Genomic DNA, 81,551 nt, shown 5'->3' with positions numbered 1-81,551 from the left:
CATGATCATCGGCCTGACGCCACACCAGAAACCCACTAATTCAGCAGGCTCCTAGGCCGTCGGCCTGATTTCGGCGTGGAGGTCGCCGCGCAGCGGAGATCTCCACGCCGACATCGTCAACCGCACGCTCGTCCGTCGTCGCGACCGCCGCTCAGCGCCGCGACGGCGAATGAGAATTCGCGCCGGCGTCGGATCAGGTCGTGGCTGTCTGCCCGATCGGCCACTCAGGCGATCTCCTGGATCCGGCTGGTGTTGCCCGCGGGGTCACGGAAGGCACAGTCGCGTGCCCCCCACGGCTGGTCGGTCGGCTCCTGCATCACGTCGGCGCCGCTGCGCTGCAGCTGATCGAACAACGCATCGAGATCGTCGGTGGCGAACATGATTCCGCCGTAGGTTCCTTTGGCCATCATCTCGGTGATGACCCGGCGCTCGTCGTCGGTGACGCCGGGATCGGCGGCGGGCGGGGTCAGCACGATGTTCATCTCGGGGTGCCCGGCCGGCCCGACCGTGATCCAGCGCATGTCCCGGTAGCCGACGTCCTTGCGCACCTCGAAGCCCAGCGAATCGCGGTAGAAGGCCAGGGATTCCTCGGGATCGGCGTGCGGCAGGAAGCTCGTGTTGATCGTGATGTCCATGCCCGTCACGCTAATTGCGCTTACACGGTCAGGCTTCTCGATTCCTGATCGGTCTGGTGATCTGCTTGGCCACGCACGACGGTATGCCGGCGGCCGCATCGCCGGCCTGCCTGCGGTACACGCTCGGCGGGACCCCGACCAACTCGGTGAACCGGGTGCTGAACGTGCCCAACGACGAACAGCCGACGGCGAAACACACCTCGGTGACGGACTGGTCGCCGCGGCGCAGCAGTGCCATCGCGCGCTCGATCCGGCGGGTCATCAGGTAGCTGTACGGCGATTCACCGTAGGCGGCCTTGAACTGCCGTGACAGGTGCCCGGTCGACATGTGGACGTCACGGGCCAGCGCGGCCACATCCAGCGGCTGGGCGAACTCCCGGTCGATCCGGTCCCGCACCCGGCACAGGAGGCGAAGGTCGCGCAGGCGCTGCTCCGTCGGCGGATTGGGCACAGAGAAAGTGTAGAAGGGCCACGAGGGCGCGTGCGTTATGTAGAGTTCCATACATAGTCGCGCGACGAAGGGATACGTCGATGGTGAGTCCCCGTGAGCGAATGGTGGTGTCCGCTGCCCTGCTGATCCGCGAGCGCGGCGCACACCCGACGGCGATCGCCGATGTGCTCGCCCACAGCGGAGCGCCTCGCGGATCGGCGTATCACTACTTCCCCGGGGGGCGCACGCAGCTGCTGTGCGAGGCCGTCGACTATGCGGCCCAGTTCATGGCCGACCGACTCGAGCGCGCGACGTCCGCCGTCGAGGTCCTCGACGAGCTCTTCGACTTCTACCGGGACGAGTTGCAGCGCACCGAGTTCCGGGCGGGCTGCCCCGTGGTCGCGGTCGCGGTCGAAGCCGGGGACCCGGACAAGCCCGAGCAGGCGAGGCCGTTGATCGAGCGCGCCGCGGCCGCGTTCGAGCGCTGGCAGCAGATCATCGCGCGGCGGCTGGCCGGCGACGGGGTCGCCGAGCCGGACGCGGCCGCGCTGGCGACCCTCGTGCTGTCCTCGTTCGAGGGGGCGATCGTCGTCGCCCGGGCCTCCCGCGACGTGACACCACTGGATCGGGTGCAGGACCAGCTTCGCTCGGTGATCGACGCCAAGACCCGCAAGGGATCTCGATGACCGAGCAGAGGCCGGAATGGCAGCCCACCGCCTGCATCCTGTGTGAATGCAACTGCGGCATCATCGTTCAGGTCGAGGACCGCAGACTCGCGCGGATCCGCGGCGACAAGCTCCATCCCGCGTCGCAGGGTTACACGTGCAACAAGGCCCTGCAGCTCGACCACTACCAGAACAACCGCAACCGGCTTACCTCCCCGATGCGCCGCCGTCCCGACGGGACGTATGAGCCGATCGACTGGGACACCGCCGTGACCGAGATCGCCGCGGGGTTCCAGGCGATCGCGGCCGCGCACGGCGGGGACAAGATCCTCTACTACGGCGGGGGCGGCCAGGGCAACCATCTCGGCGGCGCCTACAGCGGCGCCTTCCTCAAAGCCCTCGGATCCCATCACCGATCGAACGCGCTGGCCCAGGAGAAGACCGGCGAGCACTGGGTTGATGCGCAGTTCTACGGCGGCCACACCCGCGGTGAGTTCGCGCACGCCGAGGTGTCGGTGTTCGTCGGCAAGAACCCGTGGATGTCGCAGAGCATCCCGCGGGCGCGGGTCGTGCTCAACGAGATCGCCAAGGATCCTCAGCGGTCCATGATCGTGATCGACCCCGTCGTCACCGACACCGCGAAGATGGCCGACTTCCACCTGCGGGTGCAGCCCGGGACCGACGCATGGTGCCTGGCGGCGATGGCCGCCGTACTCGTGCAGGAAAACCTCTGCAACGAAACGTTTCTCGCCGAACACGTGACGGGGGTCGACGCCGTGCGGGCAGCCCTCGCCGAGGTCCCCGTCGGTGAGTACGCGCGCCGCTGCGGTGTCGACGAGCTCCAGTTGCGCACCGCGGTCCGCCGAATCGCGGCCGCCGAGAGTGTCGCGGTGTTCGAGGATCTCGGCGTGCAGCAGTCCCCGAACAGCACGCTGTGTTCGTACCTGAACAAGATGCTGTGGATCCTGACCGGCAATTTCGCCAAACGCGGCGGACAACACCTGCATTCGTCGTTCGCCCCGCTGTTCCGCACCGGCGGGGTCGGTCGTACCCCGGTGACCGGCGCCCCGATCATCGGCGGGCTGATACCGGCCAACGTCGTGGGCGAGGAGATCCTCACCGACCATCCCGCCCGGTTCCGCGCGATGGTCGTCGAGAGCAGCAATCCCGCGCACTCGATCGCGGACTCCGGCACCGTCGCCAGGGCACTGACGTCACTGGAGCTGCTGGTGGTCATCGACGTCGCGATGACCGAGACCGCCCGGCTGGCGCACTACGTGCTGCCCGCGGCGAGTCAGTTCGAGAAGGCCGAGGCGACGTTCTTCAATCTGGAGTTCCCGCACAACACCTTTCACCTGCGCCATCCGCTGATGGAACCGCTGCCCGGCACCCTGCCCGAACCCGAGATCTGGGCGAGGCTGACGCGCGCGCTGGGGGTGGTCGACGAGTCCGAGCTGGCACCGTTGCGCGCCGCGGCGGGCCAGGGTCTGCCCGCGTTCACCAACGCGTTCCTGGCCGCGGTCACCGCCAACCCCAACCTGAACAAGGTGCTGCCGTTCGTGCTCTACGAAACGCTCGGGGCCGCGCTCCCCCACGGGTTGTCGGGCGCCGCGGCGCTGTGGGGACTCGCACAGAAGACCGCGATGGCATATCCCGACGCGGTGCGCCGCGCCGGACATGCCGACGGCAACGCATTGTTCACCGCGATCCTGGAGGGTCGCTCCGGGGTCACGTTCACCGTGCACGAGTACGACGACGATTTCGCGCTGATCGGCCGGCCGGACCACAAGATCGCGGTCGAGATCCCCGAGATGCTCACCGAACTCCGCGGACTCATGGACGCACCGACCCGGCTCACCGATGCCGAGTTCCCGATCGTGTTGTCGGCGGGCGAGCGGCGGGCATTCACCGCCAACGACATCATCCGCGATCCCGGATGGCGCAAACGCGACACCGACGGGGCCCTACGCATCAGCGTCGAGGACGCCGGGGAACTCGAACTCGCCGATGGGGACCGCGTGCGGATCACGACCGCCGCAGGCACCGCCGAGGCGACGGTCGAGGTCAGTGCCGCGATGCTGCCGGGGCACGTGTCATTGCCGAACGGGTACGGGCTCGACTTCGTCGACGCCGACGGCTCCGCGCAGCGTCCGGGGGTGGCGCCGAACTCGCTGACGGCGAGTAGCTGGCGCGACGCGTACGCCGGAACGCCGTGGCACAAGCACGTGCCGGCTCGCATCGAGAAAATGGCTGGGGCTCGGCCCTAGGGCGCGGTGGCCGGCGCCGTGGCCGCCTCGGCGGCCGGCACGGGAGTTCTGGCCTCCTGCGGACCCGAGGTGAGCGGCCGCTGCGTGAACAGCAGCAGCGCGTCGCCGCCGCTGACCTCCTGGGTGCGCATGGCATGCCACAGCTCGCGCAGGTAGCCGAGTCTGCCCGGCGTCGCGACGGGAGCGCCGGTGGTGCCGGGCGGGAGGTTGTCCGGACTCGCGAGATGCGGGACGCCTTCGGCGGCGGGAGCCGCGAGAGCGATCCCGGCGGCGGGAGCCGCGAGAGCGATCCCGGCGGCGGGAGCCGCGAGAGCGATCCCGGCGGCGGGAGCCGCGAGAGCGATCCCGGCGGCGGGAGCCGCGAGAGCGATCCCGGCGGCGGGAGCCGCGAGAGCGATCCCGGCGGCGGGAGCCGCGGGGGCGACCCCCAGCGGGACCGCGGCGGGGTCACCGGCGGCCGCGGCGAGCGGGGCCGACGGCGCCGGCTCGGGCACGGCGGGGGCAGCGACGGCGGCGGGCGCCGCCGCCGAGGGGCCCGGCACGGGTTGTGGCACCGGCGGCACCGCCGGATCGGCCAGCGCCGACGGCGCGGCGGCGGTCAACGCCGCGAACGCGGCGGCCCCGATCATCGAAACAGTGCTTGCGCGGAATCCGAACTTCACGATGCACCCTCCAGGACCGGTCTCTTGTCACAGGATGCATCAGATCCCGCCCGGTTTTCGTTACAACGGCGCCTCGACGTTCCCCGAACCTCCCTCGCAGGGCGCGCAGCGGTGGTAGCAATGCTGTACGGCCACTTGACCATGAGGAGCGAACGTATGGCGACTCCTACCCTGCCCCCCGGTTTCGACTTCACCGACCCCGACCTCAACCGTGAGCGACTCCCCGTGGAAGAACTCGCCGAGCTGCGGCGCAGTGCGCCGATCTGGTGGAACGAACAGCCCGGGGCTGTCGGGGGATTCGGCGACGGGGGCTTCTGGCTGGTCACCCGCCACCACGACGTCAAGGAGATCTCCAAGCGCAGCGACGTCTTCTCCAGCGAGCTCAAGACCGCGCTCCCCCGCTACCCGGAGGGTTCGACCGGCGAGCAGATCGAGACCGGGAGCCTCGTCCTGTTGAACATGGACGCCCCCCGGCACACCCACCTACGCAAGATCATCTCCCGTGGCTTCACCCCCCGCGCGGTCGAGCGACTGCGCGACGACCTCAACGCCCGCGCCCAGGCGATCGCCAAGGACGCCGCCGCCGAGGGGGCGGGCGACTTCGTCGAGCAGGTGTCGTGCGAACTCCCGCTGCAGGCGATCGCCGGACTGCTCGGTGTGCCGATCGAGGACCGCAGAAAGCTCTTCGACTGGTCCAACCAGATGGTCAGCGACGACGATCCCGAGTACGCGCACTATGACAATCGCAACGCCGCAACCGAACTCATCATGTACGCGATGCAGCTGGCCGCCGAGCGGGCGGACAACCCCGGTGAGGACATCGTCACCAAACTCCTCGAAGCCGACGTCGACGGGCACAAGCTCTCCGATGACGAATTCGGCTTCTTCATGGTGCTGCTCGCGGTGGCCGGGAACGAGACCACCCGCAACTCGATCACCCACGGCATGATCGCGTTCACCGAACACCCGGACCAGTGGGAGCTCTACAAGCAGCAACGGCCGGTCACCGCGGTCGACGAGATCGTGCGGTGGGCGACCCCGGTGACGTCGTTCCAGCGCACGGCGCTGACCGATTACGAATTGTCCGGCGTGCAGATCAAGAAGGGCCAGCGGGTGGTGATGTCCTACCGGTCGGCGAATTTCGACGAGGACGTCTTCGAAGACCCGAACCGCTTCGACATCCTGCGCGACCCGAACCCGCACGTCGGCTTCGGCGGTACCGGAGCGCACTACTGCATCGGGGCGAACCTAGCGCGGATGACGATCGACCTGATGTTCAACGCGATCGCCGACCACATCCCCGACCTCAGCGCGATCGGCACACCCGACCGGCTGCGCTCCGGCTGGCTCAACGGCATCAAGCACTGGCAGGTCGATTACACCGGGCGGGGATGCCCGGTCGCGCACTGACCGGTCGCAGCCTCGGCGCCGCGACAGCAGCTGCTCAGCTCGTGACTCGCGGATAGTCGATGATGCTGCGCCAGTAGTCCTCGGGGATCTCGGCGCCGGTGCGCAGCACGATCGCCAGGCCCGTGGCCATCGCGACTCCGAGCAGCCCGAGCCACAGTCCGGCCAGCGCGATGAACACCCACAGTGCGGCGGTCAGGGCCGGCCAGGGCGACACCAGGATCAGCACCGGCGCGAAGAAGAACCCGGTACCGACGTACCACGACGACCCGGCCCGGTCGCAGATCAGCACGAGCCGCAACCACTTCGGGATCGCCTCGAGCACCGACGCCCCGCCCGCGACCCCGTCCGATTTCGGTGCCATCCGGATTCCTCTCTCGATGCCCCCGGGTCCCTGGCTCCCAGCGTCCGGGTTGCGGGTAGCCGCCGCAATTACCTCTCGGGTAATGGCCTGACAGCGCAATGTTGGCCACACTGGGCTGGTGACATCGGTCGAGCACACGGTCCACGAGACACCGACCGAGGGCTTCGGCGCCCTGCTGCGCAGTTGGCGGCAGCGTCGACGGCGCAGCCAGCTGGACCTCGCGCTGCTGGCTGACGTATCGACGCGGCACGTCAGTTTCATCGAGACCGGACGGTCAAAACCCAGTCGCGCCATGGTGTTACGGCTCGCCGACGCACTCGACGTACCGCAGCGGGAACAGAACCGGATGTTGGTCGCCGCGGGGCTGGCACCGGCCTACGCCGAGCGTCCGCTCGATGCGCCCGACATGGCCGCGGTACGGGCCGGTGTGCAGCGGGTGCTGGACGCCTACGACCCGTTCCCGTGCGTGGTCGTCGACCGCGGCTGGTGGATCCGACAGGTCAACGATGGGGCCGGGGTGCTCCTCGACGGGGTCGCACCGCACCTGCTGCAGCGCCCCAACGCGCTGCGTATCGCACTACATCCGGACGGGTTGGCTCCCCGGATCGCGAACCTGGCGCAATGGCGGACACACCTGATCGCGCGGATGCGCCGCGAGGTCGCCACCGACAGCCGCGCCGAGCTGACCGAACTGCTCGCCGAGCTGGAGTCCTATCCCGGCGGATTCGAACACTCCCAGGATCTGGGCGGGATCGCGGTGCCGCTGGTGCTCGACACCGCCGACGGACGGACGTTGCGTTTCCTCAGCATGGTCACGACGTTCGGAACCGCTCTCGACCTGACCGCGGCCGAGCTCAGCATCGAGGCGTTTCTGCCCGCCGACGACGCCACCGCCGCCGCCCTCCGGTGACGCCGCGAGGAATTCGCATCGCGGCGTACAGAACTCTTGGCCGGCGCCCTGCGGTGCGCGACCGTGTGCCCATGACCGCAACAGCCGACATCCGCCCCGCCCCGCCCCTGACCCCGCCCCGGATCTCCCGCCTGGCCGTCCCCGAACTCGACGAGCTGAGATCCCCCGGGGTCCGCGGCTTCTTCAACCGCCAGCTGCGCGAAGAGGGATTGACCTCCAACTGGTTCCGCGCACTGTCGCTCAACGAATCCGACCTGGAACGACTCAACGGCTACCTGCTGCCACTGCTGGGCACCGACGGCCGCGGCGGGCTCAGCGCCCGCGAACGCGAGGTGATCGCCACCGTCGTGTCCGGCGAGAACCGCTGCGCCTACTGCCACACCAACCACGCCAACAAGCTCGGCAAGGTCGCCGGCGACTGGTCGTTCGGCCAGCGGGTCGCGATCGACCACCACCAGGTCGCCGAGCTGACCGAGCGGGAGCGTGCGCTGGCCGACCTCGCGGTCGCTGTCAACAACGATCCGCAGTCCCTGCGGGACACCGACTTCGAACACCTACGCACACTCGGTCTGGACGATCACGAGATCCTCGAAGGCATCTCGATCGCCGCCTTCATCGGCGCCACCAACCGCATCGGGATCGCGCTGTCGGTGCCACCCAATCCGGAATACACCGGCATTCCGGCCGAACACGAGCGCCGCAGCGTTTAAAGTCGGGCGCCATGAAGACCCGACATCTCGTGGCGGCCGCCGCCGGCAGCGCCGTCGTCCTCGGCGCTGCCGGTTGTTCGACCCCGGAGCCCGCCCTCGGCGGCACCACCGCAACCGTGTCGATCGACGGCAACGACACCGGCGGCGCCCATGCGGTGCGTTGCCGCCAAACCGGGTGGTCGTGGTACATCGAAACACCGGAGAAGGAGCACGGTTTCACCGCGATACTGGCCACCGGCGGCGGCGTGACGGCCAAGGCCGTCGAATTCCGCGGGTTCGGCGGCTTCACCGGTTCCTACTGGGCCGACAACGTCGGCAACGCCGAGGTCACCGGAGCCGACGGCTCCTTCACCATCACCGGGACCGCGGACGGGTCCTTCGACGACAAGCCCAGTGGCGAGGTGGCGGCGAAGTTCCGCATCCAGGCCGACTGCTGACCGACGCCGGCCGGCTCAGCCGTCCAGCCGGGTGAATCCGTTCTGCCGGTACAGCTGTCCGCACGACTGCCTACGGATCTTGCCGCTCGTGGTGACCGGGATGGAACCCGGCGCGACCAGCACCAGGTCGCCGACCGCCAGACCGTGCGCGTGTGAGATCGCCGAGGTGATCTCGCGGGTCGCGACGGCGAACTGCTCGTCGGAATCGCCGCGCTTCCTGAACTCGACGATCGCGACCAGTTCCTCGACGCCGTCACGCGGAACCGCGATCGCCGCGCACCGGCCCTTGGTGATCTCAGAGATCGTCGCCTCGATGTCATCGGGCGCGTGGTTGCGCCCGTAGACGATCAACAGGTCCTTGATCCGGCCCACGATGAACAGTTGGCCCTCGGAGACGAAACCCAGGTCACCGGTCCGCAGCCACGGCCCCTCGGGGGTGCCCGGTGACGGCGCGGCAAGGGATGCCCGGAAGACCCGCTCGCTGTCCTCGGGTTTGTGCCAGTAGCCCACACCGACGTTGTCGCCGTGCACCCAGACCTCGCCGGTCGTACCGTCGGCCACCTCGGTCCTGGTGTCCGGATCGACGATGCGCACCGTCGGCGACAGCGGCGACAGCGGGGTGTCATAGCCGACCAACGGCGTCCCGCCGCCGTTCGGCGACCGCTTCGCCACGCCCTCGGTGAGCTCCTCGGGCTCGAAGTTCACGACGTTCGGGGGGAGGCCGGGTCGCACGGTCGCGACATAGAGCGTGGCCTCGGCCAGGCCGTAGGAAGGCTGGATCACCCGCTCGTCGAGATTAAACGCGGCGAACCGGTCGGTGAACCTCTTGATGGTCGTCGGGTTCACCCGCTCGGCCCCGCTCTGGATGATGAACACGTCACCCAGGTCGAGCCCGTCCATGTCGGCGTCCGAGGTCTTGCGTGCCGCCAGCTCGAAGGCGAAGTTGGGCGCCGAGGAGAACGCCTGAGGGTTGCTCGCCAGTAGCTGCATCCAGCGCGCCGGACGCTCCAGGAACGCGATCGGGCTGGTCAGCACGGTGCGGTAGCCGCCGTAGACCGGGGTGCAGATCCCCATGATCAGGCCGAGATCGTGGTAGAAGGGCAGCCACGACACCACCGTCATGTCCGGTGGCGCGACACCGCCGTGGTCGACGGCGTAGTCGGTGGTGATCTGCTGAACATTGGTCAGCAGGTTCTTGTACGAGATCATCACCCCGGCCGGGCTGCGGGTCGAGCCCGAGGTGTACTGCAGATACGCGGTGCTCTGGAAGTCCTCGTCGTCGTCGAATCCGCCGAACGACCCGGCGCCGGGCGCGTCGAGGTCGAGGCGATCGACTTCCAGCACCGCCGGTGCGGACTCCCCCGGCCCCGCGGTCACGTGCGCGGCCACGTCGCCGACGACCGACGAGGTGGTCAGGACCGCCGCGGGCGCCGCATCGCGCAACACCGAGTCGACGCGCTCATCGGCGACCCCGCCCTGCGGCACCGACAGCGGGACCGCGATCAGCCCTGCCTCCAGCGCGCCGAGGAAGCCGACGATGTAGTCCAGGCTCTGGGGCGCAGAGATCACCGCCCGGTCGCCGGGCGCGGCACACGAACGCAGTTCGCGCGCCACGTTCGACACCCGGCGGTACAACTGCGGCCAGGTCAGGCTCTCGGCGACGCCTGCCGGATCCCGCTCGTAGTCGACGAACGTGTACGCCGTGTCGTCGGGTTGCAGGCTGGCCCGCTCACGCAGTAGCGCCGGGATGGATGTCTCAACGACCTCTGTCACGCGAAGCAAATTACCGTAGGCGTCAATGCTGCATCTTCGAAAACAGAAGTTGGCTGACGCCGATTCCGGCAAGCTTGCTGAATCTCGGGTCCGGGTCACGACAACCGCCGAGCGACTGATCAACGCCGAAGAGAGCGTGTAACCTACGTCTGCGTCAATTGATCCCTGCTCTGGGTCGGGGGGCCCAGAGCAGCGATCGACAGCGAAACGCCGCAGTCGCTCTTGTGAGGAGACGAAATGGCTACATTCGACGCGATGCAGGAACGGGCAAATCGCCCGGTGCGCCGAATCCTCCCCCCGCGATGACGAGGAGCCCGTTCACCCCGGTTGCCGTCATCGGCATGTCCTGCCGGCTGCCCGGTGGCATCGACTCCCCAGAACAGCTCTGGGAGGCGTTGCTGAGGGGCGACGACCTCGTCACCGACGTTCCGCGGGACCGCTGGGATGCCGAGGGTGTGCCGGGCCGCACCGCGACCAAGTGGGGCGCCTTCCTCGACGACATCTACGGATTCGACTCCGAGTTCTTCGGCATCGACGACGATGCGGCCTCCGCCCTCGACCCACAGCACCGCCTGCTGCTGGAAACCTCCTGGGAGGCGATGGAGCACGCGGGCCTGCGGCCCGCCGCGCTGGCGGACTCACCGACCGGGGTGTTCGTCGGGCTCAGCCACATCGACTACCAACTCGTCAACGCCGACTCCGACGCGATGGCGGGCCCGCACGGCTTCGACGGCAACACCCTCGGGATGGCCTCCGGGCGCATCGCCCGCGCCCTCGGGGTGCGGGGACCGGCGCTGACACTGGACACCGCGTGTTCGTCCGGGCTGACCGCCGTGCACATGGCATGCCGCAGCCTCAACGACGGCGAGAGCGCGTTGGCGTTCGCCGGCGGCGCGTTCGTGATGCTCGAACCCCGCAAGTTCGTCTCGGGCACCGCGCAGAGCGCCCTGTCCCCCACCGGGCGCTGCCATGCCTTCGACGCCGACGCCGACGGCTACGTTCCCGGCGAGGCCGTCGCGGTGGTGGTGCTCAAACGCCTGCCCGACGCCCAGCGCGACGGCGACCGGATCCTGGCGGTGATCCGTGGAACGGCCGTCAACCACGACGGGACCACCGACGACCGCTCAACCCCGTCGGCTCGGGCGCAGACCGCGCTGTACCGGGCCGCGCTCGAGACCGCCGGCGTCGCCGCGGACACGATCGGCATGGTGGAGGCGCACGGTCCCGGCACCCCGGACGGCGATCCGATCGAGTACGCGGGCCTGGCCGAGGTGTACGGCACCGCGGGCCCGTGCGCGCTGGGGTCGGTGAAGACCAATGTCGGTCACGCGCAGTCGGCGTCCGGACTACTCGGTCTCCTCAAGACGGTCCTCGCGCTGCAGCACGGCGCGGTACCGCAGAACCTGCACTTCACCCGGCTGCCCGATGCCGTGGCCCGGATCGAGACGAATCTGTTCGTCCCGCAACATCTTTCCGAATGGCCGGGCACCGAGCACCCGCGCCGCGCGGCGGTCTCCTCGTACGGCACGTCGGGAACCAACGTCCATGCCGTTCTGGAGCAGGCTCCCGAGCCGGGTCCGGCCGTGCCCTCCCCGACGGATGCGCGGACACCTCTGGTGTTCCCGCTCTCGTCCACGTCGGCCACTGAGCTGCGCCGCACGGCGGGACGTCTCGCCGACTGGATCGAGGCCCATGAGCAGGTGGCGCTGCCGGACCTCGGATACACGCTCGCGCGCCGCCGTGCGCACCGCCCGGTCCGCACCGCCGTGCAAGCGGGCGACCGCACCGAGTTGATCACCGCGCTGCGCGGGATCGCCGAGGGCCACGCCGACTTCCGGCCCGCGGTCGGTGGCGACGACCGCGGACCGGTGTGGGTGTTCTCCGGGCAGGACGCGCAATGGTCTCGGATGGGTGCCGAACTCCTCACCGTTGAACCGGTTTTCGCGGCCACCGTGGCGCAGATCGAGCCCCTGGTGGCCGCGGAGTCCGGCTTCTCCGTGACCGCGGTCATCACCGGGCGCGATGGGTCCGCCGGCTACGACCGCATACAGCCTGCGGTGTTCACCATCCAAATCGCGGCGGCCGCCGTGCTCGCGGAACTCGGCGCGGTACCCGGTGCGGTCATCGGTCATTCGACCGGAGAGATCGCCGCGGCGGTGGTCGCCGGAGCGCTTTCCCTCGAGGACGGTGTGCGCGTGGTCTGCCGCAGCGCCAGGATGATGGCGACGGTCGCCGGTTCCGGCGCCGTGGCGTCTGTGGAACTGCCTGCCAAGCAGGTGCTTTCCGAGCTCACGATGCGTTCGGCCAAGGACGCGGCGATCGCCGTGGTGGCCGCGCCGCAGACCACCGTGATCGCCGGCGCCCGCACCCGCGTGCACGAGATGGTCGCCGACTGGCAGGACCGCGGCATCGCGGTCAGGGAGATTCCCGTGGACGTGGCAGCGAACTCCCCGCAGCTCGATCCCATCGTCAAGGAACTCACCGCCGCGCTCGCCGACATCGAACCGCGCACTCCGAGCCTGCCGTTCTATTCGGCCACCGGATTCGATCCGCGCGAACAGCCCAGGTGCGACGGCCGATACTGGGTGCAGGCCCTTCGCCGCACGGTGCGGTTCGCCGCCGCGGTGCGCGCCGCGATGGAGGACGGCTACCGGGTCTTCGCCGAGCTCGCTCCGCAGCAGCTGCTCGCCGACGCCATCGAGGAGACCGCCCGCAGTCTTGACGTCCCGCTGGCCACCATGGCCGGCCCCGGCGAAGCCGGGCCCGCCGGTTTTCTCGCCGCGCTGCACAGTGCCGGTGCCGCAGTGGATTTCGCCGTGCCCTATCCGTCCGGCGCGCTGGTGGACGTCCCGCTGCCGACCTGGACACACCGCACGCTGCGACTCGGCGGCGACGTCGAGCAGGACGCCACCGTCGGCGGGTACAGCGTCGCCGCACATCCGCTTCTCGGGCCGCACGTGCGTCTCACACAGCAACCGCAGCGGTACGTCTGGCAGGCCGAGGTGGGCACATCGGCGCAACCCTGGCTCGCGGAACACCGCGTCCACGACGTCGCAGTGCTTCCGGCCGCGGCCTATTGCGAAATGGCGCTCACCGCGGCGCGTGTCGCGCTCGGGGAGGCCGCCGAGGTCAGCGACCTCGAGCTGATCCGCCCGCTTCCGCTGGACGGCCACACGACGGTCGGGGCGTCGACCACCCTGTCCGCTCCCGGCGTGGCCGGCTTCGTCGCCGAATCCGGCCACGACGGCGACCACGCACGCCACGCCACCGCGGTGCTGCGCGTCGCCGAGGCGGTGACGCCGCCCCGCTACGACGTGAACGCACTGCTGGCCGCACATCCGGAATCGGCCGACGGTGCCGAGGTGAGTGCCGGACTCGGGCAGCTCGGCGTCCACCACGGCTCGGCATTCGCCGCACTCGGCACCGTCCACGTGGGCCGGGACGCCGCGGGTTCCGTGCTGGCCGAACTCGCCGCTCCGGACCAGCTCCGTTCTCAGCTGGCCACTTTCGGTGTCCATCCGGCGCTGCTGGAGGCTTGCTTCCAATCGGTTGCGGCCAGTCCGCACGTCGATGCTCTCGGCGACCAGGCGCTGGGCCGGCCCGTCGGCGTCCAGCGGCTGCGGCTGTACGGTTCGGCACGCGACGCCCGCTACTGCTACACCCGGGTCACCACAGTCGACGGCGACGGCGTACAGGCCGACCTCGACGTGCTCGACCGTGACGGCGCCGTGCTGCTCAGTGTGCACGGGCTCACCTTCGACACCGGCGCCGCCGACAGCACCCGCCGCGACCGGATCCTCGACGAACGGCTGATGAGCATCGACTGGCAGCAGCGGACGCTGCCCGACTCCGCCGACGCCACTGGCGCCTGGCTGCTGGTCAGCACCGGTGCCACCGCCGACGTGACGGCCGCGGCATTGGCGGACTCGCTGAAAAACCGTGCCGCCCAATGCACCACGATGTGCTGGCCGGCGCAGGCGGACCACGTCGCGAACGCCGAGGAGCTCGCCAGACACCTGCGTGATCGCCAGCTCGCCGGTGTGGCGATCCTGGCCGGGCCGACAACTGGTGGTGACATCGCGCAGTGTCCGTCGGTGGCGCTGGAGTACGCCCAGCACCTCGTGCGTATCGCCCGCGAGGTCCCCAAGTGCGAAGGACGGCTCCCCCACCTCGTCGTCGTGACCCGGGACGCTCAGCCGGTGCTGCCCGAGGACGTACCGAATCTCGAGCACGGCGCGCTGCGCGGTCTGGTACGGGTGATCGGCGCCGAATACCCGCACCTACGGGTCACCCAGATCGACGTGGACGAGGCCACCGGGACCGATCTGGTGGCCGCCCAGCTACTCGGTGAGTCCGACGAGGACGAGACTGCGTGGCGCGGCGGTGCGTGGTACACCGCACGGCTGCGGCCGGCGCCGCTGCGCCCCGACGAACGCCAAACCACCCTCGCCCACCACGACAGCGACGGAATGCGACTGCAGATCCGCACGCCCGGCGATCTGGAAACCCTGGAACTGGTGTCCTGCGAACGGATCCCGCCGGGGCCCGGGCAGATCGAGGTCGCCGTGCACGCATCGGGGATCAACTTCGCCGACGTCCTGGTGGCGATGGGACGATTCCCCGGCATAGACGGCGAGATGCCGGAGCTGGGAATGGATTTCGCCGGGGTGGTGACCTCGGTGGGGTCAGGTGTGACCGAGCACCGGATCGGCGACCGGGTCGGCGGCTTCTCCCCCAGCGGGTGCTGGGGCACCTTCGTCTCGTGCGACGCGCGACTGGCGGTGCCGCTGCCGACCGGCCTGTCCGACCATCAGGCGGTGGCCGTGGCGACGGCGACCGCGACCGCGTGGCACGGCCTGCACGACCAGGCCAGGATCACCGCGGCGGACAAGGTCCTGATCCACTCCGCCACCGGGGGCGTCGGCCAGGCCGCGATCGCGATCGCACGCGCCGCCGGTGCCGAGATCTTCGCCACCGCGGGTAGCGACGAGCGCCGGAACCTGCTGCGCAGCATGGGGATCGAGTACGTCTACGACTCCCGCAGCGTCGACTTCGCCGAACAGATCCGGCAGGACACCGGCGGGTACGGCGTCGACATCGTGCTCAACTCGCTGACCGGCGCCGCCCAACGCGCCGGCATCGAGTTGCTGGCCGTCGGTGGCCGGTTCGTCGAGATCGGTAAACGCGACGTCTACGGCAACAGCCAGCTCGACCTGTTCCCGTTCCGGCGCAACCTGACGTTCTCCTATGTCGACCTGGCGCTGATGTCGCTGCATCAGCCCCAGCGCGCCGGGAACCTTCTGCGGACCGTGTACCGGCTGGTCGCCGACGGTGACCTGCCGCCCGCGCAGCACACGGACTATCCGCTGACCGACGCCGCGGTGGCGATCCGCGAGATGGGCGCCGCGCGGCACACCGGGAAGCTCATCCTCGAGGTGCCGCGCACCGGGCACAGCGAGGCGGTGACCCCGCCCGCACACGCCCCGGTGTTCCGCGCCGACGGCGCCTACCTGATCACCGGCGGGCTCAGCGACCTCGGATTGTTCCTCGCCGAGAAGATGTCCGACGCCGGTTGCGGACGCATCGTGCTGACCTCACGCTCCCAGCCCACACTCAAGGCGCTCGAGACCATCGAGATGATCAGGGTGATGGGCGGCGACGTCGTGGTGCACTGCGGCGACATCGCCGACCCGGCCACCGCCGTACGCCTGGTCGAGACCGCGACGGCGACGGGTCTCCCGGTGCGCGGTGTTCTGCACGCGGCCGCCACGGTCGCGGAGGTGACCGTCGCCAAACTCACCGACGACGTCATCGAGCAGGACTGGGCACCAAAGGTCTACGGTGCGTGGAATCTTCATACGGCCACCGCCGGACAACCGCTGGACTGGTTCTGCACCTTCTCCTCGGCGGCGGCGCTGATCGGCGCACCCGGGCGCGCCGCGTACGCCGCGGCGAACAGTTGGCTCGACGCGTTCGGACGGTGGCGCCGCGCCCAGGGCCAACCGGCGACGGTCATCGCGTGGGGTTCGTGGGATCGGATCGGCCGCGGTAGCGAGCCGTCCGGCGCCGACATCACCGCCGACGAGGGTGCGTACGCATTCGAGATGCTGCTGCGTCACGACCGCACCTACAGCGGCTATGTGCCCGTCTCCGGGACGTCGTGGCCCGCGGGGCCGACGCAGCGCTCCCCGTTCGCCGAGGCGTACCGCGCCGCGGACAACGGCTCCGGCACCGACAAACTGCGAGCCGTTCTCGGCGACGCCGCACCGCAGGAGTGGCCCGCACTACTGAGGAAGCTGATCGCCGAACAGATCAGCCTCGTACTGCGCCGCAATGTCGACCCCGATCGGCCCCTCGCCGAGTACGGTGTGGACTCGCTGGGTGCCCTCGAACTCCGGACCCGACTGGAGGCCGAGACGGGTATCCGGCTGGCCTCCAGTGAGCTTGCCGTCGGCACGATCCGGGGCCTGGCGGAACTGTTGTGCGACAAGCTCGCACCGACGCAGGAGAACGATGAAAGCCCTCTCTAAGGTGTTGCTGTCCGGGCTGTTCCAGGCGGTCGCGCTCGGCCTGCTGGTGTTCGTCCCCGCGGGCACCGTCGACTACTGGCAGGCGTGGTTGTTCCTGGCGGTCTTCGCGCTGTCGGCGTGGCTGCCCAGCCTGTACCTGCAGGTGACGAATCCTGATGCGCTGCAACGACGGATGCGCGGCGGACCGGTCGCCGAGGGCAGACCGGTGCAGAAGCTGGTGATGGCGGGTCTGTACCTGTCGCTGGGGGCGATGTGTGTGGTCAGCGGCCTGGACCGCCGGTTCGGGTGGTCGGCGATGCCGCCCGCGCTGTGCCTGGTCGGCGCCGTGCTGGTCGCGGTCGGGATCGGCGCGGTGGTCCTGGTCATCACCCAGAACCACTACGCGTCGACGACCGTGCAGGTGGAGTCGGGCCAGAACGTCGTGTCCACCGGCCTGTACGGCGTGGTCCGGCACCCGATGTACACCGCGAACACGATCATGCTGGTCGGTATCCCGTTGGCGCTCGGCTCCTACTGGGCGCTGGTCTTCGTCATCCCCGGCCTGCTCGTGCTGGCCTCCCGGATCCGCGACGAGGAAACCCTGCTCGCGCAGGAACTCTCCGGATACCGGGACTACACGCAGAAGGTGCGCTACCGCCTCGTTCCGTGCGTGTGGTGAGCCGCTCAGCCCGCTGAGTCCACCACCCGGCCCAACGCGGCGACCGTCGGCGCGTCGAACAGCGCGGTGACCGGCAACTCGGTGTGCAGCGTCGCGTTGACGCCCGCCACCGCCCGCATCGCGGCCAGTGAGTCACCGCCGAGGTCGAAGAAGGATTCCTCGGCCGCGACCTGATCGACGCCGAGCACCTCCCCGAACACCCCGGCCAGCACCTGTTCCACGCCGGGCGCCGGAGCGCGACGGCTCACCGGCATCCCGTCGCCGACCGCGTCCGGGGCGGTTCGCGATCCGGCGCCGTCGAGCAGTTCCGCCGACATCAGCGGTGCGCTCGGATCGGTGATCATCGCGACCACGATCCGCTTGAACTGCTCGATCAAAGCCCCGATGCGATCGTCGTCGAACACGTCGGCGCGGTACTGGATGCGCAGGTCGAGTTCGGGGCCCGGGACCGCCTGAACCGCCAGCGGATAGTGGTAGTAGTCGCGGTTGAACACATCGGTCACGGCCAGTCCGTCGTCACCTGAGAATTTCGCGGCGTCGGTCGGGTAGTTCTCGTAGACGAAGACGGTGTCGAACAGCTGCCTGTGCCCGGTCTCGCGGTGCATCTCGTGCAGCGCGAAGTGTTCGTGCTCCAGCGTGCGGTTGCGCGCGTTGCGCAGCTGGTCGAGCAGATCGGCGGTGGTGGTCGTCGAGGTCATCGCCGTCCGCACCGGGACCGTGTTGATGAACAGGCCCACCATCGAGTCCGCACCGACGAGGTCGTCGGGCCGGCCCGACACGACGGCGCCGAACGCCACGTCCTGCTGTCCGGTCAGCCAGACCAGCAGTTGCGCCCAGGCCGCCTGCAGCACCGTGCTGACGGTGGTGTGGTGGGTTCGGGCCAGCTCCCCCAGCGCGCGGGTGGTGGGCTCGGAAAGCCGTTGTGCGACAACCTCACGCGGGCCTGCCGCACTCAGTCGGGGCGGGCCCACAAGAGTGGGTGCGCCGATACCGCTGAGCTGCTCGGACCACGCGGCACGGGCGGCGGCCACGTCGCGCTCGGCCAGCCAGCCGACGAAGCGGCGGAACGGCACCGCGGCGGGCAGCCACTGCCCGTAGTAGCTGGCGAAGATCTCGCCGAGCAGCACCGGCAACGACCACCCGTCGAGCACGATGTGGTGGTTGGTCAGCACGAACCGGTGCTCGTCGGTCGCGGTGCGGATCAGCGCGGCGCGGAACGGTGGATGGGCGGTCAGATCGCACACCGCGGCGCGTTCGGCCGCGTAGACCCGCTCGAGCTCGGCGTCCCTCCCGGTCTCCGAGCCGGTACTCCGGTCACGCAGATCGACGTACGTCCATGGTGTTTCGGGATCCGCCGGGATGAGCGCGACGGGCTCGGCGAACCTGCCACAGAACCGGGCCACCAGGTTCGGGTGTCGCTGCACCGCGAGCTGCACCGCGTCGCGCAGCCGGTGCGGGTCGAGCCGGCCGGTCAGCGTCACGTCCAGTTGCACGGCGTACACGTCGTCGCCGGAACCGTGCGCGACGTCGGCGTGGAACAACAGGCCCTGCTGCAGCGGCGTCAGCGGCAGGATGTCGGCCACCTGACGCGGCGGGCACACCTCGTCGATCTGCGCCTGGGACAGCTTGGCGGGCAGGATGTCCGACGGCGTCAGACCGCCGCCGCCCTCGCGAACGTGGGCACAGATGCCGGCCAGTGCGTCGAACCACAGCTCGCTCAACCGGTTCACGTGGCCGTGGTCGAGCGCCGAGAGCGCCCACGACCACCCGGCGCGCAGCCGCGGGCCGTGTTCGGTGTCGACGGTCCCGGCGTTGAGCTCCACGGTGTGCATCAACGGCATCGGGATCGCCGCGGCCGCACCGGTGACGGTCCAGCCGTCCTGCCTGATCTCCCAGATGTCGCCTGACACCTCGCCGGCGCCGGCACCGATCCGGCCCAGGTAGTTGAACCCGATCGGCGGGTCCGCGCCGTCGAGATCGACGCGGTCGTTCAGATAGCGCAGCAGCCCGTAGGTGATCCCGTCGGGCAGGGTGCGCAACTGCTCCTTGGCGTCCTTGACGACCCGGCCGAGGTCCCGGTGGCCGGATCGCACCTGCTCCCATGTCAGGCCGCCACCGACGGCCAGCGACACCGGGTACTTCGTGGTGAACCATCCCACCGTGCGCGACAGGTCGACCGCGTCGTCGGCACTGCCGCCGACGAGATCCTCCTGCCTGCCATGCCCTTCGGCGTCGATCACGATCGGCGCGGCGGAGGGGTCACCGAGACTTCCCGAGAACTCCGCCAGCGCCAACCCGAACGCGATCAGCAGGATGTCGTTGATGCCGGCGTGGAACGCCGCAGGCACCTCACCCAACAGCAGACGGGTCGTCTCGCTGTCCATCTCGACGGTGAGACTGCCTGCATTGGCGTAGGTGTCGACCTCGGGCTGCACTGCGGGCAGCCGCGGCGGCACCGCCGTGATCTGTTGCCATGCCTGCGCCGTCGCGACAACGTCGGGGTGATGGGCCTGCTCGGTGAGCACCGAGGCCCAGCGCGCGAACGAGGTGCCGGGTGCGGGCAACTCGACCGGCTGGCCGCCGCGGATCTGCGCCCAGGCCAGGTTGACGTCCTCCAGCAGGATGCGCCACGACACCCCGTCGACGACGAGGTGGTGCGCGATGATCACCAGGGTTCCGGCGCCCGGTACCCACAGCGCGCTGAGCATCCGCCCCGCCGCCGGATCCAGGCGCGAGCGGGCCGCGACGACGGCGTCATCGGTGAGCTCGTCGACGGAGTGCAGACAGTCGTGCGCGTCGACCGTGCCCGCGTCGGGCACTTCCAATGTCCAATCGCGACTGCCGATTTCGTCACCGCCGGTGACCCGCAACCGCAGCATCGCGTGGCGATCCAGTACGGCCTGCAAGACCAGCACCACATCGGCCTCGGTGGCGCCGACCGGAGCCTGCACCACCACCGTCTGGTTGAACTGGTCGACCGGGCCCCGCACCTGGCGAAGCCAGTGGATGATCGGGGTCGCGGCGAGGGTTCCGACGCCCTCGTCGACGGCGTCGTCACCACCGGTGGCGACCCGCGCCACCCGCGCCAGCCGGGCGACAGTCTGTTCGACGAAAACGTCACGCGGACGGCACAACACACCTGCCGCCCGGGCCCGGGCGACCACCTGCATCGACAGGATGCTGTCGCCACCGAGCTCGAAGAACGACTCGTCGACGCCGACCCGGGCCAACCCGAGCACCTGGGCGTAGATGTCGGCCAGAATCTCTTCGACGGCGTCGGCCGGCGCACGGTAGGAGTCGACGTCCTGGTACTCCGGCGCCGGTAGCGCGCGCTTGTCCAGCTTGCCGTTGACCGTCAGCGGCATCGCGTCCACCACCACGATCGCCGCCGGGATCATGTACTCCGGCAGGCGGTCGGACAACGCGGCGCGCAGCCCGACCGGATCGAGGGCGTCCGAGGCGCCGGTGACGTAGCCGACCAGCCGTTTGTCCCCGGGACGGTCCTCGCGCGCGATCACCTCCGCCTGGCCGACCCCGTCGAGGGCGGCCAACGCGGCCTGCACCTCGCCGAGTTCGATGCGGTACCCGCGGATCTTGACCTGCTCGTCGGCGCGGCCCAGGTAGCGCAGCTCACCGTCGGGCCCCCAGCACATCACGTCCCCGGTGCGGTACATCCGCTCCCCGGGCGCCCCGAACGGGCACGCGACGAACCGGGTGGCGCTCAGACCGGCCCGGCCGAAGTAGCCGTAGGCGAGCCCCGCACCGGCGACGTAGAGTTCGCCGACCACCCCCGGGGCCACCGGCCGCAGCGCGTCGTCGAGCACGAAGAACCCGAGGTGGGCCAGCGGCACCCCGATGGGGCTGACGATGCTGGTGACGTCGCTCGCGAAGATCTCCCGGAACGACGCGTGCACGGTGGTCTCGGTGATGCCGTACATGTTGATCAGGCGCGGGGAATCCGGATGCGCCTCCAGCCACGACGCCAGGCGTTGCGGCTCAAGCGCTTCCCCACCGAACACCACGGCCTGCAGGGCCAGTTGCACCTCGGGCTGCAGCGCGTCGGCGGCCTGCAGGGCGTAGAACGCCGACGGGGTCTGGCTCAACACCGTCACCTGCTCGGCGGCCAGCAACGTGTGCAGATCCTCCGGGGACTTGACCACCGGGTCGGGCACCACGACGACCCGTCCGCCGTAGAGCAGCGGGCCCCAGATCTCCCACACCGAGTAGTCGAACGCCAGCGAATGACACTGCGTCCACACCTGATCGGCCAGCCCCATATCGGCGTCCAGCGTCTGGAGCAGACGCGTCACGTTGCGGTGCGGGATCGCCACGCCCTTCGGAGTGCCGGTCGTGCCCGACGTGTAGATGATGTAGGCGATCTGGCCGGCGTCCGGCGCGGCGAGCGCGGCAGCGGGCTGTCGGGTGACAGCGGGATCGTCGTAGGTGATGACCGTGAGGTCGCGGCCGGCGAGTTCGCCTGCCAGCGCGGCGGTGGTGATCGCGGCGACCGGCGCGGAGTCGGTGAGCACGAATTCCCGGCGCGCCGCGGGCACCGCCGGATCGATCGGCACGTAGGCCGCCCCGGTCTTGACGATCGCCAGGATCGCGAGCACCGCTTCGGCCGTACGCGGCATCAGCAGCGCGACCCGCTGCCCGGTCCGCACGCCACGCTCGATCAGCAGATGCGCCAACCGGTTCGACGCGTCGTCGAGCTCCCGGTAGGTCCACGACCGGCTTCCGCACCGGATCGCGACCGCGTCGGGCGTGCGGTCGACCTGTGCGGCGAACGAGGCCGGAATGGACGGCGCGGGTGCCGTCGGCGCGGTCAGCGCCGCCCGGTTGCCCCACCGGTCCAGCCGGGCATGCTCGCCGGCGTCGAGCACGTCGATCGAGGACAACCGCAACGCCGGATCGGCGGTCATCGTGTCCAGAACCCGGCGCAGCCGGTCGATCAGCGTCTCGATGGTCGACGCGTCGAAGACGTCGGTGCGAAATTCGACGAACCCGCCGATACCCGCGGGTTCCCCTGTGCTGGAGAACCTTTCGGCCAGCGAGAACGACAGGTCCATCCGTGCGGCGCCGGTGTCGATCGGCAGCTGGCTGACCTCCAACTCACCCAGGGACAGGCCGGCGGTCGCCGGGTCGGTGGTGTCGGCGGGCAGGTTCTGCCAGGCCAGCATGACCTGGACCAGCGGGTGGTGGGTCAGCGACCGGGTCGGGTTGAGCCGGTCGACCACGACCTCGAACGGCACGTCCTGGTTCTCGTAGGACGCCAGCGATCGGGTGCGCACCTGGTCGAGCACCTCGGCGACGCTGGGGTCTCCGGCCAGGTCGAGCCGCAGCACCAAGGTGTTGATGAAGAACCCGACCAGCCCGTCGAGCGCCGGATCGCGCCGGCCGGCGATCGGGAAACCCACGGCCACATCGGAAGTCGCGCTGAGCTTGGACAGCAGCACCGCCAACGCGGCCTGCATGACCATGAAGCTGGTGGCACCGCGATCTCTGGCCACCCGGGCCACCTGCCGCTGCAGGTCGGCAGGCCAGTCGACGGACACCGTCGCGCCGCGCTGGTCGGCCACCTGCGGGTAGGGCCGATCGGTCGGCAGGGCCAGCCGTTCGGGCAGATCCGCCAGCGTCCGCTGCCAGTAGTCCAGCTGCGCCGCGATCCGGCTCTCGCCGTCGGCGAGCTCACCGAACTGCGTGCGCTGCCACAGCGTGTAGTCGACGTACTGGACCGGCAGATCAGTCCAGCGCGGCGGGTGTCCGGCGCACCGCGCGGCGTAGGCGGCGCCGAGGTCGGACACCAGCGGGCTGATCGACCACCCGTCGGCCGCGATGTGGTGGACGACCGCGACCCAGATGTGTTCGTCATCGGCGACGCGGAACAGTTCGGAGCGCAACGGGATCTCGGCGGACAGGTCGAACGTCCGGCGTGCGGTCTCCTCGACCGCCCGCTCGAGCCGGTCGGCCGGCCAGCCGGTGGCGTCGACCACCTGCCAGCCGAAGTCGGCACGCTCACTATCGAGCACCACCTGCCGCGGAATGCCGTCGGGCGCGTCGAACAGCGTCCGCAGGCTCTCGTGGCGGTCGACCACATCGGCGAGCGCCGCACCGAGTAGGGCGGCGTCGAGATGGCCCCGCAACCGCAGCGCCACCGCGAGGTTGTACACCGGTGACGGGCCCTGCAACTGGTCGATGAACCACAGCCGGCTCTGCGCGAAGGACAGCGGGATGATCTCCGGGCGCTGTTGCGGTGTCAGCGGTTCGAGCTGGTTCGCGGCCACGCCGAGCCGCGTGGCCAGTTGGGCCACCGAGGGTGCTTCGAACACCGTGCGCACGGCCAGCGATGCACCCATCGTCGCGTTGACCGCGGCGACCAGGCGCATCGACGACAGTGAATCACCGCCGAGATCGAAGAACGAGTCGTCCACCCCGACGCGCTCCACACCGAGCACCTCGGCGAAGATGCCGGCCAGCATCTCTTCGGTCACGGTGCCCGGTGCCCGGTAGTTGTCCGCGTCCTGATAGTCCGGCGCGGGCAGGGCCCGCCGGTCGAGCTTGCCGCTGACCGTGAGCGGCAGCGCGTCCAGTGCCACCACCGCGGCCGGGACCATGTAGGCGGGCAGGCGTTCGGTCAGCGCGGCACGCACCGCCGCGGGTGCCGCGGATCCGGTGATGTAGCCGACCAGCCGGGGATCGCCGGGCCGGTCCGCGCGCGCGACCACCACGGCGTGCTCGACACCGTCGAGACCGGCCAGCACGGCCTGGATCTCGGCGGGTTCGATCCGGTAGCCGCGGATCTTGACCTGCTCGTCGGCACGTCCGACGTACTCCAGCTGACCGTCGGCGCGCCAGCGCACGAGATCACCGGTGCGGTACATGCGCGCGCCGGCCTGCCCGAACGGACACGCTACGAACCGCGACGCCGTCAGCCCGGTGCGATCGAGATAGCCCATCCCGACACCACGGCCGGCCACGTACAGCTCCCCCACCACCCCTTCGGGGACCAGGCCGAGGCGCTCGTCGAGAACGAACAGCGCGACCGTCGGCGGTGGCGAGCCGATCGGCACGTCGGCCCCGGCCCGCAGCGGTGCGCTCATCGACGCGTACACCGTCGCTTCGGTGGGGCCGTAGGCGTTGATCACCACCCGCCCGGGGGCCCACTGCTCCACCACTTCCGGCGGGCATGCCTCACCGCCGAGCAGAAGGGCCACCGACTCCAGTCCGTCGGGCCGCAACGCCGCGACCGCGGACGGGGTCTGGGTGAGCACGTTGACCTGCTCGTCGACCAGCAGCGCGTGGAAATCGTCGGGTGAGCGCACCACCGTGTCCGGCACGACCACCAGCCGAGCGCCACCGAGCAGCGCGGCCCAGATCTCCCAAACCGAGAAGTCGAACGCATACGAGTGGCACTGCGTCCACACCTGTTGGGCGGGCAGCCCTTTGGGTGGTGAGTCGGCGAGGTGAGCCAGGTTTCGGTGAGCCAGCGCGACGCCCTTCGGCGTTCCGGTGGTGCCCGAGGTGTAGATCAGATAGGCGATGTCGTCGGCATGCGGGACCGGCAGCACCGTCGCCGCATCGTCGGGGACGGTCTCGTCGATGCGGACGACCGTCAGGTCGTAGTCGCGGATCCGGGGTTCCAGCGCCTCGTCGGTGACGATCGCACCGGGGGCGGCGTCGCCGATCATGAACCCGATACGGGAGTCCGGCAGCGCCGGGTCGATCGCGAGGTAGGCGGCACCAGTCTTGAGCACCGCCAGCATCGCGACCACAGCCTCGGCCGAGCGCTCGAGCAGCAGTGCCACGCAATCGCCGTGCCGCACCCCGCGGGCGACGAGCACGCGGGCGAACCTGTCGGCGGAGTCCTCGAGTTCGCGGTAGTTGATGTGGCGACCGCCGTCGCTGACCGCGATCGCGTCCGGGGCCGCGGCGGCGACGGCGCCGAACAGCTGCGGGATCGACATCGGGACGGGTGCCTGCGCGGTCAGCACCGCGCGGTTGCCGATGGTGTCCAGCCGCCCGCGCTCGTCCTCGCTGAGCACCGACACCGCCGAAAGTCGTTGCGCGGGATCGGCGGTCATCGACTCGACGACCCGCAGCAATCGGTCGACGAGTCCTTCGATGCTTGCGGTGTCGAACACGTCGGTGCGGAACTCGACCGCACCGCCGATACCGACCGGTTCGCCGGTCTTGGTCCAGCGCTCGTTCAACGAGAACGCCAGGTCCACCCGGGCGGTTCCGGTGTCGAGCGGGATCTGGGTGATCTGCAGATCTCCCAGCGCCATCACGATCTGGTCGCTGGCTTCGGCGGGCAGGTTGCGCCAGTCGAGCATGACCTGCACCAGTGGGTGGTGGGTCAGCGACCGGCTGGGGCTGAGCCGGTCGACCACGACCTCGAACGGCACGTCCTGGTGCTCGTAGGCGGCCAGCGATCGCTGGCGGACCTGGGCCAGTACCTCGGCGACGGTCGGATCGCCGGTCAGGTCGACGCGCAGCACCAGCGTGTTGACGAAGAAACCCACCAGCTCGTCGAGTGCCGGATCCCGGCGGCCACCGATCGGGAAGCCCACCGCGACATCGGGACTCGCGCTGAGCTTCGACAACAGCACGGCCAGCGCCGCCTGCACCAGCATGAAGCTGGTCGCGTGGTGCTCTCGGGCGACCTTGGCGATGCGTTCCTGGACATCGGTCGGCCAGCGGAACGAGATGCTGGCGCCCTGCTGATCCGCGACCGGCGGATAGGGCCGGTCAGTGGGCAGCTGCAGCCGTTCGGGGACCCCGGCCAGCGCGTCCTGCCAGTACGCGAGCTGCCGGGCGATCAGGCTGTTCTTGTCCTCCAGCGCGCCGAATTGCGCACGCTGCCACAGCGTGTAGTCGACGTATTGCACCGGCAGCGCCGACCACATCGGAGGCAGTCCTGCCAGCCGGCACAGGTAGGCCACCCCGAGGTCGTGCACCAGCGGGCCGACCGACAGGCCGTCGGCGGCGATGTGATGCGCGACGGCGACCACCACGTGGTCGTCGTCGCTGACCCGGAACAACCGCGCCTGCATCGGGATCTCCGTGGCGAGGTCGAACGGATGCTGGGCGACCTCGTTGACGGCTTTGTCCAGGTCGGGCTCCGACCATCCGGTGGCGTCGACGATCTGCCAACCGAAGTCGGCTTCCTCGGCCGGGACCACCACCTGCTGCGGCACGCCGTCCGGCGCGGCGAACCGGGTGCGCAGACTCTCGTGGCGGCCGACCACGTCGGCCAGCGCCGCGCCGAGCACGTCGGCGTCGAGCCCGCCGTGCAGCCGCAAGGCCACCGGCATGTTGTAGGTCGGCGAGGGTCCCTGCAACTGATCGAGGAACCACAACCTGTTCTGCGAGAACGACAGCGGCACCACCGCGGGCCGCTCCTCGACCGCCGTCAGCGGCGCGAGCCCGCCGGTGTCGCCGCCGATGCGCGGCGCGAGCTGGGCGACCGCGGGTGCCTCGAACAGCGTGCGCACCGAAAGATTGGCGTTCAGACCGGAATTGACCGCGGCGATCAGACGCATCGCCGATAGCGAGTCCCCGCCCAGGTCGAAGAACGAGTCATCCACCCCGACCCGTTCCAGGCCGAGCACGCGCGCGTAGATGCCCGCCAGGATCTCCTCGACCGCGGTCGACGGGGCACGGTAACCGTCGGCACCCTGGTACTCCGGGGCAGGCAACGCTCGCCGGTCGAGCTTGCCGTTGACGGTCAGCGGCAGCTCGTCGATCACCATCACCGCCGCCGGGACCATGTACTCGGGCAGCCGCTGCGCCACCGCGGCGCGCACCGCGGCGGGATCGAGCGGGCCGGCCGCTCCCGTGACATAACCGACCAGGCGCTTGTCCCCGGGCCGGTCCTCGCGGGCGATCACCACGGCCTGCTCGACGCCGGCCACCTCGGCCAGGACTGCGCGCACCTCACCGATCTCGATCCGGTAGCCGCGGATCTTGACCTGTTCGTCGGCACGGCCGACGTAGCGCAGCTGTCCGTCGGCACCCCACCACACCAGGTCCCCGGTGCGATACATCCGCCCGCCGGGTTCGCCGAACGGGCACGCGACGAACCGCGTGGATGACAACCCGGAGCGGCGCCAGTAGCCGAGCCCGGCCTGTGGACCGGCCACGTACAACTCGCCGACGACGCCGGCGGGCACCGCACGCAACCACTGATCCAGCACGAAGAACGCGAGGTCGTCGAGGGGCCCCCCGACGGGGCTGACGTCGGCCTCGACGTCGTCGGCGAAGATCTCCCGGAACGATGCGTGCACCGTGGTCTCGGTGGTGCCGTACAGGTTCAGCAGCCGCGGCCTGTCCGGATGGCGCTCCAGCCAGGTCCGGAGCCGTTGCGGCTCAAGCGCTTCCCCGGCGAAGATGACCGCGTCAAGGGCGAGCCGGCTCCCGAGGTCGGGGGCCAGCGCGTCGGCGGTCTGCAGTGCGTAGAAACCCGACGGGGTCTGGCTGAGCACGGTGACCTGTTCGGCCGCCAGCAGCGCGTGGAACTCCTCGGGCACCCGCGCCACCGACTCGGGCACCACGACCAGCCGGCCGCCGTAGAGCAGCGCTCCCCACATCTCGCACACCGAGACGTCGAACGCCAGCGAGTGCCACAGGGACCACACCTGCCCGGCCATGTCGAGGTGCGGCTCCAACGCGCCGAGCAACTGGGCCACGTTGTCGTGGACGATGGCCACTCCCTTGGGCACGCCGGTGGTGCCCGAGGTGTAGATCAGGTACGCGATGTCGTCGGGTGCCGGGCCGACCGGTGTCACATCCGATTGTGTTGTGGCCGAACGGATCTCGTCGGCGTCCACGATCAGCATGGAGCGCCCGGCCAACCGGTCGGCCAACTCGGCGTTGGTGATCGCGGCAATCGGTTCCGCGTCGTCGAGGATGAGCTGCATCCGGGCCGCGGGCGCCGCGGGGTCGACCGGCACGTACGCCGCACCGGTCTTCAGGACCGCGAGAATTGCCACGATCGCATCGGCGCAGCGGGGCAACAGCAGCGCCACCCGCTGCCCTGGGCCGATACCCCTGCCCGCGAGCACGCCGGCGAAGCGCTCCGTGAGTTCGTCCAGTTCGCGGTACGTCCACGTCTGCTGACCCCACGTCAGAGCCGGGGCGTCCGGGACACGGTTCACCTGGGCGGCGAACAGCGCGGGAATCGTCGCGGGGTCGGCGGTGCGGCGGGTCAGTACGGCGCGGTTACTCCACTGGTCCAGACGCGACAGCTCGGCGTCATCGAGGATGTCGACCGCGGCCAGCGGCAGCGCCGGATCGGTGGTCATCGCGGTCAGCACCCGCTGCAGTCGGTCGATCACGGTCGCGACGTCGGCCGCACCGAACACCTCGGTGTCGTACTCGACGCGCAGCCGCAGTCGTTCTCCGGGCAGCGCCTGCACCGCCAGCGGGTAGTGGTTGTATTCGCGGTGGGCGAACTCGGCGACGGCCAGGCCGTCGTCACTGGGCAGGGTCGCGGCGTCGACGGGATAGTTCTCGTAGACGAAGAAGGTGTCGAACAGGTGGTCCTGGCCGGTGAGACGGTGAATCTCGTTGAGCGCCAGGTGCTGATGGTCGAGGGTGGCCGTGTAGGCGTCCTGCAGCTGGTTCAGCAGGTCGGCGGTCGTGGTCGACGCGGTGACGGTGGCCCGCACCGGAACCGTGTTGATCAGCAACCCGACGATGGCGTCCGCGCCGAAGATCTCGTCAGGACGTCCCGAGACCGTGGTGCCGAATGCGACGTCGGCGCTACCGGTCAACGCGACCAGCACCCGAGCCCACGCACCCTGTAGCACTGTGCTGACGGTGGTGTGACACGAGCGGGCCAGCTCGCCGAGGGCCGCGGTGAGCTGTTCGGAGGTCTCGAATGTGGCCACCTCACGGCGGCCCTGCTGGACCTGTCCCGGTGGGCCGACGAGCGTCGGGGTCTCGAATCCGGACAGCACCCGGCTCCACGCCGCGCGTGCCGCGTCGAGGTCGCGGCCGGCGAGCCAGCCGACGAACCGCCGGTACGGTACCGCCGGAGGCAGTCGCCTGCCGTAGTAGCCGGCGAACAACTCCCCCAGCAGGATCGGCAGGGACCAGCCGTCGAGCACGATGTGATGGTTGGTCAGCACCAGACGGTGCTCGTCGGGTGCGGTGCGGATCAGCGCGGCGCGGAACACCGGCTCGTCGGCCAGGTCGCACACCGCGACCCGCTCCTCGGTACACAGCCGGTCGATCCGCTCGTCTCTGTCACGCGCGTCGGTCTCGGCGAGATCGAGGAACTGCCAGGGCACTTCGGGATCAGCCGGGATGATCTGGACCGGTTCGGCGAACTTCTGCGAGAACCTCGCCGCCAGGTTGGGGTGCCGGATCGCGACGGACTGCACCGCGTCGCGCAACCGCTCGCGGTCGAGCGGGCCACGCAGCGTGATGTACAGCTGGACGGCGTAGACGTCGTCGCCGGTCTCGGCGGTTCCGGCAAGGAACAGCAGCCCCTGCTGCAAAGGTGTCAGGGGCAGTACGTCAGCGATCCGCATATTGCCGCGCAAGCTCGTCGATCTGCGCCTGGGTGAGGCCGACCGCGATGTCCGACGGTGTCAGGCCGCCTCCGCCACCACGCACGTGCGCGCAGATCCCGGCCAGGGCGTCGAACCACAGCTGGTTCAACCGGCCCACCTGGGCCTGGTTGAGCACCGACGCAGCCCAGGTCCAGCCCGCCCGCAGTCGCGGCCCGTCACCGGTGTCGACGGTCGCGGCGTTGAGCTCCAGGGTGTGCGGCAGCGGCATCGGTACCGCCGCCGCCGCTTCGGTGACCGCCCAGCCGTCCTGCTGGATCCGCCATTCGTCACCGGCGCCTTGACTGGCCGAGGTGCCCTGGCGGCCAAGGTAGTTGAACGCGACGGGTGGATCCGCGGCGTTCAGGTCGACGTCGGGATTCAGGTAACGCAGCACTCCGTAGGTCAGCCCGTCGGGCACGATGCGAAGCTGTTCCTTCGCGGCCTTGACCGCGGTGCCCAGTCGCGCGTCACCGCCGACCACCTCCGGCCAGCTCAGCCCGCCGAGTTCCATCGCGACCGGGTACTTCGCGGTGAACCAGCCGACCGTGCGCGACAGGTCGACCGCGTCGTCGGACTCGGCACCGTCGCCGCCGAGTTCCTCGTGTCGGCCGTGGCCCTCGACGTCGATGCACACCGGTGCCGGTACCGCGCCCAGTGCGCCGAAGAACTCGGCGTAGGCCAGACCGAACGCGATCAGCAGGATGTCGTTGACCCCGGTGTGGAATGCCGACGGAACCTCGCCGAGCAGCATCGCCGTGGTGTCGGCGTCCAGTTCGGCCGACAGCGTGCCCGCCGTGGCGTAGGTGTCCGAATCACGGTCCGGCGGAGGCAGTTCCGCCGGAACGGCGGCGATCCGGCGCCACACGCCGGCCTCGGCGACCACATCGGGCCGGTGCGCGTACTCGGCGAGCAGCGCGGCCCACCTCGCAAACGACGTACCGGGTTCCGGTAGTGCCACCGGCTGCCCGGATCGGTGCTGGGTCCAGGCGAGGTTCAGGTCCTCCAGCAGGATTCGCCATGACACGCCGTCGACCACCAGATGATGGGCGATCACGGCGAGCTGTCCGGTGGCGGGCACCCACAGCGCGCTGATCATCCGCCCGGCGGCCGGGTCGAGCTGCGCGCGAGCGGCGTCGACCGCGTCGACGGTCAGCGCCTCCACCGTGGTCAGGCAGGAATGTCCCTGCGCCGCACCGGCCTCAGGTACGTCGAGGGTCCACTGACCGTCGCCGACGGTGGCCTCCAGCCGCAGCATCGGGTGCCGGTGCTGCAGCGCCTGGAGCAGCACTGCGACATCGGCTTCGGTGACACCGGCCGGCGCCTGCACCACAACGGTCTGGTTGAACTGGTCGACCGGGCCCGGGGACTGCGCCAGCCAGCGCATGATCGGCGTGGCCAGGACGGGTCCGACACCGTCGTCGACCGTCTCGGCGCCGCTGTCGACCACCCGTGCCACGCGGGCGAGCCGGGCGACGGTCTGTTCGGCGAAAACGTCACGCGGACGGCACAACACGCCCGCCGCCCGCGCGCGGGCGACCACCTGCATCGACAGGATGCTGTCGCCGCCCAACTCGAAGAACGAGTCGTCCACGCCGACCTGCTGGAGGCCGAGCACCTGGGCGTAGATGCCCGCCAGGATCTCCTCGACGGCATCGGCCGGCGCCTGGTAGCGCTCGGTGTCGCGGTACTCGGGCGCGGGCAGCGCGCGGGTGTCGAGCTTGCCGTTGACCGTCAGCGGTATCGCGTCGATCACCACCACCGCGGCGGGCACCATGTAGGCGGGCAGCCGCTCCGCCAGCTGCGCACGCAGGGCCGCCGGATCCGGTTCCACCGAGGACGCGACTGACGAACTCGCGACGTATCCGACGAGCCGTTTGTCACCTGGCCGGTCCTCGCGCGCGATCACCTCGGCCTGGCCGACCCCGTCGAGCGCGGCCAGCGCGGCCTGCACCTCGCCGAGTTCGATGCGGTGCCCGCGGATCTTGACCTGCAGATCGGAGCGGCCCATGTAGCGCAGTTCGCCGTCGGAGCCCCAGCACATCAGGTCGCCGGTGCGGTACATCCGCTCGCCGGGCGCCCCGAACGGACACGCGACGAACCGCGTCGCGCTCAGCCCGGCGCGGCCGACGTAGCCGTCGGCGAGGCCGGCACCGGCGACGTAGAGCTCTCCGACCACCCCGGGGGGCACCGGCTGCAGCCAACTGTCGAGCACGAAGAAGCCCAGATGCGCCAGCGGCACCCCGATCGGGCTCACGGATCCGGCGACGTCGCCGGCGAAGATCTCCCGGAACGACGCGTGCACCGTCGTCTCGGTGATGCCGTACATGTTGATCAGCCGTGGCGAATCCGGATGCGCCTCCAACCACGACGTGAGCCGGTGCGGTTCGAGGGCCTCGCCGCCGAACACCACGGCCTGCAGCGCGAGGTCGCGGCCGAGATCGGGGGCCAGCGCATCGGCGGCCTGCAGCGCGTAGAACGCCGACGGGGTCTGGCTGAGCACCGTGACCTGTTCGGACACGAGCAGGGCGTGCAGGTCCTCGGGCGAGCGCACCACCGTATCGGGCACCACGACGACGCGGCCACCGAACAGCAGGGCTCCCCAGATCTCCCAGACGGAGAAGTCGAAGGCCAGCGAGTGGCACTGGGACCAGACGTGCCCGGCCAGGCCCATGTCCGCATCGAGGGTGGCGAGCAGCCGAGTCACGTTGCGGTGCGGGATCGCCACGCCCTTCGGCTTCCCGGTGGTGCCGGAGGTGTAGATCAGATAGGCGGTGTCGTCCGGGTGTGGCCGCGGCAGCACGACATCCGAGTTGCCGGCCGGATCGCTGGTGACGGCCGCGATGTCCAGTACCAGAACCTGTTGCCCGGCCAGCTGATCGGCGAGTTCGGCGGTGGTGAGCACGGCCGCGGGGGCGGAGTCGTCGAGCACGTACTCGCGACGCGCAGCCGGGACCGCCGGATCGATCGGCACGTAGGCCGCCCCGGTCTTCACGACGGCCAGCATCGCGACGACCGCGTCCAGCGAACGCGGCATCAACAGCCCGACGCGTTGCCCGGGGGCCACCCCACGACCGGACAGCACCCTGGCGACATGCCCGGACATCTGATCGAGTTCGCGGTAGGTCAGCGACGATCCGTCGAACGTGACCGCGACGGCCTCGGGGGTGCGGGCGACTTGGTCCTCGAACAGCTCGGCGATCGAGGCGGGATCCGCGGCGGGGCGGATCAGTGCGGTGCGGTTGCCCCATTCCTGCAGCCGGGTGCGCTCGTCCTCGTCGAGGATGTCGATCGACGACAGCGGCCGCTCCGGATCGGCGGCCATCGCGATCAGCACGCGCTCCAACCGGCGTGCGAGCCCGGCGATGTCGGAGTCCGGGAACAGTTCGCCCGCTCCCAGCGTGCTGAGAAAGACGTCGTCGCCGGTGCCGGAGAAGATCATGCCGAAGCCGCCGACGAAGCCGGAATTCGTCATCGACGCCGATGCGGCGACGCCGCCGAAGTCCAACGAGAACGCGTGTGGAAGGAAGTCCAGCACCACCCGGCTCGACCGCTGGTCGGCGCCGCCGGACTTGCGCTCCAGAGCGTGTACCGGAAAACGCTGGTGCGCCAGCGCGTCACGGATCTGTGCGGCGGTGTGCGCACAGAACTCGGTGACCGACGCCGCCGCCGAGACCGTCAACACCAGGGGCGCCACGCCGGCCACCATGCCGGGCAGGGTCTTCGACTCCGGGCGCACCCGCCTGCTCACCGGGAAGTCGAGCACGACCTCGGAGTCGGCGGCGCTGCGCCCGGGGATCATCAGCGCGCACGCGGCGGTCAGCACCGAGGCGCGTGGCATGTCCCACCTGTCGGCCAGTTCCTGGGTCCGACGAATCACGGTGGGGTCCAACCGGACCGGTGTGGACAGCGCATTCGGGTCAGCGTCGGCGCGGGCGTCGGACAGCTGGCCCGGTTGGCCGGCGGACGGCAGATGGGCCGACCAGTACGCCTCGTCGTCGCGGTAGTCGCTCGAAGACTCGTATTCGGCCTCACAGTCCACGAGGTCGGCCAGCGTGCCGAAGAACGCGGCCGGGACGGGTTCACCGGCGACGATCGCCGAGTACACGGACGCGATCCGGTTACCGATCAAGCCGAGGCCGGCACCGTCGGTCACGATGTGATGGAAGCAGCCGAACAGGTAGTACTCGTCGAATCCCGTTTCCAGCAGCGCGAACCGGAACAGCGGGCCGTCGAACGGCAGCTGGGTGCGCTGCATCGTCAGCGCCAGTTCGCGGGCCGCGAGTTCCGGGTCCGGCGAGTCGCTGAGATCGTGGTATTCGAGTTCGACGTCCGGATGGTCGACCACCTTCTGCAGGACGCGACCGTCCTCTTCGAAGATCGCCACCCTGACCGGTTCGGCTTCCTGGATGACCCGGCTGATCGCCCACTGGAGCGCGTCGATCTCCACCGGGCCTTCGATCCGCACCAGCAGCCCGAACTGCCACTCCGCGCCGAAGTGGCCCATTTCCTGCTCGAGCCAGATGTCCAGTTGTGCGCGCGTCAGCGGAAATGCGCGATCGTTACTCTCCATCGGTCTCCCCGAGCCACCCGCTCTACTTATCGGACACTCCGCCCGCTGCCAGCCGTTCACGCAGAGTCTTGGGCCGGATGTCTGTCCAGTTCTGTTCGATGTACTCCAGGCACTCGACGCGGCCGGCCGCACCGTGCGTCACCCGCCAGCCGGCGGGAACGTCGGCGAAGGTGGGCCACAGGCTGTGCTGCCCTTCGTCGTTGACCAGGACGAAGAAGCTGCCCTGTTCGTCGTCGAACGGATTGGTGCTCAACGCGTCTCCATACTCGTTATTGACGTACCAGTAACAGTTTGCCAACTTTACTGCTGCCTGTGACCCCTGTCACTGACTGTGACCGTTGTCACCGGAAATCACGCATATTCGGCGGGTTACAGCTAATTCGCTTTCCGTATCGGTCGTCGACGCCGCGGCGTCTGGTGGGGCCATTGCCGCGGTGACTGCGGAATCGGGTCTGTCAGCGCGTTCGGTCGCTCACTTCCGCTACGGATGGTAGCGGTGCGGCTGCCAAATATTCACGTTCTCGAAGATTTTTTCCGTCACGAGCTAATCCGCGCCGCCACGCCCGAGGGCGCTACTCGACACGCTGCGCCCGGACGGCCATCTCCAGCAGATCAGCGGCTGAAGCTGCGCTTTTGGCAGGTTCGGTGATCTTGGTGGCGAGCTCGCGGGCACGTGCGACGTAGTCCGGGGCAAGGATCGCGCGCAGATCCGCCACCAGGGTTTCCTCGGTGGCGGTCGAGAATCGGCGGGCGGTACCGACCTTCAGACGCTTGACCGCCCCGCCGTAGACGGCGTGCACCATATCCCAGAACAGAATCAATTGCGGAACACCGGCGCGCATGCCGATCGGGGTGGTACTCGATCCACCGTGATGGACCAATGCGCGGCATTTGGGAAAGATCGCCGGGTAGTTGAGGGTGCTCACCACCTTCACGTGGTCTGAGACCGCGACTTTGCTGAAATCGCTACCCGCTGCCCCGATCAGTGCTCGTTCACCCAGCCGCGCGCAGGCCGAACTGATCATCGCCACGGTGTCGGCGGGCGACTCGACCGGGATGCTGCCGAAGCCGAAGTAGATCGGCGGCGTCCCCGCGTCGATCCACGAGACGACGTCCGCGTCGGCATCTGTCGCCAACCCCAGCGTCAGTGTCCCGACGAACGGCCGCTGCGCCGCGAACTCCAACCACTCCTCGGCCAGCCCCGGGAAGCACGCCTCGTCGTAGGCCTGGATCTCCAGTGACCCGCGTTCGGTGATGCGTCGCGGCGCCGACCCGGTCGATTGCGGCAACGCCAGCGCGCTGCGCTGGGTGTCCTCGACCTTCTTGGTCACCCGCCACGACAGCCACCAGAACGCCCGCACCGCGGCCTCCGCCAACGGCGCGGGCAGGGATGACAGGATCCGGCTGTTCGGGCGCAGCGGGAAGTAATGCAGCGTGGCCAGCGGAATGTCGTAATGCTCCGCGACGTTGGCGGCGGCGTCCTCGAAGTTGATTCCGGTGAAGATCAGGTCGGCCCCGTCCGCCAACTCCACCAGGGTGTCGCTCATCTCCTGCCAGCCCTCCAGCAGAGGTCCGGCGATCTCGACGCGTGACCGGAACATCCGCCGCAACCGCCAGGGAGTGCTGAAGAAGCACGTCCAGAAGTCGCGGTGCGCATCGAGGATGCTCTCGGCCTTCGGCCCGAACCCGACCGTCTCGATCCCGGCCGACTCGGTGAAACCGACCAGATCGGGCGGGACCGCCATCGTGACGTCGTGGCCGCGGCGCACCAACTCGCGACCGACGGCTGCCGAGGGCTCGATGTCCCCGCGGCTACCCCAGGTCGCCAATACGAATCTCATCGTGTACGGCCGCGCCTACTTGGGTGACGAGCCGGCGCCCGCCGCGAGGAACTCGTCGACGTAGCGCGGCGGCTTCAGGTTGAGCAGGCGTTTCCGGTCAGCCTTGAGGTCGTCGTAGGTCAGCGCCGCGACCTGCTCTGGTGTGTAGGACAGGGTCGATTCCGGAGTTCCCCTGCGGACGAAGCCGACGCCCTGGTCGCACTTGAGCACACCGACCATCAGATCGGGACGGGTGCTGCGCAGGTGGACGATCGCCTTCCACACATCGCCGTTCCACAGCCCGATGACCAGCGGCCCCTTCTGCTGGGCGATGAAGTCCTCCCAGGACTCCGCGCGCCGGCCGGCCAATTCGAACGGCGGATTGCAGTCGTGCAGGAAGATGACGCCGTCCTCGCGAAGGTGGCGCACCGTGTACTCGACGTCGCGCACCACCTGTTCGTAGGTGTGCAGGCCGTCGATCAGCGCGACGTCCACGGGATGCCGTTCGAGGAAATCGGCCTGGTTCTCGAAGAAGTCGTCGCTGGTGGTCTCGAAGTAGTGGGTCTCGCGACCCTTCGCATCGGCGAGTTCACGGGTGCGCTGGGTCAGCCGGAACGCGGGGTCGACCGCGATCTTCACATCGGCGCTGATCTTCTGGAACGCCTGGCCCCGCGACACACCGATCTCCAGGTACACCGGATTCGTGCGACCGTGGAGCGCGCGCTGCACAGCCTTGATCCGATTCATGCCCGGCAGCGCGTCTGCCAACATCACCAGCCCGTTATTGATACTCACGCGACGATCCTGCCCGTAAATTGACGATCCTGTTCATAAAACACGCCAACTGCGGCTGACTTCAAGAAAAGAGGCACCGATGGCACGAGCGTTCACCGGTTCGGCAGACTCTACGGCTCCGGTCGATGAGATCCACGCCGCGTTCGGCAGCGAGGACTACTGGCGGGATCGGCTCGCCACGAGCGAGGCCGTGACGACCCTCGACGATCTCGATGTCGGCGACGACGGCACGATCGTGGTGCGCTACACCCTCGACGTCGGCCGTCAGCTGCTGCCGGGGATGGTGGCCAGACTCCTGCCCGGTGACGTGACGATGCGCTACCAGGAGACCTGGACGCCGAGGGAACAGGTGGTCGCGGGCCACATCGCGGTGTCGGTCTCGGGCGGGCTGGGATCGTGCGACGCCACCACGAGACTCGAGCCGACCGCCACCGGTTCCGCGCTGCGGTTCGACGGCCGCGTCGAGGTCAAGATCCCGCTGATGGCGGGGAATCTGGAGAAGGCCATCGGAACCGACCTCGCCAGAAACATCCCGTCGGTGATGGATTTCACCACCACCTGGATCGACGAGAACCGTTGACGCCGTAGGCTATCGGCCGTCAGCGCCGAGCGCACCGAGCCCGGTGATCTCCAGGCTCACAGACTTGCGCTGACCCGCGGCGCCGAGCATGAACGCGATGTCGCCGAGCGGAGCGCCCAGCCAGAACCGCCAGAACCGCTTGTCGAAGAACGCCCACACGTACCGCCCGTCTCCGAGGCTCCAGTACCCGGTGATCAGGATCAGGTAGTACGCGAAACGCTTCCAGCGGGAGGTGACCATCTCGACGTTCATCTCCCAGATCTCCAAGCCCCACGCGCGGTAGCGCCACTGCAGCCCGTACTTGCGCTGAAATTCGTAGAACGCGCGCATCTCGCCGTTGGTCACCAGGTACTCGTCGAAGACCAGGACGGATCCTTCGACGAAGCGGTCCTTGCAGGTCTCCAGTGCGTGCAGGCAACTCTCGTAGGTGTCGAGATCCATGTGGAACAACGTGATCGGCGCATCCGGCCGCTCGGCGAGGAACGGCGCCAGCGTGTCGTAGGTCATCCCCTTGATGAACTCGACCTTGCGGCCCAACGCCGGCGGCAGACCGTCTTGCAGGGTCACGCCGGTGTCGGCGATGAAGCGCTGCGCGAGTGGCTCGGTCAGCGAGAAGGTTCCGCGCTTGATGACGAGTTGGTCGTCGACCTGCCAGTCCTCGACCAGACCCTCGAAAGTGTCGAATCCATACACCTGCCTGCCGCTGGCGTCGGCGGCCAGGCGGGTCGACCATCCGATCCACACCCCCAGGTCGAGGAGTAGTTCCTCGGGGTCCTCGCGCGACGGCGGCGGCAGCTGCGCCGCCTCGCGCAACAGCACGTGATCGCGTGTCTTACACCGTCGCAGACTCTCCATCGTCTGCCGGATGAACCCGCGGTACTCGTCCTCGTAGACCCGGGTGTCGCGGGCATACAGGTTGGGGATGTAGCGGTCGCGGCCCCGGTAGATCAGCCGGGCACAGCCGAGCAGCAGCGCAAGGCCGCCGAGCACGGCCAGCAGGACCGGGAAGAAGTAGCACAGCGTGGCGATCGCGAGCACGATCACCGCCAGCAGCGCGTGCCACACGCGATGGAGCGTGGTCCGATCGACGGGCCGCTTTCTCGTGCGGTCCGCTGTGTGTCCGTCGACTACGCTCACCGTTTCCTCCAAGCTCTCGGCTAGCAGACTAGGGCGTCGAGCCGGAATTTTGGCCCACTCGAGCCCAGATACTGACGGATGTGAAAATTGTTGGTCGGGCGCTCCGCGCGTCAGCGCGTGGCACGTCGATCACTACTCACCCAGCCGACCCAGTCCGGTGATCTCCAGGCTCACAGACTTGCGCTGGCCCGCGGCACCGAGCATGAACGCGATGTCCCCTGCCGGCGCACCCAGCCAGAAGCGCCAGAATCGCTTGTCGACGAACTGCCACACAAAGCGACCGTCCCCCCTCAACCAATACCGGGAGATCCAGTCCGTGTAGTACCAGAGCCGTTTGACGGGCGATCTGACCATGCGGACGTTCATCTCCATGGCTTCCAGACCCCAGGCGCGGTAGCGCCATTCGAGTCCGTACTTTTCCTGGAACTCGTAGAACGCCCGCATCTCGCCGTTGGTGACCAGGTATTCGTCGAAGACGAGGATGGACCCTTCGACGAAACGGTCCTTACAGGTCTCCAGCGCATGCAGACAGCTCTCATAGGTGTCGAGGTCCATGTGAAAGAGCCGAATCGGCACGTCGGGTCGAGCGGCCAGGAACGGAGCCAGCGTGTCGTAGGTACTTCCCTTGACGAATTGCACGTCACGTCCGAGCGCGCTGGGAACCCCGTCCTCCAGGGCAACCCCGGTATCGCGCATCAGCTGCCGCGCAAGAGGTTCCGCCAGGGAGAACGTCCCGCTGTTGATGACGACGTGGTCATCGATCTGCCAATCTTCGACAAGCCCGGTGAACGTGTCGAATCCGTAGACCCTGCGACCCGACGCTTCAGCGGTGAGCCTTGTGGACCATCCGATCCACACCCCCAGATCGAGCAGCAACTCGTCGGCCGTATCTCGCGACGGAGCCGGCAGCCTCGACGCCTCCCACAGAAGGGTGTGCCCTGGGATCTTGCGGTCTCGCAGGGACGTGAGCGAGTCTGCGATGAAGGTGCGATAGGCAGCCTCGTACACCGAGATGTCGCGCGAGTAGAGGTTCGGGATGAAGCGGTCTCGACCGCGGTACACCATGCGTCCGCACACGAGCAGGACAGCCGCCACCCCGACCACCACCAACGTCATGGGTGCGACCGCAACCACACCGACCGCCATGGCGATGGCGATCAGCCTCCACAGTCGATGCAGGTTCGTGTGGTCTGACGACCGACGATCACTGGCAACCATCAGCACCCCTGTTTCACTCGCTCGTGCGCGCCATCGCTGACTGGTTCCGCATGCGGGTGAACCCGCATCCCTATAATTGACGCTCCCGGTATTATTACCCGGACCGCACCCTTGGGATCGCGTGTAGGTCACCTCGTTTCCTCCAGAGGAAACCGAAAGGGGCAGCTGATGTCGACATCCGTACTGATCAGTGGCGGGGCGGGATTCATCGGGTCCGCGCTTGCGCGTCGACTTGTCGATGCCGGCTACGACGTCGCGGTGATGGACATCCTGCATCCACAGGTGCACGGCCAACACGTCGCGGTGGACCTTCCACCGGCGGTGCGCTTCTTCACCGGCGACGTCACCCACGCTCCGGACTGGGACGCCGTGCTCCGGTTGTTCCGGCCCTCCCAGATCGTGCATTTGGCAGCCGAAACCGGTACCGCTCAGTCACTCTCGGAAGCGACGCGGCACGGTGCGGTGAATGTGGTGGGTACGACGCAACTCCTCGACGCGCTGAGTCGGGCGGCCTACGTCCCGGAGCATTTCGTTCTCGCGTCTTCGAGAGCCGTCTACGGCGAGGGCGCATGGAGGGCCGGGGAGCACGTCTTCTATCCGTCCCCACGCGACCATGCCCAATTGCTGGCTGGACAGTGGGATCCCCGTGGCCCTTCCGGCGAGGAAGCCGCGCCGATCGCGAGCGCGGCCACACAGACAGAGCCGCGACCGACCAACGTCTACGCCGCGACCAAACTCGCCCAGGAACACATTCTGGCGGCGTGGGCATCGGCTCATGACAGCAATCTCAGCGTTCTGCGCCTGCAGAACGTATACGGCCCCGGGCAATCCCTGACGAATTCGTACACCGGCATCGTCGCGCTCTTCGCCCGCCTTTCGCGCCAGCGCCTTCCCCTGGAGGTGTACGAAGACGGCAGAATCGTGCGGGACTTCGTATTCATCGACGACGTCGTCGATGCACTTTTCGCCTCGATCCGGCGCCCTGCCGACGGTACACGCCGGGTGGACATCGGTTCCGGTGTGCCGACCACCATTCACGAGCTGGCCACGATGACCGCGGCTCTCTGCGGTGCGCCCGAACCCAGCGTCGTCGGGAAGTTTCGGGACGGCGATGTGCGAGCGGCCAAGTGCGACATCCGTTCCGCGATGCAGGAACTGGATTGGCGTCCGAAGTGGTACCTCGAAGACGGTCTGAATGCACTCCTGAATTGGATTGCCACCCAGCCGGATTAGCGCAGATTGCGTCAAGCGTGAGCGACGGGGAATTCTCGGCAACAGTCCGTTCGACCAGGTTCGGACCCAATATCATAAAACTCGATTTGCCCACTTCGGGCACTGTTAGGATGTCGTAATGAGTTGGCAGAGCGAGGAATACGCTGGCGCAGGTTCGGCGTCCGGTACGGATATCCTAGGTGCCGCCCGGCGGATTTCGAGCACTGCGGCCACGCGGATTGCGAAACCATTCAACGAGATCGCCGAACGTCTGCACAGGCTTCGGGTGATCTATTACAACCCCGAGGTCTACTCGCTCTATACCTACAAGTCCACCGGCGCGGAGCCGGAGGAGTACAACAAGTGGTATTTCAACAAGTTGGTATGGCACGAAACCACCTGGATGGGAATCGAGTGCTATAAGTCCGTCAGCGATATGTGGAATTACCAGGAGGTACTGCACGACCAGCAGCCGTCGTTGGTCGTCGAGTTCGGCACCTTCTGTGGCGGTTCGGCCCTCTTCTTCGCGAGCGTGATGAGGGAGATCGGAAAGCCTTTCAAAGTTCTTTCGGTGGATATCGACCATTCCCGCCTGCGGCCGGAAGCGCGTCGCGATCCCGACGTCATCTTCATGGAATCCTCGTCCACCGCCTCCGAGGTTGCCGACCGGATTCGGGCGCTCAAGAAGGAGTATCCGGGAAAGATCTTCGCGATCCTGGACAGCGATCACTCGAAGGACCATGTGCTCGCCGAGATGAAGGCATTGCGTCCCATACTGTCGAGCGGCGATTACCTCGTGGTCGAGGACTCCGTCCTCAACGGGCATCCGGTTGCGCCGGGGTGGGGGCCTGGGCCCTACGAAGCCATCGAGGCGTACGAGTCGGAATTCCCGAACGACTACATCCACGACGAAGAGCGCGAGGCGAAGTTCGGCTTCACCTGGGCGCCGAGAGGCTATCTGGTCCGGGCGTAGCGGCCCGCGAGTTCCTCCAGCAGATCGGTCGCACCGGCCACGCTCTCAGCGGGCGTGGCCAGCCGCTTCGACAGTTCGCGGACATTCGTGCTGTACCGCGGGGCCAGGATCGTGCGCAGGTCATCTGTCAGGGTTTTCTCGTTCGTCGCCGAAAATCGCCGCGCCGCACCCACTTTGAGTCGCTTGAGCTGAGCTCCCCAAAGCGTCTGGTGCATGTCCGTCGACAGGATCAGTGTCGGCACCCCGGCGCGCAGACCCAACGCGGTGGTACCCGTGCCACCGTGGTGTACGACGGCGCGGCAGGCTGGGAACACCGTCGCATAGTTCACCGCTCCTACCACCTTGACGTGGTCATAGGCAGGGACGTCCTCGAAGTCGACGCCGGCGGTGCCGACCAGAGCCCGCTCGCCGAGTTGTGCGCACGCGCCGGCGATCATCGCGATGGTGTCCGCCGGGGATTTTATCGGCATACTCCCGAACCCGAAGAAGATCGGTGGTGTCCCCGCGGAGATCCACGACGCGACCTCCTCGTCGACGTCGGTCGGCAGTTCCATGGTCAACGTGCCGATGAACGGCCGTGTGTCACCCCATTTCGCCCATTCGGCCGCCAGGCCGGGGAAACAGGCTTCGTCGTAGGCCTGGATCTCCAGACCTCCCCGGGCGGCGATCCACCAGGGCCACGGCCCCTTGGCCTTCGGCAGGCCCAGCGCGCGGCGCTGCGCGGCGTCGACCTTGCGCTCGGAACCGCCCCGCGACAGCCATTCGTACACGGTGAGTGCCCGCCGCAACAACGGCGCGGGGATGGACGGCAGCACCTGGCCGTTGGCACGGGTCGGGAACCAGTGCAGGGTGGCCAGCGGAATGCCTTGATGCTCAGCGACGTTGGAGGCCAGCCGCTCGAAGGCCAGGTTACTCGTGAACAACAGGTCAGCGTCTTTGGTCAGTGCCGTCAACGTCGTACTCATGCCGGCCCAACTCGCGCGCGGAGTGGAGATGGCGCGGTTCAACCGGACCAACTCGCGGATCTTCCAGGGCGTGCGGAACAGACATGTCCAATAGTCGCGGTATGCGTCCACGATGTCTTGGAGTTTGGGACCGTACGCGACGGCGGGGATACCGGCGGACTCGGTGAAGTCGATGAGGTCGGGTGGGACCGCCATCTGCACCTCGTGACCGCGCCGCAGTAGCTCGCGCCCGACCGCTGCACACGGTTCGACCTCACCGCGGCTGCCCCAGCTTGCCAGGACGAATCTCATCGGGCCCCCACCGTTTTCGATCGTGCGAAGTCCTCGACCAGGGTGGCCGCCAGCGCTGCTCCCTCGGCGGGTTTGGTCATCTGGGTGGAGAGCTCGCGGACGCGGGTGCGGTATCGCGGTTGCAGGATCGTCCTCAGGTCGGACACCAACGTCTCCTCGTCGGCTCCCGAGAATCGCCGTCCGGTACCGACTTTGAGTCGCTTGATCTGCGATCCCCACAAAGCCTGGTTCGCGTCGGTCGACAGGATCAACGTCGGGACCCCCGCCCGCAAGCCCAACGCGGTCGTACCCGAACCCCCGTGGTGGACCACGGCCCGACACAGCGGGAAGATCGCCGCGAAGTTCACCACACCCACCACCTTGACGTGGTCGTACTGGTCGATGCTCCCGAAGTCGTCCCAACCGGCACATACCAGAGCGCGCTCCCCGAGCCGCGCACACGCGGACGCGATCATCGCCAACGTCTCCGAGGGCGATTCCACCGGCATGCTGCCGAAGCCGAAGAAGATCGGCGGAGCGCCCGCGCCGATCCAGGATGCGACCTCGTCGTCGGCGTCGGTGTCCAGTTCCAGTGTCAACGCGCCGACGAACGGACGCTGGGTACGCCACGTCGACCACTCGTCAGCCAGACCGGGGAAGCACACCTCGTCGTAGGCCTGGATCTCCAGCGGGTCACGGTCGACAACCCGCTGTGGCCACGGACCGCCCGCTTTGGGCAACCCCAGTTCACGGCGTTGTTCGGCTTCGACCTTCCTCGCCCACCCCCCGCGCGACAGCCAGTCGTAGGTGGCCATGGCCGAGCGAGCCAGCGGCGCGGGCAGGAACGGTGCCAACTGGCCATTGGGCCGCATCGGATACCAGTGGAGGGTGGCCAGCGGGATCCGCTGATATTCGGCGACATTGGCCGCCTGCACCTCGAAGCCGACATTGCTGGTGAGCAGCAGATCAGCACCGTCGGTCAGCGTGGTCAACGTCCTGCTCATCTCGCCCCAACTCTCGTTGAGGGGTTGCCACATCTCGTGCAGCAGCTTGTTCATCTCACGGAGCTGCCAGGGTCGCCGGAAGAATCCCGTCCAGAAATCGCGGTAGGCGTCCATCATCGATTGCAGATCCGAACCGAACCCGACGGTCTCGGGCACCGCCGCCGCGGCGTAACTCACCAGATCCGGCGGAACAGCCATACGAACCTCGTGGCCCCGGCGCACCAACTCGCGGCCCACTGCAGCACACGGCTCCACTTCCCCGCGGCTTCCCCAACTTGCCAGTACGAACTTCATGACCCGTCAGAGGCCTTTCGCTTGTCGAATGCACTCCGCAGCACAGAGCGCGGAGGCGCCACCGAGGCAGCCGTCATGATGAGCCGACCGATTTCGCACGGACATACTCCTCGACCAGATCAGCGGCGACCACCGCACTCTCGTAGGGCTTGGTCATCCGAGACGCGACATCGCGGGCTGCCGCCGCATACTCGGGTGCCAGAATGCGGCGCAGGTCTTCGAGCAGCGACTCCTCGGTCGTGCTCGAGAACAGCCTCGTGAACCCCACGCCGAGCTTCTTCATCTGCCGGCCCCAGAGCGCCTGGTTGAGGTCCATCGACAAAATCAGCGCGGGTACCCCCGCGCGCAGACTCGCGGCGGTGGTACCAGCCCCGCCGTGGTGCACCACGGCGCCGCAGACCGGGAAAATGGCCGCGAAGTTCACCACACCCACGACCTTGACATGCTCGAACTGCGGCAGATCGCCGAAATCGCCGCCCGCGGTACCGATCAGGGCGCGCTGCCCCAGCCGCTCACAGGTCGACGCGATCATCGTGATCGTCTCGGCAGGCGACGTCAGCGGCATGCTGCCGAACCCGAAGAAGACGGGCGGAGCACCCGCCGCGATCCACGACAGGACCTCCTCGTCGGAGTCGGTGGCGAGCTCAAGCGCGAGCGTCCCGACGAACGGCCTGCGCGCGGGGCGTTGTGCATTCCACTGCGACCATTCGTCGGCCAGCCCCGAAAAGCACACCTCGTCATAGCCCTGGATTTCCAGCGCACCGCGCCTGGCGATGCGCACCTGCCAAGGGGTGTTGACCTTCTTCAGCCCCAGTCGGCGTCGCTGGGCATCCTCAGTTCGCTTCGCCCCCAGATAGGAAAGCCATTCGAACGTCATCATCGCGGGCGCTCCCAGCGCCGCCGGCAGGAACGGCATCAGATGCCGGTTGGGACGAAAGGGGAACCAGTGCAGTGTCGCCAGCGGAATGTCGTGGTACTCGGCGACATTGGCGGCTGTCTCTTCGAAGTTCATCCCGGTGAGCAGCAGGTCGGCTCCCTGCGCGAGCGAGCACAACCGGTCGCTGATCTGTGGCCGGGCCTTCATCAGAGGATCGGAGACCTCTCGCCACATCCGGCCCAACTTCGGAATTCGCCACGGCTGGCGGAAGAACGACGACCAGTAGTCCCGGTACGCGTCGCTGAACGGATGCCAGTGCGGCCCGTATGCGACCGCGTTCAAACCGGCCGACGCCGTGAACTCGACCAGGTCCGGCGGAACGGCGATCTGGACATCGTGCCCGCGATACGTCAGCTCACGGGCAACAGCTGCCACCGGCTCGATCTCGCCGCGGCTCCCCCAGCTTGCCAGCACTACTCTCATCGCGAAGACGTCGTCCCCTTCAATCCCCGGCCACGCAGCCACGCAGGCGAAGGCCTCCGGCCCAGCACCTGCGGCCGGTACCGAACGTGCATATACGTGGCGGACGACGCCGGAAGTCCCCCCTCAAGAGTCAAACCCATGTCCGCTCGGCGTCAGGCCGTGTCCGCGCCGGGTTCCTCGAGGTACCACGGATTGGCGCGTGCCCAGTCGATGGTTCTGCGGAGCCCTTCCTCGAGGTCGACCTGCAACCGCCAACCCAGAACGCGCTGCGCCTTCGTGGAATCGGGGACGCGGCGCGGGATGTCCTCGTAGCGCGCACCGTAGCTCTGCGCGGTGTCGAAGGCCGCGGTGCTCGACACCGAATCCACATTGGCGATCTTGATCGCCAGATCGACGGCGTCGCGCATCGAGGTCTCGGTCATGCTGCCGATGTTGAAGACCTCGCCGATCGCCGCATCGCTGTCGGCGGCGAGCAGTGTGCCGGCGATCGCATCGTCGACGTAGGTGAAACACCGGGTCTGGTCGCCGGAATCGTAGAGCAACGGTTCACGGCCGTTGAGGATCCGGTGGATGCTCTTGGAGATCACGAAGATCGGGTTCTGGCGCGGCCCATACACGTTGAAGAAGCGCACGACGGTCACCGGCAACCCGTAGGCGTCGTGCATGCCGAACACCATGTGCTCGGCCATCGCCTTGCTGGTGCTGTAGCTCCACCGGGCGGTCCTGGTCGAACCCAGCACACGGTCGTCGTCCTCGGCCCAGGGCGTGTTCGGATTCTTCCCGAACACCTCGGAGGTGCTGGTGAAGACCAGCCGGGCGCCGTGCTTGTGGCACAACTCAAGGACGTTGCGGGTGCCGATCACGCTGACATCGACGACACGCAGCGGGTTCTCGACGTACTTGTTGACACCGACCACCGAGGCCAGGTGGAACACCGTGTCGACATCAGGTGTGATCGCCGCGGCGAGTGCTTGCGGATCGGTCACATCCCCTTGAACGAAGCGGAACCCGGGGTGCCCGTCGAAGCCGAGGCTGGTGTCGCGGGTGTTCTTCGCGTAGTCGAAGACTGTGACCGAGTCTCCGCGCTTGAGCAACGCGGTGACCAGGTGGGTACCGACGAAACCGTAGCCGCCCGTGACGACGACGTTGGACATGCTTTCTCTTTCCGTTCGCAGAGGGTGCCGCGTCAGCGGCCGATCCCCTTGTAGATGAAACCGGCCGCGCGCACCGCTGCTGGGTCGAAGCTGTTGCGGCCGTCGAGGAACACACACTTCGGTGAGGTCAGCTCGGCGAGCCGCGTCAGCGGAATACGGTGGAACTCGCGGTGTCCGGCAAGGACGACCAGCGCGTCGGCATCCTTGACCGTCGACTCGATGTCAGGGGTCATCGGGATGCTGGTCACCGACAACGCTTCCTCGTCCGCCACCCACGGATCGTGGATCGACAGGTCGCAGTCCGACTCCTCGAGCAGCGAGACGATGTACTTCGTCGGAGTGAGCCGGCAGTCGCCGGTGTTGTTCTTGAACGCGATTCCCAGTACCGCGACCTTGCTCTGCGCCACGGTCTTGCCCTGGTCGGCGAGAAGCTGTTCGAGCAGGCTGTAGGTATAGCCGGGCATGGTGTCGTTGACGGTCCGCGAGGTGCGCGGGATCGACAGGTCCAGGCCGAGCGACTGTCCCAGGTGGTTGACGAACCACGGATCCTTGGTCAGGCAGTACCCGCCGACCCCCATGCTCGGGCGCAGGATGTTGACCGGGCTGCCGCCCTTGGGCATCGTGTTGGCCGCGTCGATGACCTGCAGCGCGTCCATCCCGAGCTTGTCGCAGATCTTCGCGAGTTCGTTGGCCAGGGCGACGTTCAGATCGACCCAGACGTTGTCGGCGAGCTTGACCATCTCGGCGGTACGCGGGTCCTCGACGATGACGGATTCCACCCCGAGGGCGTGACGCCACAACGTCGCGCAGGCGCGGGCACTGCACTCGTCCACCGCACCGACGACCACCGGAATCGAGGTCAGCTCGTGGATCGCCTGGCCTTCGGCGAGCCGTTCGGGGCAGAACGCGAGCCCGAAGTCGACACCGGCGCGCAGACCTGAGGTTTCTTCGAGGATCGGACGGACGAGAGTCTCGGTGGTGTCCGGGGGCACTGTGCTCTTGAGGATCACCACGTGGCCGGGCTGCAGGTGCTCACCGAGGGCGCGTGCCGCCGCCTTGATGTCGTCGACGATGGGTTCGTAGTCGGGACCCAGCGGGGTGCCGACGTTCACGATGACGAAATCGTTGTCGGCGATCGCGCTGAAATCCGTTGTGGCGCGCAACCGGCCGATCCGCACGGTGTTGGCCACCATCTCGCTGAGCCCGGGCTCGGCGACCGCCGTCCTGCCCATGTTGATGTCGTCGACGACGCTCTGCCGGACATCGATCCCGGTCACCGGCCAACCGCGGTCGGCGAGCACGGCACCGATCACGGTGCCGATATAGCCGAACCCGACGACGGCGATCCCCGACCGCATGCCGCGCACCAGCAGATCGATCTCGGCGTCGCTGCGTCCGAACGCGCCCCTAGCCATGCGGTACCAAGCCTTTCCGGTGCCTTCCAGTGCCGTTCGGTGCCCTTCAGCCCCTCCCGCGAGGTTCGGCTACCGGCGGCAGTCTAACTAACGGATGCGTCAATGGTCTCGGAATGAGATTTTTGGCGAAGATCCCGGCCCGCGGTGCGCACGCCGAGGAACGGACCGGGCCGCCGCGTGCCTTTTGTCCGATCGAGTTCGCTCAGACAGCCGCCGGCGCAGACTCGTGCTGCTACTCTGCGCCCGTGCAATGGCGTCAGAAAAATGAAGAGCAGGCTCCCGGTCGCACGAACCTGGCATTGAGGCGTGAGGGACCCGCCTACAAGCCCGGCGAAATGGACATGAAAGCCCTCGGGCGTATCGCGGTGAATACGCTCAAATCACTGCGCCGTGTGACGAATTCCGCGGTGTCCATATTCCTCTACCAACCCAAAGGGACCGAAGGCGAGGAGTACCACAAGTGGTACTACAACACCTTCGTCTGGAACAAGACGACCTGGCTCGGTATCGAATGCTGGAAGTCGGTCGCCGACATGTGGAACTACCAGGAAATCCTGGTCGACCTGAAGCCTTCGCTGATCATCGAATTCGGTTCCAACCGCGGTGGATCGGCGTTGTTCTTCGCCCATGTCATGCAGCGTGTGGGGATACCGTTCAAGGTGCTCTCGGTGGACATCAGCCACCAGCGCCTCGACCCCGCGGCCAAGAACGACCCCGACATCCTGTTCGTCGAGTCGTCATCGATCGAACCGGCGATCGCCGAGCAGATCAAGCAACTCAAAGAGGAATATCCGGGCCGCATTTTCGCCATTCTGGACAGCGATCATTCGAAAGATCATGTGCTGGCGGAGATGAAGTTGCTGCGTCCGTTGCTTTCCCCGGGTGACTATCTCCTGGTCGAAGATTCGTGCGTCAACGGCCATCCCGTTCTGCCCGGGTGGGGCCCAGGGCCTTTTGAGGCCATCAAGGCATACGAACAGGAGTTCCCGGACGATTACACCCACGACGCGGAACGTGAGGACAAATTCGGATTCACGTTCGCAACGAACGGTTTCATGATCCGGAACTGACCCCTCGGTGCGGCTCGGCAAACCCGGGGCACGTCCCCGGGAGCCGAGATCGTCAGAGAGTGCTCGCCAGCTTCGCGAAGTCCTCGACGTGATCGGCCGCCGCGGCCGCACTCTGAGCAGGGGTCGTCATCCGCGCAGCGATCCCGCGAGCCCGCTCCAGATACTCGGGGGCGAGGATCCGGCGCAGGTCGGCCATCAGGGTCCTCGGGGTCGTGGTCGAGAATCTCCGGCCGGCCCCGACCTTCAGGCGCTTCAACTGTGCGGCGAAGAACGGCTGATCCGGCAACGTCCACAGGACCAGTTGGGGCACACCTGCACGCAGGCAGGCGGCCAGCGTGCCCGAGCCGCCGTGGTGCACCACCGCCCGGCAGAGCGGGAAGATCGTCGCGTAGTTGACCTGGCCCACCACCTTGACGTGGTCGAACTGCGGTAACGCGCCGAAATCGGTTCCACCGGCCCCCACTACGGCGCGGTGCCCCAATTGCCGGCACGCGTCGGCGATCATCGTGATCGTGTCGGCGGGTGAGCCCAGCGGAACGCTGCCGAATCCGAAGAAGATCGGCGGCGTTCCGTCCGCGATCCACGAGGCGACGTCGTCGTCGGCGTCGGTGGGCGAGGCCATCGCCAGCGCGCCGACGAACGGACGCTTCGCAGGATGCTGTCGATTCCACTTGTCCCACTCGGCTTCCAGGCCGGGGAAACACAGCACGTCATAAGCCTGGATCTGCAGCGAACCACGGTCCGCGATGCGCCGCGGCGCAGACGCGCGCGCGGGGCCCAGTCCGATCTCCCGGCGCTGCGCGTCCTCGGCGCCGCGCGTCCCCCGCCACGCCGCCCAGTCGTTGCCCGCCATGAGCAGCCGGCTCAGCGGAGCAGGCAGGAACGGCAGCAGTTGGCCGTGTGGCCGGCACGGGAAGTACTGCAGCAGCGCCAACGGAATATCGTGCGCTTCTGCGACATTGGCGGCGGGCTGCTCGAAGATCAACCCGGTGAGCAGCAGGTCGGCGCCCGCGGATATCTGATGCAGCGTGCTGGTCATCTCGGCCCAGCATTCGGCCGCGAACTGTTCGGTCTCGCGCGCCATCCGGCTGATCTCGCGGAGCTTCCACGGCGTCCGGGAGTAACAGGTGAAGTATTCGCGCTGCAGTTCGAGGATGGGGCCCGAGTCCAGGCCGTAGCCGACGGCCGGCAGTCCCGCGGCCTCGGCGAAGCCCACCAGGTTGGGCGGGACCGCGATCAGCACATCGTGGCCGCGACGCAGGAGTTCGCGGCCGACGACGACCGCGGGTTCGATGTCCCCGCGACCGCCGTAGCTCGACAGCACAAGGTTCTTCGGGGAGTTCATCTGGACTTGCCGGCCTTTCGTTCGTCGCAGTGCCCGACGGACAGTCCGGCCATTATCGCTTCATTTTGACGCATGAGTAAGCGTTCCGGCGATGTGCCCGCCGCAACGTTGATACGATCCCGAATCGCCCAGGTGGTACACCATTTCGGGCCGACACGCGGAGGAGCACGACTTGGCTGAGGGCGATCTGGACGCTCATCTCGCAGAACGCGTGTCGTGGGACGTCATCGTCATCGGCGCAGGTATGGGCGGCGGCGTGCTGGGACATCGACTGGCACGGTCGGGGCGCAAGGTGCTCTTCGTGGAGAAGGGGCGGTCCACTCTGCCCGGAACACCGGGAACGATCCGGGGGGCCGTCGCCGAGCTCGCGGAACCCGAGGCCGCCCGGACACACACCGCCTACTACGACGCGCTGGCCCGGTCCGGGCGCACCACCGACGAGATCGAGGACATAAGCGGCCGTTTCGCGAAGCGCTTCACACCGTTCATCGGCAGCGGCACCGGCGGATCCTCGGCGCTCTACGGCATGGTGTGCGAGCGCTTCTTCGCGTCGGACTTCACGCCGCGGCAGAACTTCACCGACCCCGGCGACTCTTCGGTACCCGAGGCCTGGCCGGTCGATTACCAAGCGATGGCGCCGTGGTACGCGCAGGCCGAGAGACTGCTCGGGGTGCGCGGTCAGCCCGATCCCCTCCGGCCTGAGGCCGCATCCGTGGGTTTACCTGCCGCACCGCCGTTTTCGGCCGACAACCAGCCCCTGGTCGACCATCTGCGGGATCGGGGTCTGCACCCGTACCACCTTCCGATGGCCTGCGACTACACAGACGGTTGCACGACGTGTCAGACCTATCTCTGCGACCGGGGATGCAAGAACGACGCCGCGGGCAACTGCATACTGCCCGCCGTCACCGAACACGGCGCCGCGCTGTTGAGCGAGTGCCGAGTCCTGCGACTGGACGCCGATCACCGGCGGGTGCAGGCGGTGATCTGCGAGCACCGGGGTGAGGTCCTGACCCTGAAGGCGGGGCTGGTGGTGCTTGCGGCCGGGGCGCTGGCCACGCCGACTCTGCTGCTCAACTCCCGCTCGGGTGACTGGCCCCGCGGGCTGGCCAACGGCTCGGACTACGTGGGGCGCAATCTGATGCGGCACCTGCTCGATCCCGTAGAGATCTGGCCGCACGCCGACTCGGCCATCACCGCCGCCAACAAGGAGATCGGGCTCAACGACTTCTATCTGTTCGACGGCCAGAAGTACGGCACCGTCCAGTCATTCGGCGCGATACCGCCGATGGAGTGGCTGATCAACCGGCCGGGCACTCGGGGCCGGGCGCTACGCGCGATATCGCCGTTGGTGCGTCAGGTGTACAACCGGTTCTTCACCGGCGGGCTGGTGCTGGCCGCGATGATGGAGGACCTCCCCTATCTCGACAATCGGGTCACGCCGAGTCCGAACCCCGGTTCCGACGGCCGCCAGCGGATGCGCATCCAGTACCGCCTGCACGCGGGCGAGATCGAACGCCACAAGGCGTTCATGCGTCTGTTCGCCGATATGCTCACACCGTTTCGCACCCGTCGACTGGGAAACGGCAGAGACAATGCCAATCTGGGTCACGTATGCGGGACATGCCGGTTCGGGACCGATCCCGCCACGAGTGTTCTCGACGCGCAGAACAGGGCGCACGAGGTCGACAACCTCTACGTCGTCGACACGTCGTTCTTCCCGTCCAGCGCGGGCCTCAACCCGAGCCTGACCGTTGCCGCCAACGCGTTGCGCGTGGCTGCGCACATCGACGACGTCCACTTCGCGAACTGATCGCGCCGCGGCGCACTCGGGCGCCCGCGATCAGCTGGGCTGGCGGACGGGAAGCCCTGCCGCGCGATAGATGTCGTCGATCAAACTCATGTTCTCCACCGCCTCCTGCGGCGTATTCCGCACCGGTCCGCCACGCAGCACCGCGGATGCGAACGCGTCCAACTGATAGGCGTAGGTCGCGCGCCGTGGAAACCGCTCCACTCGTTTGCGCCCGTTCGATCGGATCGAGAGCCGGGGCAGAAGGTGGGGTGCGGCCGGGCTGAACACGTTGATCTCGCCGTGCTCACCGATGATCTTGGCGCGCGCCCGGAACAGGTCCGACGACCACAGCGCGCATTTGAGCCTGCCGGTGTGCCCTTCGGCGTACTGCACTTCGGCGGTCATCGCCGCGTCCACCCGGGGGTCACGCAACTTCGCCTGGGCGGAGACCACTTTCGGTGTCGAACCCCCGAAAGTCCGGGCCATGTTGGCCACATAGCTGCCGGCATCCATCATCGCTCCGCCGGCCATCGAGTAGTTGTAGCAGTTGGCGCTGAACGGCAGGAGCATCACACACAGCGTGATGTCGACGCGTTCGAGTCTGCCTAACTCCCCTGATGCGAGTATCTCTTCGACCCGCAGCGTCAACGGGTGGTGGCGGAACTGGATCGCCTCCATCACCACCCGGTCCGACGTCGCGGCGAGTTCGGCCACTTCCCGGGCCTCATCGCCGTTGGCGGTGAACGGTTTCTCGCACAGCACATGCTTATCCGCGTCCAGCGCCGCGCGCGTCCACCGCCCGTGCATGCTGGTGGGCACCAGGACATAGATCGCGTCCAGTTCGGGATCGTCGATCAGCGCCTCGTAGCTACCGTGGGCACGGGCGATTCCGTGCGTGGCGGCGAATTCCTCGGCACTCGCGTCGTCCCGGGCTCCGACCGCCGCGACCACAACATCGGGGTTGTCCTTGGCCGGGTTGAGCATTGTGGTCGGCGCGTAGCTGGATGCGCCGAGAACACCGATGCGCACCGGCCCCAAGCTGTCAGGCATGGATCTGACGCTAGCAGTTCACCGGCACTGTCGGCCGATCTTCGCCAACGCCAAAGTGCAAGGGAGATCACACTCTCCGTGTGGCGGACGTACCATCGCCGACATGGATCTGTTCGTCCGCGACACAGGTCCGCTGCAGGCGCCCGCCGTGGTCTTTCTGCACGGCGGACGGGTGAGCGGTTGGTCCTGGGAGCCGGTGATCGCCAGATTGCCCGGATACCGTTGCGTTGCCCCGGACCTGCCACAGTTCGGGAAAAGCGTTGCGCTGGGGCCGTTCCGGATCGATCGTGCCGCAGAGGCCGTCGCGACGTCGATCCGGTCCCGATTCGGCACAGCAGGCGTGCACCTCGTCGGATACTCCCTCGGGGCGCAGGTCGGGATCGACCTACTTGCCAGAGAGCCGGCGCTGTTCGCCAGCGCGGTGCTGTGCGGGACCTTCGTCAACACTCTTCCATTGGTGCAGCCCTCTGCGCGGTTCGTGGGTGCGCTGGCCCGCACGGCCTGGTCCCGGCGGCTGGTCTCCTACTTGTGGAACGCCCGCCCCCTGGAGGTCGCGGCGAACAGGACGGCAGACTACCGCGAGGACATGCGGTTGGCCCTCAGTGAAGATGCCGCCCAGATCGTCTCCGCATCAGCCGGCTTCACGGTGCCGGACGGTCTCGAAACATCGGAGGTGCCGGCGCTGTTCATCACCGGCGCCGGAGAACCCTGGCCCGCTCATCGCAGTGCGGGCGAACTCGCCCGCAGGATGCCGCGTGGAGTCAACGCCGTCGCCGCCGGTATGCGCCACGACTGGCCGCTGCGGTATCCGGAACTGTTCAGCCGCACCCTGCGGTGCTGGCTCACGAATGCCGATCTCCCGAGTCAGATCGCCGTCCGTTGACGCGCCGTCCTGCATTCACGTCGGCCGGCGTGGCGACAGACCCGCGACGCGGTAGATGTCGTCGATCACCGCCATGTTCTCGATCGCGTCCTGCGGGGTCGTCTTGACGGGTTCGCCGTGCAGGACCGCGGCGACGAACGCGTCGAGTTGGTAGGCATACGACGTGCGCCGCGGGAAACGTTCGGTCCGCACACCTTCGCCGGACCGGACGGTGAGCCGGTGAAACAGGTGCGGCAGCACCGGATTGATCACCCGAAGCTGCCCACGGTCGCCGGCCACCGTGGCGCTCACCCGCAGCAGCGAGGCCGACCACATCGAACAGCTCATCGAACCTGTATGACCGTCCGCGAAGTGCACCGTGGCGGTCATCGCGCGGTCCACCTCCGCGGCGCGCAGTTTGGCCTGGGCAGCCACGACTTTGGGAGTAGATCCACCGAGTGTCCGCAACATGTGTATCGCGTAGCAACCGGCGTCCATGGTGGCACCACCGGCAAGTGCGAAGTCGTAGCGGATATCGGAGAACTTCGGTAGCGGAAAGCAGAACGCCGCGTCTACCCGCCGCAGGGTGCCGAGTTCGCCCGAAGCGACGATCTCCTCGGCCCGCAGCATCAACGGGTGGTAGCGATGATGGAACGCTTCCATGACGACCAGACCCGAACGCGCCGCCAGTTCCGCGACTTCACGTGCCTCGTCAGCGTTCGCCGCGAACGGCTTCTCACACAGCACATGCTTGCCCGCGGCGATCGCGTGCCGAGTCCACCTGCCGTGCAGACCGTTCGGTAGCGGGTTGTAGACGGCATCGATGTCCGGGTCGGCGATCAGCGCTTCGTAGCTGCGATGCACCCGTGCCACGCCGTGCTTGGCGGCGAAGGCTTCCGCGCGGGACACGTCCCGCGCGGCGATCGCCGCCACCACCACGTCGGCGTTGTCCCGGGCCGGGTCGATGAGCGCCTGGGGAGCGATGTTGGCCGCACCCAGAATCCCGATCCGCAACCCGGGGGCGCGCTCAGACACCAGCGCGGCCGACCGGGCCGACGGTCGTCACTTGCGCCAAAACACGCCCGTGCCGTCGATGTCGACGATCTCAGCGGTGATGCCGTGCTTGGTGCGGTAGTCGGTGACCGCCATCTCGCACGCCTTCACGGCGCGGTAGTCGTCGACGATGCAGAAGCCGCCGGGCGACAACCTCGGATACAGTGCGTCGAGCGCCTGGATCGTCGACTCGTACAGGTCCCCGTCGAGGCGCAGCACCGCGATACTCTCGATCGGCGCGTCGGCAAGGGTGTCCTTGAACCAGCCGGGCAGGAAGCGGACCTGGTCGTCGAGCAGGCCGTAACGCTCAAAGTTCGCCTTCACCTCATCCTCGGACACCCCGAGGATGCCCGCGGCGAAATCGGCTCGGATTCCCTTGTCCGCCTTGTAGTTGTCAGGATCCGATCGAGGAACGCCCTGGAAGGAATCGGCCAGCCACACGCGCCGCGTGTCATCCCCGTAGGCCGCCAGCACTCCACGCATCAGGATGCACGCGCCGCCGCGCCATACGCCGCATTCGATCAGGTCGCCCGGCACATCCTCTTTGAGGACCGTCTCGACACATTCCTGCAGATTGGTCAGACGCTTCATGCCGATCATGGTCTCGGCCTCGGCCGGCCAGTCCAGGCCGAGTTCGCGCTTGTTCTCCGTGAAGGGGCTCAGTCCCAGACGCAGCGGGCTGAGCGTGTTGACGGCCTTGTAGAGAACTTTGCGTCGCAGGGGCCACTTCGAGGGGACGCGCTCTCGCATCCCGTAACGGGTGAGGTTGCGCCGCAATAGATCTAGATAGAGCGGTTGAACGCCGTTGTCGGTCACAGTCAAGAAGCTGCCCAATCTCGTGTACCTACTCCCCCTCCGCGGCAGAGTCTAGACATCCTTGAACTGCGCGATTCGGACTTTTCGAGAAAACGTTCCACACATTACTTGCCAGCAAGCCGACTATTGGGCGTGATTCAAGTATCAGTGCAGCTAGATGCGTTGCAGATATGTTTCCAGTGAATTAACGCGAAGGTTAGATATGTGCCGCTCAGGCCGCGGGGGTCAGCGCTCCGCGGCGGCGCGGTAACCACGCGCGGCCAGCGGCAGGATCACCGCGGTCAGCGCGATGGCCCACAACGACGCAACCGCGATCGGCCCCACCGCGGACTCGCCCTGCGCCAGCGCCCGCATCGCACCGATCGTCGCCGCCATCGGCTGGAATTGGATCAACGGCTGCACCGCCGACGGAAGCAGTTCCGGCGGAGGGGAACCCGAGCTGGCGAAGACCGCGCTGATCGCCGGAATCACCAACCACATCAGAACAGCACCCTTGGTTGTGCGCACCGCGATCGCGATCAGCGCCGCCGCGAAGATGACGCCGACGACCACCGGGATCAACAGGTACACGATCAGATCGAGCCACCCACCCTTGAACCTCAGGCCCAAACCGACCCCGACGGCAGTGATCAGCGCGGAGGCCACGAGCGTGCGCGCGGCTTCCGCCAGGAGCCGGCCCCCGAGCGCGCTGTACCGGTGCACCGGCAAGGTCCACAGGCGGCCGAGCAATCCGTACTCGCGTTCGATCCGGACACTGAGGCTGGCCGCCAGCGCCCCGAACATCGCACCGGCGACGGCGCACGTGGGCACCAGCCCGTAGAGGCTGTCGACGCCCGTGACGTTCATGACCGACTCACCGACCAGCAGGTAGTAGGTGATCAACAGGAACGTCGGGAACAGCAGAGCCTGGACCGGGACGGTGGGCTGCCGCCTCCAGTGGGTGAACAGCCTTCCGGCGAACAGGGCACTCTCCGTCAGCAGGGAGCCGCGCCGGATCATCGGCGCCGTCATCGCTGCCGCCTCTGGACCCGCACCGCGAGGGCGCCGAACACCAGCAGCAGTCCGACACACCACGCCGTGCTGATCCGAAGATTGTCGGCGACGACCTGGCCGCCGGCGAAGCCGCGCAGCGTGTCGGTCACCTGAGATACCGGCTGGTAGTGCACGAACGGGTGGAGCCAGTCGGGAAAGGACTCGAGCGGCGCCATTCCTGTGGACAGCATGATCAACAGCAACTGCGGGACCAGGAGTATCTGGCTGGATGTGCCGCTTCTGCCGATCTCGGATCTGGCCAACCCGGCGCCGACGGCATCGGCGCCCAACGACAACGCCAATGTGAACGCCAGGACCAGCACGACGAACGCGACCATGTGCCCGATCCCGCCGAAGATCCGGAATCCGAACAGATACCCGGCCGAGACCGCGACGATCAGCACGATCGAGCCGAGGAACAGGCAGTACACCATCCGCGCGACCAGTGGCGCCGCCGTCGAGATGGGCAGCGTGCGAAGGCGAACGCCGAATTCGGACTGCTGGTCCACCGCCGCGCGGTCCACGGTGACCAGCGCGCTCAGCATGAGGACCTGGACGATCGTCACCGGCAGCAAGTACTGGGCGTAACTGGTCTCACCGGTGTCGATCACATGACGCAGCGCGAAATGGAACACGACGAAAAACCCGACAGGAGCCGCGATCGCGAACGGAAGATCGTCTCGCCATTGACCGAGAACCATGCGTTCGGTCAGCGCACCCAGGGCGGTCACGCGATGGCGCTGTCACTCGGCAGGGCGCCGTGGTGGGCGCCGGCGCCGCCGGCCAACGCGTCGTCGGTCAGGTGCAGGAACGCCTCATCCAGGGACGGCCTGCGCAGCGAGATGTCGGCCAACTCCACGCCGAGTCGATCGACCCGGCGGAACACCTCACCGAGTGTCGCCACGCCGTCCGGCGCCAGCACCGACACCGTGTTCGCCTCGACGTCGACCTCGGGACCGTCCAGGTCGGCAACGGCATCGGAGATCCTGGCCAGGTCGGCCGGATCGACCGGGCTGACGGTGCAATAGCTGTAACCCACGCGGTGTTTGAGGTCTTCGGCGGTGCCGGTGGCGATGACCTGTCCGTGGTCGATCACGACCACCGAATCGCTGAGCAGGTCCGCCTCTTCCAGATACTGGGTGGTGAGCAGCACCGTGACACCCTGAGTCTTCAACGCCGACACCAGGTCCCACACGGCGCGCCGGCTGCGCGGATCCAGGCCGGTGGTCGGTTCGTCGAGATAGAGCACTTTCGGCGCAACGACGAGCGCGGCGGCGATGTCGATGCGGCGCTGCATGCCCACGGAATAGTTGATCACCCGGCGGTCGGCGGCGTGAGCCATGTCGAACTGATCGATCAACTCGTCAGCCCTGCGCCGTGCGGCCTTCCGCCGCAGGCCCCGCAGACGCCCGAACAGGACGAGGTTCTCCCGCCCGGTGAGCTGCCAGTCGAGTGCCGCCATCTGGCCTGTGGTGCCGATGCTCTCGCGCACTTTCCCCGGCTGACGGACCACGTCGTAGCCGGCGACCACTGCGCGGCCCGACGTCGGCCGCAACAACGTCGACAGGATCTTGATCGTGGTCGTCTTGCCCGCCCCGTTGTGACCGAGTACCGCGCAGACCGTGCCGGTCGGGACGGCGAAGCTGACGTCCCGCAACGCATGGATGGAGGCGCCGAAGGTCTTCGCCACACCGTCTAGCTCGATCACGAGAGCCGATGATAGGCGGGTTCGAGGGCGCTCGAACCGTAAATTGACGCATGCGACATAGTTGTGGCGATACTCTCCCCCGCCGTCAGCGCGCACCCCACCCGAGGACGAACTTCTCGACCTCATCGGCGGCCGCGGCCGCGCTGTCGGCGGGTGTGTTCATGCGCTCGGCGATCTCGCGGGCGCGGACCTGGTACTCCCGGCCCAGGATGGTGCGCAGGTCCGCCACCAGAGTCTTCTCCGTGGTGCTCGAAAAGCGCCGGGAAGCACCGACTTTGAGTCGTTTGATGGCAGCTCCCCAGACGACCTGGACATCGGCCATCCACAAGATCAGCGTCGGGACGCCGGCACGCAGGCTGGCCGCTGTCGTGCCCGCACCGCCATGATGGACCACGGCGCGGCACGCCGGGAACACGGTGGCGAAGTTCACCGAGCCGACGACCTTGACATGTTCGTAGCCGGGAACGTCGGCGAAATCGCTCCACCCCGCGCCGATCAGCGCCCGCTCGCCCAACCGCGCACAGGCCGACGCGATCATCTCGACGGTCGCGGCCGGGGACTCCACCGGGATGCTGCCGAACCCGAAGAAGATCGGTGGTGTGCCGCCAGCGATCCACGCCATGACGTCGTCGTCGGCAGCGGTCGGCGACTCCAGCGTCAAGGTTCCGACGAACGGCCTCAGGTCGCGCACCCCCGCCCATTCGGTGGCCAGCCCGGGAAAGCAGATGTCGTCGTAGGCCTGGATCTCCAGTCCGCGCCGGTCGGTGATACGCCGTGGCGCTGGACCGGGCGACGGCGGGAGCCCGAGTTCGCGACGCTGCGCATCCTCGACGTTCCTGACCCCACGCCACACCAGCCAGTCGTAGCTTCTCATCGCGGCCCGCACCAGCGGGGCGGGCACTGCCGTCACGACGTGCCCGTTGACCCGGATCGGGAACCACAACACCGTCGCCAGCGGTATCGCCCGGAACTCGGCGACGTTGCAAGCCAATTCCTGATAGCTGACCCCGGTGACGAGCAGGTCCGCTCCGTCGGTGAGCGCGGCCAGCGTGGTGCTCATCTCCGCCCACGCGCGGGTGCCGGGTTCACGGGATTCCGCGAGCAGTTTCTTGAGCTCGGGGAGACGCCAGAAGTTGCGGAAGAAGCGGGCCCAGAAATTGCGTGTCGACTCCAGCCAGGCCTGGTTGTCCGGTCCGTACCCGACCGCCTCCAGTCCCGCGGACTCGGCGAACCCGAGCAGGTCCGGCGGCACGGCCAGACACACCTGGTGATTCCGGCGCGCGAGCTCACGGCCGAGCGCGATGCCGGGCTCGACATCGCCGCGGGTGCCGTAGAACGCCAGCACCACCCTCATCGGGCGACTCCCCCGATCACGCCGCGTCCCACGCCCTATGCCCAGGTACCCCGGCGCCGGTGTGCCAGCGCGAGCACCTCCAGGGCGACCCTCACCAACGGCGGGGGCATCAGGCGATTGAGGTTCAGATAACGGCGCGAGTCGTCCACAGCGGTGCGGAACCCCCGCTCGGTCGTCTGGTACTCCTCGAAGACGCGGTCGAGAACGCCCTGCTCCCAGGGTTCGTCGCGACCCGCCGCGGCGAGCTGCCGGTAGACCGTGGTGACCCAGTCGGTGCCGAACGGCTCGGTGATGGGTCCGGTGTGCCGGTGATGGCGCAGCCCCGGTGACAGGAACCCGTCGATCGCGGCCTCGTCGGGGCTGTCGAGGTCGACGCCGAGCGCGGTCCCGATCCGCTTCACCTCACGACGCCAGTCCTCGAGCAGGTTCGCGAACTCCACGATCACGCGCGGCACGTCGCGGGTGTCCCGTTCGGCGAGCAACGTGTACTTCAGCCACCAGGCGCTGCCGAGTTCCAGTGACGACCTGACGTAGTTCTGCCGGTTCGCGCGCTCTTCGATCGACGCGGAGGCCTCCGCGGGATGGCGCATCGCCACCACGGCCGCGGGGTCGAATCCCGCCCGCCGGGCGCCCTCGAACCACAGCTCGATCAACGCGGTGATCTTGGGTTCCTTGATGACCACCAGTCGCGCCGGCGGCAGCGCTTGGAAGTAGGAGCGAATCTTGGCGATCGACGCCTCGTCCGCGGCGGTCGACGATCGACTTTGCTCGGGGCGCAGAGCGAGGTCGTAGGCCGAACTCCCGCGACTGCGCAGGATCGCCTCGTTGAGATGGATCGCGGCGCGCGGCTCCCAGAAGCCGCGCGGATTGTCCTTGGTCGCCCCCAACAGCTTCGGCGGCAGCGTTGCCCCGCACAGCGACAGAACCCGTGCCAGCGCCGAGGTCCCCGACCGCCCGAACCCGAGGACGAACAGGGCGACGGGGCGGTCTGTTCCGACTTGTGGTGCGCCCGAGCGCTCTTCGTGCATGTGTTAGCTGCGTGCTTCGACGGGCCGGCGAACGCGCCGCGCGCCGCACCGTACTGCGACCATCCTGGCCGAAGAAATGAGATCGTCTCGCGCCGCGTCAGGGTGGCTCCAGTTCACGGCGACAGGATATGGACACCTCAACCGCTTCGGCAAGGAAATCGGAGAACCCGCGGCGGGCAGGCGCGGCGCCTCCGGGCAGGCCGGTTGACGGTAAAGCAAATTTTCGCTGAGACTGCTCGGTCCGGTCCGCTACTCTCACCGTGACAAACGTTCCGAGCGCACCGCGCGGGCTGTGCGACGTCGCTCCCGGCGGCCGGGCAGCGCCGCGGCCGGAGCTCATGGTCATCGGAGGCTAATCAGTGGCAGTCCGGAATCACTCCGTGCGGTCATCCGTCGACGGCGGCTCATCTGACGGCAGCGCACGCGCGGACAACCGGCTCGCGCTGCTGGATCAAGCCTTCTACGAAGGACATCGGGCGGCCGGCCAGAAAGAGGTCATGCAGGTCGGCTGGGTGTACGAGCGTCCGGTCGACCTCGAAGGGCTGACCCGGTTCCAGCAGAACCTCGCCGACGGTCTGCTCGGCCGGCTCATCGAGCGCTCCTCGCTACCGTTCGGACGGCACCGCTGGGTACGCGCACCCGGCCCGGGCCCTCTCGACATCGCCGCCCGGGCCCGGCCCCGCGGCGAACTCGGCGACTGGTTCGACGAATGCACGCAGCTCACGATCGATCCCGAGGCCGGGCCCGGCTGGCGGATCGATGTGCTTCCCCTCACCGATGGATCGACCGCGGTCAGCCTGGTGCTGTCCCACTACGTGATCGACGGGATCGGCGGTGCCGTCGCCGTCACCGAGGCTATTCTGCAACTGCCGCGCGACCTGGGCTATCCGCCACCGCGTTGCCGTACCCGCGGGCAGGCCGTGCTGCAGGACCTCCGCGAGACCGCGCAGGAGTTCCCGTCCGCGGTACGGGCTTTCACGGCGGCGATCACCGAGGCCCGCAGACGCCGGGAGGAGGACGATCGGCCGGCGACGGCGCAGGCGCCCGCCGCGCCGGCCGGGGGCACGGACCAGCCGGTCGTCGCGCCCAGCATCTGGATCCGCTTCAAACAGGACGAGTGGAACGCCAAGGCCGCCGAACTCGGTGGCACCCACAGCACTCTCGCGGCGGCGTTCACCGCGCGACTGGACGAGCGCATGGGGCGCACCCACGGCAGCGTCGGCACGATCCCGGTGCTGCTCACCGTCAACGACCGCACCTCCGGCGACGATGCCCGGGCGATCGCGGTCTCCTTCGTCCGCGTGCACATCGATCCGCACGGGCTCACGACCGATCTGCAGGGCGCCCGCGCCGCGATCAAGGACGCGCTCAAGGCCGCGCAGGAGACCCACGACCCCGCCGCGGACCTGGTGCCGCTGACGCCGTACACGCCACAGCGGATGTGGCGCCAACTCGCCGACTACGCGCGCAACGACCCCGACCAACCCGCCGTCTGCTCGAACCTCGGCGACACCGGCCCCGCGGCGATCCGGCCTGATGGGACGTTGTGCGACGCGGCATTCGCGCGGGGGGCGAGCCAGCACCTGACCCGGCGCTGGCTGGAGCGCATCGGCAGCCAGGCGCACGTCTATTACGGCACGGCCGTCGAGATGAACATGGTTACCATCTACGTGTGCGCGTTCCGCCCTGGATCGGTGGACGACAAGGCCGGCCTGCGCGAGACGGTCGCGGCGGTGACGGCTGACTTCGGGCTGTCCGGCGTGCTCGAATAGCCGAAAGTCAGTGGGCCAGTTCCTGGTCCGGCTCCTTGTCCCTGTCCGGCGCCGCGTCCCTATCCGGCGCCGCGTCCTCATCCGGAAAGACCTGCTGGACCTGCCGTGCGTGCGCGACGTCCTGTGCGCTGTAACGGATCGACAGCGCCACCAAGGCCAGCAGCACCGCAACCCCGCCCAACCACAGCACGCCGTGCGTATAGGCGTTGTCGAGGACGCCGAGTTGCACATCGGTCATGCCGGTGACAGGCCCGGTGGTACCGCCCATGCGGAGCGTGCGCAGCGTGATGACAGCCTGGATCGCCATCAGCACCGCGGGCCCGCCGACACTCTGGATCATCACGATGATCGCGGCGGTCGGGCCGATGCGGTCGGGACCGACACTGCCCACCAATGACAAACCGAGCGGCACATTGATCAGACCTATCCCGAACGCCCCCACCACGATCGGCACCACCAGACCCGGAAAGTACGGCGATGCGCTGTGCAACGTGAGGCCGCCGAACGCCAACGCTCCCAGCACGAGGCCGCAGCCGGAGATGACGACGACCCGCGGCGCGAAGCTCATCACCAGCCGAGACGACACCCCCGTCCCGACAGCCATCGCGACGGCCATCGGGATGAACCCGACGCCGGCCTGGGCGGGGCTGTGGCCCATGACGTTCTGGACGTAGAAAGCGACCACCACGGTGAGGGTGAAGCTCACGCCCGTACTGAGGAACACCGCGATGAAGCAGGCGAGGCGGTCCCGGTCGCGGAACAGGCCGAACGGCACGATGGGGTTGACCGCCGACCGTTCCACGACGACGAACGCGACGAACGCGACCACCGCCGCCAGACCCAGCGTCACCGTGATCGGCGACAGCCAGCCCATCTCCGGTCCCGTCGACAGACCGAAGACCCCGGCGGTGATCGTCACGGTGGCCAGCACCGCGCCGGCCACGTCGAGTTTCATCGGCTCCTTCAGCGACTCGGTGAGCATGCGCCGGGCGACGAAGATGACCAGGATGCCGATCGGCACATTCACCAGGAATGCGAACCGCCAGGATGCTTCGGTGAGAACCCCGCCCACCACCAGGCCCAGTATCGCACCGAGGCTTGCGAGGGTGCCGAAGACCGCGATGGCGGTGTTGCGGGCCGGCCCCTTCGGAAATGTCGTGGCCAGCAACGCGGTACAGGTCGGGGTCACGATAGCCGCGGCCACTCCGTGCAACAGCCGGGCGACGACCAGTGACTCACCGTTCCACGCGATCCCGCACAGCACCGAGGCGAACGCGAACAGCGTGACTCCGGCCAGGAAGACGCGTTTGCGGCCGAAGGTGTCGCCGAGGCGACCTCCGAGCAGGATCAGCCCGCCGAAGGTCAGCAGGTAGGCCGAGACGACCCATCCCCGCATGGCATCGGTGAGCCCGAGTTCTTCCTGAATCCTGGGGAGCGCGAAGACCGCGATCGGTCCGTCCATCGCCGCGACCAACTGCACGCCGCCGATCGCGACGACCGGTCCCAGGAACTGTCGAGACCGCAGCCAAGTCGGGAGTCTCTTCCCTGTTGCCTGCAGCGCGGGCGTTTCAGCCGGCATCGATAGTGCCCCGCTCTGCGTCGTGGAGTGCCGCCGTAGCGCCAGACTGTAGCAGTCGGGGCACCGACCGCGCGGCGGAAAATGACGCGCTCGAATATTTACAATCTGTCCAGGCCGTGTCCTGTCCGCCGCGTGACTCGCGCTGACCAGGCAGAGCGGCTCGGGATTGCCAGCGATGGGTTCAGGGTGAGGCTGTCAGCCCTTGTGGTGTGGCGGGCACCGCCTCGCAACAGTCCCCCGCTCGACGCCCGGCGCCAGCCGGTCGCCCGCCCGTCTCCGGCAAAGTCGCAGGTTGTGCTCACAAGGTGGTTCCGTCGGGAAGCGGGGGCGACCCAGAGCAGGGATCCGCCGGGAAACCTGCCGCCACGCGCACGGCGAGGCACTTGCGCGTTTGCGAAAAACCCGCCTACGGTGGCTTCAACCGTGATTGACTCTGGCGTCAAATGCTCGCAGTTGCTGTGGCGTGCCCGACGCCGTATCGCGTGAAGCCGCGGCGCACGGCCACGGCGCGCGACTCCGACCGTCTGGCCGCGCCATGACGGTGAAACCGGCAGAAAGGTGGAAGGTGGGTTCTGTGGTCGACGGCAGCTTGCCCGACGTAGACGGTCGAGCCGTCGAATCAGGGGTGGAGCCAGCGCCGTCCGACGTCGCCGTCGAGGATCGCCCAGACCATCCGACCGACCAGTTGTCCGCCGCCGCACCGCGCGAGGCCCGCAGGCCGAGGCGCGGGCTCGCCTCCGTCATGTTCACGCTCCTGCGCCGGTTGTGGATCCCGCTCGTCGTCGTGATCGTGGTCGCCGCGGGAGGTTTCACCGTGTCGCGCCTGCACGGGATCTTCGGCTCGGACGATTCGCTGACCTACGGCGACACCGCCACCGAGGAGAGCAAGCCCGTCGATCCCAAGATCATGAAATACGAGGTTTTCGGCCCGCCGGGAACCATCGCCCAGATCAGCTTCTTCAACGGCAACGGCGATCCGCAGTTCCTCGAGGCGGTGCCGTTGCCCTGGACACTGGAGTTCCCGATCACCGGTGCAGCAGGGGTGGGAAGCGTTGCGGCTCAGGGTGACAGCGACAGTCTGGGTTGCCGGATCCTGGTGGACGACGTCGTGAAGTCCGAAAAGTACGAGACGCACGAAGCCAGCACCTTCGCCGCCTGCATGTTGAAGGCCGCATGAGCAACCATCAACTGCAGAACGGCCGTCCGCTGGTGGCGCGCACGATCCAGCGGATGGCGGTCCCGATCATCCTGGCGTGGTTGGGAATCGTCGCGGCGCTGAGCATCGCCGTGCCATCCCTGGAAGAGGTCGAACAGCAGCATTCGGTCTCGCTGAACCCCGTCGACGCGCCGGCGCTGCAGGCATCCGAACGGATCAGCGACGCGTTCGATTCGACCGACGGTGGCGGCGGCGTCGTGATGATCGTGCTGGAGGGCCAGGAGCCGCTCGGCGACGAGGCACACCGCTACTACGACGAGATGATCCGCCAACTGCGGGACGATCCGAAGCACGTGCTCGCCATCCAGGACTTCTGGGGTGACCCCCTCACCCGAGGCGCGGCGCAGAGCGCGGACGGCAAAGCCGCGTACGTCCAGGTGACGCTGACCGGCGAGCCCGGCGGGGCCTCGACATCGGCGTCGGTGGCCGCGGTGCGCGACATCGTCGAGAACACTCCGGCACCGCCCAGCGTGAAGGCCTTCGTCACGGGCCCGGCCGCCATCGCCACCGATGTCGGTGAGAGCGGCAACCGGACCGTCATCCTGGTCACCCTGGTCAGCGTCGCGGTCATCTTCGTGATGCTGCTGCTGGTCTACCGGTCGGTCGTCACTGTGATCGCCTTGCTGGTGGTCGTCGGCATCCAGCTGCAGGCCGCCCGCGGCATCGTCGCGTTGCTCGGCCACAACGATCTGCTCGGACTGACCACCTTCGGTGTGAATCTCCTTGTGGCGTTGTGCATCGCCGCGGGGACCGATTACGGGATCTTCTTCATCGGCCGGTACCAGGAGGCGCGCCAGGCGGGTGAAGACCGGATCACGGCCTACTTCACGACCTACGCCGGGGTGGCGAAGGTGGTGCTGGCTTCCGGGCTGACCATCGCCGGCGCCCTCTACTGCCTGAGTTTCACGCGCCTGCCGTTGTTCAACGCGCTGGCCCTGCCGACCGCGATCGGGGTCCTGGTCGCGGTCGCGGTGGCACTGACGCTGTTCCCTGCGGTTCTGGTGCTCGGAAGCCGCTTCGGCCTGTTCGACCCGAAGCGCAACCTGCAGGTGCGCGGGTGGCGCCGGTTGGGTACCGCGATCGTGCGTTGGCCCGCACCGATTCTCGTCGCGACGATGGCCGTTACGTTGCTCGGCCTGCTGGCGTTGCCTGGATTCAAGCCCAGCTACAACGACCAGAAATACCTGCCCGAGAACATTCCGGCGAACGAAGGTATGGCGGCCGCGAAGCGGCACTTCCCGGAGTCGGCGATGATGTCGCCCGAGGTCCTGATGGTCGAGAGCGACCACGATCTGCGCAACCCGGCCGACTTCCTGGTGCTGAACAAACTCGCGAAGGCCATTCTGGCGGTCCCCGGCATCGCGAACGTCCAGGCTGTCACCCGCCCCGAGGGAATTCCGATGGCGCGCGCGACGATTCCGTACATGCTCAGCATGCAGCAGGCCGGCCAACAGCAGTACATGCAGTTCCAGAAGACGCGGATGGACGATCTCCTCCAGCAGGCGAGCATGCTCGCCGAGATGATCGGGATCATGCAGAACATGTACGGCCTGATGCAGCAGATGGTCGCGACGACCAACAACATGGTCGGCACGACGCACGAGGTTCAAGACATCACCGCCGAATTGCGGGACAACATCGCGAATTTCGAAGACATGTGGCGGCCGATCCGCAACTACCTGTACTGGGAACAGCACTGCTACAACATCCCGCTGTGCTTCTCGATCCGAAGCGTGTTCGACGTGATCGACGGCGTCGACCAGGTGTCCGAAAAGCTCGACAACATGGTCGACAACCTCGATCAGCTGACCGTGCTGCTGCCCCAGATCGTCGCGCAGTTCCCCGAGATGATCGCGATCATGTCGAGCATGCGCACGATGATGCTGAGCATGCACAGCACCATGTCGGGCATCTTCAGCCAGATGGACAGCAGTGCCGGGGAGAACCCGACCGCGATGGGCAAGGCATTCGACGCCGCCCAGAACGACGACACATTCTTCATTCCGCCGGAAGTCTTCGAGAACAAGGACTTTCAGCGGGTCATGGACATCTTCTTGTCACCGGACGGCAAATCGGTCCGGATGCTGATCCTGCAGCAGGGCGATCCGGCCTCCCCCGAAGGTATTTCGCGCGTGGCCGACATCAAGAGCGCGGCCGAGGAAGCGTTGAAGGGCACGCCGCTGGAGGGATCGAAGATCTATCTCACCGGCACCGCGGCGATCACCAAAGACCTGGTGGTGGGATCCCGGTACGATCTGCTGATCGCGGTGGTGGCCGCCATCTGCCTGATCTTCATCGTGATGCTGATCATGACGAGAAGCCTTGTCGCAGCGATGGTCATCGTCGGCACCGTGGTGGTCTCGCTCGGAGCGGCCTTCGGCGTGTCGGTCTTCGTGTGGCAGTACGTACTCGGCATCCAGATCCACTGGGCCGTCCTCGTGATGACTGTCATCACGCTGCTGGCGGTCGGATCCGACTACAACCTGTTGCTGGTCGCCCGCATCAAAGACGAACTCGGCGCAGGCATCAACACCGCGATCATCCGCGCGATGGGCGGCACCGGCAAGGTCGTCACGACCGCCGGTCTCGTGTTCGCCGCCACCATGGGATCGATGGTCGTCAGTGACCTGCGGAGTATCGGTCAGGTCGGTACGACGATCGCGCTCGGACTGCTGTTCGACACGCTGATCGTGCGCGCCTTCATGACACCGGCCATCGCGGCGCTGCTGGGCCGCTGGTTCTGGTGGCCGCAGCCGGTGCGCACCCGGCCCGAGAGCGCCTTCCTGCGGCCCACCGGCCCACGTCCGCTGGTGCGCGCCCTGTTGCAGAGCCAGGGCCAGCAGCCGAAGTGACGCGACTCGAACAGGCCTCACACGTGGTGAGTGCGCCGTGAGCAACCATCAACTGCACCGGGGACGCCCCCTCGTGGCCCGGGCCATCCGCGGGCTCGCGCCGCTGATCGTCCTGGTGTGGGTGGGGCTGACGCTTCTCGTCACCTTTGCGGTGCCGTCGCTGGAGACCGTGGGCCGAGAGCAATCGGTGCCGATGAGTTCCAAGGACGCCCCGTCGGTGCAGGCGATGTCGCAGATGGGCCGGCTGTTCCAGGAGTCCAGTTCCGACAGCACCGCGATGATCGTGCTCGAAGGTCAGGAACCGCTCGGAGACGATGCGCGCTTGTACTACGAGGGCCTGGTCGCCGAACTGGAGAAGGATCCCGCGCACATCGAGAACGTGCAGGACCTGTGGGGAGATCGCCTCACGGCTGCGGGAGCGCAGAGCCCGGACGGCAAAGCCGTCTACGTGCAGCTCAATCTGGTCGGCGACCAGGGTTCGTCAGCCGGTATCGAATCCGTCGCCGCGGTCCGGGAGATCGTCGACCGCTCCCCACCCCCGGCCGGAATCTCGGTGTACGTCACCGGCGCGGCGCCGCTGCTGGCCGACATGCAACACAGCGGCGAGAGTTCCATCCTGAAGCTCACCCTGATCGGCGCCCTGATCATCTTCGTGATGCTGATGATCGTCTACCGCTCGGTGGTCACGGTCATCGCCTTGCTGATCACGGTCGGCATCGAGTTGTTCGCCGCCCGCGGCATCGTGGCCTTCCTCGGTGACAACGAGTTCTTCCTGCTGTCGACGTTCGCGATCAACATGCTGGTCGCGCTCGCGATGGCCGCCGGGACCGACTACGGGATCTTCTTCTTCGGCCGGTACCAGGAGGCGCGCAACGCGGGCGAGGACCGGGAGACCGCCTTCTACACCACGTACCGCAGCGTCGCCCCGGTGGTGCTGGGATCGGGTTTGACGATCTCCGGTGCGCTGCTGTGCCTGAGCTTCACCCGGATGCCGATCTTCCAGACCGTCGGCCTGCCCTGCGCGGTCGGCATGCTGGTCGCCGTCGCCGTGGCGCTGACCCTGGTCCCCGCGGTGCTGGCCATCGGCGGGCGCGCCGCGCTGTTCGATCCCACCCGCGTATTGGCCACCCGCCGCTGGCGGCGGGTCGGCACCGCGATCGTCCGCTGGCCCGGTCCGATCCTCATCGCCACCATCGCCGTGACGCTGATCGGTCTCGTCGCACTGCCCGGCTACCGGACGAGCTACGACGACCGCCGCTACATCCCCGACGACGTCCCGGCCAACATCGGCTATGCCGCCGCGGACCGGCACTTCTCTCAGGCCCGCATGATGCCGGACATCCTGATCATCGAGTCCGACCACGACATGCGCAATCCCGCGGACTTCATCGTGCTGCACAAGCTCGCCCGGGCCATCTTCCAGGTTCCCGGCGTGTCGCGGGTCCAGAGCATCACCCGGCCGGAAGGCACCCCGATCGAGCGGACGTCGATCCCGTTCCTGATCAGCATGCAGAACGCCGGCCAGCAGCAGATGATGCGGCACATGCAGGACCGCGTCGCCGACATGGGCACACAAGCCGACATGATCGGGCGGCAGATCGAGCTGGCGAAGCGGATGTACCAGCTTCAGGGCGAGATCACCGACACCACGATCAGATCGGTCGAGGTGACCAAAGAGCTGATCGTCGTCATGGACGAAATGCGGGACAACATCGCCAATTTCGACGACTTCTTCCGGCCGATCCGCAACTACCTGTACTGGGAACCGCACTGCTACAACATCCCCCTGTGCTTCTCGGTCCGCAGCGTCTTCGACGCGCTCGACGGCGTCGACAAGCTCGCCGGCAAATTGCACGAACTCGAGAACGATCTCGACGAGTTCGTCAGGCTGCTCCCCGAACTGCTCGCGCAGATGCCTCGGACCATTCAGATCATGGAGTCGATGCGCAGCATGCTGCTCACCATGCACAGCACCATGCAGGGCACGTTCAGCGTGATGGACGAATCCGCCGCGGATGTCACAGCGATGGGTCAGGCGTTCGACGCCGCCAACAACGACGACTCGTTCTACCTCCCGGAGGAGGTCTTCCAGAACCCGGACTTCCAGCGGGCCATGAGTTCGTTCCTGTCCCCCGACGGCAAGGCCGCCCGATTCATCATCTCGCACAAGGTCGATCCCGGGTCGCCGGAGGGCATCGGCAGTATCGACCGGATCCGCGCCGCAGCCCAGGAAGCACTCAAGACGACTCCTCTACGAGGCGCGCACATCTACATCGGCGGCAGCGCGTCGACGTTCAAGGACTTTCAGGAAGGCTCCAAGTACGACCTGCTGATCGCCGCGGTGAGCGCGCTCTGCCTGATCTTCCTGATCATGCTGCTGATCACGCGTGGCCTGGTCGCCGCATTGGTGATCGTCGGCACGGTGGCGCTGTCGCTCGGCGCGTCCTTCGGGTTGGCGGTGCTCATCTGGCAGTACATCCTCGGTATGGAGTTGCACTGGATGGTGCTGCCGATGGCGGTGATCGTGCTGCTGGGCGTCGGATCGGATTACAACCTGTTGCTGGTATCCCGGATGAAAGAGGAACTGGGCGCCGGCATCAACACCGGGATCATCCGCGCGATGGGCGGCACCGGCAAGGTCGTCACCAATGCCGGACTGGTCTTCGCTTTCACCATGGCGGCCATGGCTTTCAGTGATCTGAAGGTCATCGGCCAGGTGGGCACGACCATCGGGATCGGTCTGCTGTTCGACACCCTGATCGTTCGCGCATTCCTCACCCCGTCGATCGCGGCGCTGATCGGCCGCTGGTTCTGGTGGCCGATGGTGGTCCGCCCGCGCCCCGCCAGGGAGCTGTCGGCCTCGGTGACGGACCGTCCCGTCAGCTCGACGACGTCCACCGGACAGCGCACGCCGGCCCCGGCAGCTCCGGAAGACCAACGGCCCAGCCCTGCTCCGGTGGTCGACGACTTCGACGATGCCGTCACCATGCCGATCTCGACGGGCGGAGTGGCCACACTGCCACGGCTGCGGCCCTGACGGATTCGGACAGACCCACACGAAAAAGCCCGGTCCCCACAATGGGGCCGGGCTTTTCGCGGCGCTGCGGGCGGGCTACCGCGCCCGCACACCCATCCCGATGGTCTCGTAGATGCACAGGTCGTCCACCCAGAACCGGCCGTTGAACACCACCAGCACCGCGTCGTCTTCCTGTGTCACCGACTGGATCTCGATCTCCGAGCGGGTGCGGCCGTTGGTCGGGATGACCTGTCCGCGGAACTTCCAGCTGAACGACTGACCCGAGGCCACCGGTTCGAACGCCGTGGCGCCGTCGGCGAGCCCGGACAGCCGGACCGCCGCGCGGGCCGCCTGCTGCATGGCCTCCAGCCCGAGCGATCCGGGCTGCACCGGGTCCTGGAAGAAGTGGGCCTTGAAGAACCACGCCTCGGGACGGACGTCGAATTCTGCGACGCACCTGCCCAGGCCGGCCTGGCCACCTCCGGGCCAGAAGTTCACCCGGTCGATCACCTGAAGACGATCCTGGGCCAGCCACGGTGCGCCGTCGAGCTGCGTGTCACGGTAGGACAGCGTCACCGGCGCGGGCTCCGAGAGTGCTTCCAGCACACCGGGTTCGACGCGTAGGCCGACCTGGTTCTTGAGCGCCTCGGGGCTGAAGAACCCGAACGCCGTCTTCATCGTCATCACGATGTCGTCGCCCTGGGTACACACGACCTCGAAGAACACGATCGTCGAGCCGCCGCCCTCGGCGAAGCGCTCCAACCGGGAGGTGACGCGCAGCGTGCCCACCCGCGCCGGCCGGTGCAGCAGGATATCGCCGCCGTCGAGGTTGCGGAACACCACGTCGTCGGAACGGTTCGCGGCGAAGCCGTTGTACGAGGACAGCCAGCCGCACGGCTGCAGCAGGATCTCGATCAGCACGGACAGCGGCACGGCATCGGAGCGGCCGGCCTCGAAATACCACTCGCCGGCGGGCACGTCGTACTCCGCGACGACGACGCCGTCCTTGGTCGGCACCCCGGGCGGACTGCTGACGCTGAGCACGCGCGACATGAAGTGGTAGGGCTCGTCCGGCAGACGGGGCGCGCGCCGCGCGCCGTCGAACGGGGCGTACAGCGCGCCGAACGCGTCCGACGGCATACCCCGCCCGCACGCCAGTAGCGCCCCCTGATCACCGCGGACGTCCTTGGTGCCCTCCAGGATTCGGACCGGACCCGGCGCACCCGGAGGCATCGGCCAGTCCGGGACCAGACGCATCCCGAACCGGCGGCAATGGAACACCTTGAACCCGTCACTACTGCACAGCAGCGACGCGAAGATCGTCGGAGTCGGCCCGTCGATGATCTCCTCGACGAACACCTCGTAGTCGAGGACGTGGTCGGCGTCGGGGGTGACCTGCCCCCGGCAGACGAAGCGCGCCATCTCCTCGGGCACCGGCTCGAACCGCCACCCGTCGCGCTCGATGGTGAACCCGTAGGCAGCCATCGCGAACGACAGCGCCTGGGTCGCCGCATCGGCCATCAGGGTGCCCGGCATGCACGGGTCGTTCTTGAAATGGCCGTCGTAGAACCACGCGTCCGTGGGTACCGAGGCCCTCGCGCGCAGATACCCTCTGCCCCACGGCCCGCCGTCCGGGTCGAACTCGGCGACCTCGTCGAACAACCGCAGCTTGCCCTTCGGCAGCGACGGGGTCCGGGAGTGCGCGGCGGCCATCTCGAAGCCGGTACCGAAGCAGGCGAACGAGTTCCCGTTCGTGAACGCCTCGATGTCGGTGCGGTCGAAGGAACGTTTCCGCGTCACCTGCGGCGGGTCGTCGCGGCGGGCGCCGTCCCTGGGGGCGTCGTCAGCGGCGTCCCACAGCACGCCATCGGAATTGGCGAGTTCCTCGTCGGAGAAGAACCCGGCCTGGCCGTTGCGCACCGAGATCGCCAGACGGTCACCGATGTAGCAGTCGTAATGGAAGAAGAACAGCCGGGTGTCACCGGTTTTCGCGTGCCCGTCGATGTGGATGTCGTAGTGCAGCGTCTCGCCGCCCTGCGGTAGACCACCCATGAACGTCAGGTCACAACCGAGCAGGCGGTACACGCGCTGGCTGCGGTTGCTGAAGTCGGCACCCAGCCAGGACGCGAGCAGCAGGTCTGCCTGGCCGGATTCAATGACCACCCCGGGCGACATCCGGCCGTTGTGCATGTACCACGCGTCGGGGTCGACGTCGGTCTCGGTGACGATGCGGCCCGTCCCCATCGTGCCGGGCTCACCGTCGATGCTCATCACCCGGTCGGCCAGCAGCAGCGGCGGTTCCGGCATCCGGACCAGCCGCTCGTACTGGTCCAGTTCGGCGAAGATCGGCCCGAGGACCTCCGAGACGTTGCCGCCGGCAAGCGTTTCGAGCTGGGCGCGATTCCACAGGGGTTCCCGGCTGACCGGCTGCGGCGGTCGCGGTGGCGGTGGCGCGGGGGCGGGCGTCGACGGGGCCGGAGGTGCGACCGGCGGCGCGGCGACAGGAGCGCTCACCACCGCGGCGGGAAGTGGCTTCGGTGCCGGGATCACCGGAGGCGCGGCGACCGGAGCGGACGCGACTGGCGCCGCGGCGACCGCAGCCTGCGCAGCCGCGGCCGGGGCGCTGCCCGCGGGCAGCGCACCCCCGGTGACAGCGGCCAGAAACGCGCCGCGCGCCTGGAGGAACGACGCGTGCGCCTGCGCCTGGCGCTCGACGAACGCGGTGTGGGTCTCGCTGACCGAAGCGACGAGATTCAACGCGGCGGTCGTCCGGTCACTGAGTGCCGCGGCGGCGGGCGCGGCCGGTGGCGCGGTGATCACCGTGGCACGGAGGGGCGCCGGTTCGGGTGACGCGGCCGCCGCGCCGGTGTACACGAGCGGTGGCAGGCTTGCGGGCGCCGCGGGCATGGGCTGTAGATGGGCGGAATCCAATTCCGGGTTCCTCTCCTGGGGTGGTTCCGGCGTCACGGCGGACACGGTCTCCGGCGCCGGCCTGGCCTCGGCGACATCGACGATGTCGGGCCAGTGCGCGGCGAGTGTCAGTGCGCGGGCATTCGTCGCCGGCGCGGGTGCGTTCTGCTCGCGCAGCTTCCGCATGCGCTCGTCGAAGGCGTCGACCTGGACCGGCAGGCCGTGTACCCACAGCTTGGACACGGTTTCGCCGAGCGCGCGCAGGCCGCGCCGTTCCTGCGGGTCGAGCGCGACCGCGACGTGCGGACGGTCGCCGAGGATCTTCGGGATCGCGCCGGTCAGAATGGCCCGCGGGCCGTGTTCGACGAACACCCGCACACCGTCTTCCCAGGCCTGGAGCACGGTGGCCGGGAAATCGATGGGCTCCAACGCTTGTCGCGTGATCGCTTCGGCGGCGGCTTCCCGGGTCGGGGTGTAGGCGCGGTTCACGGCGTTGGTGTAGAACCGGACGTCGGGAGCCGGGTAGGTCTCGCGGGTGTGGATGGTGCGCCACGTGTCGGCGAACGGTCCGACCGCCTCACAGTGGATGACCATGTCCAGACCCAGCGGCATCGCCCGCGCGCCGTCGATCGCGTCGATGATCCTGCGGCACGCCGCGGGATCCCCGCCGATCACGCAGTCGTCGGGGGCTTGCACGATCGTCATGTACGCCAGCGGCTCGGACTCCAGTGCCCGTTCCACCGCCGCCCGCGGCGCGGTGATCCGCCAGTTCTCCCACGGGGCGGACAGATCGTCGAACCCCCAGGCCTGCGCCGCCACCCGGCACTCCCCGGTCAGCTCGTCGCCGTACATCCCCGACGCCTCGATCTCGTCGAGCATCGGCTCCAGGTCCTGCCAGATACCGAACGCCAGTAGCGAGTTCGTCTCCCCCGAAGACAGCCCGATGGCCGCGGCGGGCTCGAGTCCGAGCACGGTGCGGGAGAACTCCGCCTGCGCCTGGCACACCAGAGCGCAGCCCGTCAGCTGCGTCCGCGGGGACAGCGTCGTGATACCCGCGCCGTACAACGCGCGGGCGAGTTCCCCGACGCCCGAGAACCGTTCGGCGAGAGCATCGCCGAGTTCCGGCCACGCCAGCAGCAGTTCGCGGCCGGCACCCGGGTAGGCGGCCGCGGCGCCGGTGAACGTGAACGCGAGCTCGCCGGTCACCGGCGCGTCGGCGAACGACACACCGGGAAGCACCGGAACCTCGCCGCGGTCGAACCGCTGCACGGCTGCCTCCCGCAGATTGTCCACGGTTGCCTGGCTGCCACCGACCACCGCGCACCGCACCGGGCCGCTGCCCCCTGGTTCCCCGCGACGCATCCGGCTCAGCAGGTCGTCCCGGCTGTCGCCCGCATACCGCTCGGAGACCGGAACGGCACCGATCGCCAACGGGACCGGGGGTCCGTCGGCCGCGGATACGGTGACCGCGTCGGCCCGGCCGCCGATCGAGTGCAGACGTGCGGCGCTGCGTATCGCGCCGGGGGCGGGTTGCGCCCCGTTCTGGTCGACGCGGACGCGGGTGCGCACTGCGGCGGCGCGGGCGGCCACCTCTGCGGCGGCAGTCGCGGCGTGTGTCCGGCCGAACCTCTGAGCGGCGAAATTCGGTTCTGCGGAACCGTCCTCGGCGGCATCGCCGTCCACGTCGACGATCGCGATGATCTCCTCACCGGCTGCCACGGCGTCGGCCCGGCGCTTGAGGACGAACGCCACCGCGGCGTCGCCGTGGGCGGTACCGGGATCAGGGCTGAGCGCATCGGCGGCGCGGGCATGTGCGGGTTCGCAGCACATGTCGACCGCACCGGTGACCACTGCGTCGAGTTCACGGTGGCGCAGCGCCCGGACCGCGATGCGGATCGCGTCCACGCCGGACAGTTCCTCGCCGGAGACCGTGAACCCGAAGCCCCGGAAATCACGCTGGGCGTGGATCCGGTTGGCCGGGATGTTCGGCATGGTCCCGATCACGCCGTCGGCGGTCAGTTGCGGCGCCGAGTCCCGGTTCGCGGACAGCCACGCGTCGTCGGCCATGTTGCGCACGCGCAGCCGCTGCCGCGCGATGGTCGCATCGCAGCCCATACCGACGACGACGCCGGTGCGTTCTGGCTCGGTGCTGACGTTCTCGAGTGCCTCGGCCGCGGCGGCGAGCATCGCCGTCTGCTGGGTGAGGCTGCCCTGGAGCTCCTTGGGAGGGAATCCGAGGCCGCGCAGTCCGACTTCCACCGTCTGCAACGGAGATGCCGGGGTCTGCGGGCCCAACGCGCGGCGACGGAAGCTCTCGGCGTCCGACGCGTCGCCGGTCACCACACCCATCCCGCAGATCACGATGTCGTCGTGCGGTGGCGCGGGCCGGCTCGGCTCGCGACGGGTCGCCGGACCGGAGTAGCTCTCGACGATCAGGTGTGCGTTGTTCCCGCCGAACCCGAAGTTGCTGACCGCGGCCCGCTTGACCGCGCCCTCCCAGGGGGTCGGGGTGGTCGGCAGCGTGAACGGGCTGTCGGTCAGTGTCTCGATCGGCTTGTCGCACAGCGCAGGTGGGATCACCGATGCCTGCATCGCCGAGAGCACGTTCACCAGGCTTGCCGCGCCGGACACGGTGATGGTGTGGCCGAGGTTGCCTTTGAGCGCACCGAGTTTCAGCGGAACGTCACCGTAGGCGGCGGCGATGCTGCGCAACTCCGTCGCGTCGCCGAGCGGCGTGCCCGTGGCGTGGCAGTCGAGGTAGTCGATGTCGCCCGGCGTGACACCGGCCTGTTCCAGGGCCGCGAGCATCGCCCTGGTCTGACCGGCGACCGCGGGGGCGAGGAATCCGCTCTGTCTGCCGTCGTTGGACAAGCCGACACCCGTGATGACACCGAGGATCCGGTCGCCGGAGCGTTCGGCGTCCTCGAGGCGTTTCAACGCGACGAGCGCGGCGCCCGCCGACGGCACCAGCCCGTCGGCGTCGGCGTGGAACGGCCGGGACCGGCCGGTCACGCTCAGCGCCTGCAGCGCGGTGAAGCCGAGGTGCAGGAACAGGTCGTCGGAGCCGTTGACCCCACCGGCGACCATCACGTCGGCGGTGCCATCGTGCAGCGCGTCGCAGGCCAGCTTGATCGCGTACAGCGAGGACGCGCACGCCGCGTCGAGGGCGTACGCCGGCCCCGCCATGCCCATCGCCCCGGCGACCAGGTGCACCGGCAGCCCCGAACTGAATCGGTTGCGGGGATCGACGTCACCGTCGCCGGTCCACACACTCTCGACGAACGCCGTGTTCATCGTGCTCGGATAGGACAGGTTGCCGATGATCAGCCCGGTGCGAGGCGCCGCGACAGGTCCGCCGAGCGCCTGCTGTGCGCAGTGCGCCAGCCACCATACGAGCGGGTCGAGGCGCTCGAAATCGGTGATCTGCGAGGCGAAGTGGGCCAGATCGAAGGATGTCTGGACGTAACCTCCGGTCGCCGACGACACCCTCAGCCCCGGCTCGTCACCGGCCAGCAGCGCCGCGGGGTCCACGCCGCGCCAATGGTCCCGCGGGGTCGGCGTGAGCAGACAGCGGCCGGCCAGGGTCGCGTCGAACAACGCCTCAGGCGTGCTCGCACCGGGCAGTACGCAACTGCGACCGACGATGGCGACTGGGTCGAACCCGCTCACGACCCGGTGCCTGCGACATAAAACTCCACGCCCTCGAGCGTCGCAACCGGTGCGCCGTCCGGGGTTTCGAGCGTGATGTCGAAGTCGACCCGCTTGTCGTTGACCGGGTGGGCCGCCAGCCGGCACCGCAGCGTCCCCGCGTCGGCGAACGACTGGTGCAGCACGACCCGCGCGATGCGAACGGGCAGCACGAGCGGGCGACCGTGGGCGTTGGCCCACAGGATTCCGAGCTGCAGCCCGCCGTCGACGCTGGCCGCGTCGATGGCCCAGTTGTCCTGAGGCCAGCCCAGATCCGCGCGGTTCTTGAGCCGGGCGGCTCCGCCCGCCTCGCCGAACCCGTCGAGGGATTCGATGACCCCGAACCGGGGCCCGTGGAACAGCGGACCGGCGTACGCGTCGGCGACGCCGAACGGCCAGCTGCCGCCGTCGATCTGAGGCACCGCCAGAGCCGGCGCACCGGTATCCGGTTCGAGCACGGCACGATAGCGCGCCCGGCCCTCACAGTCCTGCACCGTGACGGTGTAGGAGGTCCCGGAGGGTTCGAAGTCGATGGCCAGATCCTGGTGTTCGGCGGCCGCGAACGTCACGCCGGACAGCACCTGGAAGTCGCGGACGACCAGCCCGGTGTCGGCGACCAGTCCTCGCGCCGCGCGCAGCATCGCGTCGAGCACGATCACCACGGGCACCACGATCTGTCCCCGGACCTGATGGTCCTCCAGCATCGGCAGGGTCGCGGTCGACACATCCCATTCCAGGTGGGCGGCACGCAACCGGCGCTGCGCCGGGGCGGCGACGACGACCGCGGTGGCCGGGGCGCGGCGCAGCGCGGTGTCGGCGAAGAACCGTGCGCCCTCGTCGATCGGGATGACGTTCACCCCGGAGTCGAGGAAGCGGCTCTTGAGGGTCTCGTCGACCATGCCGCCGTCCCACGGGCCCCACCCGAACGCGCGCACCACACATGCGTCGCCACGGCGCGCGGACTCGCGGGCGGCGATGGACTCAAGCGCCGCGTTGGCCGCCGCGTATGCCGCCTGACCGGGATTTCCGGCCCGTGCGGCGATGGATGAGAACAGCGAGATGAACCGCAGGTCATCGGATTCGGTGGCGTCCAGGAGAGCCTCGGCACCGACCAGCTTCGTGGTGAACACCTTGACGAAACCTGCGTCGTCGAGATCTTCGATGCGCTTGTCGGCCAGCACGCCGGCGCCGTGCACCACCCCGACGATCGGCCCCAGGTCCCTGCGTACCTCGTCGAGCACACCGTCGAGCGCGGCCCGATCGGTGATGCTGGCCGAGAAGTAGCGCGCCGGGGTGCCCTGCCGCTCCGCCGTGGCGAGCGTCTGACGAACCTCCCGCTCCGCCAGCAGCGCCTCCGCCTGGGCGCGGGCCTGCGGCAGGCTCAGCTGCTCGCCGCGAGCGCGCGCCGCCGCTGCGAGCGCGGTGGCGATCTCGGTGGCCGTGGTCCCGGTCGGTTCGTCGGCGGCCGCGTCCCGCAACGGGGTGCGACCGAGCAGGGCCAGCCTCAGCCCGTGTTGCTTGGCCAGCGCCAGCGCGGACGAGGCGGTCACACCCCGGGCGCCGCCGGTCACCACCACGACACCGCCCTCGGGTACCTCGATCGTCTCGCCGGAGCCGACCGAGGACGCGACCTCGTCGACGGCGACCAGGCGGGAACCGTCCGCCCTCAGCGCGACCTCGATGCCGCTGCCGCCCCCGAGCAGTTCGGCGACCAGTCGCTGTGCGTCGAGTGCCTCGATGTCGATGGCGCGTACCGACGCGTTCGGCCACTCCCACGCGGCGGTCTTGACCAGGCTCGCTACGCCGGTCGGCGTGGCGGATGCGGCGAACGCCGCACCGGTCGACTGCACGGTGACGAACAACCGCGACTCGGCGTCGCCGCGCGCGACGCTGCGTGCGGCGTGGAACGCACGCACGTGCATGTCGACACAGTCCTGGGGTGTGGACGCCGGGCCCAGCGCGGCGAGGCTGATCACCGCGCTCGCCTGCTCGGGAACCTCGTCGACGGACTTGGCCTTGATGCCGTGTTCGACCAGTGTGCTTTCGAGCTCGTCGGCGAACTGGGGATCCTCGCGGGTGATGAAGACCTCGCCGTCGCGCAGACCCGCCATCGCGAAGCCCCCGGGCGGCACCTGCCGCAGGGGCGCTTCGGTGCACGACAGACCTCCCGACGGCGCGCCGGCGGTGTCGGGCTCGTCGGCCGACCCGTGCCGTTCGGCCGACGTGGTGTCGCTGGAGGTTCCGCCGGCGAAGCCGCCGACGGTGTCGACGACATCCTGGAGGGTCCGCAGATTCGCAAGCTCAGAAGCCGGAATATCCGGAGCACCAGGATATTTCGCCTGCAACGCAGCCAATATCTCGACCTGCTTGATGGAATCGATGCCGAGCTCGGCCTCCATCTCCATCCCCAGCGACAACATATCCGCCGGATAACCCGTCTTCTCCGACACAATCGCCAACACCACATCACCGGTCGGCACCACCGGCGCAGCGGCCGCAACCGGCGCAGCAGCAGCAGGCGCCGGCGCACTACCGGCGAAACCCGCCACCGTGTCGACGACATCCTGAAGAGTCCGCAGATTCGCAAGCTCAGAAGCCGGAATATCCGGAGCACCAGGATATTTCGCCTGCAACGCA

47 protein-coding genes are annotated in these 81,551 nt (G+C 68.2%); 18 read left to right on the top strand and 29 right to left on the bottom strand.

Annotation, left to right across the window (positions count from 1 at the left end):
• Nucleotides 1–224: 224 nt before the first annotated feature.
• Entirely contained in the window at nt 225–635 is a 411-nt protein-coding gene (locus BST38_RS25045; RefSeq protein ID WP_083146197.1) for a VOC family protein, read from the bottom strand.
• Nucleotides 636–663: 28 nt separating this feature from the next.
• The gene (locus tag BST38_RS25040; RefSeq protein WP_083146196.1) at nt 664–1,137 is read right to left on the bottom strand and encodes a helix-turn-helix transcriptional regulator; all 474 of its coding nucleotides are present in this window, start codon (nt 1,135–1,137) and stop codon (nt 664–666) included.
• A 29-nt stretch (nt 1,138–1,166) separates the two neighbouring features.
• Here BST38_RS25040 and BST38_RS25035 point away from each other — a divergent pair, with 29 nt between their 5' ends.
• Complete coding sequence (locus BST38_RS25035; protein WP_083146195.1) at nt 1,167–1,751, top strand: TetR/AcrR family transcriptional regulator; 585 nt, start codon at nt 1,167–1,169, stop codon at nt 1,749–1,751.
• Complete coding sequence (locus tag BST38_RS25030; protein ID WP_083146194.1) at nt 1,748–3,997, top strand: molybdopterin-dependent oxidoreductase; 2,250 nt, start codon at nt 1,748–1,750, stop codon at nt 3,995–3,997. The genes BST38_RS25035 and BST38_RS25030 overlap by 4 nt, the downstream gene beginning before the upstream one ends.
• On the opposite strand, the gene BST38_RS29475 is transcribed toward BST38_RS25030, so the two are convergent.
• Nucleotides 3,994–4,659, bottom strand: a complete 666-nt coding sequence (locus BST38_RS29475) for a hypothetical protein (protein ID WP_165761655.1) — start codon at nt 4,657–4,659, stop codon at nt 3,994–3,996. The two genes, BST38_RS25030 and BST38_RS29475, sit on opposite strands and share 4 nt — an antisense overlap.
• Nucleotides 4,660–4,815: 156 nt before the next feature.
• On the opposite strand from BST38_RS29475, the gene BST38_RS25020 reads away from it, so the two are divergent.
• Complete coding sequence (locus tag BST38_RS25020; protein ID WP_083146192.1) at nt 4,816–6,069, top strand: cytochrome P450; 1,254 nt, start codon at nt 4,816–4,818, stop codon at nt 6,067–6,069.
• 34 nt (nt 6,070–6,103) lie between these two features.
• Here BST38_RS25020 and BST38_RS25015 read toward each other — a convergent pair whose 3' ends face one another.
• Nucleotides 6,104–6,430: a hypothetical protein gene (locus tag BST38_RS25015; protein WP_083146191.1), complete on the bottom strand. Its 327-nt coding sequence runs from the start codon at nt 6,428–6,430 to the stop codon at nt 6,104–6,106.
• 118 nt (nt 6,431–6,548) lie between these two features.
• Between BST38_RS25015 and BST38_RS25010 the strand changes: the two genes are divergently transcribed.
• The 3 genes from BST38_RS25010 (at nt 6,549) to BST38_RS25000 (ending at nt 8,487) form a co-directional block, all read left to right on the top strand.
• Entirely contained in the window at nt 6,549–7,340 is a 792-nt protein-coding gene (locus BST38_RS25010; RefSeq protein ID WP_083146190.1) for a helix-turn-helix transcriptional regulator, read from the top strand.
• A gap of 71 nt (nt 7,341–7,411) precedes the next feature.
• Complete coding sequence (locus BST38_RS25005) at nt 7,412–8,050, top strand: peroxidase-related enzyme (protein ID WP_083146189.1); 639 nt, start codon at nt 7,412–7,414, stop codon at nt 8,048–8,050.
• Between the two features lie 11 nt (nt 8,051–8,061).
• Nucleotides 8,062–8,487, top strand: a complete 426-nt coding sequence (locus tag BST38_RS25000) for a lipoprotein LpqH (protein WP_083146188.1) — start codon at nt 8,062–8,064, stop codon at nt 8,485–8,487.
• A 15-nt stretch (nt 8,488–8,502) separates the two neighbouring features.
• Here BST38_RS25000 and BST38_RS24995 read toward each other — a convergent pair whose 3' ends face one another.
• A complete protein-coding gene (locus tag BST38_RS24995) occupies nt 8,503–10,260 on the bottom strand; it encodes an AMP-binding protein (protein WP_083146187.1) in 1,758 nt (585 codons plus the stop codon).
• Nucleotides 10,261–10,562: 302 nt separating this feature from the next.
• Here BST38_RS24995 and pks2 point away from each other — a divergent pair, with 302 nt between their 5' ends.
• The gene (gene pks2, locus BST38_RS24990) at nt 10,563–16,790 is read left to right on the top strand and encodes a sulfolipid-1 biosynthesis phthioceranic/hydroxyphthioceranic acid synthase (RefSeq protein ID WP_083146186.1); all 6,228 of its coding nucleotides are present in this window, start codon (nt 10,563–10,565) and stop codon (nt 16,788–16,790) included.
• Complete coding sequence (locus BST38_RS24985; protein ID WP_083146185.1) at nt 16,774–17,448, top strand: methyltransferase family protein; 675 nt, start codon at nt 16,774–16,776, stop codon at nt 17,446–17,448. Before pks2 ends, BST38_RS24985 begins: the two co-directional genes overlap by 17 nt.
• 5 nt (nt 17,449–17,453) lie before the next feature.
• Here the strand turns inward: BST38_RS24985 and BST38_RS29815 are convergent, their stop codons facing one another.
• The 5 genes from BST38_RS29815 to BST38_RS24965 form a co-directional block, all read right to left on the bottom strand.
• The gene (locus BST38_RS29815; RefSeq protein ID WP_110781938.1) at nt 17,454–29,984 is read right to left on the bottom strand and encodes a non-ribosomal peptide synthetase; all 12,531 of its coding nucleotides are present in this window, start codon (nt 29,982–29,984) and stop codon (nt 17,454–17,456) included.
• The gene (locus tag BST38_RS29910; protein ID WP_110781936.1) at nt 29,971–34,575 is read right to left on the bottom strand and encodes a non-ribosomal peptide synthetase; all 4,605 of its coding nucleotides are present in this window, start codon (nt 34,573–34,575) and stop codon (nt 29,971–29,973) included. The genes BST38_RS29815 and BST38_RS29910 overlap by 14 nt, the downstream gene beginning before the upstream one ends.
• 22 nt (nt 34,576–34,597) lie before the next feature.
• A complete protein-coding gene (locus tag BST38_RS24975; protein WP_083146184.1) occupies nt 34,598–34,828 on the bottom strand; it encodes an MbtH family protein in 231 nt (76 codons plus the stop codon).
• A gap of 319 nt (nt 34,829–35,147) precedes the next feature.
• Nucleotides 35,148–36,416, bottom strand: a complete 1,269-nt coding sequence (locus BST38_RS24970) for a glycosyltransferase (RefSeq protein ID WP_083146183.1) — start codon at nt 36,414–36,416, stop codon at nt 35,148–35,150.
• A 15-nt stretch (nt 36,417–36,431) separates the two neighbouring features.
• Entirely contained in the window at nt 36,432–37,190 is a 759-nt protein-coding gene (locus BST38_RS24965; RefSeq protein ID WP_237160911.1) for a class I SAM-dependent methyltransferase, read from the bottom strand.
• 79 nt (nt 37,191–37,269) lie between these two features.
• On the opposite strand from BST38_RS24965, the gene BST38_RS24960 reads away from it, so the two are divergent.
• Nucleotides 37,270–37,770, top strand: coding sequence for a DUF2505 domain-containing protein (locus BST38_RS24960; RefSeq protein ID WP_083146182.1), 501 nt, complete (start codon nt 37,270–37,272; stop codon nt 37,768–37,770).
• Nucleotides 37,771–37,779: 9 nt separating this feature from the next.
• Here BST38_RS24960 and BST38_RS24955 read toward each other — a convergent pair whose 3' ends face one another.
• Entirely contained in the window at nt 37,780–38,907 is a 1,128-nt protein-coding gene (locus BST38_RS24955) for a TylF/MycF/NovP-related O-methyltransferase (RefSeq protein WP_083146201.1), read from the bottom strand.
• Nucleotides 38,908–39,039: 132 nt separating this feature from the next.
• Entirely contained in the window at nt 39,040–40,023 is a 984-nt protein-coding gene (locus BST38_RS24950; RefSeq protein WP_420872540.1) for a class I SAM-dependent methyltransferase, read from the bottom strand.
• A 270-nt stretch (nt 40,024–40,293) separates the two neighbouring features.
• Here BST38_RS24950 and BST38_RS24945 point away from each other — a divergent pair, with 270 nt between their 5' ends.
• Together BST38_RS24945 and BST38_RS24940 are read left to right on the top strand one after the other, a co-directional pair.
• Nucleotides 40,294–41,358, top strand: coding sequence for an NAD-dependent epimerase/dehydratase family protein (locus tag BST38_RS24945; protein WP_083146181.1), 1,065 nt, complete (start codon nt 40,294–40,296; stop codon nt 41,356–41,358).
• A gap of 118 nt (nt 41,359–41,476) precedes the next feature.
• On the top strand, nt 41,477–42,310 hold the full coding sequence (locus BST38_RS24940) for a rhamnosyl O-methyltransferase (RefSeq protein WP_083146180.1): 834 nt from the start codon (nt 41,477–41,479) through the stop codon (nt 42,308–42,310).
• On the opposite strand, the gene BST38_RS24935 is transcribed toward BST38_RS24940, so the two are convergent.
• The 5 genes from BST38_RS24935 to BST38_RS24915 all read right to left on the bottom strand — a co-directional run bounded on the left by BST38_RS24935 (nt 42,292) and on the right by BST38_RS24915 (nt 48,772).
• On the bottom strand, nt 42,292–43,566 hold the full coding sequence (locus tag BST38_RS24935) for a glycosyltransferase (protein ID WP_083146179.1): 1,275 nt from the start codon (nt 43,564–43,566) through the stop codon (nt 42,292–42,294). The genes BST38_RS24940 and BST38_RS24935 overlap by 19 nt on opposite strands.
• Nucleotides 43,563–44,843, bottom strand: a complete 1,281-nt coding sequence (locus tag BST38_RS24930) for a glycosyltransferase (RefSeq protein ID WP_083146178.1) — start codon at nt 44,841–44,843, stop codon at nt 43,563–43,565. The genes BST38_RS24935 and BST38_RS24930 overlap by 4 nt, the downstream gene beginning before the upstream one ends.
• A 73-nt stretch (nt 44,844–44,916) precedes the next feature.
• Nucleotides 44,917–46,203, bottom strand: a complete 1,287-nt coding sequence (locus BST38_RS24925; protein ID WP_083146177.1) for a glycosyltransferase — start codon at nt 46,201–46,203, stop codon at nt 44,917–44,919.
• A 152-nt stretch (nt 46,204–46,355) separates the two neighbouring features.
• Nucleotides 46,356–47,357 carry an NAD-dependent epimerase/dehydratase family protein gene (locus BST38_RS24920; protein ID WP_083146176.1) on the bottom strand — a complete coding sequence of 334 codons (1,002 nt, stop codon included), beginning with the start codon at nt 47,355–47,357 and terminating at the stop codon, nt 46,356–46,358.
• A gap of 32 nt (nt 47,358–47,389) precedes the next feature.
• Nucleotides 47,390–48,772 (bottom strand): nucleotide sugar dehydrogenase, encoded by a 1,383-nt coding sequence (locus BST38_RS24915; protein ID WP_083146175.1) that lies wholly within the window; start codon nt 48,770–48,772, stop codon nt 47,390–47,392.
• Between the two features lie 341 nt (nt 48,773–49,113).
• On the opposite strand from BST38_RS24915, the gene BST38_RS24910 reads away from it, so the two are divergent.
• Nucleotides 49,114–49,842, top strand: a complete 729-nt coding sequence (locus BST38_RS24910; RefSeq protein WP_110781945.1) for a rhamnosyl O-methyltransferase — start codon at nt 49,114–49,116, stop codon at nt 49,840–49,842.
• A gap of 52 nt (nt 49,843–49,894) precedes the next feature.
• Here BST38_RS24910 and BST38_RS24905 read toward each other — a convergent pair whose 3' ends face one another.
• Nucleotides 49,895–51,187: a glycosyltransferase gene (locus tag BST38_RS24905; protein ID WP_083146173.1), complete on the bottom strand. Its 1,293-nt coding sequence runs from the start codon at nt 51,185–51,187 to the stop codon at nt 49,895–49,897.
• Nucleotides 51,188–51,359: 172 nt separating this feature from the next.
• Between BST38_RS24905 and BST38_RS24900 the strand changes: the two genes are divergently transcribed.
• Nucleotides 51,360–53,000 (top strand): GMC oxidoreductase, encoded by a 1,641-nt coding sequence (locus tag BST38_RS24900; RefSeq protein WP_083146172.1) that lies wholly within the window; start codon nt 51,360–51,362, stop codon nt 52,998–53,000.
• 30 nt (nt 53,001–53,030) lie between these two features.
• Here BST38_RS24900 and BST38_RS24895 read toward each other — a convergent pair whose 3' ends face one another.
• The gene (locus BST38_RS24895) at nt 53,031–54,029 is read right to left on the bottom strand and encodes a Gfo/Idh/MocA family protein (RefSeq protein ID WP_083146171.1); all 999 of its coding nucleotides are present in this window, start codon (nt 54,027–54,029) and stop codon (nt 53,031–53,033) included.
• Between the two features lie 103 nt (nt 54,030–54,132).
• Between BST38_RS24895 and BST38_RS24890 the strand changes: the two genes are divergently transcribed.
• On the top strand, nt 54,133–54,912 hold the full coding sequence (locus BST38_RS24890; RefSeq protein ID WP_165761654.1) for an alpha/beta fold hydrolase: 780 nt from the start codon (nt 54,133–54,135) through the stop codon (nt 54,910–54,912).
• Between the two features lie 15 nt (nt 54,913–54,927).
• Here BST38_RS24890 and BST38_RS24885 read toward each other — a convergent pair whose 3' ends face one another.
• From BST38_RS24885 to BST38_RS24860, 7 genes are all read right to left on the bottom strand, one after another.
• A complete protein-coding gene (locus BST38_RS24885; protein ID WP_083146169.1) occupies nt 54,928–55,926 on the bottom strand; it encodes a Gfo/Idh/MocA family protein in 999 nt (332 codons plus the stop codon).
• 27 nt (nt 55,927–55,953) lie between these two features.
• Nucleotides 55,954–56,766, bottom strand: a complete 813-nt coding sequence (locus BST38_RS24880) for a TylF/MycF family methyltransferase (protein ID WP_083146199.1) — start codon at nt 56,764–56,766, stop codon at nt 55,954–55,956.
• A 219-nt stretch (nt 56,767–56,985) separates the two neighbouring features.
• Nucleotides 56,986–57,771, bottom strand: a complete 786-nt coding sequence (locus tag BST38_RS29470; RefSeq protein ID WP_165761653.1) for an ABC transporter permease — start codon at nt 57,769–57,771, stop codon at nt 56,986–56,988.
• Nucleotides 57,768–58,523, bottom strand: a complete 756-nt coding sequence (locus BST38_RS29465; protein WP_165761652.1) for an ABC transporter permease — start codon at nt 58,521–58,523, stop codon at nt 57,768–57,770. The genes BST38_RS29470 and BST38_RS29465 overlap by 4 nt, the downstream gene beginning before the upstream one ends.
• A complete protein-coding gene (locus BST38_RS24870; RefSeq protein ID WP_237160909.1) occupies nt 58,520–59,500 on the bottom strand; it encodes an efflux ABC transporter ATPase subunit, DrrA-related in 981 nt (326 codons plus the stop codon). The genes BST38_RS29465 and BST38_RS24870 overlap by 4 nt, the downstream gene beginning before the upstream one ends.
• An 85-nt stretch (nt 59,501–59,585) precedes the next feature.
• Nucleotides 59,586–60,854, bottom strand: a complete 1,269-nt coding sequence (locus BST38_RS24865; RefSeq protein ID WP_083146167.1) for a glycosyltransferase — start codon at nt 60,852–60,854, stop codon at nt 59,586–59,588.
• A 35-nt stretch (nt 60,855–60,889) separates the two neighbouring features.
• Entirely contained in the window at nt 60,890–61,882 is a 993-nt protein-coding gene (locus BST38_RS24860) for a sulfotransferase family protein (RefSeq protein WP_083146166.1), read from the bottom strand.
• A gap of 380 nt (nt 61,883–62,262) precedes the next feature.
• On the opposite strand from BST38_RS24860, the gene BST38_RS24855 reads away from it, so the two are divergent.
• Nucleotides 62,263–63,654: a hypothetical protein gene (locus BST38_RS24855; protein WP_083146165.1), complete on the top strand. Its 1,392-nt coding sequence runs from the start codon at nt 62,263–62,265 to the stop codon at nt 63,652–63,654.
• A 7-nt stretch (nt 63,655–63,661) separates the two neighbouring features.
• Here BST38_RS24855 and BST38_RS24850 read toward each other — a convergent pair whose 3' ends face one another.
• Entirely contained in the window at nt 63,662–65,233 is a 1,572-nt protein-coding gene (locus BST38_RS24850; protein WP_083146164.1) for an MFS transporter, read from the bottom strand.
• 754 nt (nt 65,234–65,987) lie between these two features.
• Here BST38_RS24850 and BST38_RS24845 point away from each other — a divergent pair.
• From BST38_RS24845 to BST38_RS24835, 3 genes are read left to right on the top strand one after another with little or no spacing between them, the layout of a single operon-like run.
• Nucleotides 65,988–66,410 (top strand): MmpS family transport accessory protein, encoded by a 423-nt coding sequence (locus BST38_RS24845; RefSeq protein WP_083146198.1) that lies wholly within the window; start codon nt 65,988–65,990, stop codon nt 66,408–66,410.
• Nucleotides 66,407–69,301 carry an MMPL/RND family transporter gene (locus BST38_RS24840; protein ID WP_083146163.1) on the top strand — a complete coding sequence of 965 codons (2,895 nt, stop codon included), beginning with the start codon at nt 66,407–66,409 and terminating at the stop codon, nt 69,299–69,301. The genes BST38_RS24845 and BST38_RS24840 overlap by 4 nt, the downstream gene beginning before the upstream one ends.
• A gap of 37 nt (nt 69,302–69,338) precedes the next feature.
• Nucleotides 69,339–72,338, top strand: a complete 3,000-nt coding sequence (locus tag BST38_RS24835) for an MMPL/RND family transporter (RefSeq protein WP_083146162.1) — start codon at nt 69,339–69,341, stop codon at nt 72,336–72,338.
• 75 nt (nt 72,339–72,413) lie between these two features.
• On the opposite strand, the gene BST38_RS24830 is transcribed toward BST38_RS24835, so the two are convergent.
• Together BST38_RS24830 and BST38_RS24825 are read right to left on the bottom strand one after the other, a co-directional pair.
• Nucleotides 72,414–78,896: a beta-ketoacyl synthase N-terminal-like domain-containing protein gene (locus tag BST38_RS24830; RefSeq protein ID WP_165761651.1), complete on the bottom strand. Its 6,483-nt coding sequence runs from the start codon at nt 78,894–78,896 to the stop codon at nt 72,414–72,416.
• Nucleotides 78,893–81,551: SDR family NAD(P)-dependent oxidoreductase (locus BST38_RS24825; protein WP_133057263.1), on the bottom strand; the 2,659-nt coding region annotated here is incomplete at its 5' end. The genes BST38_RS24830 and BST38_RS24825, both read right to left, overlap by 4 nt.

This window comes from Mycolicibacterium parafortuitum, assembly GCF_002086815.1.
Taxonomy (GTDB): Bacteria; Actinomycetota; Actinomycetes; order Mycobacteriales; family Mycobacteriaceae; genus Mycobacterium; species Mycobacterium parafortuitum.
Note: the sequence above shows the minus strand (reverse complement) of the source record. Positions and strands in the feature narration are given on the sequence as shown.

Excerpts from the sequence above, each read along its gene's own strand:
- BST38_RS25045 (WP_083146197.1), bottom strand. The coding sequence starts at position 635 with ATGGACATCACGATCAACACGAGCTTCCTGCCGCACGCCGATCCCGAG.
- BST38_RS25040 (WP_083146196.1), bottom strand. The coding sequence starts at position 1,137 with ATGGAACTCTACATAACGCACGCGCCCTCGTGGCCCTTCTACACTTTC.
- BST38_RS25035 (WP_083146195.1), top strand. The coding sequence starts at position 1,167 with ATGGTGAGTCCCCGTGAGCGAATGGTGGTGTCCGCTGCCCTGCTGATC.
- BST38_RS25030 (WP_083146194.1), top strand. The coding sequence starts at position 1,748 with ATGACCGAGCAGAGGCCGGAATGGCAGCCCACCGCCTGCATCCTGTGT.
- BST38_RS25020 (WP_083146192.1), top strand. The coding sequence starts at position 4,816 with ATGGCGACTCCTACCCTGCCCCCCGGTTTCGACTTCACCGACCCCGAC.
- BST38_RS25015 (WP_083146191.1), bottom strand. The coding sequence starts at position 6,430 with ATGGCACCGAAATCGGACGGGGTCGCGGGCGGGGCGTCGGTGCTCGAG.
- BST38_RS25005 (WP_083146189.1), top strand. The coding sequence starts at position 7,412 with ATGACCGCAACAGCCGACATCCGCCCCGCCCCGCCCCTGACCCCGCCC.
- BST38_RS25000 (WP_083146188.1), top strand. The coding sequence starts at position 8,062 with ATGAAGACCCGACATCTCGTGGCGGCCGCCGCCGGCAGCGCCGTCGTC.
- pks2 (WP_083146186.1), top strand. The coding sequence starts at position 10,563 with ATGACGAGGAGCCCGTTCACCCCGGTTGCCGTCATCGGCATGTCCTGC.
- BST38_RS24985 (WP_083146185.1), top strand. The coding sequence starts at position 16,774 with ATGAAAGCCCTCTCTAAGGTGTTGCTGTCCGGGCTGTTCCAGGCGGTC.
- BST38_RS29815 (WP_110781938.1), bottom strand. The coding sequence starts at position 29,984 with ATGCGGATCGCTGACGTACTGCCCCTGACACCTTTGCAGCAGGGGCTG.
- BST38_RS29910 (WP_110781936.1), bottom strand. The coding sequence starts at position 34,575 with ATGGAGAGTAACGATCGCGCATTTCCGCTGACGCGCGCACAACTGGAC.
- BST38_RS24970 (WP_083146183.1), bottom strand. The coding sequence starts at position 36,416 with ATGAGATTCGTATTGGCGACCTGGGGTAGCCGCGGGGACATCGAGCCC.
- BST38_RS24960 (WP_083146182.1), top strand. The coding sequence starts at position 37,270 with ATGGCACGAGCGTTCACCGGTTCGGCAGACTCTACGGCTCCGGTCGAT.
- BST38_RS24950 (WP_420872540.1), bottom strand. The coding sequence starts at position 40,023 with ATGACGTTGGTGGTGGTCGGGGTGGCGGCTGTCCTGCTCGTGTGCGGA.
- BST38_RS24945 (WP_083146181.1), top strand. The coding sequence starts at position 40,294 with ATGTCGACATCCGTACTGATCAGTGGCGGGGCGGGATTCATCGGGTCC.
- BST38_RS24940 (WP_083146180.1), top strand. The coding sequence starts at position 41,477 with ATGAGTTGGCAGAGCGAGGAATACGCTGGCGCAGGTTCGGCGTCCGGT.
- BST38_RS24935 (WP_083146179.1), bottom strand. The coding sequence starts at position 43,566 with ATGAGATTCGTCCTGGCAAGCTGGGGCAGCCGCGGTGAGGTCGAACCG.
- BST38_RS24930 (WP_083146178.1), bottom strand. The coding sequence starts at position 44,843 with ATGAAGTTCGTACTGGCAAGTTGGGGAAGCCGCGGGGAAGTGGAGCCG.
- BST38_RS24925 (WP_083146177.1), bottom strand. The coding sequence starts at position 46,203 with ATGAGAGTAGTGCTGGCAAGCTGGGGGAGCCGCGGCGAGATCGAGCCG.
- BST38_RS24920 (WP_083146176.1), bottom strand. The coding sequence starts at position 47,357 with ATGTCCAACGTCGTCGTCACGGGCGGCTACGGTTTCGTCGGTACCCAC.
- BST38_RS24915 (WP_083146175.1), bottom strand. The coding sequence starts at position 48,772 with ATGGCTAGGGGCGCGTTCGGACGCAGCGACGCCGAGATCGATCTGCTG.
- BST38_RS24910 (WP_110781945.1), top strand. The coding sequence starts at position 49,114 with ATGAAAGCCCTCGGGCGTATCGCGGTGAATACGCTCAAATCACTGCGC.
- BST38_RS24905 (WP_083146173.1), bottom strand. The coding sequence starts at position 51,187 with ATGAACTCCCCGAAGAACCTTGTGCTGTCGAGCTACGGCGGTCGCGGG.
- BST38_RS24895 (WP_083146171.1), bottom strand. The coding sequence starts at position 54,029 with ATGCCTGACAGCTTGGGGCCGGTGCGCATCGGTGTTCTCGGCGCATCC.
- BST38_RS24890 (WP_165761654.1), top strand. The coding sequence starts at position 54,133 with ATGGATCTGTTCGTCCGCGACACAGGTCCGCTGCAGGCGCCCGCCGTG.
- BST38_RS29470 (WP_165761653.1), bottom strand. The coding sequence starts at position 57,771 with ATGACGGCGCCGATGATCCGGCGCGGCTCCCTGCTGACGGAGAGTGCC.
- BST38_RS24865 (WP_083146167.1), bottom strand. The coding sequence starts at position 60,854 with ATGAGGGTGGTGCTGGCGTTCTACGGCACCCGCGGCGATGTCGAGCCC.
- BST38_RS24860 (WP_083146166.1), bottom strand. The coding sequence starts at position 61,882 with ATGCACGAAGAGCGCTCGGGCGCACCACAAGTCGGAACAGACCGCCCC.
- BST38_RS24850 (WP_083146164.1), bottom strand. The coding sequence starts at position 65,233 with ATGCCGGCTGAAACGCCCGCGCTGCAGGCAACAGGGAAGAGACTCCCG.
- BST38_RS24840 (WP_083146163.1), top strand. The coding sequence starts at position 66,407 with ATGAGCAACCATCAACTGCAGAACGGCCGTCCGCTGGTGGCGCGCACG.